93 protein-coding genes (2 of these 93 only partly in view) are annotated in these 115,343 nt (G+C 61.9%); 54 read left to right on the forward strand and 39 right to left on the reverse strand.

What is annotated here, in order from left to right:
* From ACLKMW_RS07405 to ACLKMW_RS07425, 5 genes are all read left to right on the forward strand, one after another.
* On the forward strand, positions 1-54 hold the end of the coding sequence (locus tag ACLKMW_RS07405; protein ID WP_415723765.1) for a hypothetical protein. The gene continues 603 nt to the left of window position 1, outside the view; 54 of the gene's 657 nt are visible here — the last part of the coding sequence; its start codon lies off the left edge, out of view; the stop codon is at positions 52-54.
* Complete coding sequence (locus ACLKMW_RS07410; protein WP_415723766.1) at positions 51-449, forward strand: phage holin family protein; 399 nt, start codon at positions 51-53, stop codon at positions 447-449. Before ACLKMW_RS07405 ends, ACLKMW_RS07410 begins: the two co-directional genes overlap by 4 nt.
* Positions 446-1,351, forward strand: coding sequence for a hypothetical protein (locus ACLKMW_RS07415; RefSeq protein ID WP_415723767.1), 906 nt, complete (start codon positions 446-448; stop codon positions 1,349-1,351). Before ACLKMW_RS07410 ends, ACLKMW_RS07415 begins: the two co-directional genes overlap by 4 nt.
* A gap of 205 nt (positions 1,352-1,556) precedes the next feature.
* Entirely contained in the window at positions 1,557-1,961 is a 405-nt protein-coding gene (locus tag ACLKMW_RS07420; protein WP_415723768.1) for a DUF6766 family protein, read from the forward strand.
* A 160-nt stretch (positions 1,962-2,121) separates the two neighbouring features.
* Positions 2,122-2,322 (forward strand): hypothetical protein, encoded by a 201-nt coding sequence (locus tag ACLKMW_RS07425; protein WP_415723769.1) that lies wholly within the window; start codon positions 2,122-2,124, stop codon positions 2,320-2,322.
* Between the two features lie 50 nt (positions 2,323-2,372).
* Here ACLKMW_RS07425 and ACLKMW_RS07430 read toward each other — a convergent pair whose 3' ends face one another.
* The 6 genes from ACLKMW_RS07430 to ACLKMW_RS07455 all read right to left on the reverse strand — a co-directional run bounded on the left by ACLKMW_RS07430 (position 2,373) and on the right by ACLKMW_RS07455 (position 9,828).
* The gene (locus ACLKMW_RS07430; RefSeq protein ID WP_415723770.1) at positions 2,373-3,311 is read right to left on the reverse strand and encodes an ABC transporter permease; all 939 of its coding nucleotides are present in this window, start codon (positions 3,309-3,311) and stop codon (positions 2,373-2,375) included.
* Positions 3,304-4,386 (reverse strand): ABC transporter permease, encoded by a 1,083-nt coding sequence (locus ACLKMW_RS07435; RefSeq protein WP_415723771.1) that lies wholly within the window; start codon positions 4,384-4,386, stop codon positions 3,304-3,306. Before ACLKMW_RS07435 ends, ACLKMW_RS07430 begins: the two co-directional genes overlap by 8 nt.
* Entirely contained in the window at positions 4,383-5,915 is a 1,533-nt protein-coding gene (locus ACLKMW_RS07440; RefSeq protein WP_415723772.1) for an ABC transporter ATP-binding protein, read from the reverse strand. Before ACLKMW_RS07440 ends, ACLKMW_RS07435 begins: the two co-directional genes overlap by 4 nt.
* Before the next feature lie 70 nt (positions 5,916-5,985).
* On the reverse strand, positions 5,986-6,999 hold the full coding sequence (locus ACLKMW_RS07445; RefSeq protein ID WP_415723773.1) for a BMP family protein: 1,014 nt from the start codon (positions 6,997-6,999) through the stop codon (positions 5,986-5,988).
* Between the two features lie 25 nt (positions 7,000-7,024).
* Positions 7,025-8,794, reverse strand: a complete 1,770-nt coding sequence (locus ACLKMW_RS07450) for an adenine deaminase (RefSeq protein ID WP_415723774.1) — start codon at positions 8,792-8,794, stop codon at positions 7,025-7,027.
* Positions 8,795-8,805: 11 nt separating this feature from the next.
* Entirely contained in the window at positions 8,806-9,828 is a 1,023-nt protein-coding gene (locus ACLKMW_RS07455) for an aromatic ring-hydroxylating dioxygenase subunit alpha (RefSeq protein WP_415723775.1), read from the reverse strand.
* Between the two features lie 107 nt (positions 9,829-9,935).
* On the opposite strand from ACLKMW_RS07455, the gene ACLKMW_RS07460 reads away from it, so the two are divergent.
* On the forward strand, positions 9,936-10,907 hold the full coding sequence (locus ACLKMW_RS07460; protein WP_415723776.1) for a LysR family transcriptional regulator: 972 nt from the start codon (positions 9,936-9,938) through the stop codon (positions 10,905-10,907).
* Positions 10,907-12,703, forward strand: coding sequence for an adenine deaminase (gene ade, locus ACLKMW_RS07465; RefSeq protein ID WP_415723777.1), 1,797 nt, complete (start codon positions 10,907-10,909; stop codon positions 12,701-12,703). The genes ACLKMW_RS07460 and ade overlap by 1 nt, the downstream gene beginning before the upstream one ends.
* A gap of 229 nt (positions 12,704-12,932) precedes the next feature.
* On the opposite strand, the gene ACLKMW_RS07470 is transcribed toward ade, so the two are convergent.
* Positions 12,933-13,205 (reverse strand): hypothetical protein, encoded by a 273-nt coding sequence (locus tag ACLKMW_RS07470; RefSeq protein WP_415723778.1) that lies wholly within the window; start codon positions 13,203-13,205, stop codon positions 12,933-12,935.
* 247 nt (positions 13,206-13,452) lie between these two features.
* On the opposite strand from ACLKMW_RS07470, the gene ACLKMW_RS07475 reads away from it, so the two are divergent.
* The 8 genes from ACLKMW_RS07475 (at position 13,453) to treY (ending at position 29,786) form a co-directional block, all read left to right on the forward strand.
* The gene (locus ACLKMW_RS07475) at positions 13,453-13,662 is read left to right on the forward strand and encodes a hypothetical protein (RefSeq protein WP_415723779.1); all 210 of its coding nucleotides are present in this window, start codon (positions 13,453-13,455) and stop codon (positions 13,660-13,662) included.
* A 121-nt stretch (positions 13,663-13,783) separates the two neighbouring features.
* On the forward strand, positions 13,784-15,814 hold the full coding sequence (locus ACLKMW_RS07480) for an alpha-1,4-glucan--maltose-1-phosphate maltosyltransferase (protein WP_415723780.1): 2,031 nt from the start codon (positions 13,784-13,786) through the stop codon (positions 15,812-15,814).
* The gene (treS, locus tag ACLKMW_RS07485; protein ID WP_415723781.1) at positions 15,811-19,107 is read left to right on the forward strand and encodes a maltose alpha-D-glucosyltransferase; all 3,297 of its coding nucleotides are present in this window, start codon (positions 15,811-15,813) and stop codon (positions 19,105-19,107) included. Before ACLKMW_RS07480 ends, treS begins: the two co-directional genes overlap by 4 nt.
* The gene (glgB, locus tag ACLKMW_RS07490) at positions 19,104-21,299 is read left to right on the forward strand and encodes a 1,4-alpha-glucan branching protein GlgB (RefSeq protein ID WP_415723782.1); all 2,196 of its coding nucleotides are present in this window, start codon (positions 19,104-19,106) and stop codon (positions 21,297-21,299) included. The genes treS and glgB overlap by 4 nt, the downstream gene beginning before the upstream one ends.
* Positions 21,300-21,305: 6 nt before the next feature.
* On the forward strand, positions 21,306-23,390 hold the full coding sequence (gene glgX / locus ACLKMW_RS07495; RefSeq protein WP_415723783.1) for a glycogen debranching protein GlgX: 2,085 nt from the start codon (positions 21,306-21,308) through the stop codon (positions 23,388-23,390).
* Positions 23,387-25,216 carry a malto-oligosyltrehalose trehalohydrolase gene (gene treZ, locus ACLKMW_RS07500; protein ID WP_415723784.1) on the forward strand — a complete coding sequence of 610 codons (1,830 nt, stop codon included), beginning with the start codon at positions 23,387-23,389 and terminating at the stop codon, positions 25,214-25,216. The genes glgX and treZ overlap by 4 nt, the downstream gene beginning before the upstream one ends.
* A 2-nt stretch (positions 25,217-25,218) precedes the next feature.
* Positions 25,219-27,114 carry a 4-alpha-glucanotransferase gene (gene malQ / locus ACLKMW_RS07505; RefSeq protein ID WP_415723785.1) on the forward strand — a complete coding sequence of 632 codons (1,896 nt, stop codon included), beginning with the start codon at positions 25,219-25,221 and terminating at the stop codon, positions 27,112-27,114.
* Positions 27,111-29,786: a malto-oligosyltrehalose synthase gene (treY, locus tag ACLKMW_RS07510; RefSeq protein WP_415723786.1), complete on the forward strand. Its 2,676-nt coding sequence runs from the start codon at positions 27,111-27,113 to the stop codon at positions 29,784-29,786. Before malQ ends, treY begins: the two co-directional genes overlap by 4 nt.
* A gap of 8 nt (positions 29,787-29,794) precedes the next feature.
* Here the strand turns inward: treY and ACLKMW_RS07515 are convergent, their stop codons facing one another.
* Positions 29,795-30,085: a DUF2934 domain-containing protein gene (locus ACLKMW_RS07515; protein WP_415723787.1), complete on the reverse strand. Its 291-nt coding sequence runs from the start codon at positions 30,083-30,085 to the stop codon at positions 29,795-29,797.
* Between the two features lie 515 nt (positions 30,086-30,600).
* On the opposite strand from ACLKMW_RS07515, the gene ACLKMW_RS07520 reads away from it, so the two are divergent.
* Both ACLKMW_RS07520 and ACLKMW_RS07525 read left to right on the forward strand, forming a co-directional pair.
* A complete protein-coding gene (locus ACLKMW_RS07520) occupies positions 30,601-30,825 on the forward strand; it encodes a hypothetical protein (protein WP_415723788.1) in 225 nt (74 codons plus the stop codon).
* Positions 30,826-30,898: 73 nt separating this feature from the next.
* Positions 30,899-32,098, forward strand: a complete 1,200-nt coding sequence (locus tag ACLKMW_RS07525; RefSeq protein WP_415723789.1) for a glycosyltransferase family 87 protein — start codon at positions 30,899-30,901, stop codon at positions 32,096-32,098.
* Here the strand turns inward: ACLKMW_RS07525 and ACLKMW_RS07530 are convergent.
* The 6 genes from ACLKMW_RS07530 to ACLKMW_RS07555 form a co-directional block, all read right to left on the reverse strand.
* On the reverse strand, positions 32,008-33,669 hold the full coding sequence (locus ACLKMW_RS07530) for a hypothetical protein (RefSeq protein WP_415723790.1): 1,662 nt from the start codon (positions 33,667-33,669) through the stop codon (positions 32,008-32,010). The genes ACLKMW_RS07525 and ACLKMW_RS07530 overlap by 91 nt on opposite strands.
* A gap of 92 nt (positions 33,670-33,761) precedes the next feature.
* Positions 33,762-35,207 (reverse strand): hypothetical protein, encoded by a 1,446-nt coding sequence (locus ACLKMW_RS07535; RefSeq protein WP_415723791.1) that lies wholly within the window; start codon positions 35,205-35,207, stop codon positions 33,762-33,764.
* 211 nt (positions 35,208-35,418) lie between these two features.
* Positions 35,419-36,168, reverse strand: coding sequence for an SDR family oxidoreductase (locus ACLKMW_RS07540; protein ID WP_415723792.1), 750 nt, complete (start codon positions 36,166-36,168; stop codon positions 35,419-35,421).
* The gene (locus ACLKMW_RS07545; RefSeq protein ID WP_415723793.1) at positions 36,165-37,496 is read right to left on the reverse strand and encodes an FAD-binding protein; all 1,332 of its coding nucleotides are present in this window, start codon (positions 37,494-37,496) and stop codon (positions 36,165-36,167) included. The genes ACLKMW_RS07540 and ACLKMW_RS07545 overlap by 4 nt, the downstream gene beginning before the upstream one ends.
* Positions 37,496-37,894, reverse strand: a complete 399-nt coding sequence (locus ACLKMW_RS07550; protein WP_415723794.1) for a GtrA family protein — start codon at positions 37,892-37,894, stop codon at positions 37,496-37,498. The genes ACLKMW_RS07545 and ACLKMW_RS07550 overlap by 1 nt, the downstream gene beginning before the upstream one ends.
* 58 nt (positions 37,895-37,952) lie before the next feature.
* Positions 37,953-39,374, reverse strand: coding sequence for a UbiA family prenyltransferase (locus ACLKMW_RS07555; RefSeq protein ID WP_415723795.1), 1,422 nt, complete (start codon positions 39,372-39,374; stop codon positions 37,953-37,955).
* A 601-nt stretch (positions 39,375-39,975) separates the two neighbouring features.
* Between ACLKMW_RS07555 and ACLKMW_RS07560 the strand changes: the two genes are divergently transcribed.
* The 6 genes from ACLKMW_RS07560 (at position 39,976) to ACLKMW_RS07585 (ending at position 43,378) form a co-directional block, all read left to right on the forward strand.
* Positions 39,976-40,293, forward strand: coding sequence for a hypothetical protein (locus tag ACLKMW_RS07560; RefSeq protein ID WP_415723796.1), 318 nt, complete (start codon positions 39,976-39,978; stop codon positions 40,291-40,293).
* Between the two features lie 4 nt (positions 40,294-40,297).
* Positions 40,298-40,678 carry a hypothetical protein gene (locus tag ACLKMW_RS07565; RefSeq protein WP_415723797.1) on the forward strand — a complete coding sequence of 127 codons (381 nt, stop codon included), beginning with the start codon at positions 40,298-40,300 and terminating at the stop codon, positions 40,676-40,678.
* A gap of 11 nt (positions 40,679-40,689) precedes the next feature.
* Positions 40,690-40,857: a hypothetical protein gene (locus ACLKMW_RS07570; RefSeq protein ID WP_415723882.1), complete on the forward strand. Its 168-nt coding sequence runs from the start codon at positions 40,690-40,692 to the stop codon at positions 40,855-40,857.
* 12 nt (positions 40,858-40,869) lie between these two features.
* Positions 40,870-42,267 carry an APC family permease gene (locus ACLKMW_RS07575; RefSeq protein ID WP_415723798.1) on the forward strand — a complete coding sequence of 466 codons (1,398 nt, stop codon included), beginning with the start codon at positions 40,870-40,872 and terminating at the stop codon, positions 42,265-42,267.
* A 139-nt stretch (positions 42,268-42,406) separates the two neighbouring features.
* Positions 42,407-43,102 carry a hypothetical protein gene (locus ACLKMW_RS07580; protein WP_415723799.1) on the forward strand — a complete coding sequence of 232 codons (696 nt, stop codon included), beginning with the start codon at positions 42,407-42,409 and terminating at the stop codon, positions 43,100-43,102.
* A 9-nt stretch (positions 43,103-43,111) separates the two neighbouring features.
* On the forward strand, positions 43,112-43,378 hold the full coding sequence (locus ACLKMW_RS07585; RefSeq protein ID WP_415723800.1) for a hypothetical protein: 267 nt from the start codon (positions 43,112-43,114) through the stop codon (positions 43,376-43,378).
* An 18-nt stretch (positions 43,379-43,396) separates the two neighbouring features.
* Here ACLKMW_RS07585 and ACLKMW_RS07590 read toward each other — a convergent pair whose 3' ends face one another.
* Positions 43,397-44,758 (reverse strand): uracil-xanthine permease family protein, encoded by a 1,362-nt coding sequence (locus ACLKMW_RS07590; protein ID WP_415723801.1) that lies wholly within the window; start codon positions 44,756-44,758, stop codon positions 43,397-43,399.
* Between the two features lie 183 nt (positions 44,759-44,941).
* Here ACLKMW_RS07590 and guaD point away from each other — a divergent pair, with 183 nt between their 5' ends.
* On the forward strand, positions 44,942-46,306 hold the full coding sequence (guaD, locus tag ACLKMW_RS07595) for a guanine deaminase (protein WP_415723802.1): 1,365 nt from the start codon (positions 44,942-44,944) through the stop codon (positions 46,304-46,306).
* A 45-nt stretch (positions 46,307-46,351) separates the two neighbouring features.
* Here the strand turns inward: guaD and ACLKMW_RS07600 are convergent, their stop codons facing one another.
* From ACLKMW_RS07600 to ACLKMW_RS07625, 6 genes are all read right to left on the reverse strand, one after another.
* On the reverse strand, positions 46,352-47,398 hold the full coding sequence (locus tag ACLKMW_RS07600; protein WP_415723803.1) for a diguanylate cyclase domain-containing protein: 1,047 nt from the start codon (positions 47,396-47,398) through the stop codon (positions 46,352-46,354).
* 230 nt (positions 47,399-47,628) lie between these two features.
* Complete coding sequence (locus ACLKMW_RS07605; RefSeq protein ID WP_415723804.1) at positions 47,629-49,290, reverse strand: purine-cytosine permease family protein; 1,662 nt, start codon at positions 49,288-49,290, stop codon at positions 47,629-47,631.
* 243 nt (positions 49,291-49,533) lie between these two features.
* Positions 49,534-51,543 (reverse strand): hydantoinase B/oxoprolinase family protein, encoded by a 2,010-nt coding sequence (locus ACLKMW_RS07610; protein ID WP_415723805.1) that lies wholly within the window; start codon positions 51,541-51,543, stop codon positions 49,534-49,536.
* Between the two features lie 43 nt (positions 51,544-51,586).
* Positions 51,587-53,647, reverse strand: coding sequence for a hydantoinase/oxoprolinase family protein (locus tag ACLKMW_RS07615; protein ID WP_415723806.1), 2,061 nt, complete (start codon positions 53,645-53,647; stop codon positions 51,587-51,589).
* Between the two features lie 386 nt (positions 53,648-54,033).
* Positions 54,034-54,654 carry an ANTAR domain-containing response regulator gene (locus ACLKMW_RS07620; protein ID WP_415723807.1) on the reverse strand — a complete coding sequence of 207 codons (621 nt, stop codon included), beginning with the start codon at positions 54,652-54,654 and terminating at the stop codon, positions 54,034-54,036.
* Between the two features lie 96 nt (positions 54,655-54,750).
* Positions 54,751-55,899, reverse strand: a complete 1,149-nt coding sequence (locus ACLKMW_RS07625; RefSeq protein WP_415723808.1) for a transporter substrate-binding domain-containing protein — start codon at positions 55,897-55,899, stop codon at positions 54,751-54,753.
* 325 nt (positions 55,900-56,224) lie between these two features.
* Here ACLKMW_RS07625 and ACLKMW_RS07630 point away from each other — a divergent pair, with 325 nt between their 5' ends.
* The 8 genes from ACLKMW_RS07630 (at position 56,225) to ACLKMW_RS07665 (ending at position 65,288) form a co-directional block, all read left to right on the forward strand.
* A complete protein-coding gene (locus ACLKMW_RS07630; RefSeq protein ID WP_415723809.1) occupies positions 56,225-57,211 on the forward strand; it encodes an asparaginase in 987 nt (328 codons plus the stop codon).
* Between the two features lie 79 nt (positions 57,212-57,290).
* Positions 57,291-58,019, forward strand: a complete 729-nt coding sequence (locus ACLKMW_RS07635; protein WP_415723810.1) for a Crp/Fnr family transcriptional regulator — start codon at positions 57,291-57,293, stop codon at positions 58,017-58,019.
* A gap of 264 nt (positions 58,020-58,283) precedes the next feature.
* Entirely contained in the window at positions 58,284-58,895 is a 612-nt protein-coding gene (locus ACLKMW_RS07640) for a hypothetical protein (protein WP_415723811.1), read from the forward strand.
* Between the two features lie 274 nt (positions 58,896-59,169).
* Complete coding sequence (locus ACLKMW_RS07645; protein WP_415723812.1) at positions 59,170-59,580, forward strand: hypothetical protein; 411 nt, start codon at positions 59,170-59,172, stop codon at positions 59,578-59,580.
* A gap of 143 nt (positions 59,581-59,723) precedes the next feature.
* Complete coding sequence (locus tag ACLKMW_RS07650; RefSeq protein ID WP_415723813.1) at positions 59,724-61,532, forward strand: type I secretion system permease/ATPase; 1,809 nt, start codon at positions 59,724-59,726, stop codon at positions 61,530-61,532.
* Positions 61,529-63,262, forward strand: a complete 1,734-nt coding sequence (locus ACLKMW_RS07655; RefSeq protein ID WP_415723814.1) for an HlyD family type I secretion periplasmic adaptor subunit — start codon at positions 61,529-61,531, stop codon at positions 63,260-63,262. The genes ACLKMW_RS07650 and ACLKMW_RS07655 overlap by 4 nt, the downstream gene beginning before the upstream one ends.
* Positions 63,263-63,471: 209 nt before the next feature.
* On the forward strand, positions 63,472-64,305 hold the full coding sequence (locus ACLKMW_RS07660) for a hypothetical protein (RefSeq protein WP_415723815.1): 834 nt from the start codon (positions 63,472-63,474) through the stop codon (positions 64,303-64,305).
* Positions 64,306-64,520: 215 nt separating this feature from the next.
* Entirely contained in the window at positions 64,521-65,288 is a 768-nt protein-coding gene (locus ACLKMW_RS07665; protein ID WP_415723816.1) for a response regulator transcription factor, read from the forward strand.
* Positions 65,289-65,520: 232 nt separating this feature from the next.
* Here the strand turns inward: ACLKMW_RS07665 and torT are convergent, their stop codons facing one another.
* On the reverse strand, positions 65,521-66,567 hold the full coding sequence (torT, locus tag ACLKMW_RS07670; RefSeq protein WP_415723817.1) for a TMAO reductase system periplasmic protein TorT: 1,047 nt from the start codon (positions 66,565-66,567) through the stop codon (positions 65,521-65,523).
* A 163-nt stretch (positions 66,568-66,730) separates the two neighbouring features.
* On the opposite strand from torT, the gene torS reads away from it, so the two are divergent.
* Positions 66,731-69,646, forward strand: a complete 2,916-nt coding sequence (gene torS / locus ACLKMW_RS07675) for a TMAO reductase system sensor histidine kinase/response regulator TorS (protein WP_415723818.1) — start codon at positions 66,731-66,733, stop codon at positions 69,644-69,646.
* Positions 69,647-69,691: 45 nt separating this feature from the next.
* Here torS and torR read toward each other — a convergent pair whose 3' ends face one another.
* A complete protein-coding gene (gene torR / locus ACLKMW_RS07680) occupies positions 69,692-70,402 on the reverse strand; it encodes a two-component system response regulator TorR (RefSeq protein WP_415723819.1) in 711 nt (236 codons plus the stop codon).
* 190 nt (positions 70,403-70,592) lie between these two features.
* Here torR and ACLKMW_RS07685 point away from each other — a divergent pair, with 190 nt between their 5' ends.
* From ACLKMW_RS07685 to ACLKMW_RS07695, 3 genes are all read left to right on the forward strand, one after another.
* On the forward strand, positions 70,593-71,546 hold the full coding sequence (locus ACLKMW_RS07685) for an ABC transporter substrate-binding protein (RefSeq protein WP_415723820.1): 954 nt from the start codon (positions 70,593-70,595) through the stop codon (positions 71,544-71,546).
* Positions 71,547-71,654: 108 nt separating this feature from the next.
* Positions 71,655-72,683 carry a quaternary amine ABC transporter ATP-binding protein gene (locus tag ACLKMW_RS07690; RefSeq protein WP_415723821.1) on the forward strand — a complete coding sequence of 343 codons (1,029 nt, stop codon included), beginning with the start codon at positions 71,655-71,657 and terminating at the stop codon, positions 72,681-72,683.
* The gene (locus ACLKMW_RS07695) at positions 72,680-74,665 is read left to right on the forward strand and encodes an ABC transporter permease (RefSeq protein WP_415723822.1); all 1,986 of its coding nucleotides are present in this window, start codon (positions 72,680-72,682) and stop codon (positions 74,663-74,665) included. Before ACLKMW_RS07690 ends, ACLKMW_RS07695 begins: the two co-directional genes overlap by 4 nt.
* 77 nt (positions 74,666-74,742) lie before the next feature.
* Here ACLKMW_RS07695 and ACLKMW_RS07700 read toward each other — a convergent pair whose 3' ends face one another.
* Positions 74,743-75,183 carry a pseudoazurin gene (locus tag ACLKMW_RS07700; RefSeq protein WP_415723823.1) on the reverse strand — a complete coding sequence of 147 codons (441 nt, stop codon included), beginning with the start codon at positions 75,181-75,183 and terminating at the stop codon, positions 74,743-74,745.
* A 181-nt stretch (positions 75,184-75,364) separates the two neighbouring features.
* Here ACLKMW_RS07700 and ACLKMW_RS07705 point away from each other — a divergent pair, with 181 nt between their 5' ends.
* Complete coding sequence (locus ACLKMW_RS07705) at positions 75,365-76,066, forward strand: Crp/Fnr family transcriptional regulator (RefSeq protein WP_415723824.1); 702 nt, start codon at positions 75,365-75,367, stop codon at positions 76,064-76,066.
* Here the strand turns inward: ACLKMW_RS07705 and ACLKMW_RS07710 are convergent, their stop codons facing one another.
* Both ACLKMW_RS07710 and nirK read right to left on the reverse strand, forming a co-directional pair.
* Positions 76,067-76,285: a DUF1858 domain-containing protein gene (locus tag ACLKMW_RS07710; protein ID WP_415723825.1), complete on the reverse strand. Its 219-nt coding sequence runs from the start codon at positions 76,283-76,285 to the stop codon at positions 76,067-76,069. It lies immediately after the preceding gene.
* A 147-nt stretch (positions 76,286-76,432) separates the two neighbouring features.
* Complete coding sequence (gene nirK / locus ACLKMW_RS07715; RefSeq protein WP_415723826.1) at positions 76,433-77,518, reverse strand: copper-containing nitrite reductase; 1,086 nt, start codon at positions 77,516-77,518, stop codon at positions 76,433-76,435.
* A gap of 776 nt (positions 77,519-78,294) precedes the next feature.
* Between nirK and ACLKMW_RS07720 the strand changes: the two genes are divergently transcribed.
* From ACLKMW_RS07720 to ACLKMW_RS07755, 8 genes are all read left to right on the forward strand, one after another.
* Positions 78,295-83,541, forward strand: a complete 5,247-nt coding sequence (locus ACLKMW_RS07720; protein ID WP_415723827.1) for a DUF4082 domain-containing protein — start codon at positions 78,295-78,297, stop codon at positions 83,539-83,541.
* 19 nt (positions 83,542-83,560) lie between these two features.
* Entirely contained in the window at positions 83,561-84,787 is a 1,227-nt protein-coding gene (locus ACLKMW_RS07725) for a GTP-binding protein (RefSeq protein ID WP_415723828.1), read from the forward strand.
* 30 nt (positions 84,788-84,817) lie between these two features.
* Positions 84,818-85,150: a hypothetical protein gene (locus ACLKMW_RS07730; protein WP_415723829.1), complete on the forward strand. Its 333-nt coding sequence runs from the start codon at positions 84,818-84,820 to the stop codon at positions 85,148-85,150.
* Positions 85,151-85,180: 30 nt separating this feature from the next.
* Complete coding sequence (locus tag ACLKMW_RS07735) at positions 85,181-87,328, forward strand: peptidase domain-containing ABC transporter (RefSeq protein WP_415723830.1); 2,148 nt, start codon at positions 85,181-85,183, stop codon at positions 87,326-87,328.
* Positions 87,325-88,734 (forward strand): HlyD family type I secretion periplasmic adaptor subunit, encoded by a 1,410-nt coding sequence (locus tag ACLKMW_RS07740; RefSeq protein ID WP_415723831.1) that lies wholly within the window; start codon positions 87,325-87,327, stop codon positions 88,732-88,734. Before ACLKMW_RS07735 ends, ACLKMW_RS07740 begins: the two co-directional genes overlap by 4 nt.
* Positions 88,735-89,075: 341 nt before the next feature.
* Positions 89,076-91,721, forward strand: coding sequence for a phosphoenolpyruvate carboxylase (locus ACLKMW_RS07745; protein WP_415723832.1), 2,646 nt, complete (start codon positions 89,076-89,078; stop codon positions 91,719-91,721).
* Positions 91,722-91,764: 43 nt separating this feature from the next.
* Positions 91,765-93,069, forward strand: coding sequence for a serine hydroxymethyltransferase (glyA, locus tag ACLKMW_RS07750; RefSeq protein WP_415723833.1), 1,305 nt, complete (start codon positions 91,765-91,767; stop codon positions 93,067-93,069).
* Between the two features lie 176 nt (positions 93,070-93,245).
* The gene (locus ACLKMW_RS07755; protein WP_415723834.1) at positions 93,246-93,890 is read left to right on the forward strand and encodes a LuxR C-terminal-related transcriptional regulator; all 645 of its coding nucleotides are present in this window, start codon (positions 93,246-93,248) and stop codon (positions 93,888-93,890) included.
* A 31-nt stretch (positions 93,891-93,921) separates the two neighbouring features.
* On the opposite strand, the gene ACLKMW_RS07760 is transcribed toward ACLKMW_RS07755, so the two are convergent.
* From ACLKMW_RS07760 to ACLKMW_RS07800, 9 genes are all read right to left on the reverse strand, one after another.
* Entirely contained in the window at positions 93,922-95,226 is a 1,305-nt protein-coding gene (locus tag ACLKMW_RS07760) for a glycerate kinase type-2 family protein (RefSeq protein WP_415723835.1), read from the reverse strand.
* Positions 95,226-96,197 carry a 2-hydroxyacid dehydrogenase gene (locus ACLKMW_RS07765; protein WP_415723836.1) on the reverse strand — a complete coding sequence of 324 codons (972 nt, stop codon included), beginning with the start codon at positions 96,195-96,197 and terminating at the stop codon, positions 95,226-95,228. Before ACLKMW_RS07765 ends, ACLKMW_RS07760 begins: the two co-directional genes overlap by 1 nt.
* Positions 96,198-96,261: 64 nt before the next feature.
* Positions 96,262-97,161 carry a succinate--CoA ligase subunit alpha gene (gene sucD, locus ACLKMW_RS07770; protein WP_415723837.1) on the reverse strand — a complete coding sequence of 300 codons (900 nt, stop codon included), beginning with the start codon at positions 97,159-97,161 and terminating at the stop codon, positions 96,262-96,264.
* 12 nt (positions 97,162-97,173) lie between these two features.
* A complete protein-coding gene (locus ACLKMW_RS07775) occupies positions 97,174-98,358 on the reverse strand; it encodes a malate--CoA ligase subunit beta (protein ID WP_415723838.1) in 1,185 nt (394 codons plus the stop codon).
* A 14-nt stretch (positions 98,359-98,372) separates the two neighbouring features.
* The gene (locus ACLKMW_RS07780) at positions 98,373-99,329 is read right to left on the reverse strand and encodes an HpcH/HpaI aldolase/citrate lyase family protein (protein WP_415723839.1); all 957 of its coding nucleotides are present in this window, start codon (positions 99,327-99,329) and stop codon (positions 98,373-98,375) included.
* A 30-nt stretch (positions 99,330-99,359) separates the two neighbouring features.
* Positions 99,360-100,565: an aminotransferase class V-fold PLP-dependent enzyme gene (locus ACLKMW_RS07785; RefSeq protein ID WP_415723840.1), complete on the reverse strand. Its 1,206-nt coding sequence runs from the start codon at positions 100,563-100,565 to the stop codon at positions 99,360-99,362.
* Between the two features lie 180 nt (positions 100,566-100,745).
* On the reverse strand, positions 100,746-101,768 hold the full coding sequence (locus ACLKMW_RS07790; protein ID WP_415723841.1) for an acyltransferase family protein: 1,023 nt from the start codon (positions 101,766-101,768) through the stop codon (positions 100,746-100,748).
* Complete coding sequence (locus ACLKMW_RS07795; RefSeq protein WP_415723842.1) at positions 101,768-103,024, reverse strand: O-antigen ligase family protein; 1,257 nt, start codon at positions 103,022-103,024, stop codon at positions 101,768-101,770. Before ACLKMW_RS07795 ends, ACLKMW_RS07790 begins: the two co-directional genes overlap by 1 nt.
* Positions 103,025-103,060: 36 nt before the next feature.
* The gene (locus ACLKMW_RS07800; RefSeq protein ID WP_415723843.1) at positions 103,061-104,266 is read right to left on the reverse strand and encodes a polysaccharide biosynthesis/export family protein; all 1,206 of its coding nucleotides are present in this window, start codon (positions 104,264-104,266) and stop codon (positions 103,061-103,063) included.
* On the opposite strand from ACLKMW_RS07800, the gene ACLKMW_RS07805 reads away from it, so the two are divergent.
* Positions 104,265-104,405: a hypothetical protein gene (locus ACLKMW_RS07805; RefSeq protein ID WP_415723844.1), complete on the forward strand. Its 141-nt coding sequence runs from the start codon at positions 104,265-104,267 to the stop codon at positions 104,403-104,405. The genes ACLKMW_RS07800 and ACLKMW_RS07805 overlap by 2 nt on opposite strands.
* Positions 104,406-104,414: 9 nt before the next feature.
* Here the strand turns inward: ACLKMW_RS07805 and ACLKMW_RS07810 are convergent, their stop codons facing one another.
* Both ACLKMW_RS07810 and ACLKMW_RS26550 read right to left on the reverse strand, forming a co-directional pair.
* Positions 104,415-105,095, reverse strand: a complete 681-nt coding sequence (locus ACLKMW_RS07810; protein WP_415723845.1) for a sugar transferase — start codon at positions 105,093-105,095, stop codon at positions 104,415-104,417.
* Positions 105,096-105,601: 506 nt separating this feature from the next.
* Positions 105,602-106,114, reverse strand: a complete 513-nt coding sequence (locus ACLKMW_RS26550) for a hypothetical protein (protein ID WP_458575166.1) — start codon at positions 106,112-106,114, stop codon at positions 105,602-105,604.
* Here ACLKMW_RS26550 and ACLKMW_RS07820 point away from each other — a divergent pair, their 5' ends adjacent.
* A complete protein-coding gene (locus ACLKMW_RS07820; protein WP_415723847.1) occupies positions 106,115-107,149 on the forward strand; it encodes a glycosyltransferase family 2 protein in 1,035 nt (344 codons plus the stop codon).
* On the opposite strand, the gene ACLKMW_RS07825 is transcribed toward ACLKMW_RS07820, so the two are convergent.
* Both ACLKMW_RS07825 and ACLKMW_RS07830 read right to left on the reverse strand, forming a co-directional pair.
* Positions 107,140-108,087 (reverse strand): polysaccharide pyruvyl transferase family protein, encoded by a 948-nt coding sequence (locus ACLKMW_RS07825; RefSeq protein WP_415723848.1) that lies wholly within the window; start codon positions 108,085-108,087, stop codon positions 107,140-107,142. The two genes, ACLKMW_RS07820 and ACLKMW_RS07825, sit on opposite strands and share 10 nt — an antisense overlap.
* Positions 108,088-108,098: 11 nt before the next feature.
* Positions 108,099-109,058, reverse strand: coding sequence for a glycosyltransferase family 2 protein (locus ACLKMW_RS07830; protein ID WP_415723849.1), 960 nt, complete (start codon positions 109,056-109,058; stop codon positions 108,099-108,101).
* A gap of 133 nt (positions 109,059-109,191) precedes the next feature.
* On the opposite strand from ACLKMW_RS07830, the gene ACLKMW_RS07835 reads away from it, so the two are divergent.
* The 7 genes from ACLKMW_RS07835 to ACLKMW_RS07865 form a co-directional block, all read left to right on the forward strand.
* On the forward strand, positions 109,192-110,664 hold the full coding sequence (locus ACLKMW_RS07835; protein ID WP_415723850.1) for a lipopolysaccharide biosynthesis protein: 1,473 nt from the start codon (positions 109,192-109,194) through the stop codon (positions 110,662-110,664).
* Positions 110,665-110,719: 55 nt separating this feature from the next.
* Positions 110,720-111,064: a hypothetical protein gene (locus tag ACLKMW_RS07840; protein ID WP_415723851.1), complete on the forward strand. Its 345-nt coding sequence runs from the start codon at positions 110,720-110,722 to the stop codon at positions 111,062-111,064.
* A gap of 299 nt (positions 111,065-111,363) precedes the next feature.
* Positions 111,364-112,140, forward strand: a complete 777-nt coding sequence (gene exoK / locus ACLKMW_RS07845) for an endo-1,3-1,4-beta-glycanase ExoK (protein ID WP_415723879.1) — start codon at positions 111,364-111,366, stop codon at positions 112,138-112,140.
* Positions 112,141-112,149: 9 nt separating this feature from the next.
* Positions 112,150-113,328, forward strand: a complete 1,179-nt coding sequence (locus tag ACLKMW_RS07850; protein ID WP_415723852.1) for a glycosyltransferase family protein — start codon at positions 112,150-112,152, stop codon at positions 113,326-113,328.
* A 14-nt stretch (positions 113,329-113,342) separates the two neighbouring features.
* Positions 113,343-114,347, forward strand: coding sequence for a glycosyltransferase family 2 protein (locus ACLKMW_RS07855; protein WP_415723853.1), 1,005 nt, complete (start codon positions 113,343-113,345; stop codon positions 114,345-114,347).
* Positions 114,344-115,294: a glycosyltransferase family 2 protein gene (locus tag ACLKMW_RS07860; protein WP_415723854.1), complete on the forward strand. Its 951-nt coding sequence runs from the start codon at positions 114,344-114,346 to the stop codon at positions 115,292-115,294. Before ACLKMW_RS07855 ends, ACLKMW_RS07860 begins: the two co-directional genes overlap by 4 nt.
* A protein-coding gene (locus tag ACLKMW_RS07865) for a glycosyltransferase family 2 protein (protein WP_415723855.1) crosses the window boundary here: on the forward strand, positions 115,284-115,343 show its 5' end (the start). It continues 903 nt past the right edge of the window; the window shows 60 of its 963 coding nt (coding positions 1-60); it begins with the start codon at positions 115,284-115,286; the stop codon falls past the right edge of the window. Before ACLKMW_RS07860 ends, ACLKMW_RS07865 begins: the two co-directional genes overlap by 11 nt.

The raw sequence follows: 115,343 nt of genomic DNA on the forward strand, positions 1-115,343 counted from the left end.
CCAAGCAAACCGAGCGACCAAGGCCCCAATAGAAATGTGGAGTCTACCCCATGAACGAGACCCATCAGGACAGCCGCGGCCTGACCACGCTTATTGGTGATCTCGCCCAGCAGGTCACCACTCTGCTGCAGACGGAAGGAAGGCTGCTGCGGGCGGAAATTTCGGAAAAGCTTGGCAAAGTCGGTGCGGGCGCCATTCAGGTGTTGGGCGGCGCAATATGCCTGCTGGCCGCTCTGATGGTGCTTCTGCAGGCGCTGGTCATTGCGCTCGCCGAAGCCGGGCTCGGGGCCGGCTGGTCGTCGCTGCTCGTCGGAGTGGTCGTGGCGATATTGGGCGTCATCCTTTTGCGCACGGGCACTGCAAGCATGGACCCAGCCGAGCTTACGCCCGACCGTACCCAAAGCCAACTTAAGCAAGATGTACGCGTGGTTAAGGATCAATTGAAATGAGCGACAAACCCGCAGCCGAAATCGAACGCGAAGCTGAAATCGCGCGCGCCAGGGTCGCAGACACGGCCGAGTCCATCAGAAGCAAAATGACGCCAGGTCAGTTGATCGACGAGTTCACCGGCCTGTTCACCGGTGGCGAGACATCCACCGCCGTTTCAAACCTGAAGGCGCAGATCCGCGACAATCCGCTTCCCCTGACGCTGGTCGGAGCCGGATTGGCGTGGCTCATGTTTGGAGAAGGCGCTTCGGCCAGAAGTTCCGATTCCATGGACATGCGCCGCATGAGCCGGACAACGGATGGGAGCGCGTCGGATTTCGGCACTGCGGGCAGTGAATGGGGCTCCGGCGACGGCACACGGAGCTCGGGTGGCTCCATCGCCAGCACATTGTCGGGTGCGGCCGAAGCAGTGACATCGGCGGCGGGTAGTGCCGCCGAAGCCGTCAAAACGAGTGCCACGGGCGCAGGGCGGCGGCTGAGCGGCACTGCCAGCGACTATGGCGCCAGCGCTGCTGGCATGGCTGCACGGGCGCGGCATAGGGCTGAGGATTTGTTCGAGCGCGAGCCGCTGCTGGTCGCAGCACTGGGGCTTGCGGTGGGCACCGCCATCGGGGCGATGCTGCCCCGAACCGCCGTCGAGGACGAGCAGATGGGCCGTTATCGCGACAAGGCGCGCGATGCCGCCGGTGACCTGCTTCAACAGGGTATCGAAGGCGCAAAGGATGTTGCCGCCGAAGCCTACAGCACGATCAAGGAGGAAGCCGACCGGCAGGGCCTGCGCGGCGGTGGCGACACCTCCATGGTCGAGCAGGTCAGCGAAGTTGCAAAGTCGGCAGCAGCCCGTACGGAGGAAGCCGTTCGCGAACGGATGGGCGCGCAACCAAGGCGGCCAGAAAACACATAGCCTCTGCCCGAGACAGTGAGATCAGCCTGCAAGGCGAGCCGGCCTTGCAGGCTGATCCTGTTCTGGTTCTCACCCGAAGCAGTGCTGCCTCGGTCACTGGTGTAGCCGTGCATTTTCGCCCGAGGGGCCCGGCTCCTTCCTTATTGCTGCGCGGAACTTAGATCCTCCACTTCCGTTACCTGCGAAAGCAGCGAGGATGGGTGCATTGAAAAACGGCTCTATTTGGCGCAGCTACAGCTACGCATGGATCACCTTGGCGTTTTTCGTTTTGACGATTGTCGGGCATTGGGTGTTCGGCTGGTTCGCGTTCGTTAGCGAGCAGCAGTCCCATGGCGAAGCGGCAACTTTCGGTCCCTACGTCGTCGAGATGGCGCGCGACACGCTGGAGAATTGGCAATCGGAATTCCTCCAGCTTTTGTGGCAAGTCGGAGGCTTGGCATTCCTGCTGTTTCTCGGGTCGCCACAATCCAGGGAAGGCAGTGATCGCCTTGAGGCAAAGGTCGATGAACTTTTGAAGCAACTCAATCCGGAGAGGGCGGACCAGCTCATCGATGAAATCGATGAGCGCTATTCGGGGAGACACACCGACATTCCCCATGCGCATCGCTGACCTGCTCCAGAGCCCTGTCGGCACGGGGCTGTAACCGCGCCGAAGACCCACGTGGGATCGGTCTCTCCGATTATTTGCCCGAAAGGGTGAGTTTGTGCGCTTGCTATCGGGAACTTAATGCGCCGTCACCGGTTCTTTCCGCTCACGGAGGAGGAAGCTCATGCGTTTTGAAGCCGTCAAGGTATCCAGCGGTTGGTCCGTCCATGACGTTATTTTTGACCTGCCTGCCGAAGCCGGCGGCCGGTTGCTTACCGGCCTTTCCCGCGACGAAGCTGAAAAAGCGGCGGCAGCAGCCAACCGGGAAATGCTGCGCTGGAGACCGGCTCCCAAAGGATCCGACAATCGAGTCTTGAGCGGTTAGCTGCGGCAAATCCGCGGGGACGTTTTTTCTAGCGGCCAACCAATTTGCGTTTACTCGCGCGTGTAGGGCACGCCCAGCATGCTCGGTGCGCTGGCCCGCGAGCGGCGCACCATCAGCGCCACGATTGCCGCGACATAGGGCATCATCAGCATGAGCTGGTAGGGAATGGCGATGCCGACGCCCTGGATTTGAAGCTGCAGCGCATCGAGGAACGAAAACACCAGCGTGGCAGCGAGGATCGAATAGGGCCGCCACAGCCCGGCGATCACGATGATGATGGCGAGCCAACCGCGCCCATTGGTCATGTCCGGCACGAAGCGCGCCGCCGAGCCGACCGAGAGGAAGGCGCCGCCGAGCCCTGCCATCAGGCCGCCAAACACCACCGCGGCGTACTGGATCGGTGCCACCTGCACGCCCTTGACGTCGAGCGCCTTCGGATTGTCGCCGGCACAGCGCACGATCAGCCCGTAGCGCGTCCTGAACAGGAAGAACCAGATCACCGGCACCAGCAGGAACGCGAGATAAGTCAAAAGCTTCTGGTCGAACAGGATCGGACCGAGCACCGGAATATCGCTGAGGATCGGTATCGGCACATTGGCGAAGAATGGAATGGTCGGCGTCTGGCCGTCGCCGGCGAAGGCGGAACGCAGCCAATAGGTCGAAAGTCCGGCACCCAGCAGGTTTATCGCCAGGCCGGTGACGATCTGCTCCACCTTCAGGGTGATGACGAGGATGGCGAAGACCAGAGCCATCATCGCGCCGGTGAAGCCCGCAGCGGCAACGCCGACCCAGAGCGAACCGCTTTCATAGGCCGCCAGATAGCCGGTGAAGGCGCCCATCAGCATCATGCCTTCGAGGCCCATATTGTAGACGCCGCTGCGCTCGGCCACGAGTTCGCCAAGGGCCGCCAGAAGCAGAGGCGTCGCGATACGGATCGTGGCAGCCGCCACGCTGACCAGGATCGAGGCCTGGAAAAGATCGTCAAACATGGCTGACCCTCCGCAGGCGGAAGTTGCACGCTGCCCAGCCGGCGAGGAAGAACAGCAGGAGAATGGCCTGGATCGCATAGATCAGCGCCGAAGGAACGCCGGTCTTGATCTGCATCAGCGTGGCGCCGTTGAGCAGCGCGCCGAACAGCACCGAGGCGATGACGACGCCGAGCGGATGCAACTGGCCGAGAATGGCAACGATGATGCCGCTATAGCCGTAGCCGGCGATCGCGCCCGCCTTCACGCGATAGTGCACGCCGTAGACCTCGGTGATGCCGGCCAGACCGGCGAGCGCGCCCGAGATCAGCATCACCACCAGGATAAGCCGGCGCGTGTTCGTACCCTGCACGGCGAGCGCGCGGATGTTGGAGCCCGCCGCCTTGATCTCGTAGCCGATCGGCGTGCGGGTGAGCAGTAGGTGAACGAGCCAGGCCGCGGCCAGTGCCAGCAGGAAGCCCGCATGCAGCCGCGTGCCCGAAAACAGCACCGGGAAGATCGCGCCGGGATCGACTTTGGCCGTCTGCTCGAAAAAGCCGCCGGCCTCGCTCCATGGTCCCCGCAGCAGAAGCAGCGAGAGGATGAAGACGATGATGTAGTTGAGCATGACGGTCGAGATCACCTCATCGACCGAAAAGCGGGTCTTGAGGATGCCGGCGAGCCCGGCATAGAGCGCGCCGCCGACAATGCCGCCGAATATTATGGTTGGAATCTGCACTACAGCCGGGAATCCGACCATGTTGTGCTGAAGCCAGAAGGCGAACATCGCGCCGGCGAACACCTGGCCTTCCGCGCCGATGTTCCAGAGCCGGGCGCGAAAGGCAACGCAGGCGGCAAGGCCGGTGAAGATCAGTGGCGTCGCCTTCACCATGGTTTCGCCGGTGGCGCGCAGCGAGCCGAAGCTGCCTTTCAGCAGCGCGGCGAAGGCTTCCCACGGGCTGGCGCCGGCCGCGACGAACAGCGTGCTGCAAACGATCACGGCGGACGCGGCAGCCACCGAAAGCGCGATGAATCGGGTGGCGGCGCGGGGGTCCAGCCGGCGTTCGAGCCGCCAATCTGCGAGGCTGAAGTCACTCATGCGGCAGTCTCGTTCTCCTGGCCAGCCATCAGGCGGCCGACCTCGTCTGTTGTGGTGTTGTCCGCCTCAAGCACGGCAAGGATGCGCCCGCGAAACATCACGCAGATGCGCCGGCAAAGCGCGAACAGATCTTCCAGCTCCTCGCTGGCGAGCAGGACGGCACAGCCCTCGTCGCGCTTGCGCAGGAGTTCGCGGTGAACGAACTCGATCGCGCCGACATCGAGCCCGCGCGTGGGCTGGTTGCACAGCAGCACGCGCCGGGCTTTGGCGAATTCGCGCGACAGAATGACCTTTTGCGCGTTCCCGCCCGAGAGTTTGCGGCACACCGCCGAGGGGCCGCTCGCCGCGATCGAGTAGCCGCCGATCGCTTCGCGCGCATTGGCCTCCAGCTTGGTGCGCTCCATGAAAGGGCCGCGCCGCCAGCGAGGCTGCCAATGCTGACCGAGAACAAGGTTTTCTGCGATGTCCAGCTCGGCGACAAGGCCGTCGCGGAACCGGTCGCTCGGCACATAGCCGACGCCCTTGGCTGCCATTGCCGCCGGCGACTGCTCGTCAAGTGTCTCGCCATCAATGGCGATCGAGCCGCCATCGGGCCGGGCGATGCCGGCCAGGCACTCGAAAAGCTCGTCCTGCCCGTTGCCGGACACGCCGGCTATGCCGACGATCTCGCCTTCACCGATATCGAGCGACACACGGTCGAGAGCCGGCCTGCCGTCCCTCAGCCGGGTGAGCTCGTGGACGCAGAGCACGGCCTTGCCGGAGTTCGCCGCGCCCTCCTTGCGGACCGGCGGCGAGATGCTGCGGCCGACCATCATGGTAGTGAGCTGCTCGCGGTTCACGTCGGCGGTGAGCACGGTGCCGACAAGCCGGCCCTTGCGCAGCACGCTGACCTGATCGGACTGCATGACCTCCGCCATCTTGTGGCTGATCAGGATCACCGACAGGCCTACGCCGGTCAGGCGCTCGATAACCCGGAAAAGGCGCTGCGATTCATCCGGCGTCAGCACCGCCGTCGGCTCGTCCAGAATGAGCAGCCTGGCGCCGGTGTAGAGCGCCTTGACGATCTCCACCCATTGCTGCTCGCCGACCGACAGATCGCCGACCAGCCGATGCGGATCGAGCGAAATGCCGTAGGTGGTGCAGATGTCGTTGATCCGGGCAAGCGCGTCGGCGCGGTCGAGGCGCCAGCCGGAGCCGGTGCCCACGGTGACATTTTCCAGGACGGTGAAGCCCGGCACCAGCACGAAGTGCTGGTGCACCATGCCGATGCCCGCTCGAATGGCGTCACCGGGCGAACGCAGGTGAACGACAGTCCCGTCCACCCGGATCTCGCCGCCGTCAGGCTTGTAGAGCCCGTAGAGGCAGGAAGACAGTGTCGATTTCCCGGCGCCGTTCTCACCGAGCAGGCAGTGCAGCTGGCCGGGCATGACATCCAGCGAGATGTCGTCATTGGCCAGCATATTGCCGAAACGCTTCGTCAGATGCCTGATCGACAGTCGCGGTGTTACGTTCATCGGGTCTGAAGCCATGTTCGGGCTCTTGTTCTGGAGCGGTTCCGACTTGGCTTTATCGGAACCGCTCCAATTCCTTGTTCGGAGATCAGTCCGACTTCGGCTCGTTCAGGTTGAGCTCGACCTGCTTTTCGCCGCTCTGGATGGCCTTGGCGGTGTCGGCGGCAAGCGTCTTCACGTCGGCCGGGATCTTCTCCTCCCAGGCGGGATTGAGCACGAGGTCGCCCGAGCCTTCCTTCCAGGTGAACCATCTCGGCTCCGTCGGCGCATCGAACTTGGCGCCGGTCGTCTTGAACTTCCACCATTCGTCGATGATCCAGTTGATGTGCGGATCCCATTTGACGACGGTAGACGCGACGATCGACTTCGGCGCCACCGAAGACATGTCGACATAGTTGCCGAAGCAGCCGATGCCGCGATCCTCGCAGACCTCGAAGGCGCCGGACATCTGATAGATCATGTCGGCGCCGGCGGCGATCTGCGCGGAGGTCGCCTCGTTCGACTTGGTGGGGTCGAACCAGGACTGGATGAAGGTGATCTTCTGCTCCACCTTCGGGTTCGCGACCTTGGCGCCGGCGAAGAACGCATTGATCTGGTCGTTGGTGTCTTCAGCCGGGAAGGTGGAGACCGCGCCGACGACATTGGATTTCGTCAGCTTGCCGGCCAGTTGTCCCATCACATAGGCCGGCTCGTGTGCATGAATGAAAAGCCAATATGCATTGCCGCCGAGGCCGCGATTGCCCGAGCCGCTCATCACGAACATGGTCTCGGGAAATTCGTCCTTCAGCTTTTCGATGGCGTCGACATAAGCGGTGTCGCCGAACAGGATGTCGTACTCGCCGGTCTCGGCATAGGTGCGGAACACCTGTTCGGCATTGTCGTAGACGTTCTCGGTGTAGTTGACCTCGATTTCAAGGCCGTGCGGCTTGGCCGCAATCACGCGCTCCATCGAGTTCACAAGCGAAGCTTCCCATGGCGACTCCTTGCCGGCGGAGAGGATACCGGCGATCTTGAGCGTCGTCGGATCCTCGGCCTGAGCAAGGCTGCTCGCCAAAAGCGTCGTGCCGATCACCGACGCCGCCACAAGAAATTTCTTCAGCATGGTTCCTCCCTTTCTGTTTCTTAGTTTATGACGCCGCTTCCAACGGATCGACGACCTTCAGGTTCACACAGTCGATCACGCCCAGATCGGTTATCGCAAAGTCCGGAATAGCCGTTATCTGCAGCACGAACATGTACATGAAGGGCCATGGCAAGGTACAGCCAAGCGCGCGGGCGGCCTCATCGAGTTCCTGTTCCTTCCTCGCCATCTCCTGCGGCTCGATATCGGAGACAATGCCGCCGATCGGCAGGGGCAGGAACGAAACGATCCTGCCGCCATCGGCAACAGCCTGGCCGCCATTGTTGGCGATGATGTGATTGATCGCCAGCGCCATATCGTCGGGATTGGTGCCGACGCAGACGATATTATTGTCATCGGGCGCCGTCGAAGTGGCGAGCGCGCCTGAGCGCAGGCCGAAGCCCGACGCGAAGGCGACCGGACGATTGGACGTGCGGCCGTAGCGCTCGACCACGGTGAGATATTGCACATCCTGCGACTGGTCGGCCTGCACGAGACCATCGCGTACCGGCAAAACGACATCGCGCTGCTTGCGCACGAAGATCTGGTCGGGTGTAACGGCGATGGCGAGCGCCCTCACCGTGTCGCCCTTTCGGGGTGCCCGCACCGTCAGGTCCTCGCGTGAGACCGGCGCGACCTTGAAAGTGTCGCTGACCACGACACTGCGTGCCGGCGGCGCCAGCTCTTCAACGAGCTTTCCGTCGCGTGCGGCAAGCCTGCCCTTGGCGACGACCGCCGAAACGCGGAAATCCTGCAAATCCTTGACCAGCAATATGTCGGCGGCGAGACCCGGCGAAATCGAGCCGACCTTCTGGCCGATCCGCAGCGCCTCAGCGCCATTGATCGTCGCCATCTGAATGGCGGTCAGCGGCGCGATACCCATCTTGACGGCCATGCGGATCATATTGTCGAGATGGCCACGCGACAGGATGTCCGACGCGACGACATCGTCGGTGCAGAAGCTGATGCGACCGGTGGCCTTGATGCCCATCTCGGTGACGATGCGCAAATTCTCGGTCAGGAAGTGCGAGATCGAGGATTCGCGGATGACGACATGCATGCCCTTGCGCAGCTTTTCGAGCATTTCGTCGGCGGTGTAGCTTTCGTGATCGGAGCGCACTCCGGCCTGGAGATAGCTGTTCAGCCTGCTGCCTCTGCACATGGGCGAGCAACCGAGGATCGGCAGACGGCTCTTCTCGGCGATCTCGATCGCCTGCAGCACATGATCGTCCATCGTATCGACGAATTCGCGCACCGTCTCCCAGATGCCGACGCATTCCGGCCAGGAGTGGGTGGCGACATGGTCGTCCGGCCCGAAATAATAGCCGACATTAGAGCGCGGCAGCGTATAGGGCGTCTTGCACGGCGCACCCCAGAAGATCTTCAGCGGTGTGCCCTTGGCCTCGTCCAGGAATTCGCGCGCGCCGACCAGTCCCGATGTCACCAGTATCTGGTCAAGGCCGGAGACGATCGACGTCGTGCCGAGCGGCACCACTGCCTTGGCGAAGCTGGTGACCGACATTTTCGAGCATTCGACATGGAGATGGCCGTCGATCAGCCCGGGGCACAGATAGTAGCCCGTCGCGTCGACGATCTCGGTGTCGGGGCCGCGATATTCCGAGACGTCTCCGACCGCCACGATGCGATCCTTGTAGACGGCGACATCGGCCGGATAGATCTCGGCCGAGGCCACATTGACCAGTGTTCCGCCGCTGACAATCAACGTTGCCTTGTGTTCCGCGCGGCCGGCGCGGATGAATTCTCGAATGTCGGACAATCCGGACTCCTCTAGTGATCAGTGTAGCCGAGCCCCGCCCAGCGACGGCGGAAAGCTATGGACCAGGCATCGGCCAGAATGTGTGCCTCAACCCTGAGATCCATGGGAATCTCCTCGGGGTGCTGCGCCTCGACGATCCACCGGTCCTCTTCGTTGACGGCGTGCTGGAACTCTATCCACTCATCCACCGGCTGATCGAGATCGTAGTCCCTCGCCTTGAGGATGAAGATCCGCGACTTGCCGGAGGAAACCGGACATACGGCATCGTAGATATATTCGTTGCGACCGTCCGGGCTGGAAATCGTCAGGCTCGAATTGAAGGGCAGTGTGTAGGCATATTTGTACTGCATCGTTGCGGCGCGCTCGCCGCCTTGGGTAAACGTGTCACGGTCGATCTGATTGACCGCAAGGCTGCGCTCCAGCCCGTGCTCGGTGCTTACAACCTCGTAGCGAGGCACTTGGGGCTCGTCCGGATTGCCGAACGTTCCCGCATGGACATAGGAGAAATGCGCGACGTCATTGAAGTTTTCGACATGACGAAAGGCCGAGCAGTTCCAGTCCGCCGGCTTCAGCTTCACCTTCTGCAGCTTGGGATCGTCCATCGGCGGCCATTCGGGCAGCGGCGCCCTCGGCTCGGGCTGCAGGCAGGTCCAGACGATGCCGTAGCGTTCCGCTACCGGGTAGGTCGCAAGGCGTAGCTTGGGCGGAATCGGCACGTTCGGTCCGGCCGGGGGTATAGCCACGCACTTGCCGGTGCCATCGAAGCGCAGGCCGTGATAGGGGCACTCAAGGGTGTCCTTGACGATCCTGCCGCCCGACAGAGGCGCGCCGCGATGTATGCAGACATCGTTGGCAACCACGACCTGTCCTGCGGCGCGATAGGCGACAAGCCGCTGGTCCAGCAATCTCACAGCAACCGGGCGCGTGCCCAGATCGCTGCTGTAGGCGATCGGGTACCAAAAGCCGGCGAGAAGCGACCAATTGCTTTCGGAGAAAGAATTGTCCTTCGGATAGGGCGTAACATCGTTCGACATCGCAAGTCCTCCTCTTGCATGGACCGATCCTGTCGTATTAGGGTTGTTCATGCAAACGGGACTTTCCCGTTATTTTTGGACATTCCGTTCAACAAATTGGACGATCGATGGACCTTGAGGCGATCGACTATTTCATCATGGTGGCGGAGGCGCAGTCGCTGTCGCACGCCGCCAAGCTCTATGGGTTGCCGAAATCGAGCCTCAGCCACAAGGTGCGAAAGCTTGAGGATTCGCTTGGCGTGGCGCTGTTCGTGCGCGACGGTCGTGAGCTGCATCTGAGCGATGCGGGGGCCGAATTTCTCGACCACGCCCAGCGCATCAAGGAAAGCTGCGAAGGGGCGAAGGCGGCGGTCGCCGAGGCGCGGCACGACATTGCCGGCACGCTGACCATCGGCTCGACCGGCGAATTCGGAACCTCGTTCACCTCCGAACTGCTCTTTGCCTTTCGCCAGCAATATCCGCAGGTGCGGGTCGATGTGATCTTCCTGTCGCTTGGCTATTTCCTGGCGCCGGAAAAGCATCAGCCTTTCGACGGCATCTTCCACTGGGGCGAGCCGGCGAATTCCGACTATATCGCGCGAAAGCTCGGCGAGGCTTCCTACGGCCTCTATGCCAGCCCGCGCTATCTCGAACGCTTCGGTGCGCCGGCCACGCCGGACGAGCTGGAAAAGCATGTGGCGGTGGCCTTTCGCCAGCCCAATGGCATCCAGTCCTGGCACCTGCAGCGCGGCGGCGAAACCAGCGATTTCGCGCCTTCCGCGCATTGCATGGCCAATGACTACTGGATGCTGAAATATTTCGCGGTGGCCGGCGAGGGCATTGTCTATCTGCCCACCTTCTTCACCGAGATCGAGTGCATGAACGGCGATCTGGTGCCGGTGCTGCCGGATTGGCGTTCGCCGCTGGTGTCGATCAACCTGCTTTACCTGCGCCGCCGCTACGTGTCGCGCAAGTTCGCCGCATTCCTGGATTTCTGCCTGGAATACTACCGTCAACGGGCGAGCTACAGCTCGCCGAGATATTGTGTCGAGGTTGTTCGCCCCTATGCGGACGCCCGTTCCCGTGGGGAGGAGAGATAATGATTGAAACCTGGTTTCAGAGCGCGCCGCGACTCGTCGATGTGGCGATGGGGCGTACGCCCGCCGATATGGTGATCCGCAACGTTCGCTGGGTGAACGTCCATTCCGGCGAGATCATCCCCGGAACCGACATCGCCGTCTCGGCCGGGCGCTTCGCTTTTGTCGGCCCGGATGCCTCGCACGCGATCGGACCGGAAACCGAGGTGATCGACGCCGAGGGACGCTATGCGCTGCCCGGCCTTTGCGATGCGCATATGCATGTCGAAAGCGGCATGATCACCGTCACCGAATTCGCGCGCGCGGTCATTCCGCACGGCACCACCTCGATGTTCATCGATCCGCACGAGATCGCCAATGTGCTCGGCATGCCGGGCGTCAAGCTCATGCATGACGAGGCGGCGGGCCTGCCGATCAACGTGTTCGTGCAGATGCCAAGCTGCGTGCCGAGCGCGCCGGGACTGGAAAATGCCGGCGCCAGCCTCGGACCCTCCGAGGTGCGCGAAGCGATGTCGTGGCCCAACATCGTCGGACTGGGCGAGATGATGAACTTCCCCGGCGTCGTTGGCGGCGACGCCAATATGCTGGAGGAGATCGGCGCGACGCAGGCGGCGCAGAAGACCGTCGGCGGCCACTATGCCTCCAAGGATCTCGGCCTGCCCTTCCACGGCTATGTCGCCGCCGGCCCGGCCGACGATCATGAAGGCACCAGCCTTGCCGACTGCATCGCCCGCGTACGCCAGGGCATGCGCGCCATGCTGCGGCTGGGCTCGGCCTGGTACGATGTCGCGGCGCAGATCAAGGCGGTCACCGAACTTGGGCTGGACTCGCGCAATTTCGTGCTGTGCACCGACGACAGCCATTCGGGCACGCTGGTCAATGACGGCCACATGAACCGCGTGGTCCGTCACGCCATCGCGCAGGGGCTGAAGCCGGTCACCGCCATCCAGATGGCGACGATCAACACCGCGCAACATTTCGGCCTGGAGCGCGAACTGGGATCGATCACGCCCGGCCGCCGCGCCGATGTCATCCTGACCTCCGATCTGGCGACGCTGCCGGTCGAGACGGTGATCGCGCAGGGCCGCGTGATGTCGCGCGAGGGCCGGTTGTGCGTCGACATCGCGCCTTACGATTATCCCGCATCGGCCAAAAACACCGTGCGGCTGGGCAAGAAGTTGGCTGGCAGCGATTTCGACATTACGGCACCGGCCGAGGCAAGCGAGGTCAAGGCGCGGGTGATCGGCGTCATCGAAAACCAGGCGCCGACGCGCGCGCTCGAAGCGTCGCTGCCCGTGGCCAACGGCATCGTGCAGATGGATGGCAAGGCCGACGTCTGCCAGATCGCGCTGGTCGAGAGGCATCGCGGCACCGGTGGCGTCACCAACGGCTTCGTCTCAGGCTTCGGCTACAACAAGCCTTGCGCCATGGCCAGCAGCGTGGCGCATGACAGCCATCACATCATCGTGGTGGGGACGAACAAGGACGACATGGCGCTGGCAACCAACCGGCTCGGCGAGGTCGGCGGCGGCGTGGTGGTGTTCAGCGAAGGCCGCGAGCTTGCTCTGGTCAAGCTGCCGATCGCCGGCCTGATGTCGGACCAGCGCGCCGAGATCGTCGCCAAGGAGGCGAATGCGCTGATCGAGGCAATGCGGCAATGCGGCTGCACCCTCAACAACGCCTATATGCAGCATTCGCTTCTGGCGCTGGTGGTCATACCGGAACTGCGCATTTCCGACCTTGGTTTGATCGACGTGACGCGCTTCCAGAAAACGGATGTGCTGATCGACGCGGAATAGGATGATTTAGGGATTGGATTGCGCCGGCGCGTCGGCTGGCGGCAGCACCTCGCTGGGCGCATCCGATCCTGAATTCTGATCATCCGTCCTTTGGACAGGTGCGGTCTGCCAGCCAGCATCGAAGTACAGAAAGCCGATCAAGAAGATTATTACGACGGCACCCGCCGCTAGCATGCTTAGAAGTGCCCTTTTTCGCATTGCTTCAGCTCGCTTTCTGTCTTCGTCTCGACTATCCGGGGTTTGCCCACGACCAGAACAGTTCGCCCCTGTCGCAAGAACGGTGCGCCGAAGCGGGGCAGTGCTCTGCGGCGAGAGAGCGGGCAAGCTGGATCACGACCTCCTTTGCGCGAGCTGCGTTGTCATCTTGCGATCCGTCCTCAGAGGCGGCGAGAGCGACAGAGACCACGCCCCGATCCGTTCGAAACCGTACCGTCGCGCCACTGCCCGGCGAACTGGCGTCGGCCTTTAGAACCAACCAGTCGTTTTCCACGCTCATCGTCATATTTCTCTCCTCCCGAAACTAGCGGCCTTCGAAGCGTGCCAGCTGTAAGCAACAAACGGCGTGGCTCGTTTGGTGTTCCTCCCTGAAAAAAATAGTTTTGCGGATTTTTGCGGTGTCGCGACGCCAGCCGCTTCCTGTTCTGAGAGCAAGCCAGCCTGCGGTTTGCGGTTGCGCGGCCGAGCCGCGCGGAACCTCCCGCCCGCTTGGGTGTTTGATGAGGAGAGTATGTGAACGGAGCAAAAAGCTCATGTCGATTGCCAACGCCCCACGACAGTTCCCTTCAAAGCCATTTGTGGATGAGCTGCACGCAACTGCAGAGAAAATTTCAATGCTGGCCTCGCGTTCGCTGGCGTCGGACGAACTTTCGAATGATGAGCTCGTTCTTTTCGACAAGCTTGTTCAGCGTGCCGCAGACGCGCTGACAAGGATCCATGAATTCCACAGCCGAGAACACTGAGCCGCCGGCTCTCCAACCCCAACATTCGCCCTTACGCGCCCGTGAGATTAGCTGAATGCCTCGGCGACACACCATTTTCGGAGAAATGCAGCCGCGCCCGGCTGGAGGATGCGAGTAGGCAATGAGGTCCACCGGCAAAGTTCATACCAAGCCGGCGGTATCGGATGCCGCTCCTCTTGCTACGACCGATCCGAGTATCGCGCGGATCGAAGCGCTCGCCGCCAACCGGATCGCGATCGAGAATATCAGCACCGAAATCGATGGCGGCCGGTTTCCCGCGAAGGCGATCGCAGGCGAGGACTTCGTGGTTGAGGCCGATATTTTCGGCGACGGTCACGATACGATCAAAGCCGCTCTCGTCTATCGAAGAGCGGCAGACAGCGAGTGGGCCGAAGCGCCCATGTCGTTGGTGGAAAACGATCGATGGCGGGGTGCCGCAATCTTTGATGAAATCGGCACCTGGCAGTTCGGCGTGATCGCGTGGCGCGATCTGTTCGCCACCTGGCGAGAGGAAGTTCGAAAGAAAATAGCGGCAAACCAGCGGATTTCGCTGGAATTGACCGAAGGGCGCCGCATCCTTGAGGCCGCAGGGGACGCGCGATCGTTAGCTGCCGTTTCGCGACGGCTTGCAGCCGCCGCCAATGAGGATGAGTTGCTTGCTGTCCTTCTTTCGGACGAAGCACGCGATTTGATGGACAGCGCCGGGCCGCGCACCAATTTGAGCCGCTATATCCAAGTTCTCGATGTCTGGGTCGATCGGCCGCAAGCGGCGTTCAGCGCCTGGTACGAACTGATGCCCCGCTCGCAGACCGAAGATCCGTCGCGGCACGGCACCCTCGATGATGTCATCAAACGCCTCCCCTATGTCCGGGACCTAGGTTTCGATGTCCTCTACTTCCCGCCGATCCATCCGATCGGAACAACCAACCGCAAGGGGCGCAACAACAGCCTGACGGCCCGCCCCGGCGAGCCAGGCAGCCCCTATGCGATCGGTTCGCATGAGGGCGGTCACGACGCGATACATCCGGAGCTCGGCACGATCGGCGATTTCGAACGCCTCGTGCAGGCCGCAAGGGAACACGGGCTGGAGATCGCCCTGGACTTCGCCATCCAGTGTTCTCCCGACCATCCCTGGATCAAGGAGCATCCGGAATGGTTCGACTGGCGCCCCGACGGCACGATCAAATTCGCCGAGAATCCGCCAAAGAAATACGAGGACATCGTCAACGTCCATTTCTACCGCGGCGCCATTCCCGGTCTCTGGCTCGCGCTGCGCGACGTGGTGCTTTTTTGGATAGAACACGGCGTCAAAATCTTCAGGGTAGACAACCCTCACACCAAGCCATTTCCCTTCTGGGAATGGCTGATTGAGGAAGTCAGATCGCGGCATCCAGACACGATCTTCCTTGCCGAGGCCTTCACCCGTCCAAAGGTGATGAAGCGGCTGGCCAAACTCGGCTTCACGCAGTCCTATTCCTATTTCACGTGGCGCAATCTCAAGGCAGAGCTCGAGGAGTACTTGATCGAGTTGACCCAGGACGACAGCCGCCACGTCATGCGGCCGAACTTCTTCGTCAATACGCCCGACATCAACCCACTGTTTCTTCAGCAGAGCGGAAGACCCGGCTTCAGGACGCGTCTGGTGCTGGCAGCGACGCTTGCCGGCAACTACGGCGTCTACAACGGGTTCGAGATCTGTGAAGCCACCGCCGTGCCGGGCAAGGAAGAGTATCTCGACTCCGAAAAGTACCAGATCCGGATCTGGGACATGAACCGGCGCGGGCATATTCGCGACGATATCGTGCTTATCAATCGGCTGCGCCGCGAGCATCCGGCGCTACGCAGGTTCGAGTCCCTGCGTTTCTACAACGCCTGGAACGATAACATTCTTTACTACGGCAAGAGCGATGCGAAGGCGCAGAGCTTCCTGCTTTTTCATGTCAACCTTGATCCGCACAACGCTCAGGAAGCGGACTTCGAGGTGCCCCTCTGGGAGTTCGGATTGCCGGACGAAGCCTCCATTGAGGTCGAGGACCTGCTCCATGGCAATCACTTCACATGGCATGGAAAATCGCATCGCATCCGGCTCGATCCGCATGAAAGGCCCTATGCGATCTGGCGGCTCTATCCTCCGGGAGCGCCCCGCTCATGAAGCCTTTCGTCAATCGCGTCGACGGGGTCATTGATCGATCCCAGACAGACTGGTACAAGGACGCCATCATCTACCAGCTCCACGTCAAGGCATTCCAGGATTCCAATGACGATGGCATGGGCGATTTCGCCGGCCTGATGCGGCGGCTGGATCATGTCGAGCAACTGGGCGCAACCGCCATATGGCTGCTGCCGTTCTATCCGTCGCCACTGCGCGATGACGGCTACGACATCGCCGATTTCCGTTCGGTGAACCCGGCCTATGGGAAGATGGCGGATTTCCGCGCCTTCGTTGCCGAAGCGCACCGGCGAGGCCTGCGGGTCATCACCGAACTGGTGATCAACCACACCTCGGACCAGCATCCCTGGTTTCAGAGAGCCAGGCATTCCAAGCCTGGTTCGGCGGCACGGGATTTCTATGTCTGGAACGATGACGACACGAAGTTTCCCGAGACCCGCATCATTTTTCTCGACACGGAGAAGTCGAACTGGACCTGGGACCCGGTTGCGGGCGCCTTCTTCTGGCACCGCTTCTACTCGCACCAGCCCGATCTCAACTTCGACAATCCGCGCGTCCTCAAGGGAGTCCTGAAAGTGATGCACATGTGGCTGGACATGGGCGTCGACGGGCTGCGGCTGGACGCCATTCCCTACCTGATCGAGCGCGAAGGCACCAACAACGAGAACCTGCCTGAAACGCACGGCATTCTGAAGACCATCCGCTCGGAACTCGATGCGCACTATCCCGATCGGATGCTTCTTGCGGAAGCCAATCAATGGCCGGAAGACACCCGACCCTATTTCGGTGAAGGCGACGAATGCCACATGGGATTCCACTTCCCGCTGATGCCGCGCATGTACATGGCGGTTGCGCAGGAAGACCGGCATCCGATCACCGATATCATTCGGCAGACCCCCGACATCCCGGAAAACTGCCAGTGGGGTATTTTCCTGCGCAACCATGACGAGTTGACGCTGGAAATGGTGACCGATCAGGAGCGCGACTATCTTTGGCGGACCTACGCCGAGGACCGGCGCGCGCGCATCAATCTCGGCATCCGACGGCGGCTGGCGCCCTTGATGCAGAACGACCGCCGCAAGATCGAACTCATGAACTCGCTGCTGATGTCCATGCCCGGCACGCCGATTCTCTATTACGGCGACGAAATCGGCATGGGCGACAATTACTATCTGGGCGACCGCGATGGCGTTCGCACGCCCATGCAGTGGTCCTCCGACCGCAATGCCGGCTTTTCGCGGGCCAATCCCCAGCAGCTCTATCTGCCCGTGGTGATGGATCCAACCTACGGCTATCAGGCCATCAATGTCGAAAGCCAGGACCGGGACGGCTCGTCGCTGCTCAACTGGATGCGGCGCATCGTTGCGGTGCGCAAGGAGCACCCTGCGTTCGGACGCGGCACGATGACGCTGCTCTACCCGCGCAACCGCAGGATCGTGGCCTATGTGCGCGAATATGATGGCGAGAGGATCCTGTGCGTGGCGAACCTGTCGCGGGCGGCGCAAGCGGTCGAACTGGATCTGGCGCGCTGGAAGGGCGCCGTTCCGATCGAACTGACGGGTCGCTCGCCATTTCCACCGATCGGTGACCTGCCCTATCTGGTGACGCTTTCGGCGTATGGCTTCTACTGGTTCCTCCTCGCCGAGGAAGTCGAAGCTCCGCGGTGGCATATGCCGGCGCCCGAAATCCTGCCCGAATTCGTGACGCTGACAACGCGCGACGGTCGGGTCGATACCGCGATAGCGGGGCGCGACAAGGGCCAGTTCGACGCCGAGATTCTGCCCAGCTTCCTGATGCTGCAGCGCTGGTTCGGGGCCAAGGACCGCAGCATCAAGGGGCTGAAGCTGGAGCCCATAGGAGAACTCGGAGACGGCCAGCACCTGCTCACGACGCTCGATGTCGAGTTCGATGGATCGAGCCAGCGATACTTCCTGCCGATGTCGGCACGCTGGGGCGAGGAAAACCTGGCCCATGGCGCTCCGAAGCTCTCCTACACCATTTCGAAGCTGCGCCGCGGCTCCAAAGTGGCGGCACTCGTCGACGGTGCCTATGACGAGGACTTCGCCACACAGCTGGTCGAGGCATTGCGCGAGGGGCGCCAGCTTGCCTCACCTGGCGGCAGGATCGCCTTTCACCCCGGCGAGGAACTGGCATCGATCGGCGATGTGGATGAGCCACGAGAGTTGGGCGCCGAGCAGAGCAACGTGTCGATTGCCTTTGGCGACAAGCTCATCCTGAAGATTTATCGGCGCCTGCGCCCTGGCCTGCAGCCTGACGTGGAGATAGGCCGCTTTCTGACGGAAACCGCGCGCTTCGAGAACACGCCAGCCTTCCTCGGCTATATCGAGCACCAGCCCGCCGAGAGCGAGGCAACGACCCTGGCTGCGGCCTTCGCCTTCGTGCGCAATCAGGGGAACGCCTGGGAGGCCGTCACCGAAGCCCTGCGGCGCGATGCCGAAGAACATGCATTGCGCGACTCCCCGTCGGACGACGGACAGGCAAGGGAGGCTTTGCCGTTCCTGTTTCCTCTTTCGATCGGAAAAGTTCTCGGCCAGCGCACCGCGGAACTGCACAAGGCGCTTGCGGCGGATACCGACGACCCGGCCTTCCGCATAGAGCCAACCAGCAGTGCGGACCTTCAGCGCTGGGTGCAGGAAGTGACCCGCGAGGTCAGCTCGACGATGGACCGTCTCGCTGCCGCTCGAGGCGGGCTGGACAACACGACCGCCGCCGAGGCCGATATGCTGCTCGACTCACACGAGGCCCTGAGCCTTCGCATTCAGGCAATCGCCTCGATGCAGCCTTCCGGATTTCGGTCGCGGATCCATGGCGACTACCATCTCGGTCAACTGCTCGTCGCGCAGAACGATCTGATGATCATCGATTTCGAGGGCGAGCCTCGCCGGCCGCTCGACGAACGCCGCGCCAAATTCTCGCCGCTGCGGGACGTGGCCGGAATGCTGCGGTCGCTTGACTATGCGGCGGCAACGGTGAGCCGCGAAAGCGAAAAGGCGGCAGTGCGCGCCGAAAGCTTCATATCGCGCGCAAAGGAGTGGCGCGCCATCACCAGCGCGGAATTTCTCGAAACCTATTTCGAGCATGCGCATGGATGCCCGACCGTACCGGAAGACCCGTCGTTCGCCCGTGCGCTCCTTGACCTCCTGCTCATCCAGAAGGCGGCCTACGAAATCGCTTACGAGCTTGCGAACCGCCCATCCTGGGTTGGTATTCCGATAGGCGGGCTGCTGGACCTCGTGAACCAGGAGCCACCGTGACAGACAGACCCGCGGCCCATGCATCCGATATAGAAGCGATCGTTCGGGGCCGGCACGGCAACCCGTTTTTCGTACTTGGCATGCATGGCGGCATGGGGGAGCCGCTATCGGTGAACGTTTTCATGCCGCAGGCGGCGTCGGTGACGGTGATCGATCAAGAGGGCGCGACTGTCGCGGCGCTCGACCGCGTTCATCCGGAAGGCTTCTTTTCGGGCTTCCTCCCTAACCGGGCGGAGCGTTTTGCTTATCGGCTGAGGCTCGCCGCCGGCGACCAGACCTGGATCGCTGACGATCCCTATCGGTTCCCGCCCGTTCTCGGGGAAATGGACGAATATCTGCTTGGCGAGGGTCGCCACCAGCAGCTTTACAGCAGGCTCGGCGCGCACCAGCTCACCCATGACGGCGTCGAAGGAACTGTTTTCTGCGTCTGGGCGCCGAATGCGCGGCGTGTCAGCGTCGTCGGCGATTTCAATGCCTGGGACGGGCGAAGGCATCCGATGCGCAAACGCATCGGCGTCGGGGTTTGGGAACTGTTCATTCCTGGTCTGGCGCGTGGCGCCTTCTATAAATATGAAATTCTCGGCGTGCATGGAGATGTCCTGCCTCTCAAGGCAGACCCGGTGTCTTTTGCCCAGCAGAATCCGCCCGAGACCGCCTCGATCGTCTGCGGGCCGGTCGACCATGCGTGGAGCGATGGGGACTGGATGACGTCCCGCGCTCAAGTCCAGCCGGTTTCCGAGCCGATTTCCATCTACGAGCTGCATCTCGGCAGTTGGCGCCGCAGCGGCGATGGCGAGTTGCTCGACTATGACGCGATCGCTGACCTGCTCGTCCCCTATGTCAACGAAATGGGCTTCACACATGTGGAGCTTTTGCCGATAACCGAGCATCCTTTCACCGGTTCATGGGGCTACCAGCCGATCGGCCTTTTCGCGCCGACCAGACGCTTTGGTCCACCCGAGGCTTTCGCCCGCTTCGTCGACCGGCTGCATCAGGGTGGCATCGGCGTGATTGTCGATTGGGTGCCTGCCCATTTCCCCTCCGACGCGCACGGGCTGGTGCGGTTCGACGGGACAGCGCTCTACGAGCACGACGATCCGCGGCTCGGATTCCACCGCGACTGGAACACGCTGATCTATAATTTTGGACGCGCCGAGGTCGCCAATTTCCTGCAGGCGAGCGCGCTTTACTGGCTGGACCGTTTTCACGTCGATGCACTGCGGGTCGATGCGGTGGCATCCATGCTCTATCTCGACTACAGCCGCAATCCCGGCGAGTGGATCCCCAACCGGTATGGCGGCAATGAGAATCTCGACGCCATTTCGTTCCTTAGCGACACGAATAGCCGCATCGGTGAGCACTATCCGGGCGCACTCACGATTGCCGAGGAATCCACGGCCTGGCCGCGCGTGAGCCGGCCGGTGGACGAAGGCGGTCTCGGTTTCTCGTTCAAGTGGAACATGGGCTGGATGCACGACACCCTGGCCTATATGAGCCTCGACCCGATCTACCGGAAGCACCACCACCATAAAATGACGTTCGGGCTGGTCTATGCATGGTCGGAAAACTTCGTCCTTCCTTTATCGCATGACGAGGTCGTCCACGGCAAAGGCTCGCTGATCGGCAAGATGCCCGGTGATCGCTGGCAGAAATTCGCCAATCTGCGCGCCTATCTTGCGTTCATGTGGAGCCATCCCGGCAAAAAGCTGCTTTTCATGGGCGGCGAGTTCGGGCAGGAGCGCGAGTGGAACCACGACCAGTCGCTTGACTGGCATCTGTTGGACGATCCACTTCACGCAGGCGTTCGCCAACTCGTGCGTGACCTCAACCGGCTCTATCGGTCGCAACCCGCATTGCATGAACTGGACGGCGACCCGGGTGGATTCGAGTGGGTCGAGGCCGACGACGCCGACAACAGCGTCTACTCCTTCATTCGCAAGGGCGTGTCGGACCCGCGGCCGGTGCTCGTCATCTGCAATATGACGCCGGTCGTGCGACACGACTACCGCTTCGGGGTTCCGTTAGGCGGCAGTTGGACGGAACTCCTCAACAGCGATGCGGAACAGTATGGCGGCTCGGGGGTTATGAGCAACTCGACCGGGGCGGAGGCGATCGGATGGCACAATCGCCCGTTTTCATTGACCGTCACCCTGCCGCCGCTGGCCACGCTGTTTCTAACTCCTGCGTCGTGACAACCGATGACGAACAGGTTTCGCGTTTCGCATGGCTCTTCCTTCCCGCTCGGGGCGCGATGGGATGGCTCGGGCGTCAATTTCGCCCTGTTTTCAGCCAACGCGACCAAAGTCGAACTGTGCCTGTTCGACAACAATGGCAAGCGGGAGCTGGAGCGGGTTACGCTCCCGGAATATACCGATGAGGTCTGGCACGGCTACCTGCCGGATGTCCGACCGGGGCAGCTTTACGGCTATCGGGTCCATGGACCCTACGCGCCCGAGGCTGGGCACCGCTTCAATCACAACAAGCTTCTGCTCGATCCATACGCCCTCGAACTGCGCGGTGAGATAAAGTGGCACAATGCTGCGTTCGGCTATCGCGTCGGAAGCAGCCGCGCCGATCTCTCCTTCGACAAGCGCGACTCGGCACCTGTCCTGCCCAAATGTGTCGTCGTCGATCCGGCCGTAACCTGGGGGGCCGATCTTCGGCCACAGGTGCCCTGGGCACACACGATCATCTACGAAGCTCACGTGAAGGGGATGACGGCATTGCACGACGACATCCCGACACAGCTACGCGGCACGTTCGGCGGCCTCGCCGACCCGCGCGTGATCGACCATTTCGTGAAGCTGGGCGTCACATCCGTCGAGCTCATGCCAAGCCAGGCGTTCTTCGACGACCGTCATCTGATCGAGCGTGGCCTGAAGAATTATTGGGGCTACAACACCATTGGCTTCTTCGCGCCGGCGCCTAGATACATCTCTCCCGGCAGCGGCATCCACGAATTCAAACTGCTTGTCCGGCGGCTGCATGAAGCCGGCATCGAAGTCATTCTCGATGTGGTCTACAACCACACCGCAGAGGGCAACCAGATGGGCCCGACGCTGTCGTTCAAGGGAATAGACAACGCCAGCTACTACGTGCTGGGGGACGACCCCCGCTATTATTTCGACACCACCGGCTGCGGCAACAACGTGAACCTGCGCCACCCGCGGGTGCTTCAGATGGTGATGGATTCCTTGCGCTACTGGGTCGAGGATTGCCACGTCGACGGGTTCCGCTTCGACCTTGCCAGCACGCTTGGGCGCGACCGGGCGGCATTCGATCACCACGCCGTGTTCTTCGAAGCCATTCGTCAGGACCCGGTGCTGCAAAAGGTCAAGCTGATCGCCGAACCCTGGGACACCGGGCCGGACGGCTATCAGCTCGGCAATTTCCCGCCGGGCTGGGCCGAATGGAACGACAATTTCAGGGACACCGTCCGCGCATTCTGGAAGGGTGATAACGGCATCGCGCCGGATCTGGCGAGCAATTTGCTCGGCTCGGCGGACCGCTTCGACAAGCGCGGGCGGCGGCCATGGGCAAGCGTCAACTTCATCACTGCGCATGACGGATTCACACTGTCCGACGTGGTCAGCTTCAATGACAAGCACAACGAGGCGAATGGCGAGCAGAACCGCGACGGCCATTCGCACAATCTGAGCTGGAACTGCGGGGTGGAAGGCGCAACCGACGATGCGGCGGTGCTCGATCTGCGCGATCGCATGCGGCGAGCTCTTGCCGCCACCATGCTGCTCTCGCAAGGCACGCCGATGGTCCTGATGGGAGACGAGGTCGGCCGAAGCCAGAACGGCAACAACAATTCCTATTGCCAGGACAACGAAATGAACTGGCTACCGTGGAGCGGGATAGACGAACGCGACGAGGACTTTTGCGCATTCCTGTGCGGTGTAATCCGCATCCGGCGCTCGCGGCCCCTGTTGAGACAATGGAACTTCCTGCATGCCGAACCGGTCGGCGAGACGGGGCTCGTCGACATCAAATGGCTGCGGCCGGACAGCGAGTTCATGCAGCCGGGCGACTGGCAGGCACCCGACACCCGAGCCTTCGCCATGCATCTGGCCGGGGAGGAAGGAGAATTGCTGGCGCTGTTCAATACCCATCATGAAGCCATCCCCTTCAGCCTGTCTGGCGGACAGGAGATGCAATGGCGGGTTTTGATCGACACCGCTGCCGCGATCGCGGACGAAGCGGCCGAAAGAACTGCTGAGCAAGGCTCGTACAACGTCGAGGCGCGCTCGGTCGTTCTTTTGGAGCACTGGGAATGAATGCTCTCGGCTCGCCGAATGAGTCCCGCGCCTTTCCAAGATCCTGGGGCGCCGAGTTTGTGCACGCAGGCGAGGTGCGATTTCGCGTCTGGGCGCCAGGCGCGAAAAGCCTGGCGCTGCGGCTCGGCGGCGCCGACACGCCCATGACGCGCGACGATGACGGGTGGTTCGAACTCATGGCCTCCGGCGTGGATGCCGGCGCGCCCTATTGCTTCGTGCTGCCCGACCTGACCGTCGTTCCCGATCCGGCTGCCCGTGCGCAGACGGGCGATGTTCATGGCCCGTCGATCGTCGTGGACCCGACCCACTATCCCTGGAAGGACGTGGAATGGGGTGGTCGTCCGTGGGAAGAGGCGGTCATCTACGAATTGCATGTCGGCACATTTACGGCTGAAGGCACGTTCAGTGCTGCCATTGAAAGGCTCCCGTATCTCGCCGACCTTGGTGTGACGGCAGTCGAGATTATGCCGGTCGCCCAGTTCGCCGGCGAGCGCGGATGGGGATACGACGGCGTGCTCCTTTATGCGCCGCATCGCGCCTATGGCTCGCCGGAAGACATGAAGACCTTCATCGACGCCGCGCATGCGCATGGTCTGATGGTGCTGCTCGACGTCGTCTACAATCACTTCGGACCGGATGGGAACTACCTCTCGAACCTCGCACCGGCGTTTTTCCATCCCGAACGCCACACCCCGTGGGGAAGCGCGATCGCCTACGAGAAAGCGCCGGTCAGGCGGTTTTTCGTCGAGAACGCGCTTTACTGGCTGGAGGAATTCCATCTCGACGGACTGCGGTTTGACGCCATCGACCAGATCAGGGATCCGGATTCGGCAACCGAGCTTCTGGTCGAGATCGCGGAGCTTGTCAGAGCGGAGTTTCCGGGCCGGCACATTCATCTGACGACCGAGGACAATCGCAATGCCACCCATCTGCACCAGCGCAACAAGGACGGACGGCCGCTCCGCTACACGGCGGAATGGAATGACGATTTCCACAACGCCGCACATGTCCTCGCGACTGGGGAAACCGATGGCTACTATGAGGATTTCGCCGACCATCCGGCAGGCAAGCTGGCACGGGCGCTCGCCGAAGGCTTCGTTTATCAAGGCCAACCGTCGGCGCATGGCGGTGGCCTGCCGCGTGGCGAACCGTGCCGGCATTTGCCGCCGTCGGTCTTCATAGACTTTCTCCAGAACCATGACCAGGTCGGCAACCGGGCACTGGGCGAGCGCCTTTCCATGCTTGCGGATGAGCCCCTTCGCCGGGTGCTTTCGGCTGTCCTGCTGCTGTCGCCGCATATCCCCCTTCTGTTCATGGGCGAGGAATTTGGAGAGACGCGGCCCTTTTACTTCTTCACCGATTTCCAGGGCGAACTTGCCGCCGCTGTTTGCGACGGTCGGCGCCTGGAGTTCGCGAAATTCGCGGCATTCGCAAACGCGCCCGAGCGGGTACCCGACCCCAATGCGGAAGCCACCTTCGAACAGTCGAAGATCGACTGGAAGGCGCTGGAGACTGAAAACGGCCATGAATGGCTCGCCTTCACCCGGAAACTGCTCAAGCTGCGCCGGCTACATATCGTCCCGCTGTTGGGCCGCGCGAGCGGGAATGCCGGCCGAATTCTTGAAGCGGAGGAAGGCATCGTTGCCGTTGACTGGAATTTTGCAAAAGGCCGCCTTCAGATGCGCGCCAACTTCACGGCAGAGGAAAAGGCGTCGCCAAAATTTGCAGGGAATCTGATTTTTGCCGAGTCCGAAGATGCGGCTCGGGCACTCAGGGATGGAAGGCTTCCAGGCCGATCCATCGTGGTTGCCATCGAGGGCACTTGAACATGAGCTCGCCGCAACTCGATGAATTGGCGCGGCGCTATGGCATTGCGCGGGTGCTCGACGGTTTCGCCGGAAGGCAAGCGGTGTCGGATGAAACGACAGTCAGGATCCTGGCTTCTCTCGGAATCGCAGCCGATTCCGACGCGGCAATCGCAGCGAGCCTAGTGCAAGCCGAGGGACTTGAACCACCCACCCTGCGAGCCGCGGCAGGAAAACGCTGTTACCTGCCCGAGTGGCTCGAAAACGGGAAAGCCTGGGGTATCTCGCTTCAGCTTTACGAGCTTCGGTCCCGCCGCAACTGGGGCATTGGCGACTTCGCCGATCTTGCCGAGTTCTGCCGCATTGCGGCTAGGGCCGGCGCCGACTTCGTCGGCATAAATCCGCTCCACGCCTTGTTCGTCTCGGATGCCAACCGGTGCAGCCCCTTCTCGCCTTCCAACAGGTTGTTCCTCAATCCGCTCTACATCGCGGTGGATCACGTGCCTGGTTATGAGCCAAGCCAGAGCGACAACGATGCCGCTGAGAAGCTGCGCAATTGCGAATTGGTCGACTATGCCGGTGTCGCCAATCTCAAGATCGGCGCGCTGCGCCGTGTTTGGCAGTGCTGGCGGCAGGACGCTGAGCAGAGGCCCTCCCCGTTTTCCGCCGAAGATTTCCGTGAATTCCGAAAACACTCCGGCGAGGCGCTGTGGCGCCACGCATTGTTCGAAGCCATTTCTGCAGCAATGGTGGCCAGGAACGGAAGCTCCGGCTGGAAAGGCTGGCCAGAGCAATTCCGCAGCGTGGACAGCCCGTCCGTGCAAGCCTTCGCCGAAGCCAGTGAAGACGAAATCCTGTTTCATGCCTGGCTACAATGGATAGCTCGGACCCAGTTGGCGCAGGGTGCGGCCACAGCGCGCCGTGCCGGATTGCGGATCGGCCTCTATCTGGATTTCGCCGTGGGCGAGACACCGGATGGATCGGCGAGCTGGAGCGACCCGAGCCTCTCTGTCCCCGGGATGAGCATCGGCGCCCCGCCCGACATGTTTACGGCGGAAGGACAGGATTGGGGGCTCGCGCCGACGTCGCCGCTCGCGATGACAAGAACGGATTTCTCTCTTTGCCGGCAGATGAATGACACCTTGATGCGGCACGCTGGCGCGCTTCGTGTCGACCATGCAATGTCGCTATGGCAGCTCTTCTTCGTCCCGGAAGGCGGGCGGCCCGACCAGGGGGCATATGTTCGTTATCCCGTCGAACGGTTGCTTGCCCTGCTGGCCGAGCAATCGCAACAGCATCGGACGATCGTGATCGGCGAGGATCTGGGCCATGTGCCGCCGGGATTCCGCGAGGTGATGCGAGAGACGACGATCCTGTCATACCGCATCCTGTACTTCGAAAAGCAGGACGAAGACTTCATAGCGGCCGGTGCCTATCCGCGCCTGGCGCTTGCCTGCCTCTCGACCCACGATCTCCCGACACTGAACGGCTGGTGGCGCGGCGACGATATCGACCTGCGGCTGGAGCATGGGTTCATCGATGAAGCCGCCGCCGCCACGCAGCGCTCGGCGAGGACAAGCGAGCGCGATGCGATCATCCGTTCGATGTTGGATACAGGCGCGTTGCCGGAATACGATTTCCCCGTAGTGCAGGCAGCCGCAAGCAACCCTGCGGCGCCTCTGCCGGCCGCGCTTGTCGTGGCCGCCCATCGTTTCGTGGCAAAGACCCCTTGCGTGCTCGCCGGTGTCCGGCTCGCCGATCTGACCGGCGAACGCCGGCCCACCAATCTGCCGGGCACGACCGACAGCTATCCGAACTGGCGCCTCAAATCATCGGTGGCACTGGAAGACCTGCCGGACAGTGCACTTTTCCGCGCGATCACCGAAGCCGTGGCCACCGAGCGGCCGAGGGCACAATGATGCTGCCCCGGGCAACCTATCGCCTGCAGTTCCGCGACGGAATGGATTTCGATCGCGCGGTCTCGGCGGTGCCTTATCTCAAACGCCTCGGCATCAGCCATCTCTACGCCTCACCTATCTTCAAGGCCACGACCGGTTCGACGCATGGCTACGACGTCGTCGATCACTACGCGATCGATCCGGTTCTCGGCGGACGCGAAGGGTTCGAGCGTCTGAGCACCGCCTTGAGGCAGGCGGGACTGGGACTGATCCTCGATATCGTGCCCAACCACATGGCAGCGTCGCTTGAGAACGACTGGTGGCGCGACGTGGTCGAGTGGGGCGAGCAGAGCGCGTTCCGGAACCACTTCGATATCGACTGGCGCGAGCGGCTGACGCTCCCGGTTCTTGGCCGCACCTACCAGGAGGCGCTTGCCGCAAACGAACTGTCCGTTCGGCTGGACCGGCGGCGGGGCGGGCTCGCGCTCGTCTATTTCGACAACAGCCTGCCGCTGCATCCACGGAGCTATTCCGGCATTCTTTCCCGAGTGGACGACCCGCTTGCCGCGGAAATCGTTCAGCATGCATCGATGGCGACACCGGGCAGCGCGGCAGCCATGCACGGCCGGATTGCGGCGCTGCTTTCCGACGAGGGGCCAAGACTGCGCCTGGAGAAGACGCTTGCGCAGCTTTCCGGGGATCCGCAGTTCATCGACCAAGTTCACGACGCACAGCCATGGCGACTTGTTTTCTGGAAGGACGCCAAAAAACATCTGAGCTATCGGCGCTTCTTCGAAGTCACCGGCCTCGTCGGCGTTCGGGTAGAGGACGACACGGTCTTCGACGATGTCCACCGGCTGATCCTGGAGCTGGTGCGATCCGGCCGGGCGGACGGGTTGAGAGTCGATCATGTCGACGGGCTGGCCGACCCGAAAGCCCATCTTGACCGGCTACGGGAGGAAGTCGGCCCCGACGTCTATCTCGTCGTCGAGAAGATACTGGTCGGCGATGAGAAGCTGCCGACGGACTGGCCGATACAAGGCACGACCGGCTACGAGTTTATCGCCAGCATGGCCGGCTTTTTTGTGGACAGCGCAAAAGCGGCCGAGCTTGATCGGGTCTACGCCCGTTGCGCGGGCGTGACCGCCGATCTCGAGGCCGAGCGGCGTGCCGCCAGGCGCCTCATGGTGCGCGACAATTTCGAGACCGAGTTGACCGCGCTGACGAACCTCGCAAGCGAGTTGGCCGCATCTATCGGCAGGCCGTTGCCGCCGGATCTGGTCGCGCAGGCTATCGGCGAGCTGATCGTGGAGTTTCCAATCTATCGGACTTACGGAACCGACAGCGGCATGCCCCAGCGTGACCGCGATTTACTCAGCGCAGTTGCGGAAGAGGTGCGCGCGACGGGTGAGAATGTCGGCGAAGCGGCGCTTGATTTCGTGCTCCGGCTGCTGACCGGAGAGTTTGCGGAAGGAGGGGCGGCGCGGGCATCCGACTTCAGGACGCGATTCCAGCAGTTGACCGGTCCGGTCATGGCGAAGTCAGTCGAGGACACGCTGTTCTATCGGTATAACCGGCTGATCGCGCTGAACGAGGTAGGCGGCGAGCCTGTCACGGCCGGCTCACTCACGGACTTCCACGCCAGGATGGCCGATCAACGCCGGCTTCACCCGGACGGAATGCTGGCCACCTCGACCCATGACACCAAACGCGGCGAAGATGCACGGGCGCGGCTCTATGCGTTGAGCGAAGCGCCCGAAATCTGGGGAAGTGCGGTCGAGCGATGGCGGGCGCTGCACGTTTCCCGCATCAAGCAGCTTGACGATGGCCCGGCACCGGAGCCGGAAACGGAATGGCTGCTTTACCAGGCGTTGGCCGGCGTTTGGCCGGCAGAGCTGAGCACCGGCAATGCCGCAGCTTTGGGCGTGTTGTCGAAGAGGTTTGCCGGCTATGTCGAGAAAGCGCTGCGAGAAGCGAAGCTGCGAACCGCCTGGACCGAACCGAACGAACCATATGAGGCGGCGGTGAACGACTATGCTTCACGCATGCTGTCACCGGACAACCGCGCTTTCCTGGACGATTTTTCAGCGACGCTGCAACCGTTCATCCGCGTTGGTGCCCTGAACAGTCTTGCCCAGACCCTGATCAAGATGACAGCACCGGGCATTCCCGACATCTATCAGGGAACGGAAATTTCGGATTTGAGCCTGGTCGATCCGGACAACCGTCGTGCGGTCGATTTCGAGATGCTTGCAACGCGCTTGACCTCCTCAGAACCATTTTTCTCCGAAAACAACATCCTCGACGGTACGGCGAAGCAGCGGTTGATCGCGGACTGCCTGAAATTTCGTGCCTCACATCAAGATCTTTTCGCGCGGGGTTCATATGTGCCGTTGCAGGTTTCCGGCGAAAGGAGCGACAATCTTGTCGCCTTCATGCGAGTTCTCGGTGATGACCTCGCAATAGTCGCAGTTCCGCGACTAATCTTTCCGCTTTGCGAGCACACGCTGAGGTGGGACGATTCCGAATTCTGGTTGCGGACCCACATTGGAATGCCTGTGGGCTGCGAAGATCGCGCGCTTTATAACCTTTTCACAGGCGAGCGCTTCAAGATCGCGGACCGGCTCCTGGCCGCCGCCGATCTCTTCGGGGCATCCCCGATAACGATGCTCGTTAGCCGAAAGCGGGGCTGATTGTTCGCTTACTTTTTTGTCGTGCGCTTCGGCTTTCCGGCAGCTTGGCCCGACGGAGCGCCTTTCTCGGCGTTGCGGGAACCCGTTCTCCCGGCCCGACGCCCGCTTGTAAGGCTTCCGCCTGGCAGATCTGCGTCCAGCCCGGATTCGGCCGGGCCGGTTTGTCCCACCGCGTCTTCTTCCTCAATCTCCCGCATTGCCTGTCGCCAATGGCGCTCATGGTCACCCTCGGGACGGCCCTCACGTTCCCAAATCTCGTGCGCACGCGTTCTTATCCGCTCTTCCTTCCCTGTATCCATCAGGCGCTCCTTTCTTTACTCCTCCCGTTGATCTGACGGACGCCACCCTTTTTACGTGATTGCCGGCGAACATGAACACCTCGCTGAGGTGTCATCGACGTTCATGTCTACGCGATAGCACCACCGGCAAGGCCTTACTGGACGGCAATCCGGAAGCATCGCTGTCGATGACATTCTGTCCCTTCAGCAAACGAATGATGGCATCGACCGAGCCGGGTTCCGAAAGCACCGGTTTGCTGCGAGAACGCCACAGTATCAATGATAAGAACCGAGCAATCGACCTCAAGGGATCCTCCTGACATCGGCCCGAACAACCCCGAGGAAACTTTGTTCCAAGCGGCGGGCGGGCGATCGAGCGTGTCGACGCGCCAATCCTTTCTTTGTGGCAAGGTCTGCATTCTCGGGAACATTCAAGCCAATGGCGTGTTAGGCGGCGGATTCCGTAAGCTGCGCGATCATGCACAGCGGCAAGACATGGGTCGGAGTCTCACTGCGGCGAAACCCGAGGGACGGCGATGTTAACCGATTGGGATCAGATCGCGCTGGCCGAAGCAATCGCCGATTTGCTTGTACTTTTCGAACAGCCGAGTTGTCGTTGGGATTCGAGCGGCGCAGATGACGCGATCCGCCAGCTTCACGATGTGACGGCGCGTGATCCCGAGCTAAGTTCCCCAGCCAGCATCAAGGATGTTCTTTCGATCCTTAGTCGTCTTTCTGGAGCCGCGTCGTTGGACTCCTGACCGCCGACGATAACGGCGCCGTTCGCTCAGTGTCCTTCGGCGAGGAAGGACGTGCCACCAAGCTGATAGCAGGATGAGATTTCTCGACGTCACTTCCGTGGTTTCCCGCTCCAACGCTGCGAGTCACGAGGGCAATTCAGGCGTGTTGCGGCTTGCCGTCACCCTGGCCTTGGCGTTGGCAGCGTCGTGGGCAATCGCCACCGAGCTTCCCCGCCTCGTTTCGGCTCATGCATTGTGGGATTTCGGTGCATTCATCGCGTCAGGGCGGGCGGCTGCGCAAGGCCTCGATCCTTACGGAATTTACCCGCCCCTCACACCACACGTGGTCGTCCCCGGGTTCGAGACCTGGAACCCGAACCTGAACCCACCCATTTCCGCGCTGCTTTTCCAACTCTTCGACATTGCCGAACCGCGCACCTCGCTTTGGGTCTGGCTGGGCATTTCGATCGCGTGCTACACGGCGGCGGTTGTGCTGCTTGTGCAGCGCTACACGCGTGGCATGGAAGCCATCCTTGTCGGCATATGGGCTTTCGGCCTCGCCGGCTTCCTGGATGCGCTCTATCTGGGCCAGATCTATCTGCCCTTCGTGCTCGCGGCGGTCGGGGCATGGTTGCTCCTGGAGCGCGGCGAGAATTTCTGGTCCGGAATCCTGATCGGCCTGCTGGTCGCCATGAAGCCTAATTTTCTCGTCTGGCCGACCCTTCTTTTCCTGTCCGGCCATCGGGTTTCGCCACTCATCTCCTTTGTCACGGCGGCTGCGATCAGCGCCGTCCCCCTGGCGGTATTCGGACCGGACATCTATTGGCGGTGGTTGACGATAGTCGCTTCCGACGGGGAGCGGGCCTATTTCCTGACGAACGCGTCCTTTGCCGGCTTGGCTGCGCGCATTGGCATGCCTGCAGCAGGTGTGGTGCTCAGTGGCCTGCTTCTCGCTGGCCTGGCGGCCTGGGCATATTGGCGGCGCCCTACGGTCATCCGGGCAAGCAGTTTTGGCCTTCTTGCCGCTGTGCTCGCTTCACCGCTGGGATGGATTCACTACACTCTGTTTCTTCTTCCTGTTCTTCTACGATACTGGCGCCGCAGCCCGACATGGCTTGTCGCGGCGCTGCTGATCATTCCGGCGCCATATATCATCTCACAGTTCGGAGAGCCGGTCTGGGTCGAGTTTACCGTCGGCTCCGCCTATGGGTGGGCGCTGGTTCTTTTTCTGGTTGTATTGATAGCTGACGAGTGGCGCGGCGCGGCATCCACGCCCGATGATTTCGCGAGATAGATCCGCCAGAAAGCGGTCTCGCGCGCCAGTTGGTAGTGAGCGGCGATATAAGCCCCATAGATTTGCCACATGCCGTTTGCGGTACGCCGCTCCAGCGGGGATTTCGGCTCCATGACAATCTGCACGTCAGCGAAAATCTCCTCTGGTGGGAAGTTCTGCCCGTTGAGGGTTCGACCCCAATGGTACCAGGTGCTGTCGCCCCGCGGCGGCTGCAGGCCGAGGCCCGCCGAGAATGGGCCGACGAAATCCAGCACCATGACCCGGTTCGGATCGGGCAGACTGGCAAGCGCCCCTGCCCCGTCTCGCAAAGTTTCAATGTACCGGGTGAAACGCGGATATGCCCCATCGCTCCACATTCGAGCTAGTCTGATCCCTTCGAAGTTCCGCAAAGGGATCTCGTCGCCCTGCCGGCTTGCCGCCAGCCCGGTGTGCAATCCGAGCGAAAGCCCGTTCTGCACCGAGGCCGGCAGGATAAGCACCAGCAGCAAGAGCGGCAGTCCGGGAGCGAAAGCGTTCCAGCGGTTCCTCTCGGTCTGCCGCGCACGAGCCAATGCTTCGGCTGCAACGGCGGCGCCGGCAGCAAGGGTCGGGATTGCCGCAGCCTGGAAGTTCTGCTCGATAAGCAGGACGCCTGTAGCCGCGCAGAAGCCCACAAACAGCAGATCGCCCAAACGTTTCCTGCCGACGACAAGCAAGAGAACGAAGATGCAGTAGACAAGGACATCGGCGAAATTCCGCAGGACGGTTAGAACGAGCGCTCGAAAGCTCGGCAAGCCGCCGCTCACCCGTGCTGCAAGCCTGAGATCCGAGACATGGCTAGCGGTGCCGCCCCACGCAAGCTCTACCAGAACACCGGCGACGAGGCAGGTGAGGATTGCGGGCATCGCCCATCCGCGCCCTCGCCTGTCAAGCAGCATCAATGCAAGGAAGGCCAAAGCGACAACGCCATAGGTAGCCTTCAGGTAGAGCATCAGGAGCACAAGAAAGGCTCCGCAGAGGACATCGAGCCCGGTCTGTCTGCGGCTCGGTGTCGCCGGCGGCAGGTACATCACGAGCAGAAGGCCTAGCGCAGACCACCCGACCCGGTTGTAGAACATGGCGAAGGAGAGATCGGTGATCCTTTCACCGGAATTCACCGGTGCGGCTGCAATGAGGAGCAGGAACAACGCGAGTGGGAGGCCGATGGCCGGCCGCATCCTTGTGCCGACCACATGAGCCGCAATCAGCGCCAGCGCGAGGACGACCAGCCCCATTCCGACCGGCATGGCGGCTGCTAAACTGCCGGAAAGACCGTATCCGGCAGCGGGTATGTAGTAGGCCAGCGGCCCGAGCGAACTGTGGAAATCCACATTCGGAACCTGACCCGCCGCGATTCGATATGCACCGTCGAGGAAGACGAACAGGTCATTCAGATATTTGGTTGTGACCGTCTGACCGGGCGCCGCCAGAAGAACTGCAAGCACCATTCCGAAGCAGACGATCAGCGCGGGGACCGGCATCCGCAGCCGACGTGGAAGTCGATCGGCATCGGTCGTTTCGGCCAGGCCGGGTTCCGGGACTCTTTGCAGCATTCAGCCAGTCCCCTCAAAGCCTGGAGAGGACCCGAACAGGAACCGGGAGACTGGATGTGAGCCGATCCGGGCAGATGACGTCTTGAGCCAGTTCATCTCCGAGAGTTCTCCGCGGCAACTGGCTGTGAAGCCGCTCCGTTCTGCTCCGCAGATTCAACGTCGCGCCGGTGAATTCGCCAATGTTCGGTTTCGCCCACGCGCCGGAAGTTCCGGGCCACATAAGGCAGGTAAAGCTCCGCGGCTGGCCCGCCTTTGCCTCCACTCAGCCGCTCGAGCACGAACTCGACATCCGCCAGCAAAATTTGCGGTGGAACGTAGTGAGCTTCATCGATGGTCGCGCGCCATAGCAGCTCGGGCATGTCGCCGCGCGGAGGCGTCATGTCGAGAGCGGCAGCAAAGGGGTTGGCGCCGCCGAGGACCACTGCGCGCTCAGGGCGAGGCTCGATTTTCGACAGCAAATCCACACCGCCCTGCAGGGTGCCGAGATACCAATTCGCCGTCCGGTAGTCGCGATCAGTCCAGAGATTGACCAGCCCGACAGTATCCATCCGTGGCAGCGGGACAGGTCGCCCGCCGCCGCCCGCCGCTACCGCCGAATGAAGACCAAGAGCAATTGCGCAATGGACCATCGTGGGAAGCACGAGTGCGAGAAAGAACAGTTTGAAGCCTTGCTCGTTTATCCAGTCGCCCTGATTTGATCTTGGAGAGCATTCCAGGCGTCGAAGTGCACGCTCGGCCGCGACAACAGCCGCGGCGTGGATCGAGATGATCCCCCAGCGCTGCACGTTCTGGTTGAGCAGCCAGAAGCCGGCCACCATACAAAAAGTCAGAAACAGCACGTCGCGCATCCCTAGGCCGCGACGGAACGCGAGCGCGGCGATGACGCCAAGCAAGAGGTAGTCGGCAAGGTTGGCGAGAAAGCTTTCGACGAGCTGCCCCCAACTGCCGCGCAGCAAGCCGCCCGCCTCGGCGGCCATCAGGACGTCCCTGCCAAATTCGGCTGAGCCCCTCCAGAAGAGCTCCACGATCGCCGCCGCGGCAAGGACCAGAACAAGCGCTAGCCCAGCCCATCGGTACTGCCGCGCGTCGGTGAGCATGAACAGGAGGAAGCCGAGCGCCACCAGTCCGTAAGTGATCCTGGTGTAGAGCATCAGAAGGGTCAGCAAAGCGGCGCAGGCGGTGTCGAGCGCAAACTGGGTCGAACGAGGACGGGACGGGACAAGGTACATCACCAGCAGGACGGCAATCGCGACCCAGCCGATCCGGTTGTAGAACATGGCAAAGGAAAGCGCCGTGACCGGCTCGCCCAGGTTCATCGGGACCGCCAGTATGAGCAGGAGAAATGCGGCGAACGGCAATGCAAGAAAAGGCCGCAGCCGCGACGTGAGCACGTGCGCCACGACAGGCGACAGCAGGACGAGCAGTAATGCCATGGCCGCCGGAACTGCACCTCCGAAGCTGCCCGAAAGCCAGTAGCCGAAGGCGGGAAGATAGAAGCTCAGCGGCCCGAGCGAGGTATGAAAATCGCGGCTGGGCACCTGCCCCCATGACACGCGATGGACACCATCCAGGATATAGAACAGCTCATCGAGCGACCTGGTCGCGACTGTAGCTCCTGGCAAAGCCAGCAACAGCGCGCATGCGCAGCCGATGGCGATGATCAGGGCGGGTGCGCTCCAGTCCGATTTTAAGGTCGCGACCGTCGCAGATTCCGGCCGATCGTCTCGTTCCAGGAGCTCAGCCGTCATCTCACAGGCCAAGTCTCTTGAAGAGGGGCTCTGGGATTGACGAGATGGCGAACATGACCGGCCGCCAAATGCTTCGCACATAGATGATGTCGCGACCGCGACTGCCTTCCGCGGCAGCGAAGATGGCGCTGCCTACCTCCTCCGGCTCGGCGGTCAGGAAGGGTGGCAGCTTCATGCCGGCGGTCATTCGGGTACGCACAAATCCGGGCTTCACCGTCACAACCCGCAGCCTGGTGGACGACAGGCGATTTCGCAGGCCGGACAGAAAAGCGCTAAAGCCGGCCTTGGAGGCGCCATAGACATAGTTGGAGCCGCGTCCGCGGTCGCCAGCCACCGAACTCACGCCGACGATGGCGCCGCTGCCGCGCGCCAGGAACCGCTCGGCGAGCAGCCCAAGAAGCAGGGATGGACCTTCGAAATTGGTCCGCATGACCATCGAGGCGTGTTTGAGATCCCATTGAGCGCGTTCCTGGTTGCCGAGTTCGCCAACGACGCAGACGACGGTGTCCGGCAGCACCGGAAGATCGTCGACGAAACTTTTGAGCCGCTCCGTGTCAAGAATGTCCAGCGCTTGGATGGACACAGCGTTGGTGCTGCGCGTAGCGATGTCGTCGCGATTGCGGCAAGCAGTTGTTTCGTTGCGTGCGGCAAGAATGATGTTCCATCCCGCCTGCGCGTAAGCGAGGGCGGTCGCGCGACCAATATCGGAAGTCGCCCCGATCAGAAGCAATGTCTTCGGCCGATCCGTCATATTGCCAGCCTCCTCGAGAGTTGCGACGCCAGGCGACCTTCCGCGGAAATCGAGCGGCGGATCTCCTTGAACTCGCCGAGACGCGGGTAGCCCGCTTCAAATGTCCGTGGCGTCTGCCTTGCGTCTTTTGCGAGGTAGAGCCGCCCGCCCGCTGCAGCAACGATCCGGTCGATGTCGTCGAGTAGCGCGAAAACGTCGTCGGCGACCTGAAGGTCGAGCGCCAGCGTGTAGCCTTCCATCGGAAACGACAGGACACCCTTGCTCCGGCCCATTTTCTTGAGGACGGCAAGGAACGAAGCTTTGCCGGATAGTGTCACTCGCTCGAGAATCTCTCCCAAGACGGAAGGGGCGGTACCCGTCGGCACGACACATTGGTGCTGAACGAAGCCGCGGCGACCATAGATCCGGTTCCAGTCATCGACCGCGTCCAAGGGGAAGAAATACGGTTCCCAATGAACCAGGGACGGCTCTTCGGCTCTTCTGGAGCCCGATCGAAAATATATTTCGTTGAAAGCCGCGACGGAGGCTCGATGAAGCATGCAGGCGGGCAGATCAATCGGCACGCGGAGCCGCCTACGCCTGGCTGGAGGGAAAAGTTCTCTCTTCGGCCGAGCCAGCCGGACTTCATCCGCCATCGCGTGTTCGCCCGCGAACACCAGAGATCGGCCGAGGGCCGCTCCGCGCGCCAGGCAATCGATCCACGCAACCGAATAGGTGGCGTTCTGAGACGCATCGAGCGCCTTAAGCGCAGCGGCAAGATCGCCGGCGACGGTGGTCCTTTGCATTATCCAGCCCGTCTCGACCGGCTTCATCGTGAATGTCGCTTCCACGATCACCCCCGTGAGCCCCATCCCTCCGACGGTCGCGTCGAACAATTCACGGTTCTCCCGCGGCGAACAGGTGACGGCTTTCCCGCCAGGTAGAACGAGTTTGAACTCCTGAACGTGATTGCCGAAGCCGCCGTCCCGGTGGTGGTTCTTGCCATGTACGTCCGCGGCGATCATTCCGCCCACCGTGACCAGCTTTGTTCCTGGCACCACCGGCGGAAAGAAGCCTCTCGGCACGAAGGTCTGCAAGACGTCGCCCAGCAGCACCCCGGCTTCGACCGTCAAACAGCCGGTTGCCGGATTGAAGGACTTCATCCGATTGAGACCGCGCGTCGCCAGCGTCGCCCGCTCGCCGATGGCGGCATCGCCATAGGCGCGTCCGTTTCCACGCGCGATCATGGAGGATCGGGAAGCGACAAGCGCCGGGACCTCATCGGGCGCCATGACATTCACCAGTTCGCTCTCGTGACGCGGATAGCGTCCCCAGCCGTGCAACTGCATCACACACGCTCCGGCCGAAACACGAACCGGCGGTCGAGCGCGTATTTCGCCATATAGCCGAGCGAAAGTCCGAGCGCTGCGCCGGTGTATTTTGCGATATCGCTCTGCCAGATGGTCCAGAACGCAAGCTCGAACGTCCAGAACACGAGAGTGGTGACGACGCTGAACAAGGCGTAGAGCGACACCTTGCGGAACTCGTCGCCATGCGACGTGTAGCCGTCGAGGAAAATCCACTTCTTGTCGAGAACGTATTTTACCGCGAAGCCGGTCGCAGTGCCGCCAAGGATGGATAAGGCCAGGGCATGCACCGGCGCGAGTTTCATTATGCCCTCTTGCGTCGCGAGATTGACGAGCACCGAGATGACGGCAAAAAATACATAGCGCACTGCCATGGTCATCAAGAGGCTCCCCCATCCGGACCCGCCCTGGCGATCATTGTCAGGACAATCTCATTCTTCACATCGCGATCACGACCAGGGCGATGATGATGGCCACACTTGCGAGGCTGGCCCGGTCCTTGAGCGCGAAGACGACCGGGTCGTCATGCATGAGTCCGCGCCGCGCCAGCATCAGGGCGCGGGCGATCCAGTAGATGAGTACGGGACCGATCAGCCAGAGGATCTCCGGCCGGCTGTAGAGTTGGTCCACCGTGTCGCTTGAAACGTAGAGGACGAATACCGTCACGGCATTGAAACCCATGGCGGCAGCCAGGGCGGCGACCATTTCGATGTCGCTGTTCTTGTAGTCGCGGCTCGTGATGTCGGGAAGCTTGGCCTCGCGCCGGCCGGCCAGTTCGATATAGCGCTTGATCAGCGCCAGCGACAGGAACCACGCCATGAAGAACGCCAGCAGCCAGACCGAGACGCCGGTGTTCAACGCCACGGCGCCGCCAACCACCCGCGCGGTGTAGAGAGCCGCAAGCGTGATCACATCGACGAGCATCTGTCGCTTGAGGAAAAGTGAGTAGGCGGTCGTCAGGGCGAAGTAGCCGATCAGCACGCCCATGAACGGCAGCGAGATAAGGGCGGCCAGCGAAACCGCTGCCGTGAGCAGCAAGGGAATTGCCAAGAGACCGTGGGAAAGCGGGATGGTGCCGTTCGCCAGGGGACGATGCGACTTCGTGGAATGCCGCCGATCATCCTGCAGGTCGACGAGATCGTTCAATATATAGACGCCCGACGCGCACAGCGAGAAGGCGACGGCGGCGAGAAAAGCCAGAAAGAACGCGTGCAGCTCAAAGACATGGCCCGTCACGAGCGGGACGAACACAAGCGCGTTCTTCGCATATTGATGTACGCGCGCCTGCTTGGCCCATGACTTCAACGTTGGGCGATCGCTGGCCAGGCGCTCGACAACCGGGCACGTGCGCCCGAGCTTGCGGAGCACCCCTGCGGGCGTCCGAATTGCAACGGCGCTTGCAGCTTTCTGCCACACGGGCAGGTCGGCCATATCGTTGCCGATATAGTCGAAATTCCGCTCGCCGAAGGCGTCGACAAGCTTCTGGGCTTTTATCTCGCCGGCACAGTTGGTGGCCGCATCCGTTGCAAACCACCCCGTGAACAGACCAAGGTGGTCCGCGACGCGTCGAACCAGGTATTCATGGCTCGCCGAGGCGATGTATACGGGTCGTCCTTCGCAGCGTGCCTTTTTGATGTATTCCAGGACCTCGCCATCATATGGCAGGACAGCGGGATCGAAGTCCCGCGGCTCCGACAACCGATGCTTCAGTGCCGCTTTTCCCGAGCATAGCGCCCTCGCCATATCGAAAAGGGAATGCGGGCGCTGGCCAAGTTCGGAAAAAGCCGTCTCTATCAACAAGTCGGACTTGACCAGCGTGCCGTCGAGATCGACGACCAACGGCCGGGCCGTGATGTCCATGTTCGCCGGAAGCGTGGTAACCGAAATACCACCCGGCCCAGCATCTCTGAGATATCTCGAGCCACCGCCTTCCGGGCGCCGGAGGTGAAATTCTCTTCGGAGTCGCCTTACGTCCGGATGCGAATAGCTCAACGCGACCTCACTCCCATATCGCGCCACATCGGCGCAAGTCGTGCCCGAACTTGCATGCGGCCCGATTGTTCCGAGCCATGAGGCTGCTCGATTCTCTACTGACGGTGGGCTGGAGGAGGCGGTTCTCCGCTATGCGCTGGGATCATTCGACGGCGCGACAAGCAAGTTATGCAACCTTTCTCGCAGCAACGGTTTGAGCTGCGTGCTTCATCGACGTCGGAGACGGTCGTTGGACAGTGCCTCCAACGCGAATACCGAACCGGTTGCATTTTATTTTTAGAGGTTGCTCGGCGAAAAACCCATTTTTTTCAAGGTTTCCTCGCTAATGCGAGAAAAAACGTGTGCACTGCGGAATCGGTTTTTCTTGACACACACGGGGTTTAGGAAAACATTTCCTCGCAGGCAAATATTTTACCGGGCAAGCAAAACCGATGAGGCTGAAGCACAGTCTCGTGAAGGAGGGGACCCCATGGAAATAGCCCTAGGTAGTCATGCCGAGGAAGCCGAACTAGAGCGACGAATACACAGGATGCACTCACGCGATAAAGCCGGGCTGGTCCTATTCGTTATTGCATTATGGATAACTCTTCTATTCACACTCTTCAGCATATGGTCGTTTATCACAGTTCCAACGATAAAGACCATTCTAATGATTTCCGGTGGATTCGTTCTGCTGCTGAACACAGCGGCAATCGTCGCAATGCTGCGACACTACAGTGAAGACCGGCACTTCATCTACGGACTTGACCTGAAGCATCTCGATGAGATGCGCAAGCGGCGGGGTTGATGCTATGGCGTATGAACCGAAAAAGCAGAGCCTTTCGGGTCAGATCGGCGATGTGTTCACCCTGCTGATACTCACCGTAGGCGCTCTCTATATCCCGCTCTATCTGGGGCTTGCCGGCGCCGCGAAAGTGCCCAACCCGATAGAGAATCCGACCTGGGAGGCTCTGGGCCAGAACGCTGCCGAACAAAAACAATGGGCCGCACTCGGCATCACCGATCCGGCCGCCGCAAACGACATCATCACGGCGCGATTCGACTACAGCTTCAGCTGGACCGCCCTGATCGTCATGGTGATCCTCGTCATCGGCTATTTCGTTCTGGTGGTGAGGCTCTCCGACAAGGAATACCGCGAAGTATTGGACGAGCGCTTCGGCTCGAAGCGCTAGGGAGGGGCTGCATGGACTTGTGGAACATACTGGAATACCTCGCCTGGGGCCTTTCGTTCATGTTTGGCGCCCTTCTTCTTATCGACCTCGTTCGCATCGACACGACTTACGACAACGACCTGCTGACTTCCTCGCGCGAAGGCGAGATCGAAGCCACGCAGGAACGTCACACGATTTGAGGGACGACGAGAATGGCAAATGTACCTTCTGACGCGGCTCAACCTGAACGACTTCAGTTGCTGCGCGTACTCGGCCCCGCCCATGTCTGGGCGCTCGGCGTCGGCATCGTTCTCGTCGGCGAGTATATGGGCTGGAATTTTGCGGTCGGCAAAGGCGGCATGATTGCCGGCCTTGTCGCCTGTTGGGTGGCGGGCCTGCTTTACACCTGCGTGGCGATGATCGATTCCGAAGTGACCTCCACGGTTGCAGCGGCCGGCGGACAATACGCACAGGCCAAGCACATTGTCGGCCCGTTGATGGCCTTCAATGTCGGCCTGTTCCTCGTGATGGCTTACACGATGCTAGAAGCGGCCAACGCGATCACCGTTGGCTTCCTGCTCGATTCGGTCGCTGGAATGCAGGGCCATTCAGGGCTGAACCAGCAACCATTCATCGTCCTTGCCATCATGTTCCTGGCGTGGCTGAACTACCGCGGCGTGCTCGCCACCCTTACCTTCAACCTGGTGATTGTCGCAGTCGCGTTCACGGCTATCTGCGTTCTCTTCCTGGCGGTCAATCTGGGCGTGTCGAACGTGCCTCTCGACTTTTCGGCCGTCAGCGAGGAACCGCTCCCCTATGGCTGGGTCGGCATTGTCGCCGCCCTGCATTTCGGCCTTTGGTATTATCTCGGCATCGAAGGCACTTGTCAGGCCGCGGAGGAAGTGCGCTCGCCGGCACGTTCGCTTCCCTATGGCACCATGGCAGGCATCATGACGCTGCTGATTGCCGCCACGATGACCTGGTACATGTGCTCTGGCTTGATGCCGTGGGAATATCTCGGCCAGGCAGGCACGCCGCTGTTCGATGCCGCACGCGTTACCGGCAACACCGGACTGATGGTCCTGCTTTTCATCGGCACCATCTTTGCGACGCTCGCATCCGCCAATGGCTGCATCAACGACGCGTCGCGGGCATGGTTCTCGATGGGCCGCGACCGGTATCTTCCGAGCTGGTTCGGTGCCGTCCATCCGGTCTATCGGACGCCATACCGGGCGATCGTGTTCCTGGTGCCGATTGCGCTCATCTTCGCGCTTGGTGCGCCGCTGGATCAGGTGGTCACCTTCTCGATCCTGTCCGGCCTTCTCGGCTACACCTTCATGACCTTCAACATGGTGATGTTCCGCAAGAAATGGCCCCTCGACACGATCAAGCGAGGCTATGTGCATCCGTTCCACCCGCTGCCTACGATCATCCTGCTTGTGCTGTGCTCGGCGGCCTTCTTCGCCGTGTTCCTCGGCTACGGCACTCAGCTCATCGCAATGATGTGCTTCTACATCGTGGCGTCGCTCTGGTTCCACTACCGGCGTTATCAGTTTGTGCGCCGGGGCGATCAGTTCACCATGCCCTGGCCGAGGCCGCAGGGGTATTGAACTTGAGCATCGGACCGAGCGTCCAACCGGACGCTCGGCGCTCTGATGTGGCGGTGACATTCGGTTGCCGCCGCCACGTTTCGAGAAGCGGCCTTTCCAACTCGAACGCTTCGCGTCAGCCCAGGTAGACATCAAACTTATGGTCACCAGCGCAGCCTTCATGATCTTCGTGGCTGTTTCGATAGCCTGGCTATCGATGCGGGCGTTGCAGGACCATCGTAGAGCGCTCGAGCTGCGTCGCAGTCTCCTGGATTCCGCTGCACGCCTGTTTCCCGATGCGCAGATCACCGTTGGGCGCGATTCATTTCCGATTCTCGTCGGGCATTTGCCGGACCGCCGACGGGTGAAGATCGAGCTTATTGCCGACACGTTGGTTTTCCGGCGGCTGCCGCAGCTTTGGCTGAAGATGACCGTCAGCGAGGCGACCGCTCTGCAGAGACCGTCGATCGGCGCCCTCGCCCGGCCCACAGGAGCCGAATTCTACTCGATCGTGCACGACTTGCCCGAATGGATGCCTCCACCGCAAACCGGCGCCCCACTTCTGATGCGCGGCGATGGCCGCGCCTCTCATGTGCAGGCAGAACGCGTCTCGGCGCTGTTCCAGAAATTGTTCTCTGATCCGGGGGTAAAGGAAGCGGTCATCACGCCGGGGGGCGTGCGGCTGATCCGTCAGGCGGCACAGGGAGAACGTGGCGCCCATCTGGTGCTGCGGCAGATTTCGTTTCCGATCACCGCTGTTTCGCAGGAACTCGTACGCATGGCGCTTTCCGAGACGCAGGCTCTGAGCCAAGTGCTGCTGGACGAGCGGCCGGTTCCCGCCCACGCAACGATCTGAGGTCAACCGATGAGAAAACCAATTCAACCCTATCTCGTGCTCGCACTTGCGATTGCCCTGCCGGGGGCTGGGCATGTGGCAATTCGCGAGGCGCCGCGCGGGTTGGTGTTTGCGCTCTCCGTAGTCCTTTTTTCCGTGCTGACCTATGTGACCACCACGGCTGACCAGTCGTTCATCGGACGGCACGCCGGCGGGCTTTTCATCTGGGCTCTCTCTATCCCCGACGCCTATAGGCGCGCCCGCCTGCTGAAGCCGAAGCCTCCGGCGGCAGCCTGACGTGCTAAAATCCGCGGTTCAGTGCGCGGTTTCTGCCTCGGAATTGTTCTTGTCGACCGGCAGAATCTGATTGAGCAGGATCGCCCACACGGCTCCGAAGGCGATCGACGAACCGAGCAGATATTGAGCCAGGTTCGGCAGCGTCTTCATGTAATCGGCGGGAAGAAGTGTCGCGAACAACGCCATCAGAATCGGCAGGCCGATCACGAACATGTTGCGTTCAGTGAGCTTGACACTACGCACCACCCGGAACCCGTTCATGGCAATCACCGCGCACAGCACGGTAAAGACGCCGCCGATCACCGGACCCGGAATCGAGGCAATCAAAGCGGACAGCTTTCCGATCAGGCCGAAGCAGACCAGCAGTATGCCTGCTGCGGCGAAGGCGACACGGCTTGCGACGCCGGTAATGGCGATGATGCCGGCATTGGACGAATAGCCGGTTACCGGCGTGCTACACAAAAGAGCGCTGACCAGACAGCCCAGCCCCTCGCCCGTCGCTCCGCGATCCAACTGGTCATCGGTCAGCGGCCGGTCAATGACGGCGCCGATGGCAAACCAGGTTCCCGTCGATTCGGCCAGAACCACTAGGTAGACGAGCACCATGGTCAGGACTGCCGGCACCGAGAAGGTGATGTCGAAATTCACAAAGGCAATTCGTGGCAAGGTGAACCAGCTGGCATCTTCCATGCCCTGCAAGCTTAACTGGCCCATCAGGCTCGCCACCACGCATCCGCCGACCAGCGCTATCACCACTGCGGAAAGGCGAAGCCAGTTACCTCCAGCGCCCATCCGGATGCCTGCCATCATGCAGGAGACCAGCAGAAATGCCGTAACGGCGGCCAGCAAGATATTTCCGCCAACAGTGCCAGCGCCGTGAACGGCGAAGACGCTTTCCTTGAGGGCGACCGGCATCAGGGCGATGCCGACGACGATGATGATGGCTCCGCCCACAATAGGCGGCACCAAGCGTCCGACGATGCGATGGAACACCTTGGTCGGCGAACCAAGCAGCGCGACCAGGATGGCGCCCGGTATCAGCGCACCTATGACAGCCGAAAGCCCGGCGATGCCGCCGCCGGCACCAAAGGCGATCGCCAGTATGGCCCCGATCGGAACATAGGATGGGCCCTGTACGATCGGCAGGCGCATCAGCACCTGGGACTGGATCAGCGTTGCAAGCCCGGCCGCAACGAATGCCGACTGGATGAACGCCGATGAATCGGCAATGCTGAAAGCGAGTACCGAAGCGATGATGAAGGGGACGATATACACGTCCATGGCAAGAACGTGCTGCAGCCCGAGAAAAGCCGCACGGCCGAGCGGTAGCTTGTCGTCCGGCTGGGACACGAGAGTCCCTTCAAAAGTGGGTCGTTCCATGTCTCCTCCGGCACAGGCGTGAGAAAAATCGTACTTTAATGGGTTGACGCAACGCCAGACAGCCTCTGCTCGTGTTTAAACACTTTCATAATTTGCGCGAGAGCGCAGCACCAGCGAATGATCGCCCAAGGGTCTTCAATTCGTTATAGTTCGCCCTGCGATTTTACGGGAGGAAACGGCAAGGTGAAAGACAGACTAATTTGCGGCACTGCGTTTCACGCACCGCAACGCGGCGCGGTCGAAGCGCTTGAAGAGGTGCTGATTGCCATCGATGCGTCCGGCAGCATCTCGGAAATCGTCCGGAAAGACCAGGTCGGCTTCGATGAGATGAAGGCGGAGGCTCGCCGCGACGGCAGGCTGATGCAATTGGCGGACAATCAGTTTCTTCTGCCGGGCTTTGTCGATCTTCATATCCATGCCCCTCAATGGCCGCAACTCGGCAAAGCACTCGACGTACCCTTGGAAGTCTGGCTGCAGAAATATACCTTCCCGCTGGAAGCGCGATATGCCGACGTAGATTTCGCCCGCGAAGTCTACGGCGAACTCGTCGACGAGCTGTTGGCCAACGGCACGACCACAGCGGTGTATTTCGCGACGATCCACATGGAAGCATCACTGGCGCTGGCCGAAATCTGTCTTGAGAAGGGCCAGCGGGCCTTTGTCGGCAAAGTCGCCATGGATGACCAGGATCAGTGTCCGGTCGGCTATCGAGACCGCGATGCCGAAACAGCGGTGGCTGAGATGAGGGAGTTCATCCGCCGCGTGCGGGCGCTGTCCACCGGTGCCGATCCACTGGTGCAGCCGATCATCACACCAAGATTTATTCCAAGCTGCACCGATACGCTGCTCAAGGCGCTGGGCGAGGTCGCGGCGGAGACCGGCTGTCTTGTCCAGACACATTGCTCGGAAAGCGACTGGGAGCGCGATTTCGTCAAGGCGCGCTGCGGGAAAACGGATACCGAGGTTCTCGCCGACTTCGGGTTGCTGCGTCACAGCACGATTCTCGCCCATTCCAATTTCGTCACCGATGACGATCTCACCCTCATTCGGCACGCAGATGCTGCAGTTGCCCATTGTCCGCTGTCGAACGTCTATTTCGCCGGCGCTGTCTTCCCGTTGCGGGCCGCGCTCGATAGGAACATACATGTCGGGATCGGCAGCGACGTGTCCGGCGGCCACAGCCCTTCTATCCTCGACGGCTGCCGTCATGCCTTATCCGCCGCCCGGACCCGGGAGGGCGGCGTCGATCCCTCATTGGCGGCCGCCGACCGCGGCGTCGCTAATTCGGCCATCAGCGTTGCCGAGGCATTCTGGCTGGCGACCGCCGGAGGCGGCGAAGCCCTCGGCTCGCCGGTGGGCAAATTTGTGCCTGGCTATAAATTCGACGCGCTGTTGATCGACCTGGACGTGCCCGCATCAAATGTGCGTCGCTGGCCGGCACTCGATAGTCTGGAGGATGTGTTCCAGAAGATCGTGCTGAACGCGACCCGGTCCAATATCGTTCGGACCTGGGTGAATGGCGAGCTCGTAACCTCCACCCAGGCGTAAGGAGTCGCGAGACGCGCGATTCTAGGCTCGCTGGAATCACTGCGCCTACGCGGCAGCACGAGGGCTTTTCGAACGGTCATCGTGGTCCGGCTTGAATATTCGGAACGTGTTTCGTCCCGCGGCCTTGGCGGCATAAAGAGCGGTGTCGGCTTGCATGAACATTTCGCCGGGCGCGGCAGTGTCAAGGAGGGCGATGCCAACCGACGCGCCCAGCCTGAGCGACTGGCCGAAACGGTCGACTGGCCTGTTCAGGACATCAATGATAGCCAGAGCCAGGTCGGCCGAAGCCTTCAGATCGAGATGGGACCCCAGCAGCACGGCAAACTCGTCGCCTCCGATCCGGGCAACGAGTTCCGCCTCGCGGCAAACCTCCTTGAGGCGCCGGGCCGCCTCCTTCAGGCAGTCGTCGCCAGCCACATGTCCGAAAGTGTCGTTGACCTCCTTGAACCCGTCGAGATCGACCAGCAGTAAGGCCCCAACCGGCTGCCCGGTCTGGAGCTCGCTCAGTTCCGAAAGTCTGGACTGGAACTGGGTTCGGTTCGCCAGCCCGGTCATGATGTCGAATTCGGCGAGATAGCGCGTCCTGTCCCAAAGAATTTTTTCCGTGGTGATGTCCTGCTTCATTCCGAAGATGCGGACGGGGACATCGTCTTCGCACTCGACGGTCGCGGTAATCCGAATCCAGCGACGATCGCCTTTTGCCGTGACGATCTCGGCATCCATATTGAAGCCGCTACGCTCCTGGATCGCCCGGCCACGCTTCAGGAGAAGCTCACTCAACGAAGCTTCGCAATAACATTTCAGAATTTCCTTGCGATCGAGGGCGGATCCGCGCGGAAGATCGAAAATGTCATAGACCACGTCGGTCCATTGCAGGGATTCGTCGGCGAGATTGCACTCCCAGACACCAATCTTGGCGGCGGTGGAGGATCTGTCGAAGATTTTGCGGCTATGGGCAAGCGAGGCGGCCTGATCGCGAATAAGGATGGCCTGCGCCTCCAGTTGCGCCTTCAAATCACCAATTGTGACGGCATCGCGCCGCCGCAGCGCAGCCGAACGTCTGATCTTTCGGGCAGGCAACTTGTCGGGCATTCGGAATTGCGCGCCTTCCTTGATGGCACCCGCACATTCACCCGAAAGCGATTAAAATTCTCTATCCACTTGCCTTGGCGTCATGCGGTCTTCGCACAGCCGCTTGCGGAAAATGCGCGTGAGCACCGTGTGCTTCTCGGTCACGGTACTCACGCTCGTCCAGGCGCGGTCGATCTCCACTGGGGTAACTCGGAGATGCAGACCGCTCCCGACCGATCCAGTTCTGGCGTTCAACCCGGGGATGAGGATTCTTGCGAACGCGCCAATACCAAGTCGAGCTCGACCTCTTTGGTGGGTCGCGCATAATCTCGCGCCTCCGCTCGGGCTGCGCGCAGGAATTCACTGTTGTCCGATGCGCAGGCCAGGCAAATCGGCGCATGATCGCTGGATGGATCCCGGTCCATCTCATGCGCGATATAGGCCTGCTTGCAATGGTGGCAGCGTATCCGCGCCGTCCAGGGGTCATCGACCTCGCGGCGAGGATCGAAGGGGCGTTCGACGACAAACCAGTTGCGACGTGCGATCATCAGCGAGACGGCATAGACGACAACGGCGATAGCCAAGGCGATCGGCGGAGCCCAGATCCCCCCGAAGGAGCCGCCGAACGCCAGGAGCAGACTGCCGACGACCGAGGCGCTGACCCAGGCCAACATGCCACCGGGATTGACCAGCGGCACTCTGCCCGGCCGGAATTCCAGTGCGTCGGCCTTGGCTCCGCGCAGATAGGACCAGCCGATATGGGTCATTGCCACACCCACCCATGCGACTATGATCACGCCCTGAAACTGCAGCGTTAGAAGCAGATAGCTGAATACATCGGTCAGCATCACCAGGAATATCACGACCGTCATGATCGCGACCCATACCGTGCGAGGCCAGGATATCTTGAATGCCCGCGCAAAGAAGTTCTGCATGTTGGTCGAGGACAGGTAGAAATTGATGGTGTTGATCCTGGTCTGGCTGGCCCATACGAGGAGAACCCCGAACGGCCCCATCAGCGCGACGATCCCGATGATCGCCGAAGTTTCCGAGAGCGGGCCTTCGATCGGAATGGTATTGGCGATGAAGATGCCGACCGCGCCATTGACAAGCAGGGTGATGACGTAGAACGGAATGCCGAAGGTGAAATTCCCGTTGAAGCTGGCGTCCTCCTTACGCCCGAAGCGCGCTACGTCCCAGGTCATCATGACGACCACCCAGACGCCCATATAGACGGTGAAGGCAAACCACCAGCCGGGAACGCCAACGTCCACGCCTCCTGCGGGAAGATGGGTCAGCCAGTTGTTCGAATAGCCCTCTCGCGCGACCGCCCATATGATGCAGGCGATTAGGCCGAAGACATAAAGCGGCAGGAGGACGCCGTTGATCCGGTCGAGCCAGGTGCGCACACCCTTCATCACCAACGGCGCGCTGTAGAGACACACGACAAGATACCAGACCTTGATCGAGCCTCCGAAATAATCCTGAAGGGCAATGGCCACGATCGATCCTTCGGCGATGGCGTAATAGGTGATCGTGACGCCGAACAGCAGAGCGGCAAAGGTCGCCCCGACCTGGCCGAAGACCGCGCGCGAAAACAGGGCCACGCTCGTGCCGGACCTTGTGGCGAATCGAGCGGCGATGGCGCATAGAATGCCGTAGACGACCGTCGACAGCGCGATACCGATCAGCGTGTTCACGGTGCCGACGGTCAGGGCGACGGTGCTGCCCACCACAACCCAGAACATGGCGCTCATGAGCCCGAACCAGGCCATGGAGAGCGAAAGCCGTGAACTGCGCCAACTGGGCGGGACGATATGCAAGGAAAAGTCTTCAGTCGCTGCCTGTCGCAGCACTTCGGGTTCGTCCTTGTAAAGGACTTCCAGTTCGGGAATCTCTGCGGTTTTTTTCATTGTTAGTTCCCTCTCGTTTTTTCAGGCGTTTGCGTAACTTCCTCAAAGAGCCGAGCGATCAATGAAACCGACAGTCGGTAATCAGGTGAACCACCTGCACAGTCTTGTTGCAGTGGTCATTTCGTCTTCGCTTTCACCAACGCATCAGGGATATGTTTTCAGGCGATCGTCGCGGGCAATGGATGATTGCATTGCCCGCGACATGGTCAGGCAGCCTGATTGCCAGGCCGCATGATCGGATGATCAGGCAACCTTCAAAGTCGCTTTGGCGGACTGGTCCACGGCGCTCCAGTAAGGCACGGTGCGGCGCTTCAGCATTTCGCGGAACTCGGCCGTGGTCTTCGGCAGCAGCTCGCCCGAACCCCAGTCGACAATGACGCCGTACTGACGAATGAGATCGAACATGTCGAGCTCACGTGCCCGATAGCGTGCGGCGATCTTTTCGGGATCTTCCTCAAGCCAGGCCTTGCGATGCGAGGCGATGCGCGCCCGCTCGGCCAGTGTCGCCTGCTCGTCAAGCCGGTACTCGCAAAGATCCGCGTCGACTTCCTCGACGACCACGCCATAGTCCTTTTTGGCGCGGGCAACGGAAACGTAGCCTTCGGTCACATCCTCGAGCACCATTTCGGGATCGCGCTTGAGCGGGTCACCAAGGCCGCCGCCGCCTGCCGAGGGGCGTTGGACCGTGTCGCCTTGCTGCAGGGGGACGCCGGAGAAGAGAGAGCCGAGATAGCGCTCGTTTTCCTGACCCTGATTGATCCACACGCCGTGTGGAATCGAGGGCAATCCGCCCCAAAGGCCCCAGGTGATCGAACGCTCACGGTCACAGCAATATGACACGACCGTGCGCTCACACGCGTAAAGCGTGCCGCCCTTCTGAACGCCCAAACCGCCGCGGCTTTCGCCAGGACCACCCGAGTCGACCATCAGCTCGTGACAGGTCGTAAGCACCGGCGAAAGGCGCTCCTGCCCTTCGAACGGTTGCGTTCCGAGCTGCACGCCGAACACCGGACCGGTGGCGGCCCAGCCGTCTCGGCCATTTCGTGCACCCCAGCCGCCAACCATCCAGTCATACCACATGAAGTATGGCTTTCCTTCGTGACGCGTGTCCCGGCCACCGATCAGCAGGTAGTCGAGATTGAAGGTGCAGGCCATGGCGCGTTCCGGCAGAACCTCCGCCCAAAGCTCGAAGACGGCATTCATGACCTTTTCGAACGGACCGGAGGCGAATCCGGCAACCGGTGTCGGCCATTCGGCATTGACGACCGAGCCCAAGGGACCGGCATCGACCGTGACCACACGGTAGAAACCCGAGTTCATGGGAATGTCGGGCGACTGCATCTTCGTTCCCGCGACCACGGCCGCAAACGCGCCGCCATAACAGCAGTTCAGGAACGAGCCGACCGTCTTCGGGTGCGAGCCGGTCAGATCGTAGTGGACGCGGTCGCCGTCAATCGTCATCTTCACCTTGATGGGAACGAGGCCTTCGCCTTCGTCGGGATCGACATCAATATAGTCGATCGTTTCCCAAGTGCCGTCCGGAAGTTCCGATATGCGCTGGCGCGTCATATCTTCAACGTAGTCCTGAACCTCCTTGAACGACTTCTTGATCGTGTCGACACCGTACTTGTCGCACAGACGCTGAATTTCGCGCTCGGCAAGCCGACAGGCTTCGGACTGGGCCTGCAAGTCGCCGATGATGTCATTCGGCGCGCGCGTATTGTGGGCGATCAGTTCGGCGACATCGGAGAGATAGACGCCCTTGCTGTAGACCCGGATCGGCGTGATGCGAAGACCTTCAGCCATGTGATCCAGGGCGTTCACGTTGAACGAGCCAGGCACGGCTCCTCCGACGTCCGCCCAATGGCCGTTGGCCTGGGCGAAGCCGAGCAGTTCGCCCTTGTAGAACATCGGGGCAAACAGGCGCGTATCGTTGAAGTGGGTGCCGCCCTGATAGACGTCGTTGATCACGAAGACGTCGCCCGGGTGCACGTCATCCCCGAATTTCTTGATCACGGCCTTGGCGGTCAGATGCAGGGTGCCGACGTGAGCGGCGATATCGCCGCTGCCTTGCATGATCGTGTCTCCGGTCGGGTCGCACAGTGCCGAGGAGAAGTCCCGGGAGTAGATGACGAACGAGTAGCAGGTTCGCAGGATCTGTTCGGCCATCTGGTCAACGATGTTGACGTAAGCGTTCTTCAGAACTTCAAATGTAACCGGATCGAGCGTGCGGCGATCTTTTTTCAGTGCCATTTCTAATCTCCAATTCAAACTTGTGTGGCGACGGGCGCTGCGTTCAGGAAAGCTGCGGAACGTGCATCTTGATGATCAGATATTGATCGACTTCCGCCTTGATGCCGGGCGGCACAAGAATGGTGGAGTCGAGCTGATCGATGATCGCCGGCCCCTCTACCACCGCGCCCGCATGCAAGGCTGAACGGTCGTATACGGGCGTCTTGATGCGCTGCGGCGCTTCGTCGAACCGCACCATGCGTTCGGCAACGGGTGCCGGGAGCTTGGCCGAGCGGAGTTCGTGCTTGGCCAGTTCCGCCTTGCGGTTCAGCCCGGTGGCCTTGACCTGTATGCGGCACACTTCGACGGGCGCATCCGGCCTGGAGTAGTTATGCTCGCGGCCATGTTCCTCGTGGAACTGCTTTACCGCCTCGTCCAGGTTGGCGATGTCGGCGCTGACTGGGATCGACATGGATCTCCATTGGCCGAGGTAGCGCATATCGACAAAGCGCTGGAACAGCATCCGGTCCGAAGAGATGTCTTCGTTGGAGAGGCGTTCGTGACCGTCCTCCTCCAAAGCCCTGAAGGCCTTGTTGAGATCTTTCATGTCGATGTCGCTGACGGTGGCGGTGTACATCTGCGTGATGTCGTGCGTGATGTCGACGAGCAGGCAGCCCAGGGCGGAGGTGACGCCAGGGTTCGGCGGGATGAGAACGACGGGGATATGCAGATCCCTGGCCAGCGCCACGCCGTGCAACGCGCCCGCGCCTCCGAATGCCACCAAGGCGAAGTCGCGCGGGTCATAGCCTTTTCTCAAGGAAACCAGCCGCACGGCATCGGCCATATTGGCGTTCGCGACCTTCAATATGGAGAGAGCGGCTTGCTCGGCGTCCATCCCGAAGGGTTGACCGATGACGCGATCGATCGCCTCTTGCGCAAGCTTGACATCGAGTTCGACCCTGCCGCCGGCGAGCTTCGTTCCGAGACGTCCGAGGAACACGTTGGCGTCGCAGTTGGTCGGTTCGGTGCCGCCCTGATTGTAGCAAACGGGACCCGGCGTCGAGCCTGCGGACTGCGGTCCGTTGCGAAGCGCGCCGGCAGCATCGCGCCAGGCAAGCGATCCACCGCCCGCGCCGATCGTCAGAACCTCGATGCTCGGGAAGCGGATCGGATAGCCGTATTCCACATGCCAGTCATTGGTGACGTGGAGGTGGCCATCAGAACAGAGACTGATGTCCGTGCTCGTGCCGCCCATGTCGAGGCTGATCGAGTTCTTGTACCCGGCCAGTTCGGAGATGAAGCGGCTGGCAATCGCGCCGGCGGCGATGCCGGATGCCGCCAGGCGTGCCGCGAATTTCGTGGCGCCCTTCGCGGTCATCACGCCGCCGCCGGAGTGAAGCAGCAGCACTTCGCCGCCATAACCGCCTTTTTGCATGCGGTTCTCGAGCTCCGCGCCATATTGGCCGGCGACCGGTCCCAGGACAGTGTTCGCGACGGTCGTGTTGAAGCGTTCATGCTCGAAGATTTCCGGCATGATGTCGCTCGACAGCGAGATGGTGATGCCGGGGATTTCCTCCAGCAGAATGTCGCGCATCCGCTGTTCGTTCACAGGATTGACGAAGGAATTCACAAAGCAGATTGCAACGTTGTTGACGTTGCGCTTCCTGATCACACGAGCGAGTTCGCGGGCCTCGGCTTCATTGACGTCCTCGATGACCTTCCCCGAATAGTCGATGCGCTCGGTGACCACTAGCCGGTTGCGGCGGGGCAGATAGGGCGGCGCCATTTCCTTATAGGTGTCCCAAAGATCGTCGCGGGTGCCCCGGCGAATCTCGATGACATCGCGGAAGCCCTTGGTGGTGATCATGAGGGCGGGCGGAAAACGCCGGGTGATCAGGGCGTTCGTCGCCAGCGTCGTGCCATGCGAAAACAGAATGATGTCGCGAAGGGCGACGCCGCCTGCGTCGATCCCGTTGAGCACGCCATCGATCGGATCCGGCGTGGTCGGGGTCTTGGCGACATGTATGTTCCCGGAAGCTTCGTTCAGAACGCATACGTCGGTGAATGTGCCGCCAACGTCGCAGGCAACACGCACCGTTGGCCTTTCGGCTAATTCTGTAGTCATAGGTACTCTCCTCCATTAAACCAACGATTCAAGTTACGACTGGCCGTTACTCGCCCTCTGCTCGAGAGCGGGTTTGGCATTGCTCTGATGCCTAAGTTTAAATTTTAGACAGCGTTTCCCATTCAGGCATTTCTACTGCCTGTTGTTTGTCTATGTTATTTTCTGATAGCTTCGTTGCTAGCGTTGATTAAAGTACGCTCAAGCAACCGATGGAATCGGTTACCATGAAGAATGATAAAAACAAAAAAGCTCCCGCAGGCATGTTTCCCACGAGAGCTTCGTTGCTCGATTTCTTTCGCATCGTTGCGACAGTGTATTGGTACTGTGACAATTCACCGCTGTCAACACATTCCCACGAAAATAAATTTACTCTCCAGACGAGCCACCTATAGCAGATCGCTCGCATTTATGACCGCCATTGCGATCGCCTCGATGGTCGTGCGCTTGTTCATGGCCTGCTCGCGCAGGGTTTCGTAAGCGACCTGTTCCGACACGTTGTTGGCGGCCATCAGGATCGCTTTGGCCTTGTCGATATCGCGATGCGCCTTCAGCTTTGCGCTCATGCGCTCGACACGCATCCGCAACCGCTCCTCGCGCCTGTGGTTGTTCACGCTGAGCAGCACATTGGCGAGTATGCCGAAAGTGCGCAGCGGCAAGCCGATGACCGCCTGAGCCCGCAGCCGCAGCACTTTCTCCACGATGATCGGATTCTCATAATCGACGATGGCGATCAAAACCGCCGGGGGATCGTCGGCATCCCAGTTCAGGACGATGTCGCCTTCCACGATCGGACGCAGGAAAACGAAAACAACATCTGTATTGGGCGGAATCTCGGTCGGCGGCGGCCAGCTGGTCTGGACCTGGCAGCCAATCCGGTTGAGGTGCTGCCACAATTCTTCGCCCTCGCTGCTCTTGGGCTGGAGCAAAAGCACGCGAAGATTCCGCAAATCCTTGATCAGGATCGGCGTGGATCGTTCGTTCGACGAGTTGGAGCTACGCGATACCATCGTTCCTCATCGTTGCGACATCGCGCTGTGGGAACCAACCGGATCGCCACATCGCGAAAGGGTAAGTTCAAGGGCTCCTGCCTCCAGCACCGGCGGCTAGTTCGAACGCATTGCCAAGCGGGCCCCCCACTCATTCGGATTGTAGCTGGCAAGATAGGGATCGGGCCGTATGGCGAATTCTGACGCCGAAAGAATTTCGAACTGGCCGTCTTGCCGGGCGCGGCCGATCTTCGGCCAGACATGGGTATGGGCATTGTCGGGATCTATCCGCACCCGCCCTTGCGGCGCGTCGAACTCGGCCCCGAGGATGGCCGGCCTCAATACGTCGATTTCGTCCGTATTGGTCTTGCGCAGCGCATCGGCCACGATCTTCACCTGAAAGTAGGCCGCCTCCCAGCACATATTCGTCACGACGTCATCACCAAACCTGGCGGCATAGCGTTTCATGCAAGCCTCGTTCTGCGGCCCCTTCTGAGACTGGAAATAGGTGGCCGAGGTAATGTGGCCCGCCCCGGCAGCGACACCCATCGCCTGGATGTCGGATTCGCTGGTGGTCAGGCTGGCAATTGGCATGGTCCCGGGATCCAGCCCCGCCTCGGCAAAAGCCTGGTAAAAATGGACGATGCTCTCGCCGACGAAATTGCAGAAGATCACGTCGGGCCGCCGGCGCTTGATATCGGCGACAAGCCGCTTGTAGGCCAAGCGTTTCGCGTCGAGTTTCAGGTACCCCCGCTCGACCACCGCGCCGCCATGGTTCTGGACCATTTCGCTCATGATGCGATCGGACTCGCGCGGCCAGATGTAGTCGGAACCGACCATGTAAAAGCGCGTGCCGACATTGTTCAGCAAATACTCGCCCAGTTGGGTGCTGTTTTGATTGGGTGCCGCGCCGCAATAGATGATGTTCCGCGAATACTCGAAGCCCTCATATTGGGCCGGGTAGCAGAGGAGCCCGTTGCGACGCTCCACGGCGCGAAGCACCGCCTTTCGCGAACTCGACATGTAGCAGCCGAAGATGACCCTGACACCGTGTTCGGCGAGCAGTCGGTCGGCCATTCTGTTATAGGCGATCGGATCACCGGCCGGATCGTAATGGATCGGAACCAGTTCGCGCCCGTTGATGCCGCCGGCCTTGTTCACTTCATCGATCGAAAACAGCGTGGCATCCAGCATGCTGCGTTCCATGACCGAAGTGACCCCGGTTTGGGAGAATAGGACACCGACTTCTATCGGCTCTTCAGTCATGTTCGCCCTCAAATCCCAACTCCCCCGGCGCATCATCGCGTTCAGACGAAACCGTCGGAACGAGCGAGGAGCGCCCGACTTTCCAAATAAAAAAGCGCCCGCACGGAAAAACCGTTGCAGAGCGCCTTTGCTCGATCGAGGACGCCAGTATCCTCACACCTCGATCTTGGCTCAAGCGACGATCCCAGTCAACGTGATTGCGAACAACGCCGATCGGTTCTTCGCGCTCCCGATAAATATGCCTATGCTGAAACCGGCAGATCGAGCAGCTTCGACCGAAGGGCGAATCCGCCACCAAGCGCAACGAGGGATGCGAAGCTCCAGAATGACCCGACCGAAAGTCCACATCGTCGTGCTTGGCGGCACCATAACCATGGCCCCGCAAAAGGCCGGCGGCATCGCACCATCGATCTCCGGCGGAGACCTGGTGGCGGCGGTGCCCGCCCTCTCCGATGTCGCGGACATCACCGTTGCAACGCCGTTCCTAGTTCCGGGCGCCTCGCTGTCCTTTGCGCAGATGCGCCAGGTCGATGCGCTAATCGATGAGGCTCTCGCCGGGGCCGCGCATGGCGTCGTCATCGTTCAAGGTACCGACACAATCGACGAGACCGCCTTTCTGCTGGACCTCACCCACCGCCATGCCGGGCCGTTGGTGATAACCGGCGCCATGCGCGGCGCAAGCGCGGCCGGTGCGGACGGCGCCGCCAATCTGCTGGCCGCGGTCACCGTTGCCGCGTCGCCCGCCGCTCGCGACCTCGGTGCGCTTGTCGTCCTCAACGACGAAATCCACGCCGCGCGCTTCGTTGCCAAACTTCACAAGGCGCTGCCCTCGGCATTCGGGTCGCCGGATTTCGGCCCGCTCGGCCATGTCATCGAAGGCCGGGTGCGGATTGCGCTGCGGATTGCCCGGTTCGACGCCGGACTTGCCGCGCCGATGCCTGACGCCGCGTCGGTGGCCCTGGTTTCCACCGGCCTCGGTGGCGACGACCGGATGATCTCTGCGGTTCCAGACCTCGGCTACAAGGGCCTGGTCATTGAGGCGATGGGGGCCGGCCATTTGCCGGGCAATCTCGTGGCCGCCGGCGAGCAGGTCGCCAAAATGATGCCGGTCATCCTGGCATCGCGCGTTCCCGGCGGGCCGATCTTTGCAAGCACCTACGGCTTTCCCGGGTCTGAAATCGATCTTCTCGGACGCGGCCTGCTCAGTGCCGGCTTCCTGTCAGCGCACAAGGCGCGTCTGCTTCTGGCGCTATCGCTTGGCGCAGGCCATTCCCTGGCCGAAATCACCGAGGCATTTGCCGCATTCCAGTAGAAGGAGACAAACTGCCGCGAGACAGGCCGGACCCCGAGGCAGTAGGAAGGCGGCAACGGATGGATCGGAGACGACCGCCATGAACCTTCGCCAAGACATTCACAATTCCGAAATCCCGGTGCTGTGCCGCTCGTGCGAGGCGCGTCATCGCGGCCTGTGCGGCGCGCTGGGTTCTGCCGAGCTTCTCGCGCTTGCAAAGAATTCCTCCCGGCTTTGCATTCAGCCGGGCACTGAACTGATCGGCGACAGCGAAAGCGTCGAAAGCTTTTCCAACGTGCTGTCCGGCGTGGTGAAGCTCACAAAGACGCTGTCCGACGGCCGCCAGCAGATCGTCGGGCTGCAATTCGCTCCGGATTTCCTCGGCCGCCCCTTCAAGAACGAAAGCGCGCTCAATGCGGAAGCCGCGACCGAAGTCTCTCTGTGCTCGTTCCCGAGACTGGCGATAGAGCGAATGATGAGGGAATCGCCGGAACTCGAGCGCCGGCTGTTTCGCCAGACGCTCAGGGAACTTGATGAGGCGCGCGAATGGATGGTTACGCTGGGACGCAAGTCCGCCGGCGAGAAGATCGCAAGTTTCCTGCTGCTGATTGCTCGCAACATCGATCCGGCAGCGCCGGCTGGCAGCAGGACCGCCAGCTTCGATCTGCCGCTGACGCGTGCCGACATCGCCGATTTTCTCGGAGTGACGATCGAGACCGTCAGCCGCCAGCTTACCAGGCTCCGAACCGAAGGCATCATCCGCATCGAGCACAATCGGCATGTCACGGTGGATGACCTAGGCCAGCTCGAAGCCCGCTCCGGCAGATAGCCGCCGGCGCCCGCGAGATTTACATCACCTGCAAGCAGAGGGTTGGGGCGAAAGCCACGCCACCTCATTCGTCGGTATTAACCCGGTCGAATGACTGTGCCGCGAGCGACGCGATTTCAGCTACGCTTGAACTAACGCCTTAGGAAACTGAAGGCACCTGTCGCGCCATCACATTTCGCCCGACTTGGCGTCTATCGCCGGCTTTCGAACGATGGAATGCTGAGCCTGCGCGCGGGTCGGGCGCGATGCCGAGGGAGGCGCTCGATGGAGCCTGACGAGAAGCTCGACGTCGACATTGATCAAGACTCGGAAATCGGCGACGACACCGATCTGGGGGTAAGTGTCGTCGGCTCGCGTCCGGTCACGGTCATATTCGACACTGAAGTCGACCAAAACGGCGAGATGGACCAGGACGCCGACGTCGCAACCGATTCAGGCGACGAGGACGGCCGCGACATCGAGGTCGGTGTCGAGCAGCGGCCGGAGGTCGACCAGAGGATCGAGGTCGACGTGGAAGTCAGCGAAGACAATGACGGAAACATCCTCGTCGAGATCGATGCCGAATTCGAAGACGACATTGAAATCGAAAGCGATGTGGATGTCGACTTGGACGAGGATGACGAAGACAGTCTTGACGCCGATATCGATCAGGACAGCGAAAGCGACGACAATATCGATGTCGATGTCGAGATCCGCGACGATCTTGACGCCGACGTCGAGGTAGACATCGCGTCACTGGTGGCGACGGCCGTGCAGGCCGAGGTAGACCTCGAAGAGGACGAGGACAGCGCCGAACTCGACGTCGATACCGACGAATGGGCCGAGGCGGACGGCGACATCGATGTGGTCGTCGACTTAAGCGACATCGATGCCTGACACACACGAACAAGCGACCCGCCAGGCGGTGCCCTCGCGTCACCCGCAACGGTTCACCCGATCAGGTCATTGTCACCCATGTTTACGAGCCCTGCCGCACCGGGATCGCCATTTCGGGCCGGATCAAATTGGCAACTATTCTCAAAAGTTCAAAGCGGGGAAGCTTTGATGCCGATGGGTTATCGGAAGGCTCGGCTGGCTACCCGATGACTGTCGCTCCGCTCCGGAAGCAGATGCCCGCCAGAGCGGCTTTCTCGAACGGGAGGGTGAACCCATGCCTGACTTTGACGACAATGATTTCGATATCGACATTGATGCCGACATAGACCAGGGCCTCGATCAGGACCAGGACCAGGACGTAGACGTCGATACCGACCAGGACTCAGACGTCGACACCGACCAAAGTAATGATTCTGACAACGACACCGATCAGGACGCCGACACCGACAATGACGCGGATGCCGACGCCGATGCCCACGCGGACTATTTCGGCTATGCCGAGGCCAATGCGGATGCGGATGCGGACGGTGACGCCGACAACGACAACGACACCGATGTTGCCCAGGCCAACGACAGCGACACCGATGTCGACCAGGATCAGGACGTCGACGTGGATGTCGACCAGGATCAATATGCCGAACAGAACGCCGATATCGATATTGATTTCGACTTCGATTTTGCCTGATCGAACCCACTGATCGCACGCGTCCGGGCGTTGTCCGGACGCCGGCTTACGCCGCTTTCCCGGCGGGCCGCCCGGCGGGTCGGATGTTCCATAGCTGGACGCCGGCCCGCCCCGTTTGAAGCCCTCTTGGAGACATACCGCCCATGGCTCCTTCCCGGTCGACGGCCAGTGCGATCACCGAGGTCGAGCGCGCCTTCAATCTTTGCAAAACCTCGCTGCTGCTGGTCTTCGCGCTCAGCTTCTTCGTCAATTTCCTGGCGCTCACCGTTCCGCTCTATCTCCTGCAAATCTACGATCACGTCCTGGCGAGCCGCAGCCTCGATACGCTGATGATGCTGACCCTGATCGTCGTGGTTGCTCTGGCAGTGCATTCGATGTTGGAGGCGCTGCGCCGGGCAATGCTCGCCCGTGTCGGCGTCTGGCTCGACGACCGCCTGCAGGCCCCGGTTCTCGTCGCCGCCGTGCAATCGGCCTTGCGCGGCAATCCGGCCGCCGCGGCACAAGCCTGGCGCGATGTCGGCGGTCTGCGCAGCTTTTTCGGCGGCTCCGCCTGCACGGCCCTGTTCGATCTTCCGTGGACGCCGATCTTCATTCTGGCGATGGTTCTGGTTCATCCGTTGCTCGGCGCGATCGGCCTCTTCGCCTCGATCGTTCTGTTCGGGCTGGCGGTGCTCAATGAAATGATGACCCGCAAGCCGCTTTCACGCTCCAGCGCCGCCTGGATCGAAAGCCAGCACAGATTCGAATCCCTCATGCGCAACGTCGAAGCCATCAGCGCCATGGGCATGCTGCCCGGAGTCGCCCGCCTGCTGCATGCCGACCAGTCCGACGCCAAGAATGAGCAGCTTGTGGCCGCCGCGCGCGCCTCGACCATGCAGGCTCTCGCCCGCTTCATCCGGCTTCTTGCCCAGGTGGTGGTCATGGCCTGCGCCGCCTGGCTGGTGATCCTCAACGATGTCAGCCCGGCGGCGATCTTCGCCACCTCGATCCTGCTCGGGCGCTCGCTGGCGCCGGTGGAGGGCGCCATCGGCACATGGAAGGCGGTCACCGGCATGCGCCTCGGCTATGGCCGGCTGAAGAAGATCATGGCCTCGGCGCAGCAACCCCGAAGCGCCATGGAACTGCCGCGTCCCAATGGGCAGCTTTCCATCGAGCAGGTCACCTTCATACCGCCCGGCGCAAACACACCCGCCTTGCGCCGGCTTACCTTCGCGATCAATCCGGGCGAGGTTCTCGGCGTGGTCGGTCCGTCCGGGGCCGGCAAGTCGACGCTGGGACGGCTCATTGCCGGCACCACCGCGCCCACGGTCGGGCATGTGCGCCTCGACGGAGCCGAGATGGGCATCTGGCTCGCCGCCGGCGGCCATCAATATCTTGGCTATCTTCCCCAGGACATTGAACTTCTCGGCGGCACCGTCAGGCAGAACATCGCCCGTCTTCAGGACGCGCCGGCAGACGACGTGATTGCCGCCGCATCGATGGTCGGCCTGCACGAAACCATCATGCGGCTTCCTCAAGGCTATGAGACCGATATCGGCGCAGGCGGCACGAAGCTTTCCGGTGGGCAGCGGCAGCGGCTTGGCCTGGCGCGGGCGTTCTTCCGCCAGCCGCGCCTCATCGTGCTCGACGAACCGAACGCCAGCCTCGATTTCGACGGCGAAGAGGCCCTGCGACAAGCCATTCAGGACATGCGGCAGCGGGGATCGACGATCGTCATCATCGCCCAGCGCCTTGGTATCCTGAACATGTCCGACAAGGTTCTGGTGCTGGACAACGGCAGGATGAACGCTTTCGGAAGTCGGCGCGACGTCGCCGGCAAGATCAGAAACGGGCGCACCATCATTCCGGTGAGGAATCCGCAGATCATCGCCGCTCGCAAAGCCGTCGGAAAACTGGGCGATCACCGAGCCGCTAAGCCGCAATCCACCAGCACGGCGGAACAAGCGTCATGAACGACTGGAAGCGCCATCTCGCCGGTCTGATCGCGCGTATTCGAGCGCTGCTCGAATTGCTTGCGCACCGCCTGCGCACGCTTGCAGAGCGGAGCTTGCTCGCTGTCTGTGTATTCGCAATCCGCCTGCGTGCGGCATTCATGCACCTGCTGGCACTGGCCGTGAAAACCGCAAAGACCGGCATGACTGCTTCACGCGTCCACGCCGTCAGTCTCACTGCATATCTGGCTTCGCTCCGTCCGATCCTTGCCAGATCGAGTGCACGCTGGGCATCGATCTTTCAAACCAATTGGCAGCGAACACGTGCCGCCATCGTCGCCGCGTGGAACAGCAAGGATCCACAGTCCGCAAGCGAAATCCGGCCGGCACCTGCTTTCAAAGGCGCCAGCCGTAATGTGCCGCGGGACCTTGCCGCCATACTGCCGCAGCCCCCCGGCACGCCGTTGCAGCGCATGCGCCTTCTGGCAGCCACAGCCTTTGCAGTTGTCGGCGTGTTCATCATCGGTTTCGGCGTATGGGCGACTTTTGCGCCACTGGAGAGTGCGGCCATCGCCGGCGGGGCGATCGAGGCTGAAACAAGCCGCAAGACCATCCAGCATCTGGAAGGCGGCATCATTCAGCGCATATTGGTAGCGGACGGCGATGAAGTGGCCGCCGGCCAACCCCTTATCCGTCTGGACGACACCAAGGCGCACGCCACCGTGCAGATGCTACAGATGCAACTCTGGGACGCCCAGGCGCTGGAGGCGCGCCTTTTGGCCGAACGCGGGGCTCACAGCACCATCCGGTTTCCACTGACAATCCGGCCGGTCGCCAAGGACGAGCCAGCGCTGGCGGAGATCATCGCCGGCCAGATGAAGATTTTCGACACAAGGCGCAAGCTGCAGGCGTCACGGATCGAGGTCATCCAGCAGCGCATGGCTCAGACGAAAGAGGAAATCGCCGGTCTGCGCTTCCAGGAACAGGCTGCCACCAAGCGCTCGGCGATCATCAGTGACGAGATCGCCGTCGTCACCCCTCTGGTTGTCAAGCGCCTGCAGGCGCGGCAGCGTCTGTCGCTGCTCGAACGCGAACAGGCGGAGGTCGATGGTCGCATCGGCGACACCCGCGCCCAGATCGCGCGCGCGGAGCAGTCGATCGGTGAATCGCAGGCAACGATACTGAAGCTGGAAAGCGACCGTCAGACCGAGATCGCACAGGAACTGCGCGACACGCGGGCCCGGATCTTCGAGCTCGTCGAACGCATCAACGCGGCCAGCGACGTTCTCGCCCGGACTGTCGTTCGCGCGCCGGAGGCGGGCACCGTCACCGATCTGCGCATCCATACGCCGGGAGGCGTCATCGCGGCCGGCGAGCCGCTGCTGGACCTCGTTCCGGCCCAGGACCGGCTGATCGTGAGCGCGCAGGTCAAGCCGGAGGACATCGACCTGGTCCGCCCCGGGCTGGATGCCCGGGTGCGCCTCCTGTCCTACAAGCATCGCCGCGTGCCGCCAGTGGACGGCATCCTCACCTATGTCTCGGCCGACCGGCTGGTCGATCGCGAAACCGAGCGGACCTACTATACGGCCCGCATCCGCATCAGCGAGGCATCGCTGCATGCCCTGCCCGAGGTCGAGATCATGCCCGGCATGCCGGTCGAGGTGTTGATCAAGACCGGACAATTCACGGTCGCCCACTACGCGCTTCGTCCCGTTCTCGACAGCTTCAACCGTGCTTTCCGTGAGGATTGAGGCTAGGGATGTTCTGTGTCGACAAAGGCACCCGTGATCTGCTTCCGTTCCTCGAAGCCGACCCATGGGAAATAGCCGGCCCGGCAGTGGAGTTCAGCGGACGCCCTGCCCCGTCGAGCGACGGCCCGCCGCCATTGCCCGATCCATCCCAAATCCATTCAACCGACCTGCCGCGGATGGACGATGAGGCCGATGGGAAATCTGCGACGATGCCGATCAAAGCTTTGCCAACGACCGCGACCCACACGGAAGCGCCGGAATCACCTATCGACAGCGTGCACATCGTTCCGGTGCCGCTCGCCAAAGCGGAATTCGGCGATGCGCCCACGGCCGCATCCCACGCCGCGCCGCACATTGATTGGGACCATGACGAAGGCAGCGAAGACACCCGGACCGTGAACGATGAAGTTCATGCAGGCGAGGTCGACAGCCCGGATAATGCCACGGAAACGTCCGGCGATGCCCACACGATAAGGGTGATCCAGACCGCCGAAGTCGATCAGGATGCCCGGATCATCGTCGAGGGTTATGTCGGCGAGGTCGTCGCGCGACTGCACATCGACCAGGACCTGCTGATGGACCAGGATGTCGAGATCGCCTTCAGCATCGATGGCAATGGAAACTTCTCCGTCCTGGTCGATCAGGACATGCGCATCGACCAGCAGATCGACATCGACGTCGACATCCGCGAAGAAGACGGCGTTCTTTACCTGGACGTCTTTCTGCGCGACAGGATCGAGGTCGAGCAGGATACGGTGATCGGCATGCACGTCGGCGACGGGCCTGCCGGTGGAACGGTCGAGGTGAGCCAGGACATCGAACTCGATCAGGATGTCGACATTGACATCGATATCGAGGACGACCTCGAAGAACGCTATGTCATCGATGTCCGGATAGACGTTCGCCAGGAAGTCGCCACCGATCAGGACGCCATCGTCGCGGTCAGTGATGACAGCGGCGAGATCGACATGGACGTGGAAGCCACGCAAGTAGCAACGGTCGATCAGGAAACCATCATACGCGCCGATTTTGCTCTGGTCTGACGCAAATCCCACCTGACATTTGTCGAGCTTGGCACCCTGGGCACCTACCGCCAGAGGAAGGGCGAGCCACGCGAGTATCAGCCAAATGGTGAAGCCCGATGGCGCTTACGATCCTCCAACTAGGCTGGATAATCGACCTTCAATTATTTATGATGTGAAATTCAGTCCTGGCGGGGTCCCGAGTTTGACGTGAAAACGGCAATGGGAGTGAAACTATGGCTGTCCTGCTTTCGGGCGAAGTGCTCAACGTCCCGCAATCCTCCATCATCGTCATCGACCCCCACGCTCTCTCCAGAAGCTGCCTGGCGCGCATCCTGCGTAGCGAGCTTCCGGATTTCACGGTGCTGGAGATCGCCGCGACAGACGAGCTCGACGCCTTCATCGGAAAGCATGTCGACCTGACCGTTCTCAATATAGAACGCCGGCCCTTGACCGACGAACCGGTGCTGGAAAATCTCGCCGATCTTCGCCAGTCGCTGCCGGAAACACCTGTCGTGCTCCTTACCCAATTCGAGGAATCGGCGATTTCCGATGCGATGATTTCAGCGGTCGCCCGGTCCGGTGTACGCGGCTACATCACCCACGCCTCGCCTGTCGAGGTCGTGCTTGCGGCCTTGCGGCTGGTATTGGCAGGCGGAGTGTATTTTCCGCGATCCGTGGTGCTGGACGATGAAACCTACCCCAATTGGGCGACAGCATCATCCGAACACATGGTTTCGGTGCCGGCACCCGTCACCATCAATGGCGAGACCTCCGAAGTTTCCTTCAATGCGGAAGCGGCAAACGTCGCCTTCACGCAGCGCGAACGCGAGGTCTTGGCGACCCTGCAGCGCGGCCTGTCCAACAAGATCATCGCCAGCGAGCTCAACCTGTCCCAGAACACGATCAAGGTGCATATTTCGCACATCATGCGAAAGCTGAACGCCACCAACCGCACGGAAGCGGCGCTCGTGGCGCAGCGGAATCTCTTGAACCCCACCTGAGTCGTATCCGGCAAGAAGGACAGGTGGTCCTCTCGGATATCGAGGCGCAGCGCCCAGCAGCGTTGCCTGAATGGCGGTTGCGGGCCGCCTCTGCCGGACACTGGCCGGGGCTTACTCAACCCGTCCCCGACACTGACCAGATTGCAGCCGATCGGTTAACCGACGGTTACCTTACAAATCCAGAACGACCGGCCGCGCGGCTTCGAACAGCACACTTTGATTTGAGCATCCGCTAAGGAACGCTGAAAGTCGGCTTGAACCAGGCGGGGGCCAGACTTTCTTCCAGATCGAGCGACATGACGTTTTTGCGGTCGACCATCTCGACGCGCGGGCCGATGTGGCGGTGTGTGAGTGTGCCCTCGATTGCCCTGATCGCCTGATCGACCGCGATGCGACCTTGCAGCGGCGGAGAATCCGTCGGCGCGGCAACCACCTTGCCACGGTAGATCGCTCGGAAAGTGCCGTGCGTGAAGTAGTCCGCCAGTATCTTGACCTGGTCTTCACGGCCCTGTGCCCGCAGGATGCTCACCGCCGCATCGGCCGTCGGTGCGCTGCCGACGATGTAGTCGATATCGGGATGTTCCTCGAGCAGTTCCTCGATCAGCAAAAGCTGGATCTCGAAACCGGTGTCGCCCTGCTTGATGGCGGCGATCTGCGCCGAACTGCCCTTCAGGGCACTACGGAACCCTGCTTCGACGAACTTGACCCAGCCCGCGCCTTTCGGTCCGGGAAACCACGCCACCTTTACCGGCTTTGAGCCGACTGGATGCAGGCGCGCAAGATAGTTCCCGACCGAGCGGCCCATCTCTTCCCAAGGCACGCCCGATTTCGCCGTTATGCCCGTGTCTTCGATGTCGTTCACCGCGGCGATAACCGGAATGCGGCGGGCGATTTCCCGGATGTGCGGGGTCAGGCCGTCATAGGAGACCGTCCCGACGATAAGGGCGTCAGCCGAGGCGGTGCATGCCTCTATCTGCTCGATCTGGCGCTGGAGATTGGGATAACCGCCGGCTTCCACGACGGTAAGCCGCACGCCGGCGGCACGCGCCTGTTCGACCATGCCGTAATTGACGCTGGTCCAGTATGAATCCTTCAGATGGGGATAGGATGCGCAGATCCGCCATGGCTTGGCGGCTCTTTGCACGGGGACGTAGTCGATCGTCTCGGGAGGCCGGGAATAGCCGAAGTCAGGTTGCCAGGAATCGAATCGCCAAGGCTCCTCCAGCTTGCCGGCGCCGCTCTCGCCCGCCGTGCCGAACAGGCAGGCACAGGAAATCATCAGCAACGATCCGAAGATTGGCTTAAGGGTCCTCATTCGTGTGAGGCTAATGCATTTCGCGTTCGGACGGAAACGCCCGAACATGCGAAAATGCGTCAATCGAGCACCAGTCACATGCCAGGCACATCAGACAGCTTCCGCCAGTCCCGGGAACCATGATTATATGCGGGCCATGTTTCGCAGACTGGGCATAGGCGGAAGGCTGTTCCTGGCTTTCCTGTGCATCGCCGCGCTCTCGCTCTCCTCGGGCGTGGCGGGCTGGTTGATCCTGCGTCACATCTCCACGGCACAATCGGTGGTGAATTCGCAGGCCCTTCCAGCCGTGGGCGCCACCCAGCGCACGGCCGAACTGAGTGCCCGGCTCGTCGCCATAGCTCCGGCCCTTACGGTAGCGAATTCGCGCGAAGACCTGTTTGTCGAGCAGACGAAGCTTTCCAGCCTGACGCTGGAGATCGTGCAGTCGCTCAGCGAAGTCAGGCGTCTTTCGATCGCGCCGGAGCTCGTCGCGGAGTTTTCCAGTGCCGTCGAGAAGATGCTGGTCAATCTCAAGAACCACAATGATCTGGTTCGCCGGCGGCTGGACCTGGAGCAGGTCTATAGGGAGCGGGCGGACAAGGCGGCCGACGCGGCGCAGTCGATTTTTCTGCTTGCCGAAACGCTGGTTTCCAACGCCTCGGCGGGCACGGCGGCGGTCACCGCCAATCTTTACGGGCTGATCGACGATCCGGCGCGAAAGGAAGAAGCCTACAGCGCCATCGATCGGCTGATCGAGCACGACATCTATCTGATGGAGCGCATGTATGAGTTGCGCCACCGCAGCGCGCAGATAAATCTGCTCATCAACAGGCTGACACGTGCCGGAACCCTGGCTGAGATAAATGAAATCAGCCGCATCTACTATGAGCATCTGCGGGTCGTTCGCCGCCGGATTTTAAGCATCGACGATCCCACCCGGCTGGCGCAGGCCAACGAGTTCATGGGGGCGATCAAGGCGGCGGCCGGTGACGCGCCGGTATCGGGAACCATCTTCGGCTATCGCCGAAGCCTGGTGGACCTGGCCGGCACGCTGGACACGCTCGCCCAGGCAAATCGCGATCTTTCGGTGAGCCTGAACGAGGTCGCCCGCGATATCCTTGGCCAGTCGAGCGAGTTCGCGCGGATGACTGCGAGCCGCGCCGACAAGGCAGTGCAGATCGGCCTCTACGTGCTTGTCATCGCGGTGATCGGCGCCGTTCTGGTTTCCGGCGCCATTGTCTGGTTCTATGTCCAACGCAACCTCGTTCGCCGCCTGCATGACCTGTCGGGCGCCATGCAGCGACTGACCGCCGGCGACCTCGACGTCAGCGTGAGGGAAAGCGGCGATGGCGAACTGCGCACGATGGCGGTCGCGGTAAACAGGTTCCGCGACGAATCGCAAAGACGGCTCGATCTGGAAAACGAACGCGCGCGCATCACCGAGGAGCTCAGGCGGCATCGCGAGGAGCTGCAGCAACTCGTCGAAGAGCAGACGGAGCAGATCAGGTTGGCCAATACGCGCCTGCGCCAGGAAGTTGTCGATCACACTGAAGCGCGCGAACGCGCCGAGCAGGCCAGCAAGGCCAAGTCTGCTTTTCTTGCCACGATGAGCCACGAAATAAGGACGCCGATGACCGGCATGCTGGGCATGATCCGCCTGCTTGGCGACTCCGGGCTCAACTCCGAGCAGCGCAGCCACCTTTCCATCCTGGCCAATTCCGGAGAGGCGTTGCTTGGCATACTGAACGCAATCCTCGACTATTCGAAGGTTGAATCGGGCAAGGTTGCGGCCGAACCGGCCAACTTCATGCTGGCGCCGCTCATCGAGGGCGTCGTGGCGCTGATGAAGCCTACCGCGACCGAGAAGGGCCTCGATCTCCGGTTCGAAGTCGATTCGCGTCTGGCCCCGGCCTTTTGTGCCGATGCCGGCAAGATAAGGCAGATCGTCTTCAACCTGGTGAGCAACGCGATCAAATTCACCGAGAAGGGTCAAATTCTGGTCGAAGCGAAGCTGGAGCGCGAAAAGAAGAACCTGCAAATCGTGCGCGTGAGCGTTTGCGACACCGGCATCGGAATCACGCCCGAACATCATGAAGACGTTTTCCAGGCGTTCCTGCAGACCGACGCGTCGATCACGAGGCGCTTCGGCGGCACCGGCCTGGGGCTCGCCATCAGCCGTCAGCTCGCCAAGCTGATCGATGCCGACCTTGCACTTGTCTCGCAAGCCGGCCACGGCAGCACCTTCACCTTGACAGTGCCGCTGCGCAAGGCCTCCGGCGTCGGCAAATTGCGCAAGGACGGAAGCGGCCAGCATGAACGGGCAGCAACACCACGCAACATACTCGTGGTCGAGGACGACGAGGCCACGCGGCTGGTCACCGTCACCATTCTTTCACGGGCAGGCCACAAGGTGACGGCTGTCGCCTCCGGATATCTTGCCCTGGAGGCGGTGGCCGATTTCGCCCCCGACGTGGTTGTGATGGACATCAGCCTGCCCGGCATCGATGGGACCGAAACGATGACACGGATCCGCGCGGCCCTGGATCAGCCCGGATTGCCCGTCATCGCGATGTCGGCGCATGTCTTCAGGGAAGACGTGGAGCGGCATCTGCGCGCCGGCATGAATGCCTTCGTCGCCAAGCCGATAGAGCCCGAACTGCTGCTTGAAGCCATCGCCGCGCTGGCGGAAGCCTCCTCTACTGTGGCAACAGCCGTTGCGCTGGACCAGACCGCCTGCAAGGCGGACCTGCACACGCTTGGATTGGAAACGGTCACGCGCCTGCAAGAAATTGCGCGCGACAGTCTTCCTCGCCGCTTCCAGTCGATGCACGAAGCGGTTCAGGCCGATGACCGCGCGTCCCTGAAGGATCTCGCCCATTCGACGCGAAGTGCGGCCGGATCGATCGGGTTCTTGCGGCTCCTGCAAGCGGCGGAAGCCCTCGAGGCCGCGTCTTCCCGCTCCTCAACCGCGCAATTGCAGCAAATGGTGAGGGAGTGCGAGGACGCATTCGCCGAAGGCACGAGGCTGTGGGACGAGATGGTGCTGCAGCCGGCAGGCGCCTGAGCATGATCTTTTCCCAAAACCGGCATCCAGCTTCGGGATCATGCTCTAACTGGCGCTCGGTGCGAAGAAATAGCCTTCGCCATGCGAGGTGACGATGATCCTCGGCATGCGGGGATTGTCCTTCAGCTTTTGTCGGACCCTTCGCACGATTACGTCGACAGTCCGGTCGCTGGCATCCCAGTCGCGCCTCGAAATCTCATGCAGCAGTCGCTCGCGTGACATCACCTGGCCGGGGTTGGCCGTCAGGACGGCGAGCAGTTTGAACTCAGCCCGCGTCATCTCGACATAGGTTCCGTTCTGCGCCCGCAATGTGCGCCGGGCAAGGTCCAGCGTCCAGCCGTCGAAGCAGCGCAGGCTGGATGCGGCACTGCCGTTTTGGCGGCTATTGCCCAGCCGCCGCAGAAGCCCCTTCACACGGGCAAGCAGTTCACGGTGCTCGACCGGCTTCGTCACATAATCGTCCGCCCCGATTTCGAGCCCGACGATGCGATCGACCGTGTCAGTCCTTCCGGTGACCAGGATGATACCGGCGTCCGAACGCTCGCGCTGCTCCCGCGTCAGCTTGAGGCCGTCTTCGCCGGGCAGGTTGATGTCAATCAGCAAGAGATCGGCCGGGCGTTGATCGATGATGCTTCGCATCTGCTCGCCATCAGCCGCCTCGCTGACCTGGTAGCCTTCGGCGACGAAATAGGCGGCAAGCTTCGCGCGCGTTACCGGGTCATCCTCGACGATGACGATGTGATGCCGAGTTCGCATGCACTCCAATCCTCCCCCGCCGGCGATTAACATCTTTTCACAACTCAGGCCACGACTTTTACACAGCGCACGACACCGGTTTACGTCTCGTGACTATGGTTGGAAGGCTTGGAATGAGGCGGGCCTCGATCTGGACAGGTTGTGCCCCTTCGCCGGCGATGAGGAGCAAACAGACAAAGGGGAGACCTCAATGAAGAAATTGGTGCAGTCTACAGGACTTGCCGCAATATTGGCGCTGACTGGAAGCATGGCGTTTGCCGAGGATTCCACGGACGCCATCAAGATTCCGACGCACAATTGGTCAAGCCAGATCGTCGGCGCGCATATCGTCGGCAAGCTCCTGGAAAAGACCGGAGCCACCGTGGAATATGTCTCCACCGATAGCCAGGTCGTCTACACGGCGGCTTGCGAAGGCGACGTCCACCTCGTGCATGAGGTGTGGGAAGGCGCGTTTGGCGTCGCCTTCCAGAAAGTCGTCGACGAAGGCTGCGTGGTCGATGCGGCTACGCACGATGCAAAGACCCGCGAGGAGTGGTGGTATCCGAGCTATGTCGAGGAAATCTGCCCCGGCCTGCCGGCCTGGGATGCGCTGAATGCCTGCGCGGAAAAATTCGCCACGGCCGAAACCAGCCCCAAAGGCCGGTTTCTTGGCGGTCCGGTCGACTGGCTGAAGCACGACGCCGAACGCGTCGAAGCACTCGACCTGAACTTCGAAGTGGTGAACGCCGGCTCGGCCGCCGCCCTGTGGGCGGAGCTCGAATCCGCGGCGAAACGCAAGGAGCCCATCGTCCTGTTCAACTGGACGCCGAACTTCATCGAGGCGCTGTACGAAGGCAAGTTCGTGGAATTTCCCGAATTCGACGCCAAGTGCAAGGACGATCCTTCATGGGGCACGAACAAGGACATGACCTATGACTGCGGGAACCCGAAGGACGGCTATCTGAAGATCGCCGCCTGGAAGGAGTTTCCGACCAAGTGGCCGAAGGCCTACGCGGTGCTCCAGAAGATCAACTTCACCAATATGGATGTCGCCGTGCAGGCCAAGCTTGCCGACATCGACAACATGGAGCCGGCGCAGGCCGCCGACAAATGGCTGGCCGACAATGAGAGCCGCTGGAAGGCCTGGATCGATCCGGCCAGCTAAAGCTGGCGATCCATCCTTATCCGCATCGTCGCGACGCCGGCACCTGACCGGCGTCGCCTCGAATGCATGCCTCGAGACGCTGGTGCTCGACAGCGGAGACAGACTCTCATGACCGAAGCCAAGATTTCATGCCGCAATCTCTGGAAGCTCTACGGCGCCGGCGCCGACGAATTTCTGAAACAACATAGCGGAAAACCATCCACCGAAGCCCTGCGGGCCGGGAACTACGTCTCGGCGGTGCGCGATGTTTCGCTCGACATCATGCCCGGACAGATCCTTGTGGTGATGGGCCTGTCCGGTTCGGGCAAGTCGACATTGCTGCGCTGCCTTGCCCGTCTGGTCGAGCCGACGGCGGGCGAAGTGATCTTCGAGGGGCAGAACCTGCTCAAGGCGACCGAAGCGGAGATGATCGAGCTTCGGCGCCACAAGATGGGCATGGTGTTCCAGAACTTCGCGCTGCTGCCGCATCGCACGGTGCTCGAAAATGTCGCCTTCCCGCTTCAGGTGCAGGGAATGAACCGGCGACAGCGCGAGGACCGTGCGCGGGAAGTCGTCGAACTGGTCGGCCTCAAGGGCCGCGAATCCTACTATCCCCGCCAGCTCTCGGGCGGACAGCAGCAGCGCGTCGGCATCGCCCGTTCGCTTGCCGTCGGCCCTGACGTGTGGTTTCTCGATGAACCGTTTTCGGCGCTCGACCCGCTGATCCGCCGCGAAATGCAGGACGAATTCCTGCGCCTGCAGCAGATGCTTTCCAAGACGATCGTCTTCATCACGCATGATTTCGGCGAGGCGATCCGCGTTGCCGACCGGATCGCCATCATGAAGGACGGTTTGGTCGAGCAGCTCGGCACCGCCGAGGAACTCGTCACCTGCCCGGCCACGCCCTATGTGGCGGAATTCACCCGCGAGATTTCGCGCGACCAGTTTCTTTCGGTTTCATCGGCCATGACGCCCGCCAAGGGACGCCGGCCGCTTGACGGCGCGATAAAGCTGCAGGCGCGGCTGGTGGATGTCGCCCGGCAGGTGCTGTCTTCCGACGATCCCGTCGACGTGGTCGACGATAATGGCCTCCTCGTCGGCGCGCTAAGCCGACCGGCGGTGATCAATGCGCTTTACGGGAAGGAACTCTGCCCATGAGCGCTGCGGCTACATTCGAAACACGCCTGCCCGAGCAGGGGGCCGGAACGGCTGGTGCCGCCCGACTGGCGACTGTCGTGCTGCCCTTCATCGCAATCCTGCTGCTCATTCCGGTTCTTCCCGATTGGGCGATCAAGGTTCCAACCGGCTGGACAATCCCGTTCATCGACTGGCTGAATGCAGCGATCGAGCAGTTGCGCCGCTATGAGATACTCGGCCTGTTCTCGTTCAGGGACGTCACCCGACTGATTGCCGACCTCGTCAACTGGCCCCTCTATCTGGTCGAAGGCCTGCTGATTTCGGGCTATCCCGCCGCCGGCCTGCCGCCCATGCCCTGGGTCATGGTCGCCGGTCTTGCCGGCGTTCTGGGCTGGTATCTGAAGGGTCCTGCCCTTGGCGCGCTTGCCGGCGGCTGCATCGTCTACCTGGCGATCTTCGGAAAATGGGAACTGTCGATGGTGACCCTGTCGGTGGTTCTCGTCTGCGCTCCGATCGCCGGACTGGTTGGCTTCGGCCTCGGCATCGCCGCGTTCAAGAAAAAGTGGTTCGAGGCAATTCTGGTCCCCTTCCTGAACGTCATGCAGTCGCTGCCGCATTTCTCCTATCTCATACCGATTGCAGTGTTCATTGGCGTCGGCCACAAGGCCGGCGCCATCGCAACGATCGTCTTCGCCATCCCGCCAATGGCCAGGCTGACCATTCTCGGCCTGCAGGGCGTTTCGAAGGAAGTTCGCGAAGCCGGCCAGATGGCCGGATGCACCCGGTTCCAGATGCTCTGGATGGTTGAGATTCCCGCGGCCCGGCAGGCGCTGCTGGTCGGCGTCAACCAGGTCATCATGCAGTGTCTGGCCATGGTCGTCATTGCCTCCTTCGTAGGGGCGAAAGGGCTCGGGCAAGATCTCCTGCTCCGGCTTCAGTCATTGAAGATCGGGCAGGCGCTGGAGAGTGGTGTTGCAATCGTGCTGATGGCGATCGCGCTCGACCAGCTCGGCCGTGCCGCGGTCCACAAGCAGCCGACGCAGCCCAGTTCGGGAGCCGTGTGGAACCGTTCGCCCTTCCTGGCGGCCGCAGTGGTGGTCATCCTTGCATCGGTCCTGCTCTCGGTCGTGACGCCATATGCGCGGACCTGGCCCACCGAGCTTTCAATCAGCACCGCGCCCATCTGGGACGCGCTGGTCGATTGGATCACGATGACCTTCTACGGGCCGTTGCAATTTTTCCGCGATGCGCTGCTGCTTTATGTGCTGATCCCGGTTCGCGACCTGTTCCAGCACATTCCTTGGACCGCGCTGGTCGTTCTAGTCGCGGCGGCCGGATGGTCGCTCGGCGGCATGCGCCTTGCGCTGATCGTCTCGGGCTTCATCCTTTTCATCGCCTTTGCAGGCTTCTGGGAACGCTCGCTGATCACCGCCTATATGGTGACGGTGGCACTCGCCGCCTGCCTGCTGATCGGCCTGCCTATCGGCATCTGGGCGGCGAAAAGCGAGCGCCGGACACAGATCGTCAACATGCTGTGCGACACGCTGCAGACCTTTCCGTCGTTCATCTATCTCATTCCGGTCATCATGCTGTTCAAGGTGGGCGACGTCGCCGCCATTTCGGCGATCGTCATCTATGCCATGATCCCGATCGTTCGCTACACGATCTTCGGCCTGCGCAACGTGCCGTCCGAGATCGTCGAGGCTGGCATCACTTCGGGCTGCACCAAGAGGCAGCTGCTGTGGAATATCCGCATGCCGCTGGCGGTCCCCGAAATCATGCTCGGCATCAATCAGACGATCATGTTCGCGCTGTTCATGGTCATCATCGCCGCCTTCATCGGCACCAAGGACATCGGCCAGGAAATCTTCCGGGCGCTGACCTTCAACGATGCCGGAAAAGGGTTGGTGCTTGGCCTGTGCGTGGCCTTCATGGGCCTGACCGCCGACCAGTTGATCACCGCCTGGGCGACCAAGCGCAAGCGCCTGCTCGGCCTTGCCTGACCGACGGCCTTCGGCTTGCGGAGCGGTCGCGCGTTCGAGGAAACGCGCAATCGCTCCGCCATTAACTCAGGCAGCGGTCAGTTGCCGGCAATTTGGCCGAACAGCCCGGCGAACGCAGGCTTGGCTTTCCCGGTCTGCCTGACGGCCTTTGCCGCCTCCAGATTGAGCGGCTTTCCCACTACGACGAGCGCGACCATGCCCATGCCGTAATGCGGCGTGCATTTGACGCCGTAGACGCCTTCCTTGTCGAGCGTGACGGTGACTTCCTCGTTGATCTTGCCCTTGAAAGGTTCGGCGCCGTCGGGGACCATTCCCTTGATGGTCTCGGCATTGTGGGTCTTGTCGGTTGGAATGAACCTGATCGTGTCTCCAGGGGCTGCCTGTACGAAACTCGGTTCGAACACCATCGCGCCAGCCGCGCCCTTGTTGAGCATATGCACTTCATGCTCGGCCGCCTGGATGCTTCCTGCCATAAGCAGTGCCGCAATCGCTGTCGCGAGGAAAATGCCCTTATTCATGCCGGTCTCCTTTTCGACGGTTCTCATTTGCCGGGAACCGGCTTGTTTATAGGCGAGCCGGGGGCGGTCGAATTTGCCGCATCGCAAACAAGCGGCGAAATCCGGAAAAAGGCTTTCAGGCACAGCGGCTTGCCGTTGCCCGCATGCTGTGGAAAATTGGACCGGGACCGGAGACTATCGCTTGAGCCGACTTGACCGATCGCTGATCGCCAATCTGCCGCTTTTTCAAGGGATGGAGCCTGCCGAGCTCGACCAGATGCTGCAAAGCGCGCGGTCGCTGCGGGTCGCCAAGGATGCCGCCGTGTTCGAGCAGGACGGCGAGGCGCATTCGTTCTTCCTGCTGCTCGATGGACATGTTCGCGTGGTCAAGACCACGCCCGACGGCCAGCAGGTGATCGTGCGCTATATCAGGGCCGGCGAGCTGCTCGGCATTGCCCATGCGCTCGGGCGCACCACCTACCCGGCAAGCGCCATCGCGGCGGTCGACTGCGTGGTTCTGGCCTGGCCGGGCAGCCTGTGGCCCGAACTCTCGGCGCGGTTTCCGAGCTTTGGCGCAAACACCTACAAGACGGTGGGAAACCGCCTGCAGGACGCACACGCCGTCATGGTCGAAATGTCGACGAAGCAGGTCGAGCAAAGGGTGGCGCACGCGCTTTTACGGTTGGTAAACCAGACCGGCGTCAAGACCGAGGAAGGCCTGCTCATCGATTTCCCGATCTCGCGGCAGGACATAGCGGAGATGACCGGAACCACCCTTCACACGGTCAGCCGCCTTTTGACCGCGTGGGAAGAAAAGGGCCTTGTCACGAGCGGCCGGCAACGGGTCACCGTGGTCGAACCGCACCGGCTGCTGATGCTCGCCGAAGGCCGCGCCAAGGATTGATCAGGCGGATCGTTGCGCCGACGCGACTGCCTGATTGAGCGCGTCGAGAAACGACGCGTGGTCCACGCTGTGTTCCCGGCAGGCATCGGCAACCGTATGGAAGGGTGCGATCGGGCAGCCGACGCAAAGCATGCGATAACGCAGGACGATCCGGATCGTTTCCGGCCATTGGCGCATCACATCGCTCATCGGCATGTCTTCAACGATGATCGGCTTCATCACACTCTCTCCCGGCATGAAGAGCCGGCGGCGCGAGCCGCCGGCCGGGCCAGTGCCAACGGGAGCACCCCCGCCCGCTGCTCCCGTTGGCCCGGCTTTCGGCGCGGAGATCGCATCGCCGCGCCGGAAAGATGTTGTCGAGGCTTGCTACTTCATTTCCGCTTCAGCAGGTCCCGCGTGCATGATGTCGTCGTCTTCAGGTCCGTCGACGATCAGATACCCGGCAAGACCGCGTTCGGCCCGCGACAGCGCGTGGTCGACCAGCACATAGTGTCCGCCGCGCTCGATCTTGAAATCGACGATGGTCGCGCCGCCGGGCGGAACCGTGACGGTTTGAACGCCCGTCAGCGGCGGCGAGGTGACACTGCCCAGCGAGTAGACGTGGTCGAAGATCTCGCCGATGACGTGGAAGGACGAGGTGAAATTCGGCCCGCCGACCCCGAAATAGATGCGTACCGTCTCACCCGCATTGGCATAGAGCGGATGCGACTTGGTCAGCGCGCCGACCGCGCCGTTGAACAGGAAATATTCCGGCCGTTCGGAAATGAGCTTGTCATAGTCCATCTCCATTTCGCCCTGGGTGCCGAAAGGCTCGACCGTGTAGAGCTCACCCTGCATGACGTAGAATTCGCGGTCGACCTGCGGCAGACCCCCTTCGGGCTCAACCAGGATCATGCCGTACATGCCGCTGGTGATGTGGTGGGCGACGCTCGGCGTCGCGCAGTGATAGACGAAGATGCCCGGCTTCAACGCCTTGAACGTCACCACCGTCTCTTCGCCGGGTGAAGTCTGCGTGAAATCGGCTCCGCCGCCCGGCCCGGTCGCGGCATGGAAATCGACCGAGTGAGGCATGACGCTGTCGTCCGGATTCTTCAAATGCACTTCGACCGTATCGCCGACGCGAACCCTGACGAACGGGCCCGGCACCTTGCCGTTGAAGGTCCAGTAGACATAGGTGGTTCCGTCGTCGAGCCTGCCCTTCAGTTCCACCGTTTCCAGATCGACCCTTACCACCTTCGGCGGGCGCGTGCCGATCGGTTCGGGCAGATCCGCCGGATCGTGCACGACGTCGGCCGCATCGGTGTCCATCGCCGCACGCGGTCCCGGCATCACCTGGATGATGCCCTCCATGCCGGCAGCGCGGTGCCCGGCGATGGAGCAGTAATAGGCGAATTCGCCGTGAGAATGTCGACGACGCGTTCTTGCCGACCACGACCGAGGAACGCGCTGCATATTGGTCGAGCACCACGTCGTGCTCGGCGCCCTCGCCGTTGATCAGGTTGATCTGGACCAGTTCTCCCTCATGCACCATCAGTTTGGGGTTGACCTGGCCATCGATGTCGCCGCCGACGCCGATGTAGACCATGCGGCCGGTGGCGATGCCGGTCTTGAGCGTGAAGACCGTCGGTGCATGATAGCTGACCGACGACGAAGGAGCCTGCTTGTCAGGCGCCGGGGCGGCCGGTTCGGCCACCGGCTCGGCGGCTGGTGTTTGAGCCGTCTGCGCCTCGGCGCCATGCTGGTGTGTCTGTGCGAATGCCGGGGCAAGAAAGGTGATGAACAGGGCCGCGACGATCGCCATAATCCGGCTCGGCCCCCTCGGCCTCCAGGACAAGCCCGGAGGTCGGCTTCCTCGAACGGACGTGACCGGCGCCCGTGCCGATGGCGTTTTGAGCTGCTTGAACATGATGGCTCCGCTGTTGCCTTGCAAAGTTGCACGAGCAGAACCTAAGCCATTGCGCCTGTGCGCATTTTGCACAAACGCAAATAGAAATGACGTGAGCCGGCGGCGGCATCTCGTGGCCGATTTATCTGAAGCGAGGGTAGCGGCCACGCATATCCTGCCTGCATCCCATCATCCCAACGGCGGAAGACCCCCTCCACCTCTACCCACTTTGGAAGGCGACGCCCATCGAACGGGCTTCTTTGCGGGCCTGCGGCCAGTTGGCAAAATCAGCATCGGTGGCAGTGCTGCGGCATATACGCTGAGGGATCGGAAGGGGCGAGCGATGCTCAAGAGCCAGGACAAGTTACAGGAACATCTAAGTGTTTCTGGCGGCTCAAATATTGACGATCTGGTTGCCCGTGTCTGTCAGGGCCTTTCCGTCAAAAGCAAGGCCGCCAACTTCGTGGCCGACAGCTTGATGGATGCGGAAAGATTCCCGGTCACGCTACGGGCTCCCCAATTCGCCGGCGTCTGGAGCGCGCTCAGATATGGCGGGCATGCCGATCATCCGTCCTCCGATTCATCCGCATCGACCTGCGCGCCGCGCGTCTTCGCCGCCAACCTTGGCGCGATGTCCAACAGCATACGCGTGTTTTCATCTGCTGCGAGGCTCTTCAACGGAAGCGATGCGGTCGATGTACCCGCTCCCGCCGGGGCTTCACCTAGCGTCCCATCAACCGAACCGGCGGCTCCTCAAGAGATGCCCGGCGGCAGCCTTTCGCCCTCAAACCGGCTGATTGGCGGAGGAGAGATAGGCGATAAGCCGGCCGCTGCTTCCGCACCGCCAAACATGAGGTCGGCGGCACCCCCGGAAACAACTGCGCAACCTGCCACGACTGCCTTGACGGGAACGCCGAACGAGATCGCCCTCGAAAACGCGAAGCAGGGCAATCCGGAGAGCGAATGGGGTATCGAAGGGGACGGCTCGGCAAATATTCAGGGCTTCGCCACCGAGATCAGCACCAATATCGGCGGCCAAGTTGACTTCAAGATCGCCACCGATTCCACCAATTACCGCATCGACATCTACCGGCTCGGCTACTATGGCGGCATGGGCGCCCGCAAGGTCGCGACCATCAATCAGCAATTGTCGTCGGCGCAGGTACAGCCGCATCCGATCGTCGACACGTCGCGCGGATTGATCGACGCCGGCAACTGGGCGGTCTCGGCAAGCTGGCAGATTCCCGGGGATGCGGTCTCGGGCGTGTATATAGCCAAGCTGGTGCGGCAGGACGGTACGGAAGGCGCCAGCCACATCCCCTTTATCGTCCGTGACGACACTTCCACCAGCGACATCGTCTTCCAGACGTCGGACACAACCTGGCAGGCCTACAATGAATGGGGCGGCGCAAGCCTCTACTTTGGCGACGTGCCAGTCGATCCGGCCGATATGATCGGCTATCTGCCGCCCAACTGCGGCTGCGGCATAAACTCGATCGGCCGCGCCACGGCCGTTAGCTACAATCGTCCGTTCGTCACCAACACCAGCGAGCGGGGCGGATGGTGGGATTTCATCTTCGGGGCGGAGCATTCGGCCATACGCTGGCTCGAACAGAACGGCTACGACGTCTCCTACATTTCCGGCGTCGACACCTCCCGCAGCGGCAGCCGGCTCTTGAATCACGATGCCTTCCTGTCGGTCGGGCATGACGAATACTGGTCCGGCGAGCAGCGGGCCAATGTCGAGGCGGCGCGGGATGCCGGCGTCAATCTCGCCTTCTGGAGCGGCAACGAAGTCTATTGGAAGGTGCGCTGGGAAACCAGCATCGACGGCAACGGCACGCCCTACCGCACGATGGTCTGCTACAAGGAAACGTGGGGCGGAACCCCGGATCCGAGTTCCACAGGTACCGGCACCTGGCGTGACCCGCGCTTTGCAGATCCCGGCCAGAAGCCCGAAAATGCGCTGACCGGCACGATGTTCACGGTGGACAGCTTCAGGCTCGACACCATTACCATACCCTACGACTATTCCAAGCTGCGGTTCTGGCGCAACACCGACATAGCCAACCTCCAGCCGGGCCAGACTGGCTCGCTGGTGCCGAACCTGCTCGGTTATGAGTGGGATTCCGACGTCGAGAACGGCTTCCGGCCTGCAGGCCTGATCAACATGTCGCTGTCTACCGTCTCGGTCGACACCTATCTGCGCGACTATGGCACTTCGATCGGTCCTGCCAACGTCAACCACAGCCTGACCATGTATCGCGCGGCAAGCGGAGCGCTCGTCTTCGGAGCGGGGACGGTCTTCTGGTCATGGGGCCTCGACGACCAGCATGAGGGCCCTGCCACCCCAGTCGACCCGAACGTCCGGCAGGCGATGGTGAATATGTTCGCCGATATGGGCATTCAGCCGACGACCCTGGATGCGAGCCTGATCCTTGCCACGCAGAGCACCGATTCCACCGCGCCGACATCGACGATCACATCGCCGGTTTTCGGCGCTACCTTCGTTGAAGGCCAGCGGGTGACGATCACCGGAACGGCGCAGGATACGGGCGGCGGGGTGGTCGCCGGTGTCGAGGTATCGACGGATGGCGGAAATAGCTGGTTCAAGGCCACCGGCCGCGAGACCTGGAATTTCACCTGGATCGCGCAGGCGAGCGGCACCTACACCATAAAATCCCGCGCAGTCGATGACAGCCTTAACATCCAGTCGGTGTCATCGGGCGCGGAAGTGACGGTGAACCTGCCGCCGACATCCAGTCTCTGGACCTTCGCCAACAAGCCGGCGCAGGAAACCGTGCTCGACCGCGACGGCGTCCAACTCGGTGTGCGTTTCCAAACCGCCTGGGCCGGCTCCGTGGAGGGCATCCGCTTCTACAAGGGTTTCTACAATGTCGGCGCGCATGTGGTGAACTTGTGGACCGCCGACGGCACGCTTCTGGCGACCGGTACTTCGGTCGGCGAAACATTGTCGGGCTGGCAGACTGTGCAGTTCTCCTCGCCAGTGCAGATCACGCCGGGAACGACCTATGTCGCTTCCTATCACACCGGCGGCTACTATTCGGCCACAGACAATTATTTCACGTCGACCTATACGAACGGCCCGTTGACTGTTCAGCAAAACGGGTCCGTCTACGCGTACACCAACAATAGCGGCGCCTTTCCGACAAACAGCGGAGGAGCCGCCAACTATTGGGTCGACGTTGTCTTCGCCCCCGCTCCCAATACGGCGCCGACTGCGACGGACGACACCGGCTATTCCGTCGGCCGCAACGGCACGCTTGCGATTTCCTTCGCCTCCCTGGTGGCCAACGATGTCGATTCCAATGGCGAGCAGCTTACGGTGATCGCCGTCGGCAACGCGTCGAACGGAACCGTGAGCCTCGACACCCAGACGGGCAACGTTCTGTTCACGCCCTTTGCCGACTATACCGGCCCGGCAAGCTTCAGCTACACCGTGTCGGACGGGCGCGGCGGCACCGACACCGCCAACGTCAGCCTGACTGTCCAGCAGGGGCCGGACGGCGTATCGCTGTTCCCCGGCAACAGTGGACCGACCGGACCGGCGGCCAGCGACGGCACGCCGGTGGAACTCGGAATGCGGTTCACGACCTCGGTCGGCGGCACGATAAGCGGCCTGCGCTTCTACAAGATGGCCGGTGACACCGGGCCGCACACGGGTTCGCTCTGGACTTCGACCGGAACGCTGCTCGGCACGGTCACCTTCACCAACGAATCCTTCAGCGGCTGGCAGACCGCGACCTTCTCCAGCCCGATCCAGATATCGGCGGGCCAGAGCTATGTCGCGTCCTATCACACCAACGGCACCTATGCGGCCACGGCGAACTACTTCACCACCCCGCGAACGAACGGCCCGCTGACGGCGCCGGCATCGACGGAAAACAGCCGCAACGGGCTTTATGCCTATGGGGCCGGAACCGTGTTTCCGACGAATTCCTACCAGGCAAGCAATTACTGGGTCGATGTGGTGTTCAATCAGTCGACGACAAACGCGGTGCCGATCGCCAGCAACGACAATGGCTATAGCGTCAGCCAGAACACGCCTGTCTCACTGACCGCCGCCTCGCTGCTCGCCAACGACAACGATCCGGATGGCGATCCGCTGACCATCACGACAGTCGGCGGCGCGACCAACGGCACCGTCGCCTTCGACAGCCAATCGAACCTCGTCACCTTCACGCCGACATCCGGCTATACCGGCCCGGCGAGCTTCAGCTACACGATCACCGACGGACGGGGCGGAACGGCCTCGGCCACGGTGAGCATGAACGTGACGCCTCCCGGAACGGCAATCAGCCTGTTCTCCGACTCGAGCACGCCAGCCGTGCTGGCGGTGAACGATCCGGGGTCCGTGGAGCTCGGCGTCAGGTTCACCGTTTCGGCCAACGGCACCATCACCGGCCTGCGTTACTACAAAGGCGCACAGGACAACGGCACACACACAGGCTCCCTGTGGACGAGCACCGGCACGCTGCTTGCCACCGCCACTTTCACCAACGAGACGGCGAGCGGCTGGCAGACGGTGACCTTCGCACAGCCGATCACGGTCGCCGCCGGAACAAGCTATGTCGCGAGCTATCACTCGAACGGCTTCTACACGGCAACCCAGAACTACTTCACCTCGAGCCAGTCGAACGGCCCGCTGACAGCGCCGGCAAGCGTGTCGGGTGCCGGGAACGGCCTTTACGCCTATGGCTCGGGCACCGTCTTCCCGACATCTTCGTTCAACGCCACCAATTACTGGGTCGACGTCCTGTTCGAGCGCTCGACACAGAACGCAGTCCCGGTCGCCAACAACGATTCCGGCTTCTCGGCACAGTTCAACACGGCTGTCACCATCCAGGGAAATACCCTGCTTGCCAACGACACCGATGCCGACACCGATCCGCTGACCATCACCGGCGTCGGCAGCGCGGTCAACGGCACGGTAGCCTTCGACAGCCAGACGAACGCCATCACCTTCACGCCGACTTCCGGATATACCGGCAATGCGAGCTTCGCCTACACCATCTCCGATGGACGGGGTGGAACCGCATCGGCCCAGGTGTCGCTCACCGTTGCGCCCGAGGACACCGCGCAGCATCTGTTCGCCGCAACTGATACGCCCACGACCGTCACGGTGAACGACAACAGCCCGGTGGAGCTTGGAATGAAGTTCCAGGCGGATGTCGCCGGATGGATCACCGGCTTCCGCTTCTACAAGGGGCCACAGAACACCGGGCCGCATGAAGCCCACCTGTGGACCTCGACCGGCACGCTGCTTGCCAGCGCCACCTTCACCAACGAAACGGCGAGTGGCTGGCAGTCGGTGGATCTGGCGCAGCCGATCGCCATCGAAGCGAACACGACCTATGTCGTGTCCTACCACACCAACGGCTTCTATTCGGCGACCGGCAATTTCTTCGGCTCGGAGCTTTCGAGAGACAATCTGACCGCGCTTTCGAGCGCGCTCAGCGGCGGCAACGGCGTCTATGCCTATGGGCCGAGCGGGGTCTTCCCGACCAGCACCTACAACAGCAGCAATTACTATGTCGATGTCGCGTTCAGGCCGCAGCTTGCGGCATAGCAGCAATTAGGAGCGGGGCATGGGGGCTCACATCCTAAGCGACGACCGCCTGCCGGTGACGGTCCTTGCCGGTTTTCTCGGCGCCGGCAAGACGACGGTCCTGAACCATGTGCTGCACAATCGTGAGTCGCGGCGCGTGGCGGTCATCGTCAACGACATGAGCGAGATCAACATCGACGCCGACCTCGTGCGTGACGGCGGCGCCGATCTTTCGCGCACCAATGAAACGCTGGTCGAACTCACCAATGGCTGCATCTGCTGCACCTTGCGCGACGACCTTCTGAGCGAGGTCCGCCGGCTGGCGGCAATGCGGCGCTTCGACTATCTGCTGATCGAAGGCACCGGCATCGCCGAGCCGCTACCGGTCGCCGCGACTTTCTCCTTTCGCGATCAGGCTGGAGCCGCGCTCTGCGACATCGCACGGCTGGATACGATGGTAACCGTCGTCGATGCCGCCAATCTTCTTGCGGACTATTCGAGCCGCGACTTTCTCAGCGACCGTGGCGAGATGCGCGACGCCGACGACAAGCGGATGCTGGTCGACCTACTCGTCGAGCAGATCGAGTTTGCCGACGTGATCGTCATCAACAAGGTTTCCGAGGTGACATCCCAGACGCGGGCCGCAGTGCGCCGCGTGGTCGCCGCGCTCAATTGCGATGCGCGGATCATCGAAACGGATTTCGGCCACCTGCCACTCGGCGCCATTCTCGATACCGGGCTGTTCGACGAGGCAAAAGCGGCCACGCACCCGCTCTGGCACAAGGAACTGTTCGGCGCGGGCGAACATACTCCGGAAACCGAGGAATACGGCATTTCGAGCTTCGTCTACCGGGCGCGCCGGCCGTTCGATCCGGCCAAATTCCATGCCTTTGTCGAGAGGGAATGGCGGGGCCTGATCCGGGCCAAAGGGCATTTCTGGCTGGCGACACGTCCGGACTGGATCGGGCTTCTGTCGATTGCCGGCGCTCAGCGACGGGCCGAGGCACGAGGCCTCTGGTGGGCCACGGTGCCCAGGATCCATTGGCCGCGCTATCCCCAGTTCCGCAACCTTCTCGACCGACATTGGGATTCCGTCTGGGGCGACCGCCGGCAGGAGCTGGTGTTCATCGGCTCAGGTTTGCCGGAGGCGGAAATCCGCGCCGCGCTCGATGCCTGCCTCGTCGGCGCGGAAACCGGCGTCGACCTGGGGCTCGCCCGCAGCCTTCACGACCCGTTCCCGCCCTGGCGACACGCCCATGTCGCCTGATCCTTTCCCCCATTTTCACAGGAGGCCTCGATGACCCAAGAACTCTACGCCGACGGAATCGGCGAAATCACCGTCACCGGATCGATTGTCAGGATCGACCTGATGAGCCTCTCGGCCACCGAGCGGGATGAGAAGAATACCCCCAAGGCCGTCTTCCGCCAGAGGATCATCATGCCTGTCGATGCCTTCGCCAACGCGGTCGACCTGATGCAGAAGGCGCTCGGCGGCCTCGTGGAAGCCGGCGCGGTGCGGCGCGTTTCCGATGTGCAAAAGCTGCCGGTGGCGGCGGAGCCGGGCGTGGTTCGGGTGGAAGCGGACGAGAGTTCCGGGCAAGCGGCAAACGCTTCGCCGAACTTCAACTGACCGAATATCCAATCTGTCTCAGGCGTAACCATGAGTACCGTTCCGCATACCAGTCTTCAATGCCTGGCACTGGTCGCCCGGCATCATGGCATCGACCTCGCCCCCGACCGGCTCGTGCATGACTATTCAATCGGGGACAAGCCCGTCGGCACAAGGCAATTGCTGCGCATGGCAAAGGATGCAGGTCTGCGCGCCCGCCAGGCAAAGCTGTCCTGGAAGGCGCTCATGCAGCTTGGGGATGCGTATCCGGTGCTCGCGGAACTGGAGAACGGCAACTGGGTGGTGATTGCCGGCGCGATGGTCAGTGAGAGCGGCGAAGAGGCGATCCGCGTGCTCGACCCACTGGCGCAACGTCCGGAAGTGCTGATCCTGAGCCAGGTGCAGTTTTCCAGGTGCTGGCGCGGCTCGATCGTGCTCGTGAAGCGCAACTTCCGCCTTTCCGACGCGGACCAGCCCTTCGGCTTTCGCTGGTTCGTCCCCGAGCTGGTTCGTCAGCGTGGCCTGTTCTCGGATGTTGCGGTCGCCGCCTTCGTCCTCTACGCACTGGGCCTGGCGACGCCGATCTTTTTCCAGCTCGTCATCGACAAGGTGCTGGTCCATGAAAGCTACGCGACACTTACAGTACTGACCATCGGCATCGCGGTGGCGCTGATCTTCGATGCAGCCTTCACCTTTCTGCGTCGCTACCTTCTGCTCTACGCCACCAACAAGATCGACATAAGAGTGGCGACGCGCACCTTCGGCCATCTCCTCAACCTGCCGATCGCGCTGTTCGAGCAGGCATCCGCCGGCGTCCTCGTCAAGCATATGCAGCAGACCGGCCGCATCCGCGAATTTCTGACCGGACGGCTGTTCCTGACGCTGCTCGACGGCCTGTCGCTGCTGGTGTTCGTGCCGATCCTGCTGCTCTACAGCGTCAAACTCACACTGGTGGTGCTCGGCTTCGCCGCGCTTGTCGGCCTGGTCGTCATGATGCTGGTCGGGCCATTCCAGCGGCGCCTGCAGGCGCTCTATCAGGCCGAGGGCGAGCGGCAGGCGCTGCTCGTGGAGACCGTGCACGGCATGCCCACGGTCAAATCGCTGGCACTGGAACCGCGCCAGCGCAAGGTCTGGGACGATCGCTCCGCCCAGTCGATCTCCGTGCGCTTCAGGGTCGAAAAGATTTCGACCGTCGCGCAGTCGCTGACCGGACTGCTTGAGAAGCTGATGAGCGTCGCGATCATCGCGCTTGGCGCACTCGACGTGTTCAACGGCGCGATGACGATCGGCGCACTGGTCGCCTTCAACATGTTGGCCGGCCGGGTTTCCGGCCCTCTGGTGCAGATCGTCACCATGATCCACGAATATCAGGAAGTGGCGCTTTCCGTGCGGATGCTCGGCGAGGTGATGAACCAGCGACCCGAGCAATATGGCCGCGGGCGTGGGCTGAGGCCCGAGCTCAAGGGCCAGATCGAGTTCGACAATGTTTCGTTCCGCTATGGACCGGACGGGCCGCCGGCGCTCGACAATGTCTCTTTCAATATCCCTGCCGGCTCGGTCTTCGGCATCGTCGGCAAGAGCGGATCGGGCAAGACCACGGTGACGCGGCTGATCCAGGGGCTCTATCCGATCCAGCAGGGGCTGGTGCGGATGGATGGCTACGACAGCCGCGAGATAGACCTGGTGCATCTGCGCAAGAGCATTGGCGTGGTGCTGCAGGACAGCTTTCTCTTCCGAGGCACGGTGCGGGACAATATCGCCGCCGCCAGACCGGATGCGACGATCGAGGAAATCGCGGCGGCCGCCCGGCTGGCCGGCGCGGAGGAGTTCATCGAGCGGCTGCCACGTGGCCTTGAGACGATCCTCGAGGAAAATGCCGCGAACCTTTCGGGCGGGCAGAAGCAGCGGCTGTCGATCGCGCGCGCCCTCATCACCGACCCCAAGCTGTTGATTCTGGACGAGGCGACCAGCGCGCTCGATCCTGACAGCGAGGCGATCATCCGGCAGAACCTGCGCCAGATCGCCGCCGGGCGGACGGTCATCATCGTCTCGCACCGCTTGTCGACGCTGGTCGATGCGGACGCCATACTGGTCATCGAGCGGGGCAAGATCGCCGATATCGGCCGTCACGACCAGCTCGTTTCGCGCTGCATGACCTATCGGCATCTCTGGAGCCAACAGACGAGGCAAGTCGCATGAGCGCACGCCCGCAAAGAAAGGGCGATACGCGCCCTGTCCCCGTCCGCAGCCATGGTCGCGAGATCACCTCCACGCGGGCGCTGCCGCCGGTCATCGCGGAGTTCCAGCCGGATGCCGTCGAACTGGAGGAGCGGGTTCCGCCGAAGATCGCGCGTCTCACTCTCTACGGGGTGACGGCGTTGATTGCCGCGGTCATCGCCTGGGCGTCGCTATCCTCCATCGACGAGATCGTCGTCGCACCGGGTAGGCTGATAACTACCCAGCCCACCATCATCGTCCAGCCGCTGGAAACGTCGATCATTCGCTCCATCGATGTCGCGAATGGCGACGTCGTCCATGCCGGCCAAACGCTCGCCACGCTGGATGCGACTTTCAGCCAGTCCGACGTTGACCAGCAGCACGCCAAATTCGCCGCTCTCGACGCACAGGTGAAGCGCATAGAGGCCGAGCTTGCCGGCGCCGACTACTCCCAGCTTGCCGGCGAGACCGCCGACGAACGGTTGCAAGTGCAGCTCTTTGGCCAGAGACGCGCGTACGTCATGGCACAGCTTCAGAATTTCAAGCAGCAGATCGACGGGCAGGCGGCGACGATCGAGGCCAGCAAGGGCCAGGAGGCCATCCTCCTCAACCGTCGCGAAAATCTGACCGAAATCGAAGCGGCGCGCGAGACGCTTTACAAGCGCCAGGTCGGCTCGCTGCTCAACCTGCTGAGCTCGCGCGACGCGCGTCTCGACGTCGACGCCAATCTGGCGCAGTTGCAAGGCAACGCCGCCGTTGCCGAGCATGCGCTCGCCAAGCTCAAAGCCGATCGCCAGGCCTTCATCGAGGACTTTCGCCGCTCGACGATGGAACAGTTGGTCGAACTCAGAAGCCAGCGCGACACCGTCGGTGAGGAATTGAAGAAGATGGAGTTGCGCCGCGACATGGTGGTCCTGACCGCCCCGGCCGACGCGGTCGTGCTCGATCTTGCGCAGCGTTCCATCGGCTCGGTGGTGCGTGAGGCCGAGCCGATCGTCACGCTCGTTCCGCTGAACGTGCCGCTCGAGGCGGAAGTTTCGATCAATTCTCGCGATATCGGGCGCGTCAATGCGAAAGAGAGCGTGCGGCTCAAATTCGACGCCTACCCGTTCCAGAAATACGGCACCGCATCGGGCACGATCCGCACGATCAGTCGCGACGCCTTCACTCCCGACCCGCAGGAGAATGCCACCGGTACGGATGCGCTTCCATACTTCAAGGCGCGTGTTCTGCTTTCCGATACGCTGTTGCACACGCCCGGAGAGCCGGTCCGGCTCCTTCCCGGCATGACGGTAACCGCGGAAATCAAGGTCGGGCGGCGCACCGTGATTTCCTACTTCCTATACCCGCTTATCCGCGGGCTCGACGACAGCATTCGAGAGCCGTAGCACGGGAACGCCTCAAAGCCTGCCCCTTTCGGCCCACCGAGACTCCGGCGGCGCCGGGGGCGGTTCATGCCGCCAGCCATGGCCTTCCTACACGTCGCTCGGCTGCGCTGGTCCCCGAAGTAAGTCCGGGCACTACCCGAACGATACGTGATTTTACCCGTCCGGGCGTTTTCAGCGGCCACAAAATCCTGTCTCGTAGGCAAGATTGTCAGCTCGCCGTGGTGAGGAGCCAGCCAAAAACGACGAAGTCGGCATGAACCCGGGCAATAGCCCGAGAAAGAATGGGGTGCCGCTTGGAGGAGAGCAGACCAACCAGTTTTCGCGAGGACGTGCGGAGCCTGTTGCTCCGGCTCCTGCTGTCCGTCGTCAGTGAGCGCGAGCCCGATATCGCCAAAGTGCTCATCGGCCTGACCGACCTCGAGGCGCTTCCCAAGGAACGACGCATTCCCGCGCTGCAAGCGGCAGGCATCTGGTTTCAGCTTGCCGCGATAGCCAACGAACTCCTTGCCATGCGAGCCCGCCGCGAACTGGAACAGGCCGGCGGGGCCGACGAGGTGATCGGCTCATTTGCCCATGTCGTCGGTGAGATAGCCGCCCGCGGCTATTCGGCTGAAACCGTCCAGGGCGTTCTGGACAATCTTTGTGTCGGCCCGACCATGACGGCGCATCCGACCGAAGCCAAGCGGGTGACGGTGCTCGAAAGCCATCGCCGCATCTACCGGAAACTCACGGAACTCGAGCAGCAGCGCTGGGCGCCGCGCGAGCGCGACCTGCTCATCAGCGACCTCCAGAGCGAGATCGAGCTTTTGTGGATGACGGGCGAGCTGCGGCTTGAACGGCCCTCCGTCGAGCGCGAGATTGCCTGGGGCCTGCACTTCTTCCGGGAAGTGATTTTCGAGGCGACGCCGCAGCTCTACGAAACGGTCGAAGGCGCGTTGCGGCGCCATTACCCGGACTACGACCTCAAGGTGCCGTCGTTCATGCGCTACGCCTCATGGATCGGCGGCGACCGCGACGGCAATCCGAACGTGACCGCCAATCTCACCGCCACCGCATTGTCGGAATGCCGCAACGCGGTCATCGCCTGGTATGTGAAGCAGGTCCGCAGGCTGATCACGGTCTTCAGCATCAGCGCCAATGTCGTCGACATTCCCGAGGAATTCGACGCCGTGCTGCAGGCGGGTCTCGAAAAGAGCGGCTGCGGACCCGAGATCGTCGCGCGCAACCCAGACGAGCCGCTGCGCCAGCTTGCCGCCGCCATGCTTGCGCGGCTGGAGGCGATGCGGGGCAACAGCGCGGCCGTTCCCTACCCGAAAGCGGATGCTTTCCGCTCCGACCTGGTGGCGTTGGCCAATGCGCTCGATCGCGTCGGCGGCCGCCGGGTGGCACAGCGTTTCGTGAAGCCGTTGCTCCGGCAGGTCGAGAGCTTCGGGTTCCGGACCATGGCGCTGGACATTCGGCAGAACTCCACCGTCGTCAATCGGGTGCTGGCCGAGCTCTTCGCCAAGGCCGATCCCGCCCAGCCGATCGAGCCCGATACGCCACAATGGGCCGCGCGCATTCGCAGCGCCCTCAATCGTGGCGAGCAGCTCGACGTCGAACGCAGCATGCTGTCGGAAGAGGCCTGCGAGCTTCTTGACCTGTTCGGCGTCGTACGCGATGCAAGCTCCGGCTCGAACGAGGGCGCGATCGGTGCCTTCGTGCTCAGCATGACACGCTCGCCCGAAGACATTCTGGCGGTCTACGTGCTTGCCCAATATTGCGGGCTGGCGACATCGCCCGATGGAAGCGGCACCATCAAGCTCAAGGTCGTGCCGCTGTTCGAAACCATCGCCGATCTGCGCGCCGCACCGGACATTCTCGACCAGTTGCTGGCCGTTTCAGTCGTCCGCCGCTCGGTCAGGGATTTCAACAACCGCCAGGAAGTCATGCTAGGCTACTCGGATTCCAACAAGGATGGCGGTTTCCTCGCCTCCAACTGGGAACTGAGCAAGGCGCAGAAGCGCATCACCAATCTGGGCCACAAGCATAAGACCAGCATCAGCTTCTTCCATGGACGCGGCGGCTCGGTCAGCCGCGGCGGCGCGCCGACCGGTCGGGCGATAGCGGCACAGCCGGCCGGCACGATCGGCGGCATCATGCGCGTCACCGAGCAGGGCGAGGTGGTGTCGTCGAAATTCGCCAATCGTGGAACCGGCCTCTACCAGCTCGAAATCCTGGCGGCGAGCGTGTTTGCCCACACCGTCAAATCACCTGATGAAGTCGAGCTGAAGGACATTCCCGAGTTCAACGAGGCGCTGGAGGCCCTCACGGGCATGTCGCAGGCGTCCTATTGCGGACTGATCAACGAGCCCGGTTTCATCGACTATTTCAACCAGGCAAGCCCGGTCGAGGAGTTGGCGCTGCTGAAGATCGGCTCCCGTCCGGCGCGCCGGTTCGGAGCGCGCGACATAGCCGACCTGCGCGCTATCCCCTGGGTGTTCGCGTGGAGCCAGAACCGTCATCTCCTCACCGGATGGTACGGAATAGGCAGTGCGCTGAATTCGTTCGTTACCGTGCGCGGCGAACAGGGCATCGACCTGCTGCGCCAGATGTTCGAACGCTCGCGCTTCTTCCGGCTGGTCATCGACGAGGTCGACAAGACGCTTTACCAAGCCGATATGGAAGTCGGCCAGCTCTATGCTGGACTGGTCCACGATCGCGAAGCCGGCGAGCGCATCTACCGCAAGATCGCCGCGGAATACGAATTGACCTGCAGGATGATCCGCGAGGTTACCGGCGGAACCGACCTCTCCGAGCGTTTTCCAGCGTTCAAGCGTCATTTTGACCGCATCCGGCCGCAGATGGACAGCATTCACCGGCTGCAGGTGCAGCTTCTGCGCGAAGTCCGTGCGCAGGATGCGGCAACCTCGCGTCCGAAGCGGGCGATCAACGCGCTTCTGCTTTCGATCAACTGCATATCCGCCGGTCTCGGGTGGACCGGATGAAATTATTGGATGGCGTTCGCCAACGCCGAAAAGGAGGAACCGCATGAACATTCCCGCAAGAGCCGATACCGGCGCCCTCAACCGCTTCTTCCGTACCGGCGTAGCCCAGTCCGACCCGGCCGTCAGTGAGGCGATGAAGCGCGAACTGACGCGGCAGCGCGACGAGATCGAGCTGATCGCCTCGGAAAACATCGTCTCCAAGGCAGTGCTTGAAGCCCAAGGCTCGGTGCTCACCAACAAATATGCCGAAGGCTACCCCGGTCGCCGCTACTATGGCGGCTGCCAGCATGTCGACGAGATCGAGGACCTCGCGCGCGACCGCGCCAAGTCGCTGTTCAACTGCTCCTTCGTCAATGTCCAGCCGAACTCCGGGAGCCAGGCGAACCAGGCGGTATTCATGGCGCTGATGCAGCCGGGCGATACCTTCATGGGCCTCAACCTCGCAGCCGGCGGCCACCTTACCCACGGCTCGCCGGTCAACCAGTCGGGCAAGTGGTTCAACATCGTTCCCTACGGCGTCAAGCCAGACGACCACCGCATCGACCTCGACGAGGTGCGCGATCTGGCGCGCAAGCATCGTCCGAAGGTGATCCTCGCCGGTGGGTCGGCCTATCCGCGTATCATCGATTTCAAGGCGTTTCGCGAGATCTGCGACGAGGTCGGCGCCAAGCTTTTCGTCGACATGGCCCATTTCGCCGGCCTTGTGGCGGGCGGCGTGCATCCCAATCCGCTCGACCATGCCCATGTCGTGACCACGACCACGCACAAGACGCTGCGCGGTCCGCGTGGCGGCATGGTGCTCTCCAACGACGAGGAGATCGGCAAGAAGATCAATTCGGCGGTGTTCCCGGGCCTCCAGGGCGGCCCGCTCATGCATGTGATCGCCGGAAAGGCGGTCGCGTTCGGGGAAGCATTGACGCCCGAATTCAAGCTCTACGCGCAGAATGTCGTCGCCAATGCCAAGGCGCTGGCCGAAACGCTCGCCGCGGGCGGCGTCGATATCGTGTCCGGTGGAACCGACACGCATGTGATGCTGGTGGACCTGCGTCGCAAGGAGCTTACGGGCAAGGCGGTTGAGGCCGCGCTCGGCCGTGCTCACATCACGTGCAACAAGAACGGCATTCCCTTCGATCCGCAGAGCCCCGCCGTCACATCCGGCATCCGGCTCGGCACGCCGGCTTGCACCACGCGCGGTTTCCTGGCGGAAGAATTCCGCCAGGTCGGGCAACTGACCATGAAGGTGATCGACGGGCTGGCCGCGAATGGCGAGGCCGGAAACGCAGCCGTCGAAGCAGCCGTCCGCGAAGAGGTCGGCACCCTGGTGAAGCGTTTCCCGATCTACGACTAAAGGCGCGGGCGGTTTTCTGCCCGCATCCCGCTTGAACTGCTAATATGATCGTGTCGGGCCTGCCTTGATTTCAAGGTGGGTCCGGTGCGATGCAGGTTGCTGCGTGGGGGCGGACAAAAGCGAATGAATTCTATATGGATAATCTACGTCGAGGTGTCGGGATTGATACGACCTCAATGAGTGGCGAAACGAAACTCAATGTACTGGTAGGGGAACGCAATCCGCTGGTCATCACCGCGCTTCGCGATATGCTTTCGCGCGACGACCGGTTCCAGTTCGCCGAAGGTGTCCAGAGCGGCGAGGCCTTCATCGAGGCGATTACCAGAACGGAGCCGGCCTTCGATGTCGCGATCCTCGGCTGGGAACTGTTCGACATGGATGCCGGCGAGGTTCTATCCGAGCTTCAGCGGCGGCGTCTCAACGTCAGGGTCGTCATCTTCTCCAACGACCATGATGTCGGCATCCTCAAGCAATGCGTTCGCCTCGGCGCGCAAGGGTTCTGTTATCAAGTCGATGATCCCTGCATCCTGTTCGACACCCTGCTGGCGGTGGCGCACGGCCGCATGTGCATCCCCTTTATCGATGTCTCCAAGATAAATGAAACGCCGCTCTCCAAACTGACGACGCGCGAGCGTGAGCTTCTGGCGGCGCTGGCCGACGGCTGGACCAATCTGCAGATCGCGACCCGGACGGGAATATCGGAGAACACGGTCAAGTATCACCTGAAGAATCTCTACGACAAGCTCGACGTGCGCAATCGCGCCATGGCGGTCGCGCTCTATGCGAGCGAGAAGAAGCGCGGCGCGCAGCCGAACTCGTAAGATTCAGAGGGCGAGGCGCCCCATCCTCCATCTACTGCATCAGCACGATCTGGATGTCGGCGACATTGGTGCCGGTGGCGCCGGTGATCAGCAGGTCACCTGAAGACGCCAGCGCATGGTAAGCGTCGTTGTTTGCCAAATGCGCGATCGGATCGCAGCCTTGTTGCCGCATCAAGGCAGGAGAGCCGGCGTCGACCACCGCACCGGCTGCATCGGTCGGGCCATCGCGCCCGTCGGTTCCACCGCTCAGAAACACCCAGGCACGGTCGATCGGCTTTTGCTCGTTCAGAAGCGCAAACCGCAGGGCAAGCTCCTGGTTGCGGCCGCCCTTGCCCGTCCCGGTCACCTTGACTGTCGGCTCGCCACCGGAAACCACCACTATGGGACCCGTCTGACCGGCGGCGTCGGACGCGAGGTTGTGCAGCCTTTCGGCAACCGCTGAAACGTCGCCTTCCAGCCATTCGTCGACATGCATCACCGTTGGGCTGATGGCCCGCGCCTTGCCCATCATCTTCTGCAGGCTGAGCCGATTGCTGCCGATCACCAGGTTCTCGACATGATCGAAGGCGCTGGGATCCATTTCGTCGCGGTCCCTCTGCCGGTCGAGATGGGCGCGCATGGCTTGCGGCAAGCCTGCCAGCAGGTCATATCGCTGCAGCACGGCAGCGGCCTGTTGCGCTCCGACCAGCGGCCTCGCCGTCGGTCCGCTGGCGATCGTGGCGAGATCGTCGCCCGGCACGTCCGACAGGATGAGCGACACCATCCTGGACTGCGGCGCCAGTCGCGCCAGCCGCCCGCCCTTAAGCCGCGAGAACAGCCGCCGCACCGAGTTGATTTCGCCGATATCGGCGCCGCAGCGTATCAGTGCATCGTTGAGCGCGATCTTGTCGGACAGATCCAGCCCCTCGGCCGGCGCGCAGAGCAGGGCCGAGCCGCCGCCGCTGACGAGCACCAGAACCAGGTCGTCGGGCCGCGCGGACCTGACCGCATCCTCGATTTTTCGCGCGCCGGCAATGCTGCCTGCATCCGGTATCGGATGCCCGCCGCCGATCACCTCGACGCCGTCGATATCGACCACATTCTCGTGATTGGTCAGGACGCATGCGGCGGCAAGACGGTCCTTGACGAAGGGCAACGCGGCTCGAGCCATCGGGCATGCCGCCTTGCCGAAAGCAACCAGGATGACCCGACTGGCCGCAGCAATCGCTGCCTTGCGTTGTTCAAGAGCGTCCGCGACCGCCTGCCCGGGATCGGCCGCAGCGACACCTTCGCGAAACAGCGCGATTGCATCCGCCCGCAACTTGGTCAGCGAGGCGGCCGAGCGATCGGGCACCATTACACGACGCGGTCCGGTACGGTCCGTCCCTCGAAGAAGGCGGTCAGGTTGTCTACCGCCTTCATGCCCATCGCGACGCGGGTTTCCTCGGTCGCGCTTCCGAGATGCGGCAGCAGCACGACGTTCTCCAGACGCGTCAATGCCTCGGGTACCTTCGGCTCCTCGGCGAAAACATCAAGGCCGGCACCGGCGATAAGGCGATCTTTCAGCGCGGTGATCAGCGCCTGCTCGTCAACTACGTCGCCGCGCGCCGTATTGATGAGGAATGCGCCGGGCTTCATCGCGGCAAGCCGCGAAGCGTTGATGAGATGACGGTTCTCCGCCCCGCCGGGGCAGTGCAGCGATACGAAATCCGCCTGCGCCAGAACGTCCTCGACCGTTGCGAGCTGGGTGGCGCCCATGGCACGCGTTTCTTCGTCATCGACGCGGGAGCGGTTGTGGAAGACGATCTTCATTCCGAAGCCGAAATGAGCGCGCTGCGCCATCGCCTTGCCGATGCGGCCCATGCCGACGATGCCGAGCGTCTTGCCCGAGACCTTGGTGCCGATCATGTGGGTGGGGCACCAGCCCTTCCATTCACCGGCGCGCAATTGCCGCTCGCCCTCGCCGGTCCTGCGTGCCACCGAAAGCAACAGGCTCATGGCGATATCGGCCGTGCAGTCGGTCAGCACGCCAGGCGTGTTGGTTACCACGATGTCGCGCTCGCGCGCGGCATCGATGTCGATGTGGCTGAAGCCGACGCCGTAATTGGCGATCAGCCTGGTGCGGCTATCCGAATCGGGAAACACATCGCGCGGAAGCTTGTCGCTGACGGTTGGCAGGATGGCGTCGAAATCCCGAAACGCCGCCTTGATCTGGTCCTGGCCAAGCGGGACATCGTTCGTATTGAGCGTGGCGTCGAACCGTTCGACAAGAATCCGCTCCACGGCGGCCGGCCAACGCCGTGTCACGACTACGCGTGGTTTCATCAACTTTCCCTATCGCTGGAATGGGTGGCCGGCTGACCCGCCGACCACCCGATCAGGTTTGCGACTATTAGGCGGCCCGCTTGCGTTCGGCAAGCACACCGGCGACCACCGGACCAAAGGAGGCTGGCGTCGGCACGATGGTGACGCCTGCATCGCGTAGGATCTCAACCTTTTCCTGCGCCGACTCGCCGAAGGCCGAGATAATGGCGCCGGCATGACCCATCCGCTTGCCCTTCGGCGCCGACAAACCGGCGATGTAGGCAATAAGCGGCTTCTTCATGTTCTCCTGCGCCCAGGCGGCGGCCTCGGCTTCCTGCGGTCCGCCGATCTCGCCGATCATCACGACCGCATCTGTCTCGTCGTCCTTCTCGAACAGTTCGAGGATGTCGCGGAAGGAAGAGCCATTGATCGGGTCGCCACCGATGCCGACGCTGGTCGACACGCCGATGCCGAGCGCCTTCATCTGCGAGGCGGCCTCGTAGCCGAGCGTTCCCGAGCGGCCGACGATGCCCACCCTTCCCGGCAGGTAGATGCTTCCGGGCATGATGCCCATGCTGGCTTGGCCGGGAGTGATGACGCCGGCGCAGTTGGGGCCGACAAGCCGCATGCGGTCTTCGAAGCGGTAGCGGCGCATATAGCGCTTGACCCGCATCATGTCCTGCGCCGGAATGCCGTCGGTGATGCAGACGCACAGCTTGATCCCGGCATCCGCCGCCTCGACGATCGAGTCTGCCGCGAACGGCGGCGGGACGAAGACGATGGTGGCTTCGGCGCCGGTTTCACGCACCGCACCCTTGACGGTGTTGAAAACCGGGATGCCCAGATGGGTCGTGCCGCCCTTGCCTGGGGTGACGCCGCCAACCACATTGGTGCCGTAGCGCTTCATATCGTCGGCATGGAAGCTGCCGATCTTGCCGGTCAGACCCTGTACGATGACCCGGGTGTCACGGTTCAAGAGAATTGCCATTCCTGTTCTCCCTCAGCTTGCTTTTGCGCCAGAGGCGGAACGCAGCGCCTCGACGGCCTTGTCAGCCGCTTCCGCAAGGGTTTCGGCGACGATCACCGATTCACCCGATTCAGCCAGGATGCGCCGGCCTTCTTCCACCTTGGTGCCCGAAAGCCGGACCACCAGCGGCACCTCGACGCCGACTTCGCGAATTGCCTTCACGACGCCCTCGGCCACCCAGTCGCAACGGTTGATGCCGGCGAAGATGTTGACGAGGATCGCCTTCACATTCTTGTCGGCGAGCACCGCCCGGAACGCCTTGGAAACACGCTCGGGCGAAGCGCCGCCACCGATGTCGAGGAAGTTCGCCGGCTCGCCGCCCGCGATCTTGATCATGTCCATCGTGGCCATCGCAAGACCGGCGCCATTGATGATACAGCCGATATCGCCGTCGAGGCCGACATAGGAAAGGCCGCGGTCGCTGGCGAATGTCTCGCGCGGATCTTCCTGCGACTTGTCGCGCAGCTCGGAAATTTCCGGGCGGCGGAACAGTGCATTCTCGTCGAACGACATCTTGGCATCGAGCGCGATCAGATTGCCGTCGCCGGTCACCACCAGCGGATTGATCTCCAGCATGGTCGCGTCATAGTCGCGGAATACGCGGTAGCATCCCATCAACGTGTCGACCGCCTTGCCGATCAGCTTGTTTTCCAGACCAAGGCCGAAGGCGATCTCACGCGCCTGGAACTGCTGCATGCCGCCGCCCGGATCGACCGTGACGCGAATGATCGAATCCGGCTCCTTCTCGGCGATCTCCTCGATCTCCATGCCACCCGATGCCGAAGCGACGATCATCACGCGCTCGGACTTACGATCGAGCACGATGCCCAGATAAAGTTCCTGGCGGATGTCGACGGTCTCTTCGATATAGAGGCGCGATACCAGCTTTCCTTTCGGCCCGGTCTGGTTCGTCACCAGCTTGCGGCCGAGCATGGCTTCGGCTGCGTCGGAGACTTCCTTGTCGGACTCGCAGACGCGGATACCGCCGGCCTTGCCGCGTGCGCCGGAATGAATCTGCGCCTTGACCACCCATTTGCCGCCGCCGATCTCGCTGGCGCGATAGGTGGCCTGCTCGGGGCTGTAGGCCAGTCCGCCGCGCGGAATCTGGACCGAATTGCGCGAGAGAAGTTCTTTCGCCTGATACTCGTGGATATCCATTTAGAACCTCCGCTTCAGTTCGCTACGGCGGCGCGTGACCGCTCGATTGCATCGTGCATCACCAGCACATTACGGGCCATGCGCTCGGATGCGGCGTCGATCATCTTGCCGTCGAGGGCAGCCGCTCCCTTGCCCTGTTCCTCGGCTTCCTTCAGCACCTCGATGATCCTGCGCGCTCGGGTGACCTCCTTTTCGGGCGGGGAAAACACGGCATTGGCGAGATCGATCTGCGAGGGATGGATCGCCCACTTGCCCTCGATGCCGAGTGCGGCGGCGCGCTTGGCCGCGGCAGTGTAGCCATCGGGATCGGAAAAGTCACCGAACGGGCCGTCCACGGCCCTGAGGCCATAGGCGCGGCAGGCAACCGTCATGCGCGACAGCGCCGCATGCCATTGATCGCCCGGATAATCGGGGTTGAGGCCGCCGATATTGACGGTGCGCGCCTTGCAGCTCGCCGCGTAGTCGGCGACGCCGAAGTGAAGCGCCTCCAGCCTGCCGCCATAGGCGGCGATGGCCTCGACATTTGCCATGCCGAGCGCGGTCTCGATCAGCGCCTCGAGGCCGACGCGGGTCTGGTAGCCCTTGGCCATCTCGATCTGGTTGACCATGGCCTCGACCATGTAGAGGTCGGCCGGCACGCCGACCTTGGGCACCAGTATGGTGTCGAGGCGATCGCCTGCCTGCTCCATGATGTCGACGACGTCGCGATACATGTAGTGCGTATCGAGGCCGTTGATGCGAACGGAAATGGTCTTGCCCTTGGCGCGCCAGTCGATGTCGTTCAGGGCTTCGACGATGTTCTTCCTCGCCTTGTCCTTGTCAGGCGGGGCGACCGCATCCTCGATATCGAGGAAGATGTAGTCGGCGGCGCTGTCCGCGGCCTTCCGGATCATGTCCGGGTTCGACCCCGGCACGGCGAGCTCGCTGCGCTGGAGGCGCAGCTTGCGAAGATGGTGAATGGTGTGGCTCATCGGATATCCTCCCTCCGTGACCGGATGCGGTCAGGCGGCTTTGGCGATTGCCGCTTGGTCGGCGGCGAGACGGTAATGTTCGAGCGCCGCACCGACGCCGGAGCCCGGAGCAACCTTGACGCCACAGTCGCGCAGCGCCATTTCGGTGGCCGAAAGCGCGCCGCACATCATCACCTCATTGACCCAGCCGAGATGGCCGATGCGGAAGACGCGACCCGCGACCTTGCTGAGGCCGACGCCCAAAGAGGTCTGGTACTGCTCATAGGCGCGCTTGACGATGAGGTTGCTGTCGATGCCTTCGGGAGCGAGCACCGCGCTGACCGTGTCGGAATGCCACTTCGGCTCCTTGGCGCAGAGGTCGAGACCCCAGGCAGCCACCGCCTTGCGCACGCCTTCGGCCAGACGGTTGTGGCGCTCGAAAATATTGTCGAGACCTTCCTCGGCGATCAGGTCGAGCGCCGCGCGCAGGCCGCGCAGCAGCTGGACGGCCGGCGTGTAGGGGAAGTAGCCGGTGTCGTTGGCGCGGATCATGTCCTCGAAGGAGAAATAGCAGCGATAGAACCTGGCGTTCTTGGTCGCATCCTTGGCAACATCGAGCGCACGCTGGCTGACCGAGAGGAAGCCGAGCCCCGGCGGCAGCATGAAGCCCTTCTGCGAGCCGCTGACGGCGCAGTCGACGCGCCACTCTTCCTGGCGGAAGTCGATCGAGCCGACCGAGGAAACGCCATCGACAAAGAGCAGTGCCGGGTGCTTGGCCGCATCGAGGGCGGCACGCACGCCAGCAACGTCGCTGGTGACACCGGTAGCCGTTTCATTGTGGGTGACGAAAACCGCCTTGATGCGGTGCTCCTTGTCGGCCGCAAGCTTCTCGGCATAGATTTCGACCGGCACGCCCGTGCCCCATTCGACATCCACGACATCGACATCGAGGCCGAAGCGCTCGGCCATGTCGACCCACAGATGCGAGAACTGGCCGAAGCGCGACATCAGAACGCGATCGCCGGGGTTGAGCGTGTTGATGATCGCCGATTCCCAGGCGCCGGTGCCCGAGGACGGGAAAATGAAAGCGCGGCCGGTCTCGTTGCGGAACACCTTCTGCAGGTCCGCGAAAAGGGCGCGGGTGAACGTCGGGTAGTCAGGCGCGCGCATGTCCTCCATCGGCATGTTCATCGCCTGACGAACCGTTTCCGGAACGTTGGTCGGACCTGGAACGAAGAGTTGGGTGAAGCCGGCCATGAAATTTTCCTCCGAGGTCAGATGGCAGGCTCCCCCATGGAACCTAACCTGTTGCAGCTTGTGAAGGATGATCCGTTCTTCGCCTGCCCCGAACAACACCCTCGAAGATAGATTCCGGGCCTGCCAGGCATTGGACAAAAACCGCCCGCCAAGTGAGATGGAGACACTTTCGGATAGGTTTTAACCTACCTGCTCAGCCGTCGGCTGCAGCGCACCATTACCGTGGGCTTGCCGGCGGCTCTTGAAGGCGGCAGCCAACGGCCGCTCCAGCATCTCGTAGCAGACGATGCCCACGGCAATGCCCGAAAGAACGGCAATCATCAATGCCGCGGAGGACGGGAGTGCCAAGAGCGGCGCGAATTTGGCAACGACCGAAATCGCCATCGTGTGAAACAGATAGATGGAGTAGGAGCTGTCGCCCAGATAGGCGACTACCCGAACGTGGCCGAGCGCGCCGCCGCGTTCGAGCGCCAGAACGCCGATCAGCAACGCCGCCGCGAGCGGGCCGAAAACGAACGGATGGAAACCGAGATAGGTGATGCCGACGAAGGCGAAGCCGGCAACGGCGACCACGATCAGGACGAGGCCGGCAAAGGGCGAGGGAACCCTGTCCTCCAGCCACAGCTTGCCGATGATGGCGCCCAGCAGAAATTCCAGAATGATCGGATTGGTGTAGGTCAGGAAAAGCGGATTGCGCGCATCCAGGAGGTAGCCCATCGCCGTCAGAACGATGAAAATGACGCCCAGAACGGGCAAGCGCATCCTTGAGGGCAGCAGCAGGCAGCCGGCGAAGACCGCATAGAAGAACATCTCATAGGTCAGGGTCCATCCCTGTACGAGGACGGGCCAGATTTCACCGTCGCTGGGCGAGCGGTGCGGAATGAAGAACAGTGAGCCGAACACATGGCCGAAAGTCACCCTCAGGTTCGGAAAGAGGCCGGCAAGCGCACCAACGACCATAATTGAAGTGGCGATCCAGTAGAGCGGCGCGATGCGCTCCAGCCGTTCGCGCAGAAAGCGCAGCGGCGCGACAGGCCTGCCCTGCGAGATCACCCACATGATGAAGCCGCTGACGACGAAGAACACATCGACGCCGGCAGCGCCTATGGCGAAATGCCCGCCGGTGCGCTCGGCGGCATGGAAAACGACCACCGCCAAGGCGGCGAAGGCGCGCAGATACTGGATGCCGTATAGTCTGCTCATCAGGCGTGGTTGGCCTGGTAGTGCTGCCGTGAGACAAGGCGGCGCGTCGACTGCGACGTCGCAAGGAGCCCGGCCGCATAGTAGAGCATGAACGATCCGATCGCGTAGGGGTGGATCACGTCGACCTCGAAGAAGGAGCGCAACAGAAGCATCGCAGCGATGCCGAACATGATGTGCGAGGCGCGATCGTCGCGATCGTCGAGGATGCGCATCAGATGGCCGACGGGAACGCGGACGACGATAAGCGTAAGCAATGCAAGGCCGACGAAGCCTAGTTCAACCAGCACCTCGATATAGGTGTTGTGGAAATGGAAGCCGCTGCGCGAGCCGATATAGAACTCTTCCCAGAGCCGCTCGGCCTCCGAAAAACCCTGTACCCAATAGGCCTGGTAGCCGACGCCGAAAATCGGCGATTGTCGGGCCGCCTCCAGACCTTCAGCCCAAAGATAAGTGCGCCCGGTCAAGGTTGCATCCTTGCCGAAGGCACCGAGCAGAAGATCGACGCCCCCGAAATTGAGTCCTACAAAGGCAAGGCCGAGCCCAAGAAGCAGGCCGGCCAGCAGCAGTGCCTTCCTCGTTCGCGGCGCAAACAGGAAAATGACGCTGAGCCCGATCATCAGCCCCAGCGTACCGGCCGTCGCGATGATCGAGGTTGCCGACTGCGAGGCGATCAGCGCATAGCCCGAGAGCCCGATGCAGGCGAGGCCGAGAAGGCGCCAAACTCCGCGCTCGCGCAGGATGAACAGGCAAGCGAAGGCGAAATAGATGCCGAGCGAACTGAAAAAGCCGAGCAGGTTCTTCGAGGCGAAGGCGCCGACGAAGCTGTATCCGCCATCGATCGGATCATAATGATACCCACCGAAGGCCAGCGAATAGAGGACGACGAGGCAGATGCCGGCGAGCATGCCGAGCGTCATCGTCCTGACATTCATGGTGCGTGCCGCAATCAGCGCGCAGACGATATGGGACATGTACTGCACGCCGGCGCGTGCCGTGACACCAGGTGCCGCCGACCAGAACACCGACAGGACGGCGAGCAGCCCAAAGGCGATGATCCAGTAGAATTTGGCGTAGTTGCCCAGTGAATGGCGATAGTCGACCAGGACCAGCGGCAGCCACAACGCGTAGTAGGCAAGCACCGCCACCTGACCGAAGCGCGTCGAATAGGCGAAGACAAAGACCGAGATGGCGACGGCCACGAAGCCATATCGAAAATTGTGATCCGGGCTGACAAAGCCTGCCTTGGCGATCTTCATTCGGCCCTGATCCTAGGTCGCAGTGACGCGAATGCGCTACTGGGCGGGTACCGGTGCGACGCCGACCTTGATGACATCTCCGGGCAGGACCGGCGTGTTCTCGTCGGCCGCTATTTCGGTTGTCTTCCCGTCCGCCTCGCGAATGATGGAAAAGTTCGTCGCCGGCGCATTCTCGCCACCGGAACTCACCGCTGCCTGCGGATCGAGGGAGGCGGCCTCGGTCATCAGGTCCTTGTACATGGCGATCTTCAGGTTCAGCCCGTCGATGTCCGCCTCGGTCTGCTGGCGCTCCTGGGCAACCTCGGCTTCCCTATCGTTTTGCAGGTTGGTCGCATCCTGCGCGGCCTTGGCGATGTCCTGCTTGGCCCGCAAGGTCGATGCCTCCATGTCGAGAACCTTCCCTTCCAGTTCCGCGATCGACCGTTCGATGGTCAGCACGCGGGCATTCACCACCAGTCCGCGCTCGGCCAGGCCGCCGATGCCCTTCAGCTCTTCCTTGGAAAGCTGCATCTGACGGTTTTGGGTGGCGATCTTCTTTTCCAGCGAAGCCACTTCGTTCTGAAGCAACGTCTTCAGGTCCTCGATCGCCGCAAGCTGAACCTGCAGCCGCTTTTCACGAGCGGCCTTGAAGGCGATCTCGTCAGCAATCAGTTTCTTGCCGGCGGCGGTTTCCTGCAATTCCTTCGGGAATTTTATCTCGGCCTCGCCGGCAGCTTCCGCGATCAGACGCGCGCGCCGGGCAACGAGACCGTTTCGCTGCGCGACAAGCACCTCGTAGTTGCCGCGAGCGGTGATGAAATCGCGCTCGATGCGCATGCCGGTATTGGCTGAGCGGCGCAAACCGCCGGCGAGGCTGACGGCTTTCAGCACCGTCAGATTCGGCGCATAGGGGTATCTGCCCGGCGTCTGGACATCTCCCGAAACAAAAAGCGGCCGGAACTCCGCAAGCTCCACCGAGGCGTCGGGTCGGTCGAGCAGCCCGAATTTCTGCTGAAGCTCCTCGCCGATTGCAGCCGCAATTTCGGAAGTCGTCTTTCCGGTAGCTGGCATTTCGCCGATGAACGGCAGTGAGAGGTTACCGGAAGGGCCGACGACATAATCGCCGCTGAGCGTCGGCCAATCGCGAACCGCGCCCTCCGCCGTCCGCCACTCGACGACGCGGATACGCAGCTTGTCCATCGTGCCGAGCCGATAGTCCTCCGCTGCCTGCGCAATGCTTGCCGCAAACAGCGAAAACAGCATGACCAAAGCCATCCCGAGAAAGGAGAGCCTCGCGGCGGAGGGCTGGAATCCGATGATATTGCCTGTCAAAGCACGTCTTTCCGATCGTGGATTTGCGATTGTCACTTTTCGAACCGGCATTGTTGTGGCGCCGCGGTGACGGTGCGGTTCAGTAGCTGCCGCGCGATGAAAAAACCGCCGGAACCGTGCGGGCAATTATTTTCAGATCGGAGGTGAAGGACCAGTTTTCGACATAGTGCCGGTCGAATGCGACGCGGGTGCCGTATGAAACGTCGTTGCGGCCGCTGACTTGCCAAAGGCCGGTGAGGCCAGGCCGCGACTTCAGGTAGCATTCGGCCGCCGCGCCATAGAGTTCGAGTTCGTCCTTGACCACCGGCCGCGGCCCGACAATGCTCATGTCGCCACGCAGAATGTTGAATATCTGCGGCAATTCATCGAGGCTGAGCTTGCGCAGCACCGCACCGACGCGGGTAACGCGCGGATCGTTCTGCAGCTTGCGGGTCGCCAGCCATTCGTCGCGGCTTTGCGGGTTCCTGGCAAAATGCGCTGCAAGGACCTCGTCGCCGTTCTCCACCATCGTGCGGAATTTCAGGCAGTGGAACACCTCGCCGTTGCGGCCGATGCGCCGGTGGCCGTAGAGCACGCCACCGCCATCGGATAGCTTGACCAGCAGGGCCAGCATCACGAGCAACGGGCTGAGCAGCACGATGCCCGCGACCGCGCCGACAAGGTCGAAGCCGCGCTTGATGATTCCGCCGATCGGAGGCTGGGCCTTGGTCTCCGATCGGAGCTCAAAGGACGTATCTGCCACTCTGGCGGCGTTTTTCATCGGTCTGCTCCATGCTGTAGGCGATCTGGGAGGATGGAATGCTGCGGCGCAGCACGACATCATTAGGGCCGGGAGATATGTCACCTCTGTGATAAAATTCGGGCGCCAAATTTTATGGAGATCATATTTTGTGACAGCGATTCACAATTGAACTCGGAACCTTTCGAATTTTCTCGAAAGGAGGTAAATTAATGAATTCTAAAATTCATGTATAATTTCAATATGTATTCTTAAGTTTTAAAAACTATTTGAATTTTCCGGTACATGTCTGAGTTCTCTTAGCAATATTATTGCGGCTTATCCAAGATATCCTTAAGTGAATTTTGGATCATCTCTTGTCTATCCATGATCTTTGCGACAGCGAAACACCGGGCAAGGCATTGGCCGGGCCTCCCCAACCGAGGCGCGCTCGTGCGGAATGCCTTCGTGTTGCGCGACGTCTCCAGGTTTTATATATTCGGACACGCACGCGTCCGCTGCATCGACGGCCCGTCTGGAACAATCATCTAGTCTAGATCGTGGACATCGGACGCAAATATCAACGCATGCTTTGGCGGAAGGCGGGCGCGCATGATTTTCGCCGCACAACGGCACGAAACAAGCATGGAAGGGTAACAATGTCCTTTCTGCTTTTCCTTCGTGGCCTTGTCTGCGTGCTGTTGGTGTTTGCGATCACCACCTATGTTCTCACGCAATCGCTCTGGTCCACGTTCATACAGACCGTGATCTGCGCAATTTTGCTTCAGGCAGGATATTTCGTAGCGGTTCTTTTCCTCGTCTGGCGCAGAGATGGAAGCCGAAAACCCGAGGAAACGGCGGCCGGCGAATCGACTTCTGGCTCGCCGAAAGTCGAAGATCCGATAACTGTAAAGACCCGCCAATTGCCTGGCGTTCCGCGTTCGCGCCTGCCCTGAAACCGGTCGCCTTGCCTCACCTGTCATGAAATCGCCTTTCGCGACTGCGAAAGCCGCCTCTGATTTCGAACCGGCTTTGATGCCGGTGACCTGATCGAGGTGCATGTGACTTCATCCGATAGCAATTTCTCCAACGCCGGTACCAACCCGGGTGTATGCGTCATCATCGCCGCGAAAAACGCCGCCGGAACGATTTCACGGGCGATCGTGTCGGCGTTGCGCGAGACCCGCGTCTGCGAGGTGGTCGTGGTCGACGACGGATCGAGCGACGGCACGGCTGAAACGTCGCGCGCCGCCGACGATGGCAGCAAGCGTTTGAAAGTGCTTTCGCTCGATAGCAACCAAGGCCCGGCGTTCGCCAGAAATCATGCGATTGCCCATTCGTCCGCGCCGCTGATCGCCATACTGGATGCAGACGATTTCTTCCTGAAAGGCCGCTTCGACCTTCTTGTGGACGGCGACGATTGGGATTTCGTCGCCGACAACATCGTCTTCATCGACGCGCGGGGCGCGCTCACCGAACCGGACATGCCGGCATTTGCGGCCGAACCGCGCTATCTCGACCTTGCGGGATTCATCGAAGGCAATATTTCCAGGCGGGGCGCCTCGCGCGGCGAAATCGGCTTTTTGAAGCCAGTGATGCGGCGGGCGTTCCTCGAGGCGCACGCACTTCGTTACCGCGAAGATCTGCGGCTCGGCGAGGATTACGAACTCTATACGCGGGCACTGATCAAGGGCGCGCGCTACAAAATCGTTCATAGCTGCGGCTACGGCGCGGTCGTCCGTCCCGATTCGCTCAGCGGCCGGCACCGCACCCTGGACCTGAAGCGCCTCTATGAAGCGGATCGGGAAATCCTCGCATCCCCGGGACTGCCGAAGGAGGCAGCCGAGTTACTTCGCCGGCACGAGCGTCACATCCGTTCGCGGCACGACTTGCGGCATTTCCTCGATCTCAAGACCAAGCACGGCATCTGGCGCGCCGGGCTCCATGCGCTGGCCAATCCAACAACCCTGCCGGCGGTCGTGGGCGGCGTGGCGGCCGACAAGCTTGACGCCTTCAAGGCGCGGAGGCGGCCGCATGGTGAAAAGCCAGCGCTCCCCCGCTATCTGCTGCGGGCTAGGCCCGCTTCTCAAAAATAGTCACGGCGTATGGTGTCGAGAACCTCGCGAAAGCGATCCTTGCGTTCGGCAAGGATGCTGTCAGCACTCAATCGGGGCGCCGCCTTGCGGGCTTGCCACAGCGCAAGCGTCGACGGCGCGGCCAGCACCTGCTTGCTGAGGCTGCGAAGCAGGGAACTGCCGCCGTCGCTTCGCGTCATCACCAGATTGTCGAGACCCCGTCCCTCCGGCGTTTCAGGCTCCGGGGCCTTGCGATCGAATTCCATGCCCCAGAAGCGCGCCCCTTTGGTGATGGCCTCGGCCCGCGACGAGATCGGCACATGTCGCGGCCGGTAGTCGACCCCGACTGTCGCCGCCCAATCCCGCCATTTGAAGCTGTTGATGCTGTGTGAGGTGCTGACCGCCACCCACGGCACGCGGAAAGCATCTGCCAAGATAGCCGCATGCATGGATTCGGCGACCACAAGACGCGCCTGCGCAATCGAGCGGATGACCGATTTCGCCTCGCCGCAGGGATCGACATAGTCAAGCCCGGCGGTCTTGCAAAGGATGGGCCAGATACCGCCGACGGTCGATTCCCAATGCGGAACGAAGATTGCTTCGCTGAGCTTTGGCAGGTTCTGGAATTCCGGCATTTCGGCGACCATGACGGCCGGATCGATGACGCCCAGATCGGCATCGAGGTCGAGCTTGGCCGCAGTCAGCGGCCCGCGAACGCTGCGAATGTCCCATTCGGCCGCTTCCGAAAAATCCGGCGGCGTGCCGTAGCCGAAGCCACTGCCGACAAGGAGTTTTCGCGTGCCTTGCGGCAGCAGCGCCCGGTTAAGCACCGTGCCGACGCCGACCAGCAGCACGTCGGGATGCGCGTCGCGAAAGCCGGGAAGGAGGAAATCCCAGAGCCAAAGATTGAGGTCGTCGCCGAAATTGCCGTGGGCGGATTCCCAGTAAAACGGATGCATGGTCCGGCCGCCTAGCGCGCGATCTTGGCGACGGCGAGTTCGACGGCGCTGCGCAAAATCTTCGGATCGCGCCACGCCCATTCCGCAAGGAGGCCGAGTTGGGGCAACTTGCGGCGGCGCACCAGCCGCATCTGCCCCCATATCGCCTGACGACGCGCCGTCTGCTTGTAGGATTCGATCGAGGCTTTGTCTTCCGGCCCATGCGCGAAGCGGCTTTCCAGCCGGTCCAGCGCCACCCAGGTGTTGAACTGCTGCTTCAGGAACAGCGGCGAATCGCTGTCCAAACCATGGAAGATGTTGATGCCCTCGCCGCGCGTCGCGCCGATTGCCTCGCTCAACACGGTGCGACGGGCCCCACGTACGCAGTCGTAGAAGAAGAGCACATCCTCCGCCGCCAGCCTGAGCGCTGCCTCGAACCGGACCTTGCGGAACAGATTTTCGCCAATGACCATGCAGGACAGATGCAGGAAACTCCAGTTCTTCAGCATGACACCGGCGAGATCGGGTATTTCGACCAGTGGCGGGTGCTGGCTGAGCCGCTCGACGTCGGTGATCTCGGCGAGCTCCGCGACGCCGAAATGGTAATAGAACTCGTCGCCGCCCTTGATCGACGCCCAGTAACAGTCTGCATCAAAAAGTGACAGGCCGGCGACTGCATTCTTGAGATGGTCGGGCGTCCATTCGTCGTCGGAATCGAGAAAGGCGGCATAGGCACTGTCGGCGGGAACATGGTCGAGACCCATGTTGCGCGCCCCGCCCGGCCCGGCATTGGCTTGTTTTATAACGGCAATTCTGGCGCGCTCCTGAAGCGGCAGCCCCTCCAGCTCGAGCTCGACCGGCGATGGCGAGCCATCGTCCACCACAATCACATCGAAGTCGGAATGGGTTTGCGCGAACACCGATTTCAGCGCGCGCTGCAGAATGCCGGGCTCGCGCTGATAGTAGGGGATGATGACCGTACACTTCGTCATTTTTTCGCACCTTATGACGTCTAGGGGAGGCCCGCAGGCCCTTGATCCGATCTCGACGATGCTCCGGTCGCGGCCCGAACGCGGGCCGAGGGAAACGACAGGGCCCGCTCACAAAAACAAACGGAACTCGTGAATGCCGCCTGCCATTAGCCTGAAAACCGTGACGAATAATGTCGGTTGGAGCGTTCTTTCCAAGACCAGCACATTCGGGCTGAAATTTGTCACAGTGCCCATTCTGGCTCGCATCCTGTCGCCGCAGGAATTCGGCGTCGTCGCCGTGGCGCAGACCGTCGTGATGTTCCTGGCCATGATCGGCAGCGCCGGCCTTGCCGCCTCGCTGGTGCTGCAGCGCGAGGAGGAAATGGAGACGGTGCATTCCGTTTTCTGGGCCAATCTGGCGATCGCCGGCCTGATGGCCGCCGGGCTTTATGTCTGGGCCGACATGTTCGCCGAATTGCTGGGAGCGGTAGAGGCTGCCTACCTGCTCAAGGTCATGGCGTTGCTCATTCCGATCCAGCTTTGCGGCGACGTGGCCTATTCGCTGCTGGCGCGGCGCATGGCCTTCGACAAGGACGCGGCGTGGAGCGTGCTTTCCGAATCGGTCGGCGCGCTTTCAGCGGTCGGGCTGGCGCTGCTCGGCTGCGGCGTCTGGGCGCTGGTGGCGCAGCTTTTCATTTCGGCATTGGCGCGGCTGGCAGGACTGTTCCTTGCTACCGGCTACCGGCCGCGCCCGGTGCTTTCGTTCCGCAAGCTCGGCCAGCTCACCAAATTCAGCCTGGGCATAATGGGCTCGGAAATCTTCAATTTCATCACCTTCCAGTCGCCGCTGGTCATCGTCTCGCGCCATCTGGGCCTGGCGGATGCCGGCGCCTATTCGGCGGCGAACCGGTTTTCGAGCATTCCGAATCAGGTCGTGCTGTCGGCACTGATGGGGGTGTTGTTTCCGGTGTTCAGCCACATGAACGACAATCCGGAACGCAGCTCGCATGCGCTGATGCTGAGCACGCAAGTATCCACCGTGTTTCTGGCGCCGATGATGTTCGGCATCTGGGCGATCGCCGAACCCGGCATGCTTCTGATCTTTGGCGAGCAGTGGGCCTATGCATGGCCGGTACTTGGGCTGCTCGCTCTATCCAAGGGCATCATGTCGCCCTGCGGTACCTTCATTCCCTACCTGAAGGGTGCGGGCCAGAGCACGGTCCTGTGGTGGGTGGCGGTGTTCCGGGCCGCTCTGGTCTACGGCTGCGTCAGCTATGGCGCAATCACCGGCGGCCTGGTCGAAGCCATGATCTGGCTGTGCATTGCCAACGCGATCACGCTCGTCTTCTATTCATGGGCGGTCTTCCGCACCAATGGCACGGCGTTCCTGTCGGGCTTCTACGTCACCAGCCGACCGATGGTAACCGCAATCATCATGGCGGTAGCGGTGCGGTTCCTGCTCGACCACATCAAGCATGATCTTCCCGGTGCTGCCATGCAGGTGTTTGTCGGCAGCGTCGCGGGTGGTGTCATCTACGCGTTGTTGTTTCTGTTGACCGAAAGGGCACTGTTGAGGAAGTTGCTGCAATTGGCGCGCGAAAGGCGGGCACCGGCGACAGGGCTCTGACCAGAGTGCAAACTATTCGCCCGCATGATTCGCCAATCACCTGGAGGGTCGACCGATGGCACTGTTCCACTTCCGAACGAGAAATCCCGGTCGCGACCGCGAGACCGATGCGGGCCGGCTGCAACGGCTCGAGCGCCTGCTCAATGAACTTGGCGAGGAGATGGAGCGTGAGCGCGACGGCTTGCGCGACCGCTACGAGAAGGTGACGGCGGATGCCGCCTTCTCTCAGCAGGCGCTGGAGGAAGACCGCGCCGACGCCACGATCTCATCGAAGATCGACGGCATGACCGACACGATGATCCGCTACACAGAGCGGCTTACATCGCTCGAGAAGCAGCTTGCCTTCATCGCCGAACTGCATGGCCGCGTCGATGAATTTTCGCGAACCGATACCGATTGAGGCCGCTGGCGCAAGCATTTCCGCTCGCGGAAGATCGTTCGTGAATTCAAAGCGTTAAATCCTGCGGATTGCGCCGATGGAGAGCGCCCTGTTGTAATGCGCGCTCATAAAAAGTTACCGTTGAAACCAGCCCATTTTGGGCGCACGTCACATTCTTATCTCCTGCCTGACCTATCTGCATGCGGCATCGATCGAGCCCTAGGTTCGGACCGGCGGCGCGCAAGCGCGGCCTCAGAAAGAAGGTGGCAGGCGACGTGATTTTGACCGCGGGCGAAACCAAGCAGACAAACCTCAAGCCCATACTCCTTGGCGTCGGAGCCCTCTTCATCTCGTCGGTCGGCGGCATCGCCGCCGCTCATGCGCAGGAGCCGACAACCGGCAAATCATTCGTCGAGAACTTCGACAATCTCGACCGCAAGTTTTGGTACATTTCGGATGGCTGGTCGAACGGCGAACATCAGAACTGCGTCTGGTCGAAGGACCAGGTGAAAGTGGCCGACGGCATATTGAAGCTCGGCTTCGTCAAGCAGGAGTTGAAGGGCCACCACTACGCCTGCGGCGAAATCCAGACGAATCAGCGCTTCAGCTATGGCACTTACGAAGTGCGGATGAAGGCGGTTGCCGGTTCCGGTCTCAACACCGGCTTCTTCACCTATATCGGTCCGGTTCACAAACAGCCGCATGACGAGATCGACTTCGAAGTGCTCGGCAAGGACCCGTCGAAGGTACAGCTCAACCAGTATGTCAACGGCAAGAGCGTTGGTGATGCCAAGCTGGTCGATGTACCTGGCGGCGCCGACCAGGGCTTCAATGACTATGCCTTTGTCTGGGAAAAAGATCGCATAAGCTGGTACGTGAATGGCGAACTGGTCGGCGAAGCGACTGATCCCGCCAAGCTGCCGAGCCACGCCTCGAAGATCTACATAAGCCTGTGGGGCAGCGACATCCTGAAATCATGGATGGGCGAATTCGCCGATCCCGGCGCGCCGATCGCGGCCGAGATCGACCGCGTCGCCTTCACCGCATCCGGCGAGGACTGCCAGTTTCCCGAATCGGTCGTCTGCAAGCTGAAGTAACCTCTCCCCATGTTGCACGTACTTTACCTCGTGCATGATCTGTCCGATCCGGCGGTGCGCCGGCGGGTGGTCATGCTGCAAGCTGGCGGCGCCGCGGTGACGCTGGCAGGCTTTCGGCGCACCGCGCAAGCGGTCACCCGTGTCGAGAACCTGACGCCGATCGATCTCGGCCCGACCCGTGACGGCCAGTTCACCCAGCGTCTGCTGGCCGTGGTGAAGGCCGCGCTGTCGCTTGGGCAGAAGCTGGAAGACGTGCGCAAGCCGGACGTCATCATCGGCCGCAACCTGGAAATGCTGGCGCTCGCCCGGCGCGCAAGAGCGCTGCTTTCGGCGGACGTGCCTATCGTCTACGAATGTCTCGACATCCATCGCCTGCTTTTGGGGCAGAACGGCATCTCCAAGGCGATGCGCGGCGCCGAGCGCGCCCTTGGCCGCAAGGCGGCCCTTTTGATGACGAGTTCGCCGGCGTTCCTGCGCGACTATTTCCAGCGTTTCGAACAGATCACGGCGCCGGTGGCGCTGCTACAGAACAAGGTGCTCGAACTTGCCGAGCGTCCCATGGACATCCCGTGCGAGATGGCGGTCCCGGCGGATGGCGGACCATGGACGATCGGGTGGTTCGGGGCACTTCGCTGCCGCAAGTCGCTGGAACTGCTCGCGGCCTTCACGCGTCGGATGGAGGGATGTTTCGAAGTCGTGCTGCGCGGCCGGCCGGCCTATTCGGAATTCGCCGATTTCGACGGCTTCGTCGCCGCCGAGCCCTATCTTCGCTTCGAAGGCGCTTATCGCAATCCCGAGGATCTGGCCCGCATCTATGGCGAAGTGCATTTTTCCTGGGCGATCGATTTCTTCGAGGAGGGGCTGAATTCCAACTGGCTGCTTCCCAACCGCCTCTATGAAGGCTGCCGCTACGGTACGGTTCCGATCGCCATGAGGGCGACGGAGACCGGGCGTTTTCTCTCCGATCGCCACCTCGGCCTGCTGCTTGACGAACCCTCGGTCGAGGCGCTGGCCGAACGGTTCGAAAGCATGGGCGCCGAAACTTACGCGGCCGCGCGAAAGCGGGTACTGGCCGAAGATCGCGGCACCTGGGTCTGTGACCTGCGCGACTGTCGTGCACTGGTCGATCGGCTGAAGGCGCTGACGCCCGAAACTGCTGCGCCCGACGCAATCCTGCAAGCCGCCTGACGCGCCCGACAAACATGACACAGACAGACGCACCGCCGGCCATGCCCTGCATGGTGATCATTCCCTGCCTCAACGAGGCTGCTCATATCGAGGCGCTTATCGATCGGCTGACCCCATCGGCCGAGCGCCTCGATATGAGAATCGTCGTGGTCGACGGCGGCAGCATGGATGGTACGCAAAGGATCGTGAAGCGAATCGCCATCCGCGATCCACGCGTGGTCCTGCTCGACAACCCCAAACGGCTCCAGAGCGCGGCGGTCAATCTGGCGGTAGAGACGTTCGGCGACGAATGCCGAAGCTTCATTCGTATCGACGCGCATGGCGACTATCCGGCCGACTATTGCGACCGGCTGATCGAGGACGCCGAGGCCACCGGCGCGGATTCCGTCGTCGTATCGATGGCGACGCGAGGCTTCGGCGCCTTCCAGAAAGCCACTGCCATCGCCCAGAATTCCCGGCTTGGAAATGGCGGCTCGCCGCATCGCCAGGGCGCGAAGGGGCATTGGACCGACCATGGCCATCATGCCTTCATGCGCATCGCCGCATTCCGCGCCGTCGGGGGCTATGACGAGACTTTCAGCCATAATGAGGATGCCGAACTCGACTATCGGCTGCGGGTCGCGGGCTACCGCCTGTGGATGACCGGCAAGACCTACATGATCTACTATCCCCGCTCGTCCGTGCCGGACCTGTTCCGGCAATATCTCGGCTACGGCAAGGGGAGGGCAAGAAACATCTTGAAGCACCGCGCCATGCCAAAACTACGGCAGATGATTCCTCTGATGGTCGTGCCGGTCATCGCCGGCGCTTCGCTGGCGTTTCTGAGCTGGGCGGCGCTGCTGCCCATCGGCCTGTGGGCCGCGGCCTGCCTCGGCTATGGCGTGTGGATGGCCGTCATGCAGCGCAACCCTTACGGGCCTCTCGCCGGGTTCTCGGCGATGGTCATGCATCTGGCATGGTCGGCCGGTTTCTGGCTGCAGCTTCTCGACTTCCGCAAGCGGGAGGCTCAGTTCCCATGACCGCGGCTGGCGAAATCTCAATGAAGACCCCGCGGATCGATGTCTGCATCTGCACCTATCGGCGGCGCGAACTCGAAGCGACGCTCCTGTCCTTGGGCGCCATGGACGTGCCGGGAAACGCTGCGGTCAGGATCATCGTGGCGGACAACGACGCGGCGCCCAGCGCGCGCGAACTCGTCTATACGCTTGCGGCACGGCTTCCCTTCGAAGTCGCCTATGTCCATTGCCCGGCGTCGAACATCTCCATCGCCCGCAATGCCTGTCTCGAGAGTAGTTCCGGCGACCTGACGGTTTTCATCGACGACGATTCCACCGCCTCGAGGGAATGGCTGACTGAACTCGTCGAAGTGGCAGAGGCTACCGGCGCGGATGCGGTGCTCGGCCCGGTGCGCGCCGTCTATTCCCCCGATGCTCCGGAGTGGATGCGGCGAGGCGATTTTCATTCGACGCTGCCAGTCTTCGTCGATGGCGAGATCCGCACCGGCTACAGCGGCAACGTGCTGTTGCGCCGTGCCTCGCCGCGCGTAGCAGGGCGCCGCTTCAACCTCGCACTTGGCCGCACCGGCGGCGAGGACAGCGAGTATTTCACCCATCTTCACCGAGCCGGCGGCAGGATCGCCTTCGCCCCCAAGGCTCTGGTCTACGAACCGGTGCCCGAAAATCGCGCGCAGTTTTCGTGGCTCCTGAAACGCCGCTTCAGGAGCGGACAGACGCATGGAAGGCTGCTTGCCGAACGCTCGGGCGCCATCAAATCCGTCGTGCAGGCATCGGCAAAAGTAGCCTATTGCTTCGTTGCCGCCGCCCTTCACGCAATCGCAGCCGAGCGACGCAACCGTTTCGCACTTCGCGGCGTTATGCACCTCGGTGTCGTCAGCGGGCTGCTGGGCGTCCGCGAAATCCGCCAATATGGCGAAGAACCGGCTGGGAGACGCAGCAATGCGGCCTGATGCGAGCGTTGTGATCGCTGCATTCAATGCCGAGCGTTCGATTTCGCGG

The sequence above is a fragment of the Borborobacter xinjiangensis genome, assembly GCF_047739745.1.
Taxonomy (GTDB): Bacteria; Pseudomonadota; Alphaproteobacteria; order Rhizobiales; family Rhizobiaceae; genus Pseudaminobacter.

Excerpts from the sequence above, each read along its gene's own strand:
- ACLKMW_RS07410 (WP_415723766.1), top strand. The coding sequence starts at position 51 with ATGAACGAGACCCATCAGGACAGCCGCGGCCTGACCACGCTTATTGGT.
- ACLKMW_RS07415 (WP_415723767.1), top strand. The coding sequence starts at position 446 with ATGAGCGACAAACCCGCAGCCGAAATCGAACGCGAAGCTGAAATCGCG.
- ACLKMW_RS07425 (WP_415723769.1), top strand. The coding sequence starts at position 2,122 with ATGCGTTTTGAAGCCGTCAAGGTATCCAGCGGTTGGTCCGTCCATGAC.
- ACLKMW_RS07430 (WP_415723770.1), bottom strand. The coding sequence starts at position 3,311 with ATGTTTGACGATCTTTTCCAGGCCTCGATCCTGGTCAGCGTGGCGGCT.
- ACLKMW_RS07435 (WP_415723771.1), bottom strand. The coding sequence starts at position 4,386 with ATGAGTGACTTCAGCCTCGCAGATTGGCGGCTCGAACGCCGGCTGGAC.
- ACLKMW_RS07440 (WP_415723772.1), bottom strand. The coding sequence starts at position 5,915 with ATGGCTTCAGACCCGATGAACGTAACACCGCGACTGTCGATCAGGCAT.
- ACLKMW_RS07445 (WP_415723773.1), bottom strand. The coding sequence starts at position 6,999 with ATGCTGAAGAAATTTCTTGTGGCGGCGTCGGTGATCGGCACGACGCTT.
- ACLKMW_RS07455 (WP_415723775.1), bottom strand. The coding sequence starts at position 9,828 with ATGTCGAACGATGTTACGCCCTATCCGAAGGACAATTCTTTCTCCGAA.
- ACLKMW_RS07460 (WP_415723776.1), top strand. The coding sequence starts at position 9,936 with ATGGACCTTGAGGCGATCGACTATTTCATCATGGTGGCGGAGGCGCAG.
- ade (WP_415723777.1), top strand. The coding sequence starts at position 10,907 with ATGATTGAAACCTGGTTTCAGAGCGCGCCGCGACTCGTCGATGTGGCG.
- ACLKMW_RS07470 (WP_415723778.1), bottom strand. The coding sequence starts at position 13,205 with ATGACGATGAGCGTGGAAAACGACTGGTTGGTTCTAAAGGCCGACGCC.
- ACLKMW_RS07475 (WP_415723779.1), top strand. The coding sequence starts at position 13,453 with ATGTCGATTGCCAACGCCCCACGACAGTTCCCTTCAAAGCCATTTGTG.
- ACLKMW_RS07480 (WP_415723780.1), top strand. The coding sequence starts at position 13,784 with ATGAGGTCCACCGGCAAAGTTCATACCAAGCCGGCGGTATCGGATGCC.
- treS (WP_415723781.1), top strand. The coding sequence starts at position 15,811 with ATGAAGCCTTTCGTCAATCGCGTCGACGGGGTCATTGATCGATCCCAG.
- glgX (WP_415723783.1), top strand. The coding sequence starts at position 21,306 with ATGACGAACAGGTTTCGCGTTTCGCATGGCTCTTCCTTCCCGCTCGGG.
- treZ (WP_415723784.1), top strand. The coding sequence starts at position 23,387 with ATGAATGCTCTCGGCTCGCCGAATGAGTCCCGCGCCTTTCCAAGATCC.
- malQ (WP_415723785.1), top strand. The coding sequence starts at position 25,219 with ATGAGCTCGCCGCAACTCGATGAATTGGCGCGGCGCTATGGCATTGCG.
- treY (WP_415723786.1), top strand. The coding sequence starts at position 27,111 with ATGATGCTGCCCCGGGCAACCTATCGCCTGCAGTTCCGCGACGGAATG.
- ACLKMW_RS07515 (WP_415723787.1), bottom strand. The coding sequence starts at position 30,085 with ATGGATACAGGGAAGGAAGAGCGGATAAGAACGCGTGCGCACGAGATT.
- ACLKMW_RS07520 (WP_415723788.1), top strand. The coding sequence starts at position 30,601 with ATGTTAACCGATTGGGATCAGATCGCGCTGGCCGAAGCAATCGCCGAT.
- ACLKMW_RS07525 (WP_415723789.1), top strand. The coding sequence starts at position 30,899 with ATGAGATTTCTCGACGTCACTTCCGTGGTTTCCCGCTCCAACGCTGCG.
- ACLKMW_RS07530 (WP_415723790.1), bottom strand. The coding sequence starts at position 33,669 with ATGCTGCAAAGAGTCCCGGAACCCGGCCTGGCCGAAACGACCGATGCC.
- ACLKMW_RS07540 (WP_415723792.1), bottom strand. The coding sequence starts at position 36,168 with ATGACGGATCGGCCGAAGACATTGCTTCTGATCGGGGCGACTTCCGAT.
- ACLKMW_RS07545 (WP_415723793.1), bottom strand. The coding sequence starts at position 37,496 with ATGCAGTTGCACGGCTGGGGACGCTATCCGCGTCACGAGAGCGAACTG.
- ACLKMW_RS07550 (WP_415723794.1), bottom strand. The coding sequence starts at position 37,894 with ATGACCATGGCAGTGCGCTATGTATTTTTTGCCGTCATCTCGGTGCTC.
- ACLKMW_RS07555 (WP_415723795.1), bottom strand. The coding sequence starts at position 39,374 with ATGGACATCACGGCCCGGCCGTTGGTCGTCGATCTCGACGGCACGCTG.
- ACLKMW_RS07560 (WP_415723796.1), top strand. The coding sequence starts at position 39,976 with ATGGAAATAGCCCTAGGTAGTCATGCCGAGGAAGCCGAACTAGAGCGA.
- ACLKMW_RS07565 (WP_415723797.1), top strand. The coding sequence starts at position 40,298 with ATGGCGTATGAACCGAAAAAGCAGAGCCTTTCGGGTCAGATCGGCGAT.
- ACLKMW_RS07570 (WP_415723882.1), top strand. The coding sequence starts at position 40,690 with ATGGACTTGTGGAACATACTGGAATACCTCGCCTGGGGCCTTTCGTTC.
- ACLKMW_RS07575 (WP_415723798.1), top strand. The coding sequence starts at position 40,870 with ATGGCAAATGTACCTTCTGACGCGGCTCAACCTGAACGACTTCAGTTG.
- ACLKMW_RS07580 (WP_415723799.1), top strand. The coding sequence starts at position 42,407 with ATGGTCACCAGCGCAGCCTTCATGATCTTCGTGGCTGTTTCGATAGCC.
- ACLKMW_RS07585 (WP_415723800.1), top strand. The coding sequence starts at position 43,112 with ATGAGAAAACCAATTCAACCCTATCTCGTGCTCGCACTTGCGATTGCC.
- ACLKMW_RS07590 (WP_415723801.1), bottom strand. The coding sequence starts at position 44,758 with ATGGAACGACCCACTTTTGAAGGGACTCTCGTGTCCCAGCCGGACGAC.
- ACLKMW_RS07600 (WP_415723803.1), bottom strand. The coding sequence starts at position 47,398 with ATGCCCGACAAGTTGCCTGCCCGAAAGATCAGACGTTCGGCTGCGCTG.
- ACLKMW_RS07605 (WP_415723804.1), bottom strand. The coding sequence starts at position 49,290 with ATGAAAAAAACCGCAGAGATTCCCGAACTGGAAGTCCTTTACAAGGAC.
- ACLKMW_RS07610 (WP_415723805.1), bottom strand. The coding sequence starts at position 51,543 with ATGGCACTGAAAAAAGATCGCCGCACGCTCGATCCGGTTACATTTGAA.
- ACLKMW_RS07615 (WP_415723806.1), bottom strand. The coding sequence starts at position 53,647 with ATGACTACAGAATTAGCCGAAAGGCCAACGGTGCGTGTTGCCTGCGAC.
- ACLKMW_RS07620 (WP_415723807.1), bottom strand. The coding sequence starts at position 54,654 with ATGGTATCGCGTAGCTCCAACTCGTCGAACGAACGATCCACGCCGATC.
- ACLKMW_RS07625 (WP_415723808.1), bottom strand. The coding sequence starts at position 55,899 with ATGACTGAAGAGCCGATAGAAGTCGGTGTCCTATTCTCCCAAACCGGG.
- ACLKMW_RS07630 (WP_415723809.1), top strand. The coding sequence starts at position 56,225 with ATGACCCGACCGAAAGTCCACATCGTCGTGCTTGGCGGCACCATAACC.
- ACLKMW_RS07635 (WP_415723810.1), top strand. The coding sequence starts at position 57,291 with ATGAACCTTCGCCAAGACATTCACAATTCCGAAATCCCGGTGCTGTGC.
- ACLKMW_RS07640 (WP_415723811.1), top strand. The coding sequence starts at position 58,284 with ATGGAGCCTGACGAGAAGCTCGACGTCGACATTGATCAAGACTCGGAA.
- ACLKMW_RS07645 (WP_415723812.1), top strand. The coding sequence starts at position 59,170 with ATGCCTGACTTTGACGACAATGATTTCGATATCGACATTGATGCCGAC.
- ACLKMW_RS07650 (WP_415723813.1), top strand. The coding sequence starts at position 59,724 with ATGGCTCCTTCCCGGTCGACGGCCAGTGCGATCACCGAGGTCGAGCGC.
- ACLKMW_RS07655 (WP_415723814.1), top strand. The coding sequence starts at position 61,529 with ATGAACGACTGGAAGCGCCATCTCGCCGGTCTGATCGCGCGTATTCGA.
- ACLKMW_RS07660 (WP_415723815.1), top strand. The coding sequence starts at position 63,472 with ATGCCGATCAAAGCTTTGCCAACGACCGCGACCCACACGGAAGCGCCG.
- ACLKMW_RS07665 (WP_415723816.1), top strand. The coding sequence starts at position 64,521 with ATGGCTGTCCTGCTTTCGGGCGAAGTGCTCAACGTCCCGCAATCCTCC.
- torT (WP_415723817.1), bottom strand. The coding sequence starts at position 66,567 with ATGATTTCCTGTGCCTGCCTGTTCGGCACGGCGGGCGAGAGCGGCGCC.
- torS (WP_415723818.1), top strand. The coding sequence starts at position 66,731 with ATGCGGGCCATGTTTCGCAGACTGGGCATAGGCGGAAGGCTGTTCCTG.
- torR (WP_415723819.1), bottom strand. The coding sequence starts at position 70,402 with ATGCGAACTCGGCATCACATCGTCATCGTCGAGGATGACCCGGTAACG.
- ACLKMW_RS07685 (WP_415723820.1), top strand. The coding sequence starts at position 70,593 with ATGAAGAAATTGGTGCAGTCTACAGGACTTGCCGCAATATTGGCGCTG.
- ACLKMW_RS07690 (WP_415723821.1), top strand. The coding sequence starts at position 71,655 with ATGACCGAAGCCAAGATTTCATGCCGCAATCTCTGGAAGCTCTACGGC.
- ACLKMW_RS07695 (WP_415723822.1), top strand. The coding sequence starts at position 72,680 with ATGAGCGCTGCGGCTACATTCGAAACACGCCTGCCCGAGCAGGGGGCC.
- ACLKMW_RS07700 (WP_415723823.1), bottom strand. The coding sequence starts at position 75,183 with ATGAATAAGGGCATTTTCCTCGCGACAGCGATTGCGGCACTGCTTATG.
- ACLKMW_RS07710 (WP_415723825.1), bottom strand. The coding sequence starts at position 76,285 with ATGAAGCCGATCATCGTTGAAGACATGCCGATGAGCGATGTGATGCGC.
- nirK (WP_415723826.1), bottom strand. The coding sequence starts at position 77,518 with ATGCAGCGCGTTCCTCGGTCGTGGTCGGCAAGAACGCGTCGTCGACAT.
- ACLKMW_RS07720 (WP_415723827.1), top strand. The coding sequence starts at position 78,295 with ATGCTCAAGAGCCAGGACAAGTTACAGGAACATCTAAGTGTTTCTGGC.
- ACLKMW_RS07725 (WP_415723828.1), top strand. The coding sequence starts at position 83,561 with ATGGGGGCTCACATCCTAAGCGACGACCGCCTGCCGGTGACGGTCCTT.
- ACLKMW_RS07730 (WP_415723829.1), top strand. The coding sequence starts at position 84,818 with ATGACCCAAGAACTCTACGCCGACGGAATCGGCGAAATCACCGTCACC.
- ACLKMW_RS07735 (WP_415723830.1), top strand. The coding sequence starts at position 85,181 with ATGAGTACCGTTCCGCATACCAGTCTTCAATGCCTGGCACTGGTCGCC.
- ACLKMW_RS07740 (WP_415723831.1), top strand. The coding sequence starts at position 87,325 with ATGAGCGCACGCCCGCAAAGAAAGGGCGATACGCGCCCTGTCCCCGTC.
- glyA (WP_415723833.1), top strand. The coding sequence starts at position 91,765 with ATGAACATTCCCGCAAGAGCCGATACCGGCGCCCTCAACCGCTTCTTC.
- ACLKMW_RS07755 (WP_415723834.1), top strand. The coding sequence starts at position 93,246 with ATGAGTGGCGAAACGAAACTCAATGTACTGGTAGGGGAACGCAATCCG.
- ACLKMW_RS07760 (WP_415723835.1), bottom strand. The coding sequence starts at position 95,226 with ATGGTGCCCGATCGCTCGGCCGCCTCGCTGACCAAGTTGCGGGCGGAT.
- sucD (WP_415723837.1), bottom strand. The coding sequence starts at position 97,161 with ATGGCAATTCTCTTGAACCGTGACACCCGGGTCATCGTACAGGGTCTG.
- ACLKMW_RS07775 (WP_415723838.1), bottom strand. The coding sequence starts at position 98,358 with ATGGATATCCACGAGTATCAGGCGAAAGAACTTCTCTCGCGCAATTCG.
- ACLKMW_RS07780 (WP_415723839.1), bottom strand. The coding sequence starts at position 99,329 with ATGAGCCACACCATTCACCATCTTCGCAAGCTGCGCCTCCAGCGCAGC.
- ACLKMW_RS07785 (WP_415723840.1), bottom strand. The coding sequence starts at position 100,565 with ATGGCCGGCTTCACCCAACTCTTCGTTCCAGGTCCGACCAACGTTCCG.
- ACLKMW_RS07790 (WP_415723841.1), bottom strand. The coding sequence starts at position 101,768 with ATGAGCAGACTATACGGCATCCAGTATCTGCGCGCCTTCGCCGCCTTG.
- ACLKMW_RS07795 (WP_415723842.1), bottom strand. The coding sequence starts at position 103,024 with ATGAAGATCGCCAAGGCAGGCTTTGTCAGCCCGGATCACAATTTTCGA.
- ACLKMW_RS07805 (WP_415723844.1), top strand. The coding sequence starts at position 104,265 with ATGACCAAAGCCATCCCGAGAAAGGAGAGCCTCGCGGCGGAGGGCTGG.
- ACLKMW_RS07800 (WP_415723843.1), bottom strand. The coding sequence starts at position 104,266 with ATGCTGTTTTCGCTGTTTGCGGCAAGCATTGCGCAGGCAGCGGAGGAC.
- ACLKMW_RS07810 (WP_415723845.1), bottom strand. The coding sequence starts at position 105,095 with ATGAAAAACGCCGCCAGAGTGGCAGATACGTCCTTTGAGCTCCGATCG.
- ACLKMW_RS26550 (WP_458575166.1), bottom strand. The coding sequence starts at position 106,114 with ATGCACCTCGATCAGGTCACCGGCATCAAAGCCGGTTCGAAATCAGAG.
- ACLKMW_RS07825 (WP_415723848.1), bottom strand. The coding sequence starts at position 108,087 with ATGCATCCGTTTTACTGGGAATCCGCCCACGGCAATTTCGGCGACGAC.
- ACLKMW_RS07830 (WP_415723849.1), bottom strand. The coding sequence starts at position 109,058 with ATGACGAAGTGTACGGTCATCATCCCCTACTATCAGCGCGAGCCCGGC.
- ACLKMW_RS07835 (WP_415723850.1), top strand. The coding sequence starts at position 109,192 with ATGCCGCCTGCCATTAGCCTGAAAACCGTGACGAATAATGTCGGTTGG.
- ACLKMW_RS07840 (WP_415723851.1), top strand. The coding sequence starts at position 110,720 with ATGGCACTGTTCCACTTCCGAACGAGAAATCCCGGTCGCGACCGCGAG.
- ACLKMW_RS07850 (WP_415723852.1), top strand. The coding sequence starts at position 112,150 with ATGTTGCACGTACTTTACCTCGTGCATGATCTGTCCGATCCGGCGGTG.
- ACLKMW_RS07855 (WP_415723853.1), top strand. The coding sequence starts at position 113,343 with ATGACACAGACAGACGCACCGCCGGCCATGCCCTGCATGGTGATCATT.
- ACLKMW_RS07860 (WP_415723854.1), top strand. The coding sequence starts at position 114,344 with ATGACCGCGGCTGGCGAAATCTCAATGAAGACCCCGCGGATCGATGTC.